Here is an 85,215-nt window from a genome sequence, read left to right on the forward strand (position 1 = left end):
GCTCGCTCGCACAGCGCTACCGGGTCGAGCGGATCCCGGTGGAGGAGGTGCTCGCCATCGGCGTGCGCATGGCCAGCGCCCTTGAATCGGCCCATCGCGCCGGGCTGGTGCACCGCGACATCAAGCCCAGCAACATCCTCATCACCACGTTCGGCACCCCGGTGCTCGCCGACTTCGGCATCTCGGCGTCGCTGCAGCGCCGCAGCGGCGGCGAGGTGTTCGCGATGTCGATCCCGTGGAGCGCGCCCGAGGTCGTCGCCGAGCAGACCAGCGGCACGGTCGCCAGCGAGGTGTGGAGCCTCGGCGCCACGGTGTACTCGCTGCTGGCCGGGCACAGTCCGTTCGAGCGCCGTGAGCGCGGGCAGAACACCAAGGACCTGCTGCGGCGGCGCATCGCGCGGGCGACCTACGTCGAGATCCCTCGGACCGATGTGCCGGCGGCGCTGCAGCTCGCCCTCGCGACCGCGATGAGCCGGAATCCGGCACGTCGGCACGAGTCCGCCCGTGCGTTCGGGGAGGCGCTGCGTGAGGTGCAGTCGGGTCTCGGGCTGTCGCCGACGCCGCTGGAGATCCCCGATGACGAGTGGTCGCCGGCATCCGCTCCGGTCGATTTCGCCGACTCGGGCCTGCGTGGGCCCGCGCGCTCGCACATCGACCGCGACCTCACGCGCAAGGTGCGGGCGGGAACCGGGGTGGCCGCCCTCGCGCGTGACGAGGACACCGAGATCTCGGCGCCGTCGCGCCACCACCGCAGCGCGCTCCCCTGGGTGATCGGCATCGGCGCCGGCCTCGTGGTGGGGGCCGGCGCGGTGCTCGCCACCCTGCTGGCCGTCGGGGCGCTCTGATGCGCCGCGGGACGCTCACCGGCCTCGTCGCCGCCGGCGCCGTCGTGGCCGCGGTGATCGGGGTGAGTGTCGTGTGGCCGGGCCTGGATGCCCAGGAGACGCCGGAGGTGGACTCGGCGGTGTGGGCGCTGCAGACCGGGGACGGGCGCCGGTATGCGCGCATCAACACCGCCGTGGGAGAGCTCGACACCGTCCGCACGATCAGCAACCCCGACCAGGTGGTGCAGACGGGGGATGCCGCGTACCTGTTCAGCGACAGCTACAGCACGCTGACCCGGATCGATGCCGCACTGCCCGCCGATCTGGACGAAGAGGCGCTGCGGTCGTCGGAGAAGACGCCGCCCGGCACCACGGAGGTGGCGACCGCCGGGGACTTCGTCGCCTACCTCACCGACTCCGGCGCCGTCTTCGCGGGGCGCCTGTCGGACGGCTCGGCGTCGCAGGTGGATCCGTTCCGCTCCGACGACGAGGACGCGCCGCAGTACACCGCCGACGCGGTCGCCGTCGACGATCGCGGCATGCTGTTCGCGTACTCGCGGGCCGACGCGGCCGTGCTGCGCTACGACATCGCCGCCGGCGAGGTGCGCGACCGCGACGTGCTCGAGGCGGACGGGCTGTCCGCGCCGGCGATCACGGCAGCCGGCGACGTGTGGGCCGTGGTCGACACCGAGGACGGCGACGTGTGGCTGCGGGGCCAGGATGCCGCGACGCAGGCTCCGACGACGGGTGCCGTGGTGGCCGGAGCACCCGACGCCGACGGCTCCGCGGTCTACCTCGCCGACGAGACGTCCCTGGTCCGCGTGCCCGTCGACGGCACCGGGATGGACGTAGAAGTGGGCGGCGGCGGGACCGTGCTGGGCACGCCGGCGCAGCCCATCACGCACGACGGGCAGACGTACGCGGCGTGGCTCGGACAGGGAGACACCGGCGGCCTGCTGTGGCGCTCGGGCGGCGCCACGGTGGTGCTGGACTACGGCGGACAGACGATGGCCGACCAGCGGCGCCCGATGTTCGTCGCCGGCGGCTCGGCGGTCATCCTCAACGAGACGAGGTCGGGGTGGGCCTGGTCGGTGCCCGACGGCGCGCTGATCCCGTCCAGCCAGGACTGGAGCCTGGACGAGCGCACGAATCCCGATGCCGTGCCGAGCGAGGAGCAGCTGCAGGTCGTCCTCGACCCGAAGCCGCCGATCGCAGAGCCGGACGCATTCGGCGTGCGAGCCGGCACGCTCGCGACGCTGCCGGTGCTCATGAACGACCATGACCCGAACGAGGACGTGCTCACGATCGACCCGGCCTCGGTGGCCGGCCTCGATCCGGGCTTCGGATCCGTCACCGTGACCGACGACGGGCAGCGACTCGCCGTCCGCGTCCAGCCCGAGGCGACGGGAACGGCGACGTTCTCGTATGCCGTGACCGACGGCACCGCCGAGGACGGCCTGCTGTCCGAGCCGACCACCGTGACCTTGCAGGTCGCGGAGCCCTCGGTGGAGTCGGCACCGGAGTGGTGCGGGGTCGAGCGGTGCCTCGTCGAATGGCCGCAGCCGGAGGTCGCCAGCGGCGGCACGGTGACCGTCCCGGTCCTTCCCGGCTGGGTCGACCCGGAGGGCGACCCGCTGCTGCTGCTCTCGGTCGAGAACGTGACCGGCATCGGCAGCGTGGCGGCCACCCCCGGAGGGGAGGTCGTGTACCAGCACAGCGACTCCGGCGACGGCGGCGAGCAGCTCATCGAGCTCGCCGTGACGATCGCCGACACGCACGGGCAGACAACCGCGAAGTCGCTCGTGGTGAAGGTCTCGCCCCAGCCGCAGCTGGCGGCGCAGTCCTTCGCGGTCACCGACACGGTGGCCTCCGGGATCACGGTCGACGTCGCCGACCACGTCACCGGCACGGCCGGCACGCTCTCGCTCTCGTCGGTCCGCGTCCTCGACGATGCCGCGGCGACCGCGACGGTCGTGGGCGGCTCGACGTCCTTCGACTTCACCGCGCGCACTCCGGGAACCTTCCGCGTCGACTTCACCGTCACCGACGGGACGAGCGAGGCCACCGGCACGGCCCGCATCACACTCCTGCCGGCTGATGCGCCGGCGCAGCTGGCCACCTCGCCCGTGGTGGCGTTCGTGCATCCTCAGCAGGACGCGACCCTCGAGGTGTTCGACGCCGTGTCCAACCCCACGCGCCGTGTGCTGCTGCTGAGCGACGTGGTCGGCCGCGCCGATGCCGGCGCCACGCTGTCGGTCGATGCGGTGGGGCAGAACCACCTGCGCGTCTCGGGAACGACCGCCGACGGCGGACCGGGACGCCTGGGCACGGTGTCGTACGTCGTGAGCGACGGCACCGAGGACACCGGGGCGAGTGTCGTGGGAGAGGCCACGGTGTACCTCCTCCCGCCCGCACCGGAGCTCGCCCCCATCGCCGTCGACGACGCCGTCGTGGTGCGTGCGGGCGCCCAGATCGACATCCCGGTGCTCGACAACGACATCTCGCCGGCCGGCGGACGGCCGACCCTCGACCCGTCGTCGATCCGCTCGTCCACCGATGCCGCGCTGGCCTTCGCCTCCGGCGACGTGCTGCGGTACCTGGCCCCCGATGAACCCGGCGAGTACGGCATCGACTACTCGGTGTTCACCACGGGGGCGCCGGCGCTCGCCGACACCGCCACCGTCCGGCTGCACGTGATCGACGACGACGCCAACCGGTCCCCGACCGCCGACACCCTCGAAGGGCGTGTGCTGAGCGGTCAGTCGACACTGCTCCCGTTCGACGGGTTCGGCATGGATCCCGACGGCGATGTCGTCACACTCGACCGGATCGTTGCCCAGCCCGAACGCGGCGCGGCGACGATCTCCGCCGACGGGGCCTCGATCATGTACACGAGCGTCCCGGGCGACAGCGGGCAGGTCTCGTTCCGGTACCGGGTCGTGGACGCCTTCGGCGAGACCGCCGAGGGTACCGTGCGGGTGGGGGTGCTGGACTCGGAGGCGAACCCGAGCCCCATCACGTTCACCGACTACGTGCAGGTGCAGGCGGGGGACGACAACACCATCAGGGTCAGTCCGCTCTCGAACGACATCGACCCCACCATGGGCGAGCTGCGCGTGACGAAGGTGCAGCCGGACCTGCCGGCGACCCTCGTCGACGGCAGCGACAATCCGGAGTACGCGCGGCTGGCGGACCAGCTTGTGGAGCAGACCGACACGACCGTCGTCGTCGCAGCCGGGGCCGCACCGGGAACGATGTCGTTCCTGTACGACGTCGAGTCGTCGTCGGGCAACACCGGCCGCGGCCTCATCGTGGTGCGTGTGGTGCGCGAGAGCGTGCCGGACTACCCGGTGGTCTCCGACACGATCCTCACCGTCGAGACGCGCGACGAGTTCGTGCGAGGCGTCGACGTGCTCGACGGCAAGGTGACGTGGTCCGGCGGCGACATCTCGGATCTCGAGGTCTCGCTGTGGGGCGAGCCCGACGGCGTATCGGTGCGCGGTACACGACTGCGCGGCGAGCTTCCCGCGACGACGCGGCTCATTCCCTTCGCCGTGACGGGCGAGAGTGCGGCGGGCGAAGTGACCTCGTACGGGTTCCTCCGCGTGCCCGGTGACGACGACCTGGCCCTGACCCTGCGCGCCGGCGCGGAGCCTCCCGATGTCACAGAGCTGGAGTCCACCACGTTCGATATGGCGGACCTCGTGGCGCGCCCCCGCGGCGCCGACATCGAGGTCGACGGTCAGGTCCGGGCGTCGGGAGCGCGCAGCGAGGCATCGTGCGCCGTCGAGTCGGGCACCGTCGTGCGGTACGACGCCGGAGCGGGTGCGCCGTGGGTCGACGCGTGCCAGGTGCCCGTGCGGCTGACCGGTCAGGACGACTGGACGTTCCTGTCCGTGCCGATCGTCGTGCATCCTCGCGATCCGCAGCCCGAGCTGCGGCCGGGATCGATCACGGTGGGACCGGGGGAGACCTCGACGTTCGACCTCAAGAACATGACCACCTGGCAGCTGCGCGAGGACTGGGACGGCATCGTGTACGCCATCGAGCACTCCGGCGGCGCCTTCGAGGTGACCCAGAACGGGTCGATCCTCACCGTCACCGGCGCCGACCGTGCCGTTCCCGGCTCGGAGGAGGCGGTGCTCGTATCGGTCACCAGCCATCCGTCGGTGACCCCCGCCCGCCTCATCCTGCGTGTCGGCGCGGCACCGTCGACGCTGCCGCAGGGCGGGTCGGTGGTGCAGCAGTGCTCGCAGGCCGGCGGCTCGTCGTGCTCCATCCCGGTCATCGGCGCGCCCGGCGAGGTCAACCCGCTGCCGCGCACGCCGCTGGAGGTCGTCGAGGTGCGACCGACCGGCGCGTGCGTCGGCGTGACGTTCCAGGTCGCCTCGCCGCGCTCGATCACCGCGACGTGGACGGGGGATGCCCCGGGCGCGACGTGCACGGCGACGTTCTCGGTCCGCGACGCGCAGGGGCGCATCACCAACGCCGAGCGCGACGGCCGCGTGCTGCTGGATCTGCAGGGCTACCCGAAGCCGCCGGCGAGCCTCACCCAGACCGCGTATGCGGACGGGACCGTCACGCTGCGTGTGGACCCGGGGCAGTCCCGGCAGGCCTACCCCGCACTGACCGGGTTCGTCGTGCGATCCGGCGGCCAGGAGGTGGCGCGGTGCTCGGCCGAGGGGGTGTGCCCGGCGATCTCCGCGCCCAACGGCGAGCAGCGCACGTACGACGCGTGGGCCGTCAACGCCGTCGGCGAGTCCCGCGGAAGCGTGCGCACCGTCGCCTGGGCGTACGACGCGCCACTGGCGCCCACCAGCGTCACCGCGCAGCCCGTCGTCACCGGCGACGGCGCGGGTGGAGTCGTGTCGCTCGTCGTCGACGGCATCGACGCCGGCGAGACGGGGAGCCTCGAGATCACAAGCCCCGCGGGCGAGACGGTGCGCGTGCCGGTCGGGCGCCAGACGCGCATCGAGGTGCCGTGGTACCGCATCGGCACCAATACGCGTTCGATCGTCACCGTGACGCCGTACTCCCGCTTCGACCTGCCGCCCGGGCTCGGCGGCAGTCCCTCCGGCGCGTCGGCCACCGTGCAGACCAACGGCATCGGGAACCCGCAAGCGCCCCAGCTGACACTGAGCGCGGCATCCAACGGCGACGGCACCGCGACCGTCACCGCGCGGGGAACCGCGACCCCCGGCGGAGACGATTCGTCCCTGCGCTACGGGATCGTGCCGGACGGCCAGCGCTGCACCGTGAGCGAGGACGGCTCGACGGCCACCTTCCCGGGTCTGCAGGACGGCGAGGAGTACTCGTTCCGGCTGTGCGTCGAGTCCTGGCGCGGCGATACCCGCTTCGGGCGTGCAGAGACGGCGGCGACCGTGCGCGCCTACCAGTCGGGCAGGGCTCCGCAGGGATGGACGTTCGTGGTGGATGCCGCTCCTAACGTCGACGCCCAGCGCCAGCGCGCCGACTGGGTCATCCGCGCCGACCCGCAATCCGCCGAGAAGCTCCCCAACCGCAACCGGCCCGAGTTCACCGGCTGGGCCCCCGGCTCGACCGTGTTCGGCCACGATCCGGGGATCCAGGTGCGCTACGTGCACGAGTGGTGGGGCACGGCGACGCCGTACTCGCTGGTGACCCCGCGTGCCGGGAGCGCGCCGTACCAGGTGCAGGCCAACTGGACCGTCGCGTCCTGCGTGGGCGGCGGCACGCTGACCCCCGCGGGACAGTCGTCCACGGCGCCCAACGGCAGTGCGGCCGCGTTCTCGTTCGGCAACACCGAGCTGCGCTACTACGACGCGAACGGCGCACCGCTCGCCCACGAGCCGAACACCTGGACGGTGCCCCTGGGCGCCGCGCGCGTGGACGGCATCACGGTGACGGTGAACTGGGACGCGCAGGGCTGGGGTCTGGCACCTGCCGGCTCGAGCTTCTCGGGCACCTGCCAGCCGGGGACGCCCGCACCGTGAGCCACGGCATCCTCTCCTCCGACCACCTCGACACGCAAGGACACCACATGACGATCACGCAGGAGCAGGCCGACTGGTTCGCGCAGACGTTCGGGCAGCTGGCCGACAACGTCGAGCGTGCGGTGCTCGGCAAGCGTCACGTCGTCGAGCTGGTGCTCACCGCGATGCTCAGCGACGGACACGTGCTCCTGGAGGACGTGCCCGGGACGGGGAAGACCTCGCTCGCCCGGGCGATGGCCCAGTCGGTGCAGGGCTCGAACACCCGCATCCAGTTCACACCCGATCTGCTGCCGAGCGACATCACCGGCCTCAGCGTGTACGACCAGAAAGAGGGCGTCTTCGAGTTCCACGCGGGTCCCATCTTCGCCAACATCGTGCTCGCCGATGAGATCAACCGCGCGAGCCCGAAGACCCAGTCGGCGCTGCTCGAGGTGATGGAGGAAGGGCGCGTGACGATCGACGGCGTGTCGCGCGAGGTGGGAGTGCCGTTCCTCGTGCTGGCGACCCAGAACCCCGTGGAGCAGGCGGGGACGTATCGCCTCCCCGAGGCGCAGCTCGACCGCTTCATGATGCGTACCTCGCTCGGGTACCCCGATCACGCGGCGACGGTCCGCATCCTCGACGGGGCCGCCGTCGCCACGGCCGAGCTGGCGCCGGTCATCACACCGCAGGCGCTCGTCGGCATGGCGGATCTCGCCGCCGACGTGTACGTGGACGCGCTCGTGCTCGATTACATCGCCCGGCTGGTGGACGGCACCCGTGCCGCCGACGAGGTGCGACTGGGCGTGAGCATCCGCGGCGCGCTCGCCCTCACCCGCGCGGTGCGCACGCGCGCGGCCTCGCAGGGCCGCACCTATGCCACCCCCGATGACGTGAAGGCCCTCGCCGTCCCGGTGCTCTCGCACCGGCTCATCCTGCATCCGGAGGCGGAGTTCGACGGGGTCACGCAGGAGACCGTGGTCGGGCAGGTGCTGCTCGACGTGGCACCGCCCAGTCGCCGCGAGGCCGTATGAGCCTGCCCGCCCGCACCCGAGGCGGTGCCGGCACCGCGGAGCGGGCCGGCGCCGCCGAACCGTCGCGCCTCACGCACACCGTCCAGTCCACGGGGACGGGCGGTCACACGAGCGTGACCGCGACAGCGACGAGCCTCGCACCGTCGCGTCGCGGGCGTGCGCTGGTGCGCGCGGTGGTGTGGGCGAACCAGGCATGGCGCGCGGCCGGTGCGGGGATCGCGGCGGGGGCGGAATGGGCGGCGGGCACGGTGCGACCGGCCGGCGTGCTGGTCGCCCTCGCCGCCACGGCCGGACTGGTGCTCGGGATCGTGTTCGGCTGGGTGGAGCTGATGGTCGCCGGCGCGGCATCCGTCCTCCTCCTCCTCGCCGCGGTCCCGTTCCTCTTCGGAGCACGCGCGTACGACGTGGATCTCACCCTCACCCACGAGCGGGTCGTCGCGGGGGACGGCCTCGTCGGGCGGATCGTCGTGCGCAACGACGGGCGCCGTCTGGCACTGCCGGGCCGGCTGGACATCCCCGTGGGCACGGGGCTCGTGGAGTTCGGCGTCCCGCTCCTGCGCCCCGGGCACACCGTGGAGCAGCCGCTGGAGATCCCCGGTCTGCGCCGCGGCATCATCACCGTCGGGCCGGCGACGACGGTGCGCACCGACCCGATCGGCCTGCTGCGCCGCGAGCACTCCTTCCGCGACGTGCATGACGTGTACGTGCACCCTCGGACGACATCGCTTCCCTCCACGAGCGCCGGCCTCATCCGCGACCTGGAGGGGAGCCCGACGCGCCGGCTGGTGGACGCCGACATGTCGTTCCACGCGATCCGCGAGTACGCGCCCGGGGACTCGCGTCGGCAGATCCACTGGCGCTCGACGGCGAAGACCGGGCGCCTCATGGTGCGCCAGTACGAGGAGTCCCGGCGTTCCCGCATGGCCGTGGTGCTCGCCGTCGCCGAGGCGGAATACGCGGATGCCGACGAGTTCGAGCTCGCGGTGTCGTGCGCGGCCTCACTGGGACTGCGCGCGGTGCACGACGCCCGCGATGTCCAGATCGTCACCGGCTCCGAGATCCCCAAAGCGGTGCGCGGCCGGCTTCGCGCCGTGCGGCATCTTCCGGCGGCGGCGCCGCGGCCGATGCTCGACGGCTTCAGCGGTGTCGAGCTGCTCGAGAGCACCATGCCGGTGGCCGATGTCTGCCGGCTGACCGCCGAATCGGGTGACCGGCTGTCGATCGCGTTCGTCGTGGTGGGCTCGCGCGTGACGCTGACGCGACTGCAGCAGGCGGCTCTGGCCTTCCCCGCGGACACGATGGTGGTGGGCGTGATCTGCGATGAGCGCGCGCACCCGCGCATGCAGCCGGTGTCGGGCATGACGGTGCTGACGGTGGGGACGCTCGATGACCTGGCGGGCCTGTTGCTGCGAGGAGCCGCGTCATGAGCGCGCCGGCACAGGCCGATGAGGCCAGGGAGGGGGTCGACGGCGCGATGGCCGTCCCTCCCGTGACGCCGCGCGGCCGCCTGCGCGGGTTCTTCCCCCGCGTCACCGCCGGCGCAGCCTTCGCCGCCGCGACGGTCGTCGTGGCGGCCGTCGCCGCGTGGCCCGTGTACCGATCGGGCAGCTTCGTCCTGCTGGTGGTGGTGGCATCCCTCGTGGCGGCGGCCCTCGCCGCGACCGCGTGGCTGCGGCGGTGGGGCGGATGGGTCATCACCGGCGTCCTCGCCGCCGCCGTCCTCGTCCTCGGCATCCCGCTGGCGGTGCCGTCACGGCTCGGGGGAGTGGGTGAACTGGTGCGCGGCCTGGGCGAGCTCGCCGCGGGTCTGGTGCTCGGCTGGAAGGATCTGGTCACCGTCGAGCTGCCCGTCGGCTCGTACCGCAACCTGCTGGTTCCCGCCCTCGTGGTCTTCCTGGTCGGCACGTGCGTCCTGCTGCTGCTCGCGTGGCGTGACGACCGCGCCGCCTACGGCGCCGTGCCGGTCGCCCTCGGCATGGTCTCGTTCGGGCTCTTCTTCGGGCGCACGACGGTGAGCGAGCCCCTCGTCGTCGGTCCGCTCACGCTGTACGCCCCCGTGGAGTCGGCGGTGGGGCTGGCCGCACTGGTCTCCTCACTGTGCTGGCTGGCCTGGCGAAGTCACGACCAGCGCCACCGTGCGCTGCAGCGGGCCGCGGCATCCAGCGGTGTCCGCGTCTCGCGACGGCCGACGCGCACCGACCGCCGTCGTACCGCCTTGGGCGCGGCCATGGTGGCCGTGGCGCTGCTGGTGGCCGTGGCCGTCGTGCCGTACGCCGCACGCGGCGCCGAGCGCGACGTGCTGCGATCGGCGGTCGGCCCCGACATCGACCTCTCCGCGGAAGTGAGCCCGCTGTCGCAGTACCGTGCGCTGTTCGCCGACGAGCGGGCAGGCGACGTGCTGTTCACCGTCGAGCCGGTGTCGGGCACCCGCCCGGAGCGTGTGCGCATCGCCACGCTGGACTCCTACGACGGCGAGGTGTTCCGTGCCGGCGGCGAGGGCGCTGTCGAGGCCGGGCGCTTCGTCCGTGTCCCCTCCGCGCTGGAGCCTGGACCCGGTTCGCCCGTCGCCGCGCGCATCGCGATCGGCGCGTGGGATGCCATCTGGATGCCGACTCTCGGGCGTCTGCGGACTGTCGGGTTCGAGGGCGACCGGTCCTCGACCCTGGCCGACCACTTCTACTACAACGCCGCGGCATCGGCCGGCGTGCAGACCGCCGGATCGGGCCTGGAGGAGGGCGACGTCTACGTGGTCCGCGGCGTCGAACCGCCTGCGGAGGATCTCGCAGCCGTGGAGGCGCCGGGCGCGACAGGCGGCATCGAAGCGCCCGCGAGCCTGCGCACGTGGATGGACGAGCATGCGACGGGGTCGGACGGCGCGGCGCTGGCCGGGCTCGTCTCGCTGCTGCGCGAGCGCGGCTACCTGAGCCATGGACTGACGATGGGCGAGGACGAGCCGGAATGGGCGCGGGAACTGACCGACTACACGTTCCAGCCCAGCGCGTCCGGGCACTCGCTCGCGCGCATCGACGCGATGTTCTCGCGGCTGCTCGAGCGGGAGAGCGATCCGCGCGCCGCGGCATCCGGGGACTATGTCGCCGCGATCGGCGACGACGAGCAGTTCGCCGTCGCGGTGGCGCTGATGGCGCGCGAGCTCGGGTTCCCGTCGCGGGTGGTCCTGGGTGCCCGGCTGGCCTCGTCGGACCCCGGGCTCACCACATGTGACGGCGGGGTGTGCCGCGCGCAGGATCTGACCGCCTGGACCGAGGTGCAGGCCGCCGACGGCCGCTGGATCGCCGTCGACGCCACCCCGCAGCACGCGCAGTCGCCGAGCCTGGAGGTCACGCAGCAGCGCGACCCGGAGAACGTCACTGAGGTGCGACCGGACTCGGTGGAGGAGGTCGTTCCTCCGGACCCGACCCAGGAGGACTCGGCGCACGACCAGGCGCCCGAGGACGATCGACGCCTCGATCTGGCGTGGCTGTGGCAGACCCTCCGCGTCGGCGGCATCGTCGCGCTGGTCCTGGTGCTGGCCACCGGCCCGCTCCTCATCATCGCCGGGGCCAAGGCGGCCCGTCGCCGGTCCCGGCGGCGGGAGGGACCGCCGGCAGCGCGCGTCGCGGGCGGCTGGGAGGAGTACGTCGACGCGGCGCTGGACAGCGGGCGCCCGGCACCCCGCGCCCTCACCCGCACCGAGCTCGCTGCGGCGTTCGCGACGCCGGGTGGGATGGCCCTCGCGGAGCAGGCGGATCGCGCGGTGTTCTCGCGCGCCGACGTGTCGCCCGACGACGCCGCACGGTACTGGGAGGCTGTCGACACCGAGCGACGCGCGCTGCGCCGCGAAAGAGGTATCTGGCGCGGAGCGCTCGCGACCGTATCGTTGAGATCGTTGTTCCGTCCACGGACGTCCGCACCGGACGTCCGTACGCGAATCGCCGAGAGGGGGAGACGGCGGGCAGAACCCGTGCGTCCGACGCCATGAACGCCACCGATGTCACCGCAGCGATCTTCGGATCGCTGATCAGTCTGCTGCTCGTCGCCGGTCTGTACGTCTGGGTGGCGCTCGCGCTCTCGGCCGTGTTCGGCAAGTCCGGCGTCGAGCCCTGGAAGGCGTGGGTGCCGATCCTCAACACCGTCGTGGTGCTCCAGCTGGCGGGGCTGTCGCCCTGGCTGGTGATTCTCGCCTTCGTCCCCGTGCTCAACATCGCGTTCCTCATCCTCTGGGTCTTCGCGCTGTACCGCGTCAACGCGGCCTTCGGCCTGGGGATCGGCATGACGGTGCTGAGCGTTCTGCTCCTGCCGATCTGGGCCTCCATCGTGGGATGGGGCAGTGCCCGCTGGGTCGGCAGGGAGGAGGATGCCTCGTCCCGCGACGCGCTCGCCCCTGGCGTCCGCCGCACCGGCGAGGCCGGCGTCCGCCGCACCGGCGACACCGCCCCGTCGCTGCCGCCGCTGGCATCGTTCGCGGCTCCGGCGCCGCGAACAGCGGAATCATCCGGCTTCGCCGGCGGGCCCGCACCCCAGGAGCCCGCCGGCACCCCGGCGTTCGCTCCGTCGTCCGGCTTCGCGCCGGAGCCGGCCAGCGCATCCGCGCCGGCACCCGGGTTCGCGCCGCCGCCCCCGTACACGCCCGCCGTCGGCGGCGATTCGGGGGCGCTGCGTCCGGCATCCGCCTTCGATCCCACCGCCGGGGCTTTCGAGTCCGCGTCCTTCGACTCCGGCGTCCTCGACTCCGGCCCTGCGCCGCTGCGTGCCGCGTCCGCTCAGCCGCCGGTGGTGACGCCCCCGGCGGAGGTGCCGCGCGCGGTCACGCCCCCTCCCGTCGGCGCCGCGGCATCCGCGGAGGCGCTTCCCGGCGTCGTTCCGACCGCCGGGTGGGGTTCGCCGCCCGCGCCCGGCCGCCCGGTGTCCGCAACCCCCTTCGGGTCGAAAGACGCCGACCCCGCGGGTGAGCGGTGGCAGGGTTTCGCGCTGGATTCCACCGACCTGAGTGCCGAGGTCACCGGCGCCGTGCCGGGCGCGCCGGCACCGATCTCCGCCGTCGGCACTCCGGCCGCCGCGTCGCCGGGCTCCGATGCTCGAGCGGCCGCGGGCTCGACGCCCACCACGGCCGTGCCGGGGCCGTCCGCTTCCCCCGCGGCGCTGCCGGTTCCCGAGGTCGCCACCACGAGCGAGGGCGTCACGCGGCCCCCACTGCGCCGGGACGCGGGGGAGAACCCCGACGGCCGCGAGCCGTGGGCGCCGGCGCGCTCGCCGATGAGCGACGGGGATGCGTTCCCCGAGGCATCCGGTCCCGTCTCGGCGATCGCCGGGGCACCGGACGCCGGGGCGCCCCGCTCGGCACGCACATCGGTGTCGGCCTATCACGCCAAGCCCGAGATCCCGGAAGAGCAGGACGTCTTCGACGAGACGATCATCGCCCGCCGCAAGCGCACCGGCTGGACGCTCGTGCCGCCGACCGGCGACCCGGTCGCACTCTCGTCGGACGTGGTCATCCTGGGCCGGCGCCCGACGAGCGACCCCGCCTACCCGGGCGCGCAGCTCGTGTCCATTCAGGACGGCACGGTCTCCAAGACGCACGCGCGGCTGCAGCTGCGCGGCGACCGGTGGTACGTGACGGACCTCGGCTCGACCAACGGCGTGCTGTTCGCCACGGTGATGGGCACCGAGGTCGAGGCGCCGTCCGGCGAAGAGGTCGAGGCGGGTGACCGCTTCCTGCTCGGCGACGCGGAGGTGCGCCTGCAGCGGAGGGACGGGTGATCGATCCCGACGACGAGTACACCACGCCGTCGCGCGGCAGCGGGCCGGCGCCGGCCTCGGCGGGGCGATCGCCCGCCCCAGCGTCCGGTCCTGGACCGCGGCGCGGTGCGCCGGCGCCGTCGCAGCAGGCGGCGGATGAGGACCCCGACGACCACACCGTCGTCATCCGCCGACGCAGGACCGGTCCGGCCGCGCCGGTCGCGCCCGCACCCGCCGTCCCCGGTTCGCGCCGCCGTCCGCCCGCCGCGGCCCCGGCGTCCGCCGCCCTGGATCGCCCCGCGCTCTCCGCCCGCCGGGGCACCGCTGCCCCCGACGACCTGGATCACACCGCGCTCTCCGCCCGCCGGGGCACCGCTGCGCCCGACGAGCTGGACCGCACCGCGCTCTCCGCGCGGCGCACCGGCGATCCTGCCGCGGAGATCAGCACGCGCGCCGCCACGACCTCCGCGCCGATCGGCCCCCGCCGGACGCCCAACCCCGGCCCGCCCGAACCCCACAGCGACGACAGCGGTGCGGAGATCGACGGCGACGCGGCTCTGCAGCATCTGCCGCCCTCCCGCCGCCGCGCCCGCGTCGAGGGCGCCGCGCGGCCCGGTGTGGGCGATCCACCCGCGCCCCACGGGCGTGTCGCCCGGGCGCCCGACCCCACCGAGAAGATCTACCGGGCGCGACCGCTGCCCCCGTCCGTGGCGCGGGGCGAGCGCACGCGCGGCACACCGCAGGAGTTCGTCGACACCGCCGCCGCCGAGGCGGACCGCAGCCGCAGACGACGCCGGCGCGCGATCCTCGTCGCGGTCGCGGCATCCGTTCTCATCGTCGCCGCGGTGGTCGCGATCGCGGTGCTGGTCGCCGTCGGCTGACCCATGGGGCGTCATCGGACCGTCGTCCGCGGCTTGAGCGTGCGCGCCCGCATCGCCTCGGGCGAACGCGTTTGCCCGGTCCCCGAAACCCACGTATCATAGATCGGGTGTGCGCTCACGCGCGCCGTCAGCCGTGCCTCGGTGCGGTGGACGGTGTGGGCGCCGCATCTCAGGGACCGGCCTGCGAACAGGCCACCCCCACGGCATATCCACCACGAAACGCTCGGCACCATCATGCTGCGCCGGTGGATCCATGTGAGCCCGCAGCGTCACGAATCGCAAGATCGGACGCCGCGGGGGAGACACACGATCGCTGTTACCGTGCAGCACAACAAGGAGAGAACGTGCCAACCATTCAGCAGTTGGTTCGCAAGGGCCGCTCGCCCAAGGTCGCGAAGACCAAGGCGCCCGCGCTCAAGGCGAACCCGCAGCAGGCGGGTGTCTGCACCCGCGTCTACACGACCACGCCCAAGAAGCCGAACTCGGCGATGCGCAAGGTCGCCCGTGTCAAGCTCCGCAACGGCACCGAGGTCACCGCGTACATCCCCGGCGAGGGTCACAACCTGCAGGAGCACTCGCTGGTGCTCGTCCGCGGCGGTCGTGTGAAGGACCTCCCGGGCGTCCGCTACAAGATCATCCGCGGTGCGCTGGACACCCAGGCTGTCAAGAACCGTAAGCAGGCTCGCAGCCGCTACGGCGCGAAGAAGGGCTGAGAAAGATGCCTCGTAAGGGACCCGCCCCCAAGCGCCCCGTCGTCAACGACCCGGTGTACGGCGCCCCCGTCGTCACCCAGCTCGTCAACAAGATCCTCGTCGACGGCAAGAAGTCGCTGGCCGAGTCGATCGTCTACGGCGCCCTCCGCGGCGTCGAGGCGAAGAACGGCCAGGACGCCGTCGCGACGCTCAAGAAGGCGCTCGACAACGTGCGCCCCACCCTCGAGGTCAAGAGCCGCCGCGTCGGTGGCTCGACCTACCAGGTGCCGGTCGAGGTCAAGCCTCACCGTGCCAACACGCTCGCCCTCCGCTGGCTCGTCAGCTACGCCAAGGGCCGTCGTGAGAAGACCATGACCGAGCGCCTCCAGAACGAGATCCTGGATGCCTCGAACGGCCTCGGTGCCGCGGTCAAGCGCCGCGAAGACACGCACAAGATGGCCGAGTCGAACCGTGCCTTCGCGCACTACCGCTGGTAACCAGCCTCGAGCGTTTCGTCTCGCTTCGCTCGCTCAACGACCGACCGGTCGTTGAGCGAGCGAGGAACGAGCGAGACGAAACGCCCCGAACCACCTTCCACAAGTAAGGACACACCCCGTGGCACAAGAAGTGCTCACCGACCTCAACAAGGTCCGCAACATCGGCATCATGGCGCACATCGATGCCGGCAAGACGACGACGACCGAGCGCATCCTCTTCTACACGGGCGTCAACCACAAGATCGGCGAGACGCACGACGGCGCTGCCACCACCGACTGGATGGAGCAGGAGCAGGAGCGCGGCATCACGATCACCTCGGCTGCCGTCACCTGTTTCTGGGAGGGCAACCAGATCAACATCATCGACACGCCCGGTCACGTGGACTTCACCGTCGAGGTGGAGCGGTCGCTGCGCGTGCTCGACGGTGCGGTCGCCGTCTTCGACGGCAAGGAGGGCGTCGAGCCCCAGTCCGAGACCGTGTGGCGTCAGGCCGACAAGTACGACGTCCCCCGCATCTGCTTCGTCAACAAGATGGACAAGCTGGGCGCCGACTTCTACTTCACGGTCGACACCATCGTCAACCGCCTGAAGGCCAAGCCGCTCGTGCTGCAGATCCCGATCGGCGCCGAGAACGACTTCGTCGGCGTCGTCGACCTCGTCTACATGCGCGCGCTGGTCTGGCCCGGCGACGCCAAGGGTGACGTGACCATGGGCGCCAAGTACGAGATCCAGGAGATCCCCGCCGACCTCGCCGACAAGGCCGCCGAGTACCGCGAGAAGCTGCTCGAGACCGTCGCCGAGTCCGACGAGGCGCTGCTGGAGAAGTACTTCGGCGGCGAGGAGCTCACGCCCGAGGAGATCAAGGGCGCGATCCGCAAGCTCACGATCGCCGGCGAGCTCTACCCGGTGCTCTGCGGCTCGGCGTTCAAGAACCGCGGCGTGCAGCCGATGCTCGACGCCGTCGTGGACTACCTCCCCTCGCCCCTGGACGTGCCCGCCATCGAGGCGCACGACCCGAAGGACGAAGAGAAGATCATCGAGCGTCACGCCGACCGCGACGAGCCGTTCGCGGCGCTCGCGTTCAAGATCGTGTCGCACCCCTTCTTCGGCCGCCTCACCTACATCCGCGTCTACTCGGGTCACCTCGACTCCGGCGCGCAGGTCGTCAACGCGACCAAGGGCAAGAAGGAGCGCATCGGGAAGATCTTCCAGATGCACGCCAACAAGGAGAACCCGGTCGACTCGGTGACCGCGGGCCACATCTACGCGGTGATCGGCCTGAAGGACACCACCACCGGTGACACCCTGTCGGATGCCTCGAACCAGGTCGTCCTCGAGTCGATGACGTTCCCGGAGCCGGTCATCGAGGTCGCCATCGAGCCCAAGACGAAGGCCGACCAGGAGAAGCTGGGTCTGGCGATCCAGAAGCTGGCCGAAGAGGACCCGACGTTCCGCGTCGAGCAGAACGCCGAGACCGGCCAGACCGTCATCAAGGGCATGGGCGAGCTGCACCTCGACATCCTCGTGGACCGCATGAAGCGCGAGTTCAAGGTCGAGGCCAACGTCGGCAAGCCGCAGGTGGCGTACCGCGAGACGATCCGCAAGACCGTCGACCGTCACGACTACACGCACAAGAAGCAGACCGGTGGGTCCGGCCAGTTCGCGAAGATCCAGTTCGCGCTGGAGCCCCTCGAGGTCACGGCCGACAAGACGTACGAGTTCGAGAACAAGGTCACCGGTGGCCGCATCCCGCGCGAGTACATCGAGCCGACCAACCAGGGCTTCCAGGACGCGATGGCCGTCGGCGTGCTCGCCGGCTACCCGATGGTCGGCGTGAAGGCGACGCTTATCGACGGTGCCTCGCACGACGTCGACTCGTCCGAGATGGCGTTCAAGATCGCCGGTTCGATGGGCTTCAAGGAGGCCGTCCGCAAGGCGAACCCGGTCCTGCTCGAGCCGCTCATGGCCGTCGAGGTCCGCACGCCCGAGGAGTACATGGGCGACGTCATCGGCGACCTGAACTCCCGTCGTGGCCAGATCCAGTCCATGGAGGACGCCCAGGGCGTCAAGGTCGTGCGGGCGCTGGTCCCGCTGTCCGAGATGTTCGGCTACATCGGCGACCTGCGCTCGAAGACCTCGGGCCGCGCCGTCTACTCGATGGAGTTCGACAGCTACGCCGAGGTTCCTCGCGCCGTGGCCGACGAGATCATCCAGAAGAACAAGGGCGAATGAGCCCTCCCGGATGCCGCGGAATGCGGCATCCGGGATCTACAACTTCACACAGCTTCAACACAACGCCTCTACTAAGCTAGAGAAATCCCCGTAGACGACCGGTCGCAAACCAGTGCCCGGAACTTCTACACGACCGTCCTGAGGAGGACCCAGTGGCTAAGGCCAAGTTCGAGCGGACCAAGCCGCACGTGAACATCGGAACGATCGGTCACGTCGACCACGGCAAGACCACGCTCACCGCAGCGATCTCGAAGGTGCTCGCCGACAAGTACCCGTCGGCCACCAACGTGCAGCGCGACTTCGCATCGATCGACTCGGCTCCCGAGGAGCGTCAGCGCGGTATCACGATCAACATCTCGCACGTCGAGTACGAGACCCCCAAGCGTCACTACGCCCACGTCGACGCCCCGGGTCACGCCGACTACATCAAGAACATGATCACGGGTGCCGCGCAGATGGACGGCGCGATCCTGGTCGTCGCGGCCACCGACGGCCCGATGGCGCAGACGCGTGAGCACGTGCTGCTCGCCAAGCAGGTCGGCGTTCCGTACCTGCTCGTCGCGCTCAACAAGTCCGACATGGTCGACGACGAGGAGATCCTGGAGCTCGTCGAGCTCGAGGTCCGCGAGCTCCTGTCGTCGCAGGACTTCGACGGCGACAACGCTCCGGTCGTGCGCGTCTCGGGCCTGAAGGCTCTCGAGGGCGACGAGAAGTGGACCCAGTCGATCCTCGACCTCATGGAGGCCGTCGACGAGTCCATCCCCGACCCGGTGCGTGACAAGGACAAGCCGTTCCTCATGCCCATCGAGGACGTCTTCACCATCACCGGCCGTGGCACGGTCGTCACGGGCCGCGCCGAGCGCGGTACCCTCGCGATCAACTCCGAGGTCGAGATCGTGGGTCTGCGCCCGACGCAGAAGACGATCGTCACCGGTATCGAGATGTTCCACAAGCAGCTCGACGAGGCGTGGGCCGGCGAGAACTGTGGTCTGCTCCTTCGCGGCACCAAGCGTGACGACGTCGAGCGCGGCCAGGTCGTCGTCAAGCCCGGTTCGGTCACCCCGCACACCAACTTCGAGGGCACGGCGTACATCCTGTCCAAGGAGGAGGGCGGCCGTCACAACCCGTTCTTCACGAACTACCGTCCGCAGTTCTACTTCCGCACCACCGACGTCACCGGCGTCATCACGCTGCCCGAGGGCACCGAGATGGTCATGCCCGGCGACACCACCGACATGACGGTCGAGCTCATCCAGCCGATCGCCATGGAGGAGGGCCTCGGCTTCGCGATCCGTGAGGGTGGCCGCACCGTCGGCGCCGGCACGGTGACGAAGATCATCAAGTAAGTCTCTTCGACCTGCTCAGAAGCCCCCGGGAGTGATCCCGGGGGCTTCTGCCGTCCGCGGATGGAGGGAATGCGCCGATGGGGAGGATGCCTCGCGCGGGCGCATCCTCTCCTTTCGCGTATCGCCTCCGGATCCGCACACTCGCGAGCCGCGACCTCAGCGGACCAGATGCCGCCCCTGAGCGACGGCACGCATGATGAGCTCCTGCACCTCGTGCCATCGGTCGACGACGTCCCCGTATCCCACCCTGATCACGTGGTAGCCCATGAGCATCAGCGCGGCGTCGTGGGCGTTGTCGGCCTCACGCTGGGCTCCGACATGGTGCCCGCCGTCGATCTGCAGGACCAGCCGATCGCCGATGAGCAGGTCGACGCGGTGTCCCGCGATCCAGACCTGCCGTCGCAGCGGAAGTCCCATCCACAGCAGCCGCGGCACCACGAGCGTCTCCAGGCCCGAGTCCGAGAAGATGCCGGCCTCGGCGAGCAGTCGCCGTGCGGCCGGCGGCAGCGCATACTGCGAAAGCGTGTGCCGATCGGCCCTGCCGGCGCGCAGCGCGGACTCCCACACCACGAGAGCCTCTTCGTACGGAAGGCACGTCGCGACGAGTGCCAGGACGTTCTCGATCCCGTCGACGAGATCGTGCGGATGCCTCGGCACGAGCGGCTTCGCCCAGTGCACGTGCGCGTTCGTCATCCCGGCGCGCCCCGAATGCGGCCGCGCGGCGACGTGATGCCGGTCGTCGTGCCGGAGGACGAACAGGCCGAGGCGGCGCGCCTGCGTGACACAGGTGAGGACGACCCCGCGCTTCGCGGCGGCCAGCAGCATCCGGTCCGCGGACGGCAGGGCCACCCAGCCGTTGCGCACCCGCATGACAGCGCCGTCGGCGACCGCACTGTCGAGCGCGCGTCGCGAGTGGCCCGCGTCACGCAGGGCGGTGGTCGGAGCGATCCCGGCGCGCGCAGCGAGCGTCTCGACGAGCGCCGCCCGGCGCGCCCGCTGTCGCGCGATGACGGTGGGCAGCATGTCGTCCACTGTGGCGGTGGCGCTCGCCCCGCGTGCCGCGGCGGGGGACGGATGTGGATGACCCATGAAGCGGCTTCATTGGGGAGGAATCGTGTGCGCCTCGATGCCCGACTCGCTGTCAACGCACACGGACGGATGGGCGGTCTCGGGTACGCGCCGGGAGGATCTGTGCCCGGTCGGAGGATGCCTCGGCGCAAGCTCTCCGCTACTCGAGCACTTCTCCTCCCGGCGTGTACGTTGCCTTGCCGCAGGGGTGTCGCGGACGGGCGCCTCACGACAGAATTGCGTGAAGCCTCTGCCGGGGGCCGGAGAAGGAGCGGATATGGGTATCGATGACCTCGTGAACCAGGGCAAGGAGTTCCTGGAGCAGAACAAGGACAAGATCCAGGACGTGATCACGTCCGAACAGGCCGAGAACGTGAGCGACAGTGCGCTCGATGCCGCGGCGGACTTCGTGAAGAAGGTCGCGCCCGACAGCATCGATCAGCATGTGGACGGCGTCCGCGACAGCATCGACAAGGCGGTCGGCAACCAATAGGCGGTCGCAGCGCACGTCGACGGAGCGGCTCGGGCGTCGGGCCGCTTCGCCGTGCCAGGCCTGGGAAACGGCCGAGAGGCGAGAAGGGCGACACGCCCGAGTTTGCGACACGCCCGGGCTGCACGTAGACTAGTGAGGTTCCACATTCCGGCGCCCCTCTTGGCGTGCGCCGGATCACTGCCAGGGCAGTGCATAGGCAGCGCGACGCGCAGGGTCCTAGGCCGCGGGCAGCAGAACCACCACATCTCGAATCCACCCCTTGCGGAGCAGCGCTTCGCGCGCGGGCGGAGAACGGATGCCGGGAGCAGCGCTTCGGCGCGGCGCCCGGATTGACAGCAGAACAGCGGTGCAGCATCCCTCGACAAGCTCGGGAACCGAGCGGCCGCGAGGAGAAAGTGCCCCGGCGCGCGAGCGCCATGTGCGTCCAATGCCCGAGAGGTACGACGCGGAAAGAGAGTGAGCAGACAATGGCGGGACAGAAGATCCGCATTCGCCTGAAGTCGTACGACCACGAGGTCATCGACTCGTCGGCGCGCAAGATCGTCGACACCGTGACCCGTGCGGGCGCGACGGTCGTGGGCCCCGTGCCCCTTCCGACGGAGAAGAACGTGATCGCCGTGATCCGTTCTCCCCACAAGTACAAGGACAGCCGCGAGCACTTCGAGATGCGCACCCACAAGCGTCTGATCGACATCGTCGACCCGACGCCCAAGGCGGTCGACTCGCTCATGCGTCTGGACCTCCCGGCCGATGTGAACATCGAGATCAAGCTCTGAGGTTCGACATGGCTGACATCAACAACAAGGTTTCCAAGGGCCTGCTCGGCACCAAGCTCGGGATGACCCAGGTCTGGGACGAGAACGGCAAGCTCGTTCCCGTCACCGTCATCGAGGTCGCGCCGAACGTGGTCACCCAGGTTCGCACGCCCGAGAAGGACGGCTACAAGGCCGTCCAGATCGCCTACGGTCAGATCGACCCCCGCAAGGTGAACAAGCCCCTCACGGCCCACTTCGAGGCCGCGGGCGTCACGCCGCGCCGTCACCTCACCGAGATCCGCACCGCGGACGCTGCTGACTACTCACTCGGTCAGGAGCTCACGGTCGACGGAACGTTCGAGGCCGGCCAGCTGGTCGACGTGGTTGGCACCAGCAAGGGCAAGGGCACCGCGGGTGTCATGAAGCGCCACAACTTCAAGGGCGTCTCCGCCTCGCACGGTGCGCACCGCAACCACCGCAAGCCCGGTTCGATCGGCGCCTCGTCGACTCCGAGCCGCGTGTTCAAGGGCATGCGCATGGCCGGCCGTATGGGCGGCGAGCGCGTGACCGTCCTCAACCTCACGGTGCACGCCGTCGACGCCGAGAAGGGTCTGCTGCTCGTCAAGGGCGCCGTCCCCGGCGCGCGCGGCCGCATCGTCTACGTCCGCAACGCAGTGAAGGGTGCCTGATCTCATGGCTGACTCGACTCTCGCGCTCGACGTCGTGAAGGCAGACGGCAAGAAGGCCGGCTCCGTGGAGCTGCCCGCCGCCCTGTTCGACGTCAAGACGAACATCCCGCTCATCCACCAGGTCGTCGTCGCGCAGCTCGCGGCGGCTCGCCAGGGCACCCACTCGACGAAGCGTCGCGGTGAGGTTTCGGGCGCCGGCCGCAAGCCCTTCAAGCAGAAGGGCACGGGTAACGCCCGCCAGGGCTCGATCCGCGCGCCGCAGATGACCGGCGGTGGCATCGTGCACGGCCCGAAGCCGCGCGACTACTCGCAGCGCACCCCCAAGAAGATGATCGCGGCCGCGCTCCTCGGCGCGCTGAGCGACCGCGCTCGCGGCGAGCGTCTCCACGTGGTGGAGTCGTTCGGCATCGAGGGTGCCCCGTCGACGAAGGCCGCCGCGGCGGTCCTCAGCGGTCTCGGCGCCACCAAGAACGTCCTCGTGGTCGTGGACCGCTCCGACGACATCAGCGTCCTGAGCGTCCGCAACCTGGCCTTCGCGCACGTGCTGCCGTTCGACCAGCTCAACGCCTACGACGTGCTCGTCTCGGACGACATCGTCTTCACCAAGGCCGCCTACGACGCCTTCGTCGCGTCGAAGACCGCCGCCACCGAGGAGGCCTCGGCATGACCGCCGCGAGCATCAACGGCCAGACAGGCCGATCTGTCCCCGTAAACAAGGACCCGCGCGACATCATCCTCAAGCCGGTCGTTTCGGAGAAGAGCTACGGGCTCATCGACGAGGGCAAGTACACCTTCCTCGTGGACCCCCGCGCCTCGAAGACCGAGATCAAGCTGGCGATCGAGAAGATCTTCGGCGTCAAGGTCGCCGCGGTCAACACGCTCAACCGCGCGGGCAAGGCCCGCCGCACCCGCTTCGGCACCGGCAAGCGCAAGGACACAAAGCGCGCCATCGTGACCCTGAAGTCGGGCACCATCGACATCTTCACGGCAGTCGGCTGACGGTCGGGATAGAGGACTAGAGATATGGCTATTCGCAAGTACAAGCCCACGACCCCGGGTCGCCGCGGCTCGTCGGTGGCCGACTTCGCCGAGATCACCCGATCGACGCCCGAGAAGTCGCTCCTCCGCCCGCTCGCCAAGACCGGTGGCCGCAACAACCAGGGCCGCATCACCACCCGCCACATCGGCGGTGGGCACAAGCGCCAGTACCGCGTCATCGACTTCCGTCGCAACGACAAGGACGGCATCAACGCCAAGGTCGCCCACATCGAGTACGACCCCAACCGCACCGCGCGCATCGCGCTGCTGCACTACTTCGACGGCGAGAAGCGCTACATCCTCGCGCCGAACAAGCTGCAGCAGGGCGACATCGTGGAGTCGGGTCCGTCGGCCGACATCAAGCCGGGCAACAACCTGCCGCTGAAGAACATCCCCACCGGTACCGTGGTGCACGCCATCGAGCTGCGTCCCGGCGGCGGTGCGAAGCTGGCGCGCTCGGCCGGAGCGTCGGTGCGTCTGGTCGCCAAGGACGGCCCGTACGCGCAGCTGCGTCTGCCTTCGGGCGAGATCCGCAACGTCGACGCGCGCTGCCGCGCGACCGTCGGCGAGGTCGGCAACGCCGAGCAGTCGAACATCAACTGGGGCAAGGCCGGCCGCAAGCGCTGGAAGGGCGTCCGCCCGACCGTCCGCGGTGTCGCGATGAACCCGGTCGACCACCCGCACGGTGGTGGTGAGGGCAAGACGTCCGGTGGTCGTCACCCGGTTTCGCCGTGGGGTCAGCCTGAGGGCCGCACCCGCCACGCGAACAAGGAAAGCGACAAGTACATCGTCCGTCGTCGCAACGCCGGCAAGAAGCGGAAGTAGGAGTAGAGGAAGATGCCTCGCAGCCTTAAGAAGGGCCCCTTCGTCGACGAGCACCTGCTTCGCAAGGTCGTCGTCCAGAACGAAGCCGGCACCAAGAACGTCATCAAGACCTGGTCGCGCCGTTCGATGATCATCCCGGCCATGCTGGGTCACACCATCGCCGTGCACGACGGTCGCAAGCACATCCCCGTGTTCGTGACCGAGACCATGGTCGGCCACAAGCTGGGCGAGTTCGCGCCCACCCGTACCTTCCGCGGCCACGTGAAGGACGACAAGAAGGGCCGCCGCCGCTGACGCGGGGGCAGAGGAGAGAGAAATGGTGGAGTCCATCGCACGCGTGCGACACATCCGCGTGACCCCTCAGAAGGCTCGTCGTGTCGTCGCGCTCATCAAGGGCAAGCAGGCTGAGGAGGCCCTAGCCATCCTCAAGTTCGCGCCGCAGGGTGCGAGCGAGCCGATCTACAAGCTCGTCGCCTCGGCGATCGCGAACGCTCGCGTGAAGGCCGACAAGGACGGCGAGTACCTGGACGAGCAGGACCTGTACGTGAAGAACGCGTACGTCGACGAGGGCACGACGCTCAAGCGTTTCCAGCCCCGCGCGCAGGGTCGTGCGTTCCAGATCAAGAAGCGCACCAGCCACATCACCGTCGTGCTCTCGACCCCCGAGGTCGCTGAGGCGGCGCCGGCTGCCAAGACCAAGAAGGCGAGCAAGTAATGGGACAGAAGGTCAACCCGTACGGCTTCCGCCTCGGCATCACCACGGACCACGTGTCGCGTTGGTTCTCGGACTCGACGAAGCCCGGACAGCGCTACGCCGACTACGTGGCCGAGGACATCAAGATCCGTCGTCTGCTGACGACGTCGCTTGACCGCGCCGGCGTCAGCAACATCGAGATCGAGCGCACCCGTGACCGCGTTCGCGTCGACATCCACACCGCCCGCCCGGGCATCGTGATCGGTCGCCGCGGCGCCGAGGCCGAGCGCATCCGCGCCGACCTCGAGAAGCTCACCGGCAAGCAGATCCAGCTGAACATCCTCGAGGTGAAGAACCCCGAGGCCGACGCCCAGCTCGTCGCGCAGGGCATCGCCGAGCAGCTCACCGCTCGTGTGGCGTTCCGCCGCGCGATGCGCAAGGGCCTGCAGGGCGCGCAGCGCGCCGGCGCCAAGGGCGTCCGCATCCAGGTCTCCGGCCGCCTCGGCGGCGCCGAGATGAGCCGCTCGGAGTTCTACCGCGAGGGTCGTGTGCCGCTGCACACGCTGCGCGCGAACATCGACTACGGCTTCTACGAGGCGAAGACCACCTTCGGCCGCATCGGCGTGAAGGTGTGGATCTACAAGGGCGACCTGACCAACAAGGAGCTCGCTCGCGAGCAGGCCAACCAGAAGCCGGCGCGTGAGCGCGGCGACCGTCGTGGCCCCCGTGGCGACCGCGGCGACCGTGGCGACCGCCGCAACGAGGCCCCCGTGGCAGAAGGAGCGTCGGCGTAATGCTCATCCCCCGCAAGGTCAAGTACCGCAAGCAGCACCACCCCGGCCGCAGCGGCCAGGCCACCGGCGGCACGAAGGTCTCCTTCGGCGAGTTCGGCATCCAGGCCCTCACGCCCGCGTACGTGACGAACCGTCAGATCGAGTCCGCTCGTATCGCGATGACCCGTCACATCAAGCGTGGCGGCAAGGTGTGGATCAACATCTACCCCGACCGTCCGCTCACCAAGAAGCCGGCCGAGACCCGCATGGGTTCCGGTAAGGGCTCGCCGGAGTGGTGGGTCGCCAACGTCAAGCCGGGTCGCGTCCTCTTCGAGGTCGCCGGCGTCAACGAGCAGCTGGCTCGCGAGGCGCTGACCCGTGCCATCCACAAGCTGCCGCTGAAGGCACGCATCATCAAGCGCGAGGAGGGCGACGCGTAATGGCGATCGGCACCAAGACGCTCGCGACGAGCGAGCTCGACACGTTCGAAGACCAGCGCCTCGTCGAGGAGCTGCGCAAGGCCAAGGAAGAGCTGTTCAACCTGCGCTTCCAGTCGGCCACCGGTCAGCTCGAGAGCCACGGCCGCATCCGTGCGGTCAAGCGCGACATCGCGCGGCTCTACACCGTGATCCGCGAGCGCGAGCTCGGCATCCGTGCCACGCCCGCTCCGCTGGAGACCGCGACGAAGGCGAAGAAGACGAAGGCGAAGAAGTCCGATGAGGCTTCCGACGCCGCGAAGGAAGAGGCCGAGTGATGGCTGAGAAGAAGCAGGCCGCCGAGGTCGAGCACGCCGCGCACGACGTGCGTGACGAGAACGCCCGCGGCTACCGCAAGGCGCGCCGCGGCTACGTCGTCAGCGACAAGATGGACAAGACCATCGTCGTCGAGGTCGAGGACCGCGTGAAGCACCCGCTGTACGGCAAGGTCATCCGCCGGACCTCCAAGGTGAAGGCGCACGACGAGGGCAATACCGCCGGCATCGGCGACCTCGTCCTCATCAACGAGACCCGCCCGCTGAGCGCCACCAAGCGCTGGCGTCTGGTCGAGATCCTGGAGAAGGCCAAGTGATTCAGAACGAGTCCCGCCTCAAGGTCGCCGACAACACGGGCGCCAAGGAGCTGCTCACCATCCGCGTGCTCGGCGGCTCGAACCGCCGCTACGCGGGTCTGGGTGACATCATCGTGGCGACCGTCAAGGACGCGATCCCCGGCGGCAACGTCAAGAAGGGCGACGTGGTCAAGGCCGTCGTCGTCCGCACCGTCAAGCAGACCCGTCGCTCCGACGGCTCGTACATCAAGTTCGACGAGAACGCCGCCGTCATCCTGAAGAACGACGGGGAGCCCCGCGGCACCCGCATCTTCGGGCCGGTCGGCCGTGAGCTTCGCGACAAGAAGTTCATGAAGATCGTCTCGCTCGCACCGGAGGTGATCTGACCCCATGGCCAAGATCAAGAAGGGCGACCTGGTTCAGGTCATCACGGGCGCCAAGCCCGAGCGCGGCGGCGACCGCGGCAAGCAGGGCAAGGTCCTCGAGGTCCTTCCCGAGCAGAACCGCGTCATCGTCGAGGGCGTGAACTACGTCACCAAGCACAACCGCGTCGGCCAGTCGCAGCGCGGCACCAAGACGGGCGGCATCGAGACGATGGAAGCCCCGATCCACATCTCCAACGTCGCGCTCGTCGACCCCTCGACCAAGAAGCCGACGCGTGTCGGTCACCGTGTCGAGGAGCAGACGAAGGACGGCGTCAAGCGCACCGTCCGCGTGCGCTACGCGAAGAAGTCAGGCAAGGACCTCTGAATATGAGCACCACCGCCCTCGAGACTGGCAAAATCCAGCCTCGTCTGAAGGCCAAGTACAACGCCGAGATCAAGAAGGCTCTGCAGGACGAGTTCGGCTACGCCAACGTCATGCAGATCCCGGGCCTGGTCAAGGTCGTTGTGAACACCGGTGTCGGCGAGGCCGCTCGCGACAGCAAGGTGATCGATGGCGCGGTCGACGACCTCACCAAGATCACCGGTCAGAAGCCGGTCGTCACGAAGGCCCGCAAGTCCATCGCGCAGTTCAAGCTGCGTGAGGGCCAGGCCATCGGCGCGCACGTCACCCTCCGCGGTGACCGCGCGTGGGAGTTCCTGGACCGCCTGGTCAACCTCGCCCTGCCCCGCATCCGCGACTTCCGCGGCCTGTCGGCCAAGCAGTTCGACGGGAACGGCAACTACACGTTCGGTCTCCAGGAGCAGTCGGTGTTCCACGAGATCAACCAGGACAAGATCGACCGCGTCCGCGGGTTCGACATCACCGTGGTGACGTCGGCGAAGACGGATGCCGAGGGCCGCGCCCTGCTGCGCGCGCTCGGCTTCCCGTTCAAGTCGGACGACGCCCAGGCGTAATTCCTGACGGATGCCGCGGCCGGCGCCGAGCGGCGGTCGCGGCATCCGATCCCACAACTGAACACCGCAATCATGGAAGGTCGTCTGTCGTGTAACGGCAGCCGATACCTCGTGAACAAAGGAATCAAGAAATGACAATGACAGACCCGGTCGCAGACATGCTGACCCGTCTGCGCAACGCCAACTCGGCGCACCACGACACCGTGTCGCTGCCGAGCTCGAAGCTCAAGACCCACATCGCCGAGATCCTCAAGCAGGAGGGCTACATCTCCTCCTGGGAGGTCAGCGACGCCCGTGTCGGCCAGACCCTCACGCTGACGCTGAAGTACGGCCCGAACCGCGAGCGGTCGATCGCCGGCATCAAGCGCGTCTCCAAGCCCGGCCTCCGCGTCTACGCGAAGTCCACCGAGATCCCCCGCGTGCTCGGCGGCCTCGGCGTCGCCATCCTGTCCACCTCCTCCGGTCTTCTCACCGACCGTCAGGCCGAGCAGAAGGGCGTGGGTGGGGAAGTCCTCGCCTACGTGTGGTGATCTGACATGTCGCGTATCGGTCGTCTCCCGATCGACATCCCCGCCGGTGTGACCGTCACGGTCGACGGGCAGGATGTCGCGGTCAAGGGCCCCAAGGGCGAGCTCGCGCTCACCGTGGCCCGTCCCATCGAAGTCAAGGTCGAAGAGGGCCAGGTCATCGTGACCCGCCCCGACGACGAGCGCTCGTCGCGCTCGCTGCACGGCCTGACCCGCACGCTCATCAACAACAACATCATCGGTGTCACCCAGGGCTACTCCAAGGGCCTCGAGGTGGTCGGCACGGGTTACCGCGTCGCGCAGAAGGGCACGGCGGTCGAGTTCGCTCTCGGCTTCTCGCACCCCGTTCTCGTCGAGGCGCCGGCCGGCATCACGCTGACCGTCGAGGGCAACAACAAGCTCACGGTCTCGGGCATCGACAAGCAGGCTGTCGGCGAGGCCGCGGCCAACATCCGCAAGATCCGCAAGCCCGAGCCGTACAAGGGCAAGGGTGTGCGCTACGCCGGCGAAGTCGTTCGGCGCAAGGCCGGAAAGGCTGGTAAGTAACCATGGCCGTGAAGTCGAAGTCCGACGCGCGCGCGCGTCGTCACGCCCGCCTTCGCAAGAAGGTCGTCGGCACCCCCGAGCGTCCCCGCCTGGTCGTCACGCGCTCGTCGCGCCACGTATTCGTGCAGATCGTCGACGACAGCAAGGGCCACACGCTGGCCTCGGCGTCGACGCTCGAGAACGACCTGCGCGCGTCCGACGCTGACAAGACCGCCAAGGCCCGCAAGGTCGGCGAGCTCCTCGCCGAGCGCGCCAAGGCTGCCGGCGTCTCGGACGTCGTGTTCGACCGTGGCGGCAACCGCTACGCGGGCCGTGTCGCGGCGATCGCCGACGGCGCCCGCGAGGGAGGTCTGAACCTGTGAGTGACAACAAGGAGAACATCGTGACCGAGCAGGCAGCGACCGAGGCTCCGGCCGAGGCCGCCACCGCGCCCGCCGAGCGGGAGCGCGAGCCGCGCCGCGGTGGTCGCGAGCGCAACCCCAACCGCGACCGCGGTGGCCGCGACCGCAACGAGAGCCAGTTCCTCGAGCGCGTCGTGACCATCAACCGCGTGTCGAAGGTCGTCAAGGGCGGTCGCCGCTTCAGCTTCACCGCGCTCGTCGTCGTCGGCGACGGCAACGGTGTGGTCGGCGTCGGCTACGGCAAGGCCCGTGAGGTGCCGCTGGCGATCTCGAAGGGCGTCGAGGAGGCCAAGCGCAACTTCTTCCGCGTGCCGCGCGTCGCCTCGACCATCCCGCACCCCGTGCAGGGTGAGGCCGCTGCCGGTGTGGTGCTCCTGCGCCCCGCCGCCGCTGGTACCGGTGTCATCGCCGGTGGCCCGGTGCGTGCGGTGCTCGAGTGCGCCGGCATCCACGACGTGCTGTCGAAGTCGCTCGGCTCGTCCAACACGATCAACATCGTCCACGCGACGGTGGAGGCCCTGAAGCAGCTCGAGGAGCCCCGTGCGGTCGCCGCGCGTCGCGGCCTCGACTTCGACCAGGTCGCCCCCGCCCGTCTCGTCCGTGCCGAGGCTGAGGCCGCGGCCGCTGCGAAGGCAGGTGTCTGATGGCTGCGCGTCTGAAGGTCACGCAGATCAAGTCCAAGGTGAGCGAGAAGCAGAACCAGCGTGACACGCTGCGCTCGCTCGGTCTGAAGCGGATCGGCGACTCGGTCGTCCGCCCCGACGACGCGCAGACGCGCGGGTACGTCCGGACCGTCGCGCACCTCGTCAAGGTTGAGGAGATCGACTGATGGCTGACAAGGCCGAGAAGAACGACGCCGTCGAGGCGGAGAAGGCTCCCAAGAAGGCCACGGCCCCCAGGAAGGCCGCCGCCGACAAGGCGCCCGCGAAGGCTGAGAAGGCCGCTCCGAAGAAGGCTGCGCCGAAGAAGGATGCCCCGGCTTCGCGCCCGGGCGTGCTCAAGGTGCACCACCTCCGTCCGGTCCCCGGCGCGAACACCCCCAAGACCCGCGTGGGTCGCGGTGAGGGCTCGAAGGGCAAGACCGCCGGTCGTGGCACCAAGGGAACCAAGGCCCGCTACCAGGTCAAGGTCGGCTTCGAGGGTGGGCAGATGCCGCTGCACATGCGCACCCCCAAGCTGCGCGGGTTCAAGAACCCGTTCCGCGTCGAGTACCAGGTCGTGAACCTGGACAAGCTCGCCGAGCTGTACCCGGCCGGTGGCGACGTCACCGTGAGCGACCTGGTCGCCAAGGGTGCGGTGCGCAAGAACGAGAAGGTCAAGGTGCTCGGCACCGGCGACATCTCGGTGAAGCTCAACGTGTCGGTCGACAAGGTCTCGGGTTCCGCCGAGCAGAAGATCGTCGCGGCGGGCGGCAGCGTGACGGCGGCGGCCGTCGCAGCGGACAGCACCGCTAAGTAGTACGCGCACAGTGGGGGTCGGAGCTTGCTCCGGCCCCCACTGGGTTACCCTGGACGTCGGCACGTCTGCGTGCCGACACCCCCTTCTGGAGGAATCCTCTTGTTCAGCGCCATCGCGCGGATCTTCCGCACTCCCGATCTGCGGCGGAAGATCGCCTTCACCCTTGCGATCATCGCCCTGTACCGCTTCGGCGCGCACATCCCGGCGCCGTTCGTCGACTTCCCCAACGTGCAGTCCTGTCTGCAGCAGTCGGCGGGCACTGAGGGCCTGCTCTCGCTGGTCAACCTGTTCTCGGGCGGGGCGCTGCTCCAGCTGTCGATCTTCGCGCTCGGCGTCATGCCGTACATCACCGCGACGATCATCGTGCAGCTGCTGCGCGTGGTCATCCCGCACTTCGAGACCCTCTACAAGGAGGGCCAGGCGGGCCAGGCCAAGCTGACGCAGTACACGCGGTACCTCACGATCGCGCTGGCGCTCCTCCAGTCCACGACCCTGGTGACGGTGGCCCGCAGCGGCCAGCTGTTCGGCACCACCAACGTCCCCGAGTGCGAGCAGCTGCTCACCAACGACGTGTGGTGGGCGCAGCTGCTCATGATCATCACCATGACCGCCGGCACGGGCCTCATCATGTGGTTCGCCGAGCTGGTCACCGAGCGCGGCATCGGCAACGGCATGTCGCTGCTCATCTTCACCTCCATCGCCGCCGCGTTCCCCGCCTCCATGTGGGCGATCTGGCAGTCGCGCGGCTTCGAGGTGTTCCTGCTCGTGCTCGCTGTCGGCATCGTCGTCGTCGCGCTCGTGGTGTTCGTCGAGCAATCGCAGCGGCGCATCCCGGTGCAGTACGCCAAGCGCATGGTGGGCCGGCGCACCTACGGCGGCACCAACACGTACATCCCGATCAAGGTCAACATGGCCGGTGTCGTGCCCGTGATCTTCGCATCGTCGCTGCTGTACATCCCGGCACTCATCGCCCAGTTCAACCAGCCGCAGGCCGGCCAGGACGTGCCGGGCTGGGTCGCATGGATCCAGCTGTACCTCGTGCGCGGCGACCACCCGCTGTACATGTTCCTGTACTTCCTGCTGATCGTGGGCTTCACGTACTTCTACGTGGCCATCACGTTCAACCCGGTCGAGGTCGCCGACAACATGAAGAAGTACGGCGGCTTCATCCCCGGCATCCGCGCCGGTCGTCCCACGGCGGAGTACCTGGACTACGTGCTCACGCGCATCACGCTGCCGGGCTCCATCTACCTGGGCCTGATCGCCCTGCTGCCGCTGATCGCGCTGGCGACGGTGGGTGCGAACCAGAACTTCCCGTTCGGCGGTGCGTCGATCCTCATCATCGTCGGCGTCGGTCTCGAGACGGTGAAGCAGATCGACGCCCAGCTGCAGCAGCGGCACTACGAAGGGCTTCTCCGATGAGCCGTCTTCTCATCGTCGGACCGCAGGGCTCCGGCAAGGGCACCCAGGGCGTCCGCATCGCTCAGGCGTTCGGCATCCCCGCCATCTCCACCGGCGATGTGTTCCGCGGCGCGGTCGCAGCCGGCACCGAGCTCGGACAGCAGGTGCAGGCGATCATCGAGGCGGGCAACCTCGTCTCCGACGAGCTGACGAGCGCCGTCGTGCGCGACCGCCTCGCACAGCCCGACGCCGAACACGGATTCCTCCTCGACGGTTATCCGCGCAACGTCGTCCAGGTCATGCACCTCGAGGAGTTCCTCGAGGGTCGCGACGAGCAGCTGGATGCCGTCATCGAGCTGGACGTCCCCCGCGACGAGAGCATCGCGCGGCTGTCGCTGCGCGCGGCCGAGCAGGGCCGCAGCGACGACACCGAAGAGGTCATCGCCAACCGTCTGGCCATCTACGAGCGCGAGACCGCACCGATCCTCGACATCTACCGCACGCGCGGCATCGTCGACCGCATCGACGGCGTGGGCACGCTCGACGAGATCACCGAGCGCATCATCTCGGCGCTCGAGGCGCGCGGCCTGGTGCGGCCGGCGGCCGCCTGATCCCGTGTCGCTGCGCCGCTCCCTCTACAAGTCTCCCGCCCAGCTGCGGGCGATGGTCGAGCCCGGGCTGATCACCGCTGCAGCCCTCGAGGCGGCTCGCGGCCTCATCGCGCCCGGTGTGACGACCGCGGAGCTGGATGCCGCGGCATCCGCCCTCATCACCTCCCGAGGTGCGAAGTCGAACTTCCAGATGGTGCGCGGGTACCGGCACACCATCTGCGCCTCGGTCAACCAGGAAGTGGTCCACGGCATCCCCGGCGACCGGGTCCTGGCCGCCGGCGACATCGTCTCGATCGACGCGGGCGCCGAGTACAAGGGCTGGAACGGCGACTCCGCCTTCACCGTCGTGCTGCCCGACCCGGAGCGGCCCGACGTCGTCGCCGAACGGCAGCGGCTCTCGGACGTGACCGAGGGGTCGCTGTGGGCCGGCATCGCCGCGCTGGCGTCGGCGAAGCACATCGGCGAGGTCGGCGCCGCCATCCAGGAGTACATCGAGGCCAACTCACCGGAGTCGGGTACTTACGGCATCCTCCGCGAATACGTCGGGCACGGCATCGGCCGCAAGATGCACGAGTCGCCGTCCGTGTTCAACTACCGTGTGCCCGACCCGGGGCCCGAGGTCCGTCCGGGGCTGGTCCTCGCGATCGAGCCGATGGTCGTGATCGGGGATCAGGCCACCTTCGTGGAGGACGACGACTGGACCGTCTCCACGATCGACGGCACGGTGGGCTCTCATTGGGAGCACAGCGTCGCCGTGCACGATGACGGAATCTGGGTGCTCACCGCACCCGATGGCGGTGCCGCGGGCCTGAAGGCCTTCGGCGTCACACCGCGCGAGATCGCGTAGGAAGGCTGGAGATGGCACAGGCAGCACGCAAGACGAACTGGTTCGCGATCTGGGTGACCGCGGGCGTCGTGGTGGCGCTCGTGCTCGTCACGGTGCTCGTGATCACGCTCAACAACGCCGCGACGCCCAAGCCGCTGCCGACCGACGTCAACACGCCGTCCGCCTCGAACATCGATGCCGAGACCGGTGCGATCCTCGTCGGCGACGGCGAGAACCGGCTCGACACCTACGTCGACTTCATGTGCCCGATCTGCAACCAGTTCGAGCAGACGTACGGCGCCGAGATCGAGGGCATGGTCGACGACGGCAGCATCACCCTCGGCATCCACCCGATCTCGATCCTCGACGGGCAGTCCAGCGGCACCCAGTTCTCGACCCGGTCGGCCAACGCCGCCTACTGCGTCGCCGCCGCCGACCCGGATGCGGCGCTGCCGTTCCTTCAGGCGATGTTCGAGAACCAGCCCGCCGAGGGCTCGAAGGGCCTCACCAACAGCGAGATCCTCGACATCGCCGCCGGTGTCGGCGTGACCGGGATCGACACGTGCGTCAACGACGGCACCTACGCCGGCTTCGTCACCGCCATGACAGCGGAGACGCCGATCCAGCCCGGCTCGCAGGGCATCGGCACACCGACGGTCGCGGTGAACGGCGAGGTCATCGCCAACTCGTCGCTGCCGCCCGCCGGCCAGCTCGCGTCGCTGTTCCAGTGACCTGAGCCTCGGGATGCCGCGCCCCGCGGCATCCCGGGTGCGCGCCCGCCCGCCGCGCGCTCGTCGCGCCGCCGCCGCCCCCCGCCCTGCCCGCGCGCCCGGCCGCGCCCGCCGCGCCGGCCCTGCCCGCGAGTCGCGCCGGCGTCGCGCCGGCCCCTTACCCGCGAGTCGATGTGTTTCTGCCGGGTCGGGGTGTTTCGCGCGGGCGGAACACGTCGATTCGCCCGCTACGTGTCGACTCGCGGCATCCGGCTGCACCAGGCATGCCCGGCCCGAGGCATCCCGCCCATCCCGGAGCCCGCCGCCCGCGCGCTCGGCCCTGCCCGCGCCCGGCCGCCGTCGCGCCGGCCCCTGCCCGCGAGTCGATGTGTTTCGGCCGAGTCGGGGTGTTCCGCGCGGGCGGAACGCGTCGATTCGCCCGAGACATGCCGAACCGCGGAGCACGAGGATTCCTCCACAGGCGACGTCGGGCGCGGCTTCTGCACATCATCACCGCCCGGGGGACGGATGCCGCGGTGCGCGGGTCACTGTGGGGGAGTGGATGTCGTCAGCGCTCGAGGCATGGTGCAGACCCGGACAGAGCTCGAGGCGCGCGGCATGTCCAGCCGGCAGATCGCCGCGGCCGTGTCGGAGGGGAGGCTGTGTCACATCCACCGCGGCGCCTACGTCGACGCCCTGCTGTGGCGAGACCTGTACGCCGAGGATCGGCACCTGCTGAGGGTCGTCGCCGCCCACGACCGCCGACGCGGCGGCGATGCCGTGTTCGCGCTGGCGTCCGCGGTCTCGCTCCACGGCCTGCCGCTGTTCCGGCTCGAGCCTCGGTGGGTGCATCTGTACGGCGCGCGCGCTGACGGACACGTCCGGACGGGCGACCCCCGGGTTGCGCGGCACCGGGTGGACGTTTCGGACAACGACCGCGACGTCATCGACGGCATCCCGTGCACCAACTTGGCGCGGACGGTCTCCGACTTCATCAGACTCGCGTCGGAGGAAGCCGGCATCGCCGTCGCCGACGCGGCCCTGCGCCGCGTCGCGTGGGACGACCGCGCGCGGGTGTACCGGCAGGAGGTCGCCGAGGCGTTCCTCGCGGACGTCGGGAGTCGGCTCGCGGACGCGGGACGTGGTCGCGGCGTGCGCCGTGGGCGGCACATCCTGAGCCTCGCCGACGGGCGGGCACAGCTGCCGGGAGAGAGCGTCAGCCGCCTGTACCTCCTCAAGCTCGGGTTCGCGCGTCCGTGCCTGCAGGTGCCGGTACCCGCCCCCGACGGCGGCTGGTACTACGTCGACTTCGGCCTGGACGACGTCGACGCGTGGGGCGAGTTCGACGGCGAGGCGAAGTACGTCGTGCCGGAGCTGCGCGGCGGTCTGGACGCGGAGGAGGTCCTTCTCGCCGAGAAGCAGCGAGAGGATTGGATCCGCGGCACCACGCACCGGCGGTACCCGCGATGGGGGAGCCGTCACATCGCATCCGTGCAGACCCTCGGTGCGCGTCTGGCGAGCTTCCACGTCCACCCGCGCTAGCGGCATCCTGCGTCGATCGACACGTTGCGCACCACTCGACACGTTCTGTCCGCGCGCAATGCGTCGACTGGTTCGGAACACCACGACTCGCGAAGGGAGGCCGCGGGAACGGCGGCGAGGAGGCGGGGCGCGAGCCGCGCCGGGGCGCCGGCGGCGAGTTGCCGAGGCATCCAATATCACGTATGCTTGATCTTTGGTGCGTTGCGCCTCCATTGGCGTGTCGCAGCACCGAACCCCATCCACCGCAGACCGACCGGTCTGCACAACTGTAAGCGAGCGTATGGCGAAGAAAGACGGTGTCATCGAGATCGAGGGCGTCGTGTCCGAGGCACTCCCCAACGCGATGTTCCGCGTTGAGCTGAGCAACGGCCACAAGGTGCTCGCCACGATCTCGGGCAAGATGCGGCAGAACTACATCCGCATCATCCCCGAGGACCGCGTCGTCGTGGAGCTGTCGCCCTACGACCTCACGCGCGGCCGCATCGTCTACCGCTACCGCTGAGACCGGTCGAGAAGTAACGCCCCACGCTCAGGCGTGCCCGGCGAAGACAGCGAACAGGAAACATCATGAAGGTCAACCCCTCCGTCAAGCCCATCTGCGACCACTGCAAGGTCATCCGCCGCCACGGCCGCGTGATGGTCATCTGCAAGTCCAACCCGCGCCACAAGCAGCGCCAAGGCTGACCCACGGTCTACGCGGATGCCGCGAGCAGCGGCATCCGCGTCCACAACTGAACATCACGACAGGCAGCGTCAGATCCTCTTCGGAGGGGACACCTCGGGTCGGAGGCCCGGGCACCGACACTGCTCCACACCTCCACCTACTCCCAGGAGAACCGCATGGCACGTCTTGCCGGCGTTGACATCCCGCGCGACAAGCGCGTGGTGATCGCCCTCACCTACATCTACGGCGTCGGCCGTACCCGCTCGAACGAGATCCTCAAGGCGACGGAGATCGACGAGAACATCCGCGTCAAGGACCTCACCGACGACCAGCTCGTCGCGCTCCGCGACTACATCGAGGCCAACTACAAGGTCGAGGGTGACCTCCGCCGTGAGGTGGCCGCCGACATCCGCCGCAAGGTCGAGATCGGCTCCTACGAGGGTCTGCGCCACCGCCGCGGCCTTCCCGTGCGCGGTCAGCGCACCAAGACGAACGCTCGTACCCGCAAGGGCCCGAAGCGCACCGTCGCCGGCAAGAAGAAGGCCGGCCGCAAGTAATCGCGGGCCCGAAGGTTTAGGAGAGCACACACATGGCACAGGCCAAGACCGCCGCGCGCAAGCCGCGCCGCAAGGAGAAGAAGAACATCGCGCTGGGCCAGGCCCACATCAAGTCGACGTTCAACAACACGATCGTCTCGATCACCGACCCGTCGGGCGCCGTCATCAGCTGGGCGTCCTCGGGCGGCGTGGGCTTCAAGGGCTCGCGCAAGTCGACGCCGTACGCCGCCGGCATGGCCGCGGAGTCCGCTGCCCGCCAGGCGCAGGAGCACGGCGTCAAGAAGGTCGACGTCTTCGTCAAGGGTCCGGGCTCGGGCCGCGAGACCGCGATCCGCTCGCTGCAGGCCGCCGGCCTCGAGGTCGGCTCGATCCAGGACGTCACGCCGCAGGCTCACAACGGCTGCCGTCCCCCCAAGCGCCGCCGCGTCTGATTTCCGGGAGCGGGATGCCGTGGCATCCCGCTCCTTTCGACCGTCCCGGTCCCGATGACCCCCCGGTCGTCGAACAGGCGCGACGCGCCGTGCCGGGACACGAGCAAAACTCAACACCTCACCCACCGCACGTGTCATATAGCGGGCACGTGATCGAAAGGAACACATAGTGCTCATCGCACAGCGTCCCACTCTGACCGAGGAGAAGATCGGGGAGTTCCGCAGCCGCTTCGTCATCGAGCCGCTGGAGCCCGGCTTCGGCTACACGATCGGCAACGCGCTGCGCCGCAGCCTCCTGTCGTCGATCCCCGGCGCGGCCGTGACGTCGATCCGCATCGACGGCGTCCTCCACGAGTTCAGCACCATTCCGGGTGTGAAGGAGGATGTCACCGAGATCATCCTCAACATCAAGCAGCTGGTGGTCTCCAGCGAGCGCGACGAGCCCATCACGGCGTACCTGCGTAAGACGGGCGCCGGTGAGGTCACCGCGGCGGACATCTCCGCCCCCGCCGGCGTCGAGGTGCACAACCCCGAGCTGGTCATCGCGACCCTCAACGACACCGCCAAGTTCGAGCTCGAGCTCACCATTGAGCGAGGCCGCGGCTACGTGTCGGCGACGCAGAACCGCAACGAGTACGCCGAAGCCGGTCAGATCCCGGTCGACTCGATCTACTCGCCGGTGCTCAAGGTCTCGTACCGCGTCGACGCGACGCGTGCGGGCGAGCGCACCGACTTCGACAAGCTCGTGCTGGATGTCGAGACCAAGCCCTCGATCGCCCCGCGTGACGCGGTCGCGTCGGCCGGTCGCACGCTGACCGAGCTGTTCGGCCTGGCCCGTGAGCTCAACGTGGAGGCCGAGGGCATCGAGATCGGCCCGGCGCCGGTCGAGACGGTCCTCTCCAACGAGCTGTCGATGCCGATCGAGGACCTCGACCTGTCGGTCCGCTCGTACAACTGCCTCAAGCGCGAGGGCATCAACACCGTGTCGGAGCTCGTCGCCCTGTCGGAGACGCAGCTCATGAACATCCGCAACTTCGGCCAGAAGTCGGTCGACGAGGTGCGCGACAAGCTCGTCTCGCTCGGCCTGTCGCTGAAGGACTCGGTCCCCGGGTTCGACGGTGCGCACTTCTACGGCGGCTACGACGACGAGACCGTCTGAGCCCGCCGGTACCCGACCGACTTTCCTTCCACTGGAGTAACTGAGAATGCCCAAGCCCACGAAGGGTCCCCGCCTCGGAGGCGGCCCCGCCCACGAGCGTCTGCTGCTTGCGAACCTGGCCGCCGCGCTGTTCACGCACAAGTCGATCAAGACGACCGAGACCAAGGCCAAGCGTCTTCGTCCGCTCGCCGAGCGCCTGATCACCTTCGCCAAGCGCGGCGATCTGCACGCCCGTCGCCGGGTGCTGTCGGTCATCGGTGACAAGGAAGTCGTGCACGTCCTGTTCACCGAGATCGCCCCGCTGGTCGCGGACCGCGACGGCGGTTACACTCGCATCACCAAGGTCGGCAACCGCAAGGGCGACAACGCGCCCATGGCCGTCATCGAGCTCGTCCTCGAGCCGGTCACGAAGAAGCCCTCTGCGAAGAAGGCCGCCGCGGCGAAGGCGGATGCCGCTCCCGCTGCCGCCGCGTCGACCGACGCCGATGAGAGCACTGCCGAGGAGTCGAACGTGAGCAACGAGCCCGTCGAAGACACCACTCCCGAGGAGTCGGCGACCGCCTCCGGTGCTGAGTCGCAGGAGGAGGGCGCCGCCGCTGAGGCTGCCGCCGAGGACGCCGTCGAGGCTCCCGCCGACGAGAAGTCCGAGTAATCGGGCAGCCGGGCCACGCTGCCCGGCCGGCCGCGGCACCGCCCGGCCACCCTTGCACCGCGAGACCCGCCACCGTCAGGTGGCGGGTCTCGCTGCGTCTGCGCAGCGGGATGCCGCACGCCCGGCCAGCGGGACGCCGCAGGTCTGCGCAGCGCGACGCCGGAGGTCTGGTCAGCGGGATGCCGCACGCCCGCCCAGAGCGATCCCGCGGGTCCGTCCGGCGGACGCCGGAGGTCTGTTCACCCCTGATGCAGCAGGTCGGCGCTGAAGATCGCCGCGAGCCGGCCCGCGCGGTCGGCGGCGAACGTCCGCCGCTCCTGAGCCAGCTGCTCGACGGCGGCGGCGACGGTGTCGGCGAAGATGCGCCCGCCGGCGGCGCCCGGATGGATGTGGTCGCCGGCGAGGAGGTCCTCGTGAGGGGCGATGGCGCCGGCCCAGTCGGCGACGACGACGTTGCGATGGGCGTCGGCAAAGGCGGCGAGGTCGGCGTTGACACCGGGGATCCAGTCCCGGGGCGCGTAGGCGTTCACGAGGACGAGGTTGCCCTTGGGCCCGACGGCAGCGGCGATGCGCTCCAGGGAGTCGCGGTCGATCGGTCCGTTCGTACCCAGCGCGACGACGACATACGGACGCAGGCGACCGGCTGCCGCGAGCGAGTCGACAATGCCGGGCCCCGCCCACATCGACCGCGACACCTCGGCGTCGATCTCGATGCCCGGCAGCCTCTCCATCAGCCCACCCGCCGACGCGAGCATGACGGAGTCGCCGACGGCGGTGATCTGGTCGCCGGTGACCGGCGCCGGAGCGGGCGCGGCATCCGTGGGCTGACCCGGTGCCGGACTGGGGGCGATCGGTGCCGGAGGGCGGTGCTTGATCGCCTGCGCGAGCGCTTCTCTGCCCGCGGCGACCGCGGCCTCGGCGCTGGACTCGTCGGGCGCCGCCGCCAGCGCCGCGCCGGTTCCGGCGAGCATGAGTGCGCCCGCCAGGGCGGCGCCGAGCACGCGCAGACGGGAGCGTGGCCCCGAGCGCAGTCGCTCGAGCACCGATCGCGCCGACGCACGGAAGCCGCGGCGCCGGACGGGCGTCTCGAGGTAGCGGTAGGAGAGTGCGGCGACTCCCGCGGTCGCAACCACGACCAGCGCGCCGATCCAGACCGGTGCGGTGGCGACCGTCGTGCCGGGAGCGAGCGCCGCGACCGCGAGGACCAGCAGCGGCCAGTGCCAGAGGTAGATGCCGTACGAGCGGTCACCGATCCAGCGCAACGGCTGCACGTCCAGCGCTGGACCGAACCACGACCCCGGCCACACCCCTGCGGTGATCGCGACGGCGCTGAGAACGCTCGCCGTCAGAAGCGTCCCGGGGAACGTCGCGGCGGAGTCGGCCGGGTGCAACGTCGCCAGTGCCACGAGCCACACCACGGCCAGCACCCCCAGCGCGCTGGTCACGTGGCGAGCGGGCGGCGAATCGACCCATCGCGGCCGCGTCGCCGTCGGCTTGGGCGCCGACGGCGGCAGCACGATCCGCCACTGCGGTCCGCGGCCGCCGTTCGGGGCCGCGAGGATCCCCTCCAGCGCCGGGACCGATGCCGCCGCCGGACGGCCGAGCGGCGCCAGCAGGAAGGCCAGCCCCACACCCAGGAGCAGTCCGAACGCGTGGGTGTCGGTGCCGAAATACGCGCGCGTCAGGTCTCCGCCACCCGAGACGAGCGCCGCCATCCACAGCGCCGACGTCGCCGCGAGCACGAACGCGATCGCCGTGCGCGCCCAGGAACGGCGGATCAGCAGGAAGAGCAGGAACAGCAGCGGCCACACCAGGTAGAACTGCTCCTCCACGGCCAGCGACCAGAAGTTGCGGAACAGCTCGGGTGTCGCGGCCGAGAAGTAACCACCGCCCGCCGCGATCGAGAACCAGTTGTAGCTGAAGGTCGCCGCGCCGAGCACCTGCTCGTCCAGGTGCACGAGCACGTCACCGCCGACGAGCCACGCGAGAGCGGAGCACACCACCACGACCAGCGCGAGCGCCGGCAGCAGTCGCCGCGCGCGTCGCTGCCAGAATCTGCCCAGAGCCACCCGGCCGGTGGCGGCATGCTCGCGCAGCAGCAGGCTCGTGATGAGGAACCCGCTGATCACGAAGAAGACGTCGACGCCGAGGAATCCGCCCGGCAGCAGCGCGGGCGGGAAGAGGTGGTAGACCACCACGAGGAGCACCGCGATCGCGCGCATGCCGTCGAGTCCGGCGAAGCGGGCGGCGGGGCGAGGAGCGGGCGCGGTCGACGTCATGGCTTTCGATGTAGGCACTGGGAAGCGGCAAGTCTACGTCGCCCGTCTGAGAGGGCCCGGGATCGTTCCGGCGCGGCTTGCAGCTCGGTGCCGTCGGGCGGTGGCGGCGGCCGCGGATGGGCTGGGGCCGTGCGGATCCGGCTCGACATCGCCTACGACGGCACGCACTTCCGCGGCTGGGCCCGCCAGCCCGGGCTGCGCACGGTGCAGGAGACGCTCGAGGCATCCCTGGCCCGCGTCGTCGGCGGCGATCCGCGGCTCGTCGTCGCCGGCCGGACGGATGCCGGAGTCCACGCGACCGGTCAAGTCGCCCACGTGGACCTCGATGACGCGCAACGCGAGCGGATGCTCGCCCGGCACGCGCGTCCCACGGCGCAGGCGCAGACACCGCAGGAGCGCGCCGCTGCCCTCGCCGCCCGCATGACGGGAGTGGTCGGCGCGTACGCGGATGTCGCGGTGCGCCGCTCCGGCATCGCGCCCGCGGGGTTCGATGCGAGGTTCTCAGCGGTGTGGCGTCGGTATGAGTACCGGATCGCCGACGCCGTCACCGGCTACGACCCGCTCGAGCGTCACCGCACCACCACGGTGCGCGCGGCGTTGGACGTCGACGCGATGGATGCCGCGGCTCGGGCGCTCACCGGACTGCACGACTTCGCCGCGTACTGCAAGCCGCGGGAGGAGGCGACGACGATCCGCACGCTGCTCGAGTTCGACTGGCACCGCGATGCCGCCGGAGTGCTCACCGCCAACGTGAAGGCCGACGCGTTCTGTCACAGCATGGTGCGCGCCCTCGTCGGCGCCTGCGTCGCCGTGGGGGAGGGCCGCCTGGACGCCGCGGACGTCCTCGAGATCCGTGACGGCCGGGAGCGCGTGCCCGAGGTGAAGGTGCTGGCCGCGAGAGGCCTCACGCTGACCGGGGTGGGGTATCCCGCCGATGACCTGCTGGCCCAGCGCGCCGAGCAGACGCGGGCGCGGCGCGACCTCGGCTGACAGGCCCGCGACGGGGCGCCGGGCGCGTCCCGCTCACGACGGCCGAGGGCGCCACGAGGACATGGGTGGCACGATCACGGTCGCTCCGACTGGCTGATCAGTCGTTCGACGACCGTCGCGCCGACTCGTTCCCAGCGGTCGCCGCCCTTCTCGCTGGCCAGGCGCGCCGCCTCGCGTCCGGTGTAGACCAGCGCGTCGAGGTCGTAGCCGAGGACGGACGCCGGTGCCCATCCGGCGCTCGCGGTGGGGCGGATCGGGAGTGCGCCGTGCACATCCAGCAGCGTCACCCTCTCCAGTATCGTGCGCAGCAGCTCGCGGACCGCGGCATCCTGACGAGGCACCAGCACCACGACCGAGCCCGCCGAGGGCGACCCGACGTCGGACTCGGCCGGGAACACGGCCCGCGCCTCCTGCTCCAGCCGCTCCGAGAGGTTCGCGAACGCCGCCGCGCCGGCACTGCGGCGGATGTCGAGCGCGTCATCGAGCTGGAGGTAGACGATCGACCACGGGTCAGAGCCGCGTGCGGCGCGCAGCAGCCGATCGCCCGCGATCTTCTCGAAGTGCTGCCACCCGGTCGACAGGGTCGCGGCGCGGCCCAGTCCGCTGTCGCGCGCAGACGTGCCGACGACGGCCAGCAGAGCGCAGCCGACGTACACCAGCATGCCCGCCGACGAGATGAGCCGCACGAGGCCGAAGTCATCGCTCCCCGACGGCGGGAACAGCAGACCCGCCAGGAGCGTCGCGGTCCCGGTGAGGAAGAACGCGATCGACACGATCGCCAGGGGAAGCACGAGACGGTCGGTCCGCCGGGCGGCGACGCGTGACCAGTCGAGCACGAACAGAGCAGCGAAGACGGATGCCGCGAAGAAGACGATGCGGTAGGTCACGGTGAACCACCTGATGTCGTCGACGCTTCCCAGCACGGCCGCCGACGCGGCGGCGACCACCCCACCTGCCCAGGCGTGCGGACGCAGCCCCCATCCGGCACGGAACCCCGACCACAGCAACGCCGGAGCTCCCATCAGCGCACCCAGCGACACGCGGCGGAGCGTCTCCATGTCGTTGATCTGCGCGGCGACCACACCGTACGTCGCGAGCATCGCGAGGGTGAAGGCGAAGCTCCAGTACAGGGTGGGTGGGCCGGGCTTGACGAGGAAAGCGATCCCGATCGTCAGCGCCGTCGCCAGGGTCGTCATCACGGCCTGCGCGACGCCGAGATCCACGGCTGATGCCGCCATGAGGTCTGTCATGCGGGTCCTCCGTCGTCGCGCCCGGTAGCGCCGGTGTCGTGGTCGGTCGCGCGGGGGAGGCGCACGCTCACCGTCGTGCCCTCTCCAGCCTGGCTTTCGACCGACAGCGTTCCGCCGTGTGCGCGGACGATGTCGTTGCTGATCCCGAGGCCGAGGCCGGTGCCGCCGCTGGTCTGCTGGGCCTCGGCCGTACGGAAGTACGGTGTGAGGATGCGTGGCAGGTCGTCGGCGGCGATCCCTATGCCGGTGTCGGTGACGGTCAGGGTGACGGCATCCCGATCGACGACGCCCGCGATCCGCACGCGGCCGTCGCGCGGCGTGTACTTGATCGCGTTGCTGACGATGTTGTCGACCACCTGCCGCAGCCGGAAGCCGTCCGCCGTGATCAGCAGCGGCTCGTCGGCGAGGACCTCGATCTGGACGCCGCCCGCGGTGGCGGTGGGGCGGAAGGATGCGACCGACTCGTACAGGATCTGACGCAGGTCGATGTCGTCGACCTCGTCGCGGCCGGAGAACCCGCGGCGGGTCGTTGACGCGAGGCTCTCGGTCATCGTGAGCATCCGCTCGCTCGCGCGGATGATGGCCTCGAACCGCTCACGCGTGCGCGGCGTGAGCTCGTCGAGCTCGAGGGCGAGCTCGGCGTTCCCGATCATCACGGTGAGCGGATGCTTGAGCTCGTGCGAGGCCATCGCGGTGAACCGTTCGCGCTCGCGCTGGGCGTAGGTCAGCGCGGTGACGTCGTGGACCACAAGCAGGATGCTGGAGCCCTCGTCGCCTCGTGCCTGGAGTCTCTTGGCCGACACCGAGAGCGCCCGCCACTCGCCTTCCGCGGTGAACAGCCACACGGAGGCGTCGGTGAACGTCTCGCCGCGCGACGCCCGCGCGAACGGCCGCTCGCCGGAAGGGATCGGCATGCCGCGTAGGCCGGTGTACTCCACCGAGCGGGCGGGAAGCGTGGGATCCATCGCGTCGAGTCCGTACAGACGCGAGTACGCGTCGTTGACCGCGAGCACTTCGCCCTCGGTGGAGATGCGCGCGATGGCCGTGTCGAGGCCGTTGAGGATCTCCAGCGTCCGGCGCTCCTGGTGGGCGCGCCGGGTGAACGTCGCGGTGAGGCGACCCGCCTGGCGGCGCAGCAGTCGCCGGAGCGAGCGCGTGCGCCGCAGCGCGAGATGGGCGGTGATGCCGATGAAGGTGAGCGAGAGCAGCACGATGAACACGCGCAGCGGGCCGAGGCTGGACGTGGACGTGAGCGCCGTGTCGACGAGGAGGATGAGCCCGATCATCGCCAGCATCGCCGCGAGGGCGCGGGCACCGAAGTGCATCGCGACCCACATCACGGGGAAGCCCCAGAGGTAGCCCAGGCGAAGCTCCGTGCCGCTGGAGAGAAGACCGATCGCGACGGCGTCCGCGAAGGGGATCGCCAGAACGGCGGCCGCCGGAAGGCGCGACCACGGAAGGCTGATCGTCGCCAGGGTGAAGAGGACGACCAGGACCGTGCCCACCAGGAAGCCGGCTCGCCCGAACAGCGACGGCTGCAGCACCATCACCAGAAGAGCGGTGATGAGCACGCTGGCGGCCAGGACGAGCTGGGTGAGCCAGATCGAGCGGGTGCGGCCGTCCGGCGAACCGACGACGAACCCCGTCCGAACCGCCCCCGTGACCATACGGCGATCCTACGGATCGGCACGCGGGTCGCGTGGCTGCCGCCCCGGCGACCGGCCAACCTCTCCTTGCGGATGTCTTGCGCCAACATTGCGCTCCTCTTTCGCACCGCTCCGAAGACCGTTGCGGTCGGCGCGCGAGGCTGTAGGCGTGCCGGCGATCCCGGCCCACGGACCGAAGGGGAGAACGTGACGGATCTGGTCCCGCTCGAGGCGGTGCTCGAGGACATCTCGGCGCACCGTTCGACGATCGGCTGCGTCATCCCTGCCGACAACGAGGAGGAGTCGATCACCCAGGTGATCCAGTCGCTGCTCGGCCAGACACGTCTTCCCGACATCATCCACGTCGTCGTCAACAACACCTCGGATGCGACGGTCCGGCGTGCGTCGCAGTTCGCCGGCCCGCACGAGGTTGTCACCGACCTCGGCGAGCAGTTCACCGAGGTCTTCGTCCACGACATCGGCGCGAATCCCCACACGAAGATCGGCGCCCTCAATTACGGGTTCACCCTCGTCGAGGGATACGACTACCTGCTCGGCGTCGACGCCGGCACCGTCGTCGACGCCCGGGCTGTCGAGTACCTGGAGGCGGAGGCGGTCTCCGACAGCAGTATCGGCAGCATCTCGCTGACCTCCGCGGTCGCGCCTCGGAGCCGCAACCCGGCGGTGCCCGCCGGCGAGGTCTCCCTCTTCTCGGTGCAGGCCCTGCGTGAAGTGATGACGGAGAATCACCAGTCGATGCCGTGGACACAGGACGACCGGGTGGGGGACTCGCTGCTGTTGCTGCAGATGCTGCGCGCCGGATACCTCACGAAGACCCGCCCCTGCGTCCGCACCGATGTGCGGGTGCGCGGGCTCCAGAACCTCGGAACGGTCAGGAACCGGTTCGTTCGCGTCGCGTTCGTCGGGCTGGTGGCCGGCTCGCTGTCGCTGGCGGCCGTCATCGCGCTCATCCGTCGCCGGCACGGATACGAGGTCTGACGCGGACCCGAAACGCGTCAGGGGAGAAGCCGCGGCTGGGGAGCGCGGCAAGGGGAGGGGAAGGAGGGGGTGCCTCGCAGGGGGAGCGGGGCATCCTCTCCTCTTCGTACGGCGGCCGGCTCAGACCGCGTCGGAGGTCAGCCGATAGCCGACGCCGCGCACCGTCTCGATGTAGCGCGGGTTGGCCGCGCTCTCCCCGAGCTTGCGACGCAGGTTGGTCATGTGGGCCTCGACCGCGCGCTTGTCGGCGTCCTCGACGTAGTAGCTGGTCACGTACGACTCGCCGCGCAGCACGAGCGTCAGGTCGGCTTTGCTGCGCACGCGCCGCTTGGACTCCAGCAGTGTCGCGAGCAGATCGAACTCCGTGCGGGTGAGGTCGAGCTCCGCCTCCCCGATGCGGGCGATGCGCGTGTCGGGGTTCAGTCTCAGGTCCCGATGCGCGAGCCATTCGCCGTCGGAGACGGGAGGCATGCCGGCGGTCGCCGGCTGGACGGGCGCCGGCGAGGCGGGCGGCCGCGCCTCGGGGCCGCTGCGCGCCCGGCGAAGGATCGCCTCCAGCCGGGCGCGCAGCTCGCGCGGGCGGAAGGGCTTGAAGAGGTAGTCGTCCGCACCGGCGCCCAGGCCGGCGATGACGTCCGCCTCGTCACCGGCGCCGGTGAGCATGATGATGAACGTGTCGGACTGGGCGCGGATGCGCCTCGCCGCCTCGATGCCGTCGATGCCGGGCATGTTGACGTCGATCGTCGTCAACAGCGGCCGGTGGGTGAGGACGGCCCGCACGCCGTCGATGCCGTTGCCGACGGACACGGTCGAGAAGCCCGACGACTCGAGGACCTCGGCCAGCACATGCCGGATCTCCGGGTCGTCCTCGATGATGACGGCCGTCTTCAGGTCATCGGCGGGGGTGCTCATTCGACGAAGGCCTTCTCTCGAACGGAGGATGGACGTTCGCCGAGCACCGACCCCAGCTGCGGCCCCCGACGCATACGCAGGTTACCGATGATGCTACACAACCGGCCCGGCGGCGGCCTGTGCTTCCACGACACCGCGCCGATCTGCCGGGCGACGGTTCACGCGGTGCGTCGACGGGCGCTGCGAAGACGCACCAGGGGAGCGGCCGGCCGCGGCACTGTCCGTGTCCGGTGACCTGCTGCGCGTGCGCCCGCCGGCTGCCCGGACAGCTGCCCGGACAGCTGCGCGAGAGCAGCCGCGAGCGGATCCGCAGCGAGCTGAGCCTCGAACGCCGCGGCGACGATCCGCGCGGCGCGCTCCAGCTCCCGCGTCCGCTCCAGGCCGTCGCGGCATCGGGCGACGGCACGGTCGGCCTCGGCATGGGCGGCACGCAGACGGGCGCGGTCATCCTCGCTGAGGTCGCGTCGCCCGGCCGTGCGCTCGAGCTCGACACCGGCGCGCGAGCGCTTCGCGATGCTGACCCGCAGTGCTCGCTCGGCCGACTCACGGTCGGCGCGGCACGTGGCGAGGGCGTCGGCGAGCTGCTCGCCCACGGTTGCGGTGGATGCGGAAGCGGTCATGGCTCCTCCTGGGGTTCGTGGTGCGGACGCCGGCGATCCGCCGTCCGGTAACTGAGAGCACCGACGTCGCCGCTTGGTACATCGGTCGGCGTGTTCGCCCGCGTTCCGTTCCTGAGAGGTCGCGATGCGGATCCGCAACGGCCACCCGGAAGAAAGGTTCACGACATAGGCTGGCCCCGACATGAAGGTGATCTCGTACAACCTGCGCAAGCATCGCGCGGCGGGGGAGCTCGTCCAGCTGGTGGAGCGGTACGGCGCCGATGTGCTGTGTCTGCAGGAGGCGGACACCACCGACCTGCCCGATGAGATCTCGGGGCTCCGGCTGGCCGATGCCACGCAACGCAACCGGCTGGGGCTGGCCGTGTACTACCGCGAGAACACCTTCCGCGCGGTGGGCGTGCGTGCCCTCGCCCTGAAGAAGTCACTCCACGATCGCGTCCTGAAGCCTGCCGAGGAGCGCCTCCTGGGGGTGCGGCTGCACGATATCGACGAGAACACCGACGTCATCGTCGCCTCGTTCCACGCCGCGCCCCTGACCGCCCTGAACTCGCTGCGGCGCCACCAGATCCGCACCGCGCTCGCCGAGCTGCAGCAGCTGGGTGACGGACTGCCGGCCCTGATGGTCGGCGACTACAACTATCCGATGTTCAAGGAGCACCTCGGACAGCATGTTCGTGAGCAGGGGTACGAGCTCAACCTCAGCGACTCACGCACCTACACGCGGTACCGCTTCTTCCGGGGCCACTATGACTTCGCGACCTCGGTGGGGTTCGAGATCGACCGGGTCCGCACGCTTCCGCAGGGCCTCAGCGACCACCTGCCGATCCTGGTCACCGCGCACCCGGCGTCCGGGGCGCGATCGGTCGACGTCGACGAACCGCAGACCGGCGCCGCCTGACCTCTCCCCGCGCCGGGCCGCGACTGTGCCCTCGGGGATGTCGCGCCCGTGGCGTCAGGGACGGCCCATGCCGAAGTAGGTCCACCCCGCCGCGCGCCATGCGGCGGCATCCAGCCCGTTGCGGCCGTCGACGATGATGCGGCCGGCCGTGAGGGACGACGCATGCTCGGGGGACAGCTGCCGCCGGTACTCGTCCCATTCCGTGACCAGCACGACCGCGTCGGCATCGCGGATCGCCTCATCGCGGTCGGTGATGTACGTCAGCTGCGGGTGCACCCGGCGGGCGTTGTCGATCGCGGCGGGGTCGGTGACGACCACGTCGGCGCCGAGTCCCCGCAGGCGGACCGCGACGTCGAGCGCGGGCGAATCGCGGATGTCGTCGCTGAACGGCTTGAACGCCGCGCCGAGCACCGCGACCCGCTTCTCGAACACCGAACCGCCGAACGCCTGCACGACCAGTTCGACCGCGCGATCGCGGCGGCGGAGGTTGATGGCATCGACCTCGCGCAGGAACGCGACCGATTCTCCGCGGCCGAGCTCCTCGGCCCGCGCGGAGAACGCGCGGATGTCCTTCGGCAGGCAGCCGCCCCCGAATCCGATGCCGGCGCCGAGGAAGCGCCGGCCGATGCGCACATCGTGCCCGATGGCGTCGGCCAGCTGGGTGACGTCCGCGCCCGTCACCTCGGCGATCTCGGCCATCGCGTTGATGAACGAGATCTTCGTCGCGAGGAACGCGTTGGCGGCCACCTTGACCAGCTCGGCCGTCGACCAGTCCGTCACGATGAACGGGGTGCCCGCGGCGACGGCAGGGTGGTACACCTCGCGCAGCAGCGCCGCGGCGTCCGTCCCGGTGACCGCTGCCGGGTCGGCTCCGCTGGAGTGCCCCAACCCCACGACGAGCCGGTCGGGCTCGACGGTGTCTTTGACGGCCCACCCCTCGCGCAGGAACTCCGGGTTCCACACCAGTGCGGCGCCGGTCGCCTCGATGCGGGGCGCGAGCTCGGCGGCGGTGCCCACGGGCACCGTGGATTTTCCGGCGACGACGTCGCCGGGGCGGAGGTAGGGCAGCAGCGCGTCGACGGCTCCGTTCACATAGGTGAGGTCCGCAGCGTATCCACCCTGCTGCTGCGGCGTCCCCACCGCGATGAAGTGCACGCGCGAGCCCGCGGCCTGTGACATGTCGGTGGTGAAACTCAGGCGACCCGAAGCGACCCCGCCGGCGAGCAGGTCCTCGAGGTCCGGCTCGAAGAAGGGCGCCTCGCCGCGCGAGAGCGCGTCGATCTTACGGGGATCGACGTCGATGCCCACGACCTCGTGGCCGATCGAAGCCATCGCGGCCGCGTGGACCGCCCCCAGATACCCGCAGCCGATGACAGTGAGGCGCATGCTTCCCCCAAGATCCGCGACGATGTGCGTCGCGGCATCCTTCCTATCAGAGTCGGGGTACGTCACCTAAGCGGCAGGAGCGAGGGGTCCGGATCGCGCCAGTTCTCGATGCCCTGGACCACCCAGAACATCAGGAACAGGGTCAGTGCCGCAGCCTCGGTGACCAGCACGATCGGGACGCCCGACTCCGCCGCCTGCGGCAACGCGACGACATACGCCACCAGGACGACCACGAGTCCGACGGCGATCGCCGTGTACAGCGCGCGGAACACCGGCGCGGGAGGAGCGCCCCGGCGCGGAAAGGCGCTCAGCATCGCGACGGCGGCGAACAGGGCGAAGAAGGCGATCGTCGCGGCGAAGTGCGCGTGCTGCAGGAAGGCCTCGCGGGCGAGCGTCCAGGTCGCACCGACCGCGACGAGCACCGACACGGTGATCGCCAGCGATGCGCCGACCGCGCGGAAGGCGACCTGGCGCAGCGCCACCAGCAGCAGCGCGACGACCACCACGACTCCGCCCACGACGAGGTACGTGACCACGCCGTTCTCGGCATCCGGTTCCGCCACGGGCGGGAAGCAGGTGGCCTCGCAGGTCTCACCGACGCCCGGTACGGATCCGGGGACCACGGTGGTGGGCACGAGGGCGATCAGCGGGGCGAACAGCGCGGCGGCGTCGAGCAGCCAGCGCTGCACCCCGCGCCCCGACAGTGCGACCAGCGCGAGCGTGGCCGCGATGAGGGAGCCGACCAGGACGTTCCTGGCGGGCGTGTAGAAATAGTCGCTGACCGACGGGAGCCAGCCGACGGATGCCGCGGCCGTGGCCACCGCCACGAAGATGGCGACGACCGTTCCGGCGACTCCGATCCGCAGGTAGCGGTAGGTGCGCTCCAGCGAGGTCGACGGGGCAGGGGAAGACATGGTGCACACGATATCCGCGACGGTGCGGACGGGATGCCTCGCCACCAGATCAGCGCAGATCCGCGGCGGAGGGCGAGGCGGCGCGCGTCTGGTAGACTCAACGTTTGGTGTGCGGCTCAGCTGACCCGGCACCACGAACGTGAGCCCTCCACTGGCGTGTTCCTGGCGTTTCGTCTCGCTTCGCTCGCTCAACGAGCGAGGCAGGAACCACCCCGGAGTGGGATTCACGAACCTCTCCGTTCGATCAAGAAAGCAGCACTACTGTGACGCGCACCTACACCCCCAAGGCTGGCGAAGCCCAGCGCGAGTGGCTGGTCATCGACGCGACTGACGTCGTCCTCGGCCGCCTCGCCTCGCACGCTGCCGCGCTCCTGCGTGGCAAGCACAAGCCCACCTTCGCGCCCCACGTCGACCAGGGCGACTTCGTCATCATCATCAACGCCGACAAGGTGGCCCTCACCGGTCAGAAGCTCGAGCAGAAGAAGGCCTACCGCCACTCGGGCTACCCGGGCGGCCTCAAGGCCGTCACCTACTCGGAGCTCCTCGAGAAGAACCCGGTGCGCGCCGTGGAGAAGGCCGTCCGCGGCATGCTCCCCAAGAACACCCTGGGCCGTGAGCAGCTCTCGAAGCTGAAGGTGTACGCCGGTGGCGAGCACCCGCACGCCGCCCAGAAGCCCACCGCTTACGTTTTCGACCAGGTCGCCCAGTAAGCGCCGGACAGAACAGGACACACTGATGGCGAACATCGAAGAAACCCCCACCAGCTACTCGACCGAGACCCAGGTCGACGAGACCGTCGTCGCCGCCGAGCGCCCCGTGCTCTCGGTCTCGGGCGCGGCCGTCGGTCGCCGCAAGCAGGCGATCGCCCGCGTGCGGGTCGTCCCCGGTTCGGGCACCATCACGGTCAACGGCCGTACCCTCGAGGACTACTTCCCGAACAAGCTGCACCAGCAGCTCATCACCGACCCGTTCACGGTGCTCAACCTCACCGGCGCGTACGACGTCATCGCCCGCATCTCGGGCGGCGGCGACTCCGGCCAGGCCGGTGCGCTGCGCCTGGGCATCGCTCGCGCGCTGAACGAGATCGACGTCGAGAACAACCGCCCGACCCTCAAGAAGGCCGGCTTCCTCTCGCGCGACGCCCGCGTCATCGAGCGCAAGAAGGCCGGTCTCAAGAAGGCCCGCAAGGCGCCGCAGTACTCGAAGCGCTGATCGGCTTCATCTCCGTATGCCGATCTTTGGCACGGACGGGGTGAGGGGGCTGGCCAACGGCCCCCTCACCGCCGATCTCGCACTGTCCCTGGCCCAGGCGACCGCCGTCGTCCTGGGCCAGGGCCGTACGGCCGAGGCGCGACGCGCCGCCGGCAAGCGACTGACCGCGGTGGTCGCGCGTGACCCGCGCGTCTCGGGCGAGTTCCTGTCGGCCGCTGTCGAGGCAGGGCTGGCCTCGTCGGGCGTCGACGTCTACGACGCCGGGGTGCTGCCGACCCCGGCCGCCGCGTTCCTCATCGCCGACATGGACGCCGACTTCGGTGTCATGGTCTCGGCCTCCCACAACCCGGCGCCCGACAACGGGATCAAGATCTTCGCGCGGGGCGGCGTCAAGCTGCCCGACATCGTCGAACAGCGCATCGAGAACGCCATGGCCGGCGCGAAGCTGCTCCCCACCGGCGCGGACGTCGGCCGCATCCGCCGGTTCGCCGACGCCGAGGACCGGTACGTCGTGCACCTGCTCGGCTCGCTGCCGCACCGCCTGGACGGTCTGCACGTCGTGCTCGATTGCGCCCACGGTGCCGCCTCGGGAGTCTCTCCGGAGACCTTCCGGGATGCCGGCGCCCGCGTGACGGTCATCGGGGCCGATCCTGATGGCGTCAACATCAACGACGGCGTGGGATCGACGCATCTGGACGTGCTGGCGAAGGCGGTCGTGGAGCACGGCGCCGATGTCGGCATCGCGCACGACGGCGACGCCGATCGCTGCCTCGCGGTGGACGCGAACGGCAGGATCGTCGACGGCGACCAGATCATGGCCATCCTCGCCCTCTCGATGAAGTCCCGCGGGCAGTTGAAGGACGACACGCTGGTCGCGACGGTGATGAGCAACCTCGGGTTGCACCGCGCGATGTCGGCTCACGGCATCCGCGTCGAGACGACCGCGGTCGGCGACCGCTACGTGCTGGAGCGCATGAACGAACGCGGATTCTCGCTGGGCGGCGAGCAGTCGGGGCACGTCATCATGAGCGAGTACGCGACGACCGGCGACGGCGTCCTCACCGGCCTGCACCTGGTGGCCGAGATGGCACGCACCGGCAAGACGCTGGCCGAGCTCGCGTCCGTCATGACGGTGTATCCGCAGGTGCTCGTCAACGTGAAGGGCGTCGACCGCTCCCGCGCGGCCACCGACGAGGCGGTCCAGGATGCGGTGGCGCGCGCGAGCGCAGAGCTCGGCCTGTCGGGCCGTGTGCTGCTGCGTCCGTCGGGCACCGAGCAGCTGGTGCGGGTGATGGTGGAGGCCTCGTCCGAGGATGAGGCGCGCCGTCACGCGGACGTGCTCGCCGGCGTCGTCCGGGAGCGCCTCACGCTGTAGCTCCCGTGCGGGCGTGACGTTCGCACCAGACGGTGAAGCTCGCATAGACGACGAGAGCGCCGGCGACCAGACCGACGAAGGCCCATGACAGCGGCCGATCCCAGTGCAGGGCGTCGTTTCCGGCGACCAGCGACACGGCGATCGCGCCGAGGCTCAGCAGCTGTGCCTGGAACAGCACCCGGAACGCGCTCCACCGCGCGTCCCACAGCAGGGCCGCATCCACCACTCCCGTGAGCGAGAGGACCGCGCCGGTCACGCGTGCGGTCAGCGGCGTGAGGTCCCAGGCCCAGAGGGGGAGCAGGGCCTGCGGCGAGAGGAACAGCACAGCGCCGAGGAGGAGCGCACACGCGCCGATGGCCGCGAGCGCGTAGCGCAGCGCGCGCGGGATGACGGCATCTTGCCGATCGGCCACCATCGGGTCGCGTCCGCGCTGGGCGATCGCCAGCGCGGCGACCGCGAACGGAGTGGTCGCGTAGAGGGTCATCCACACGGCGAACGACAGGTTCTGCGAGAACCGCTCCAGGTGCAGCAAGGTGGCCACCAGGAGCGCACCCGAGAACACCACGACCGCCGGGAAACCGTGCTCCACGTGATGCCATCGGCGCGCCGACGCGACGCGCACGAAGAACCAGATCCCGCCGAGGTAGGCCGAGGCCAGCAGGTACGCCGACAGCGGCGGCGCGATCGCCCACGCGAACAGCTCACCGGTCCGCGTGGGGAAGACCCACAGCAGGAACGCCGCCGCGACGAGGAACGGCACGATCGCGATCGCGACCCACCGCGTCGCCGGGAGCACCCCGTCGTCCGGGCGCGCCCCGTCGCCCGGCGGAACCTGACCGTCCCGCGGAACGTCGTTTGGCCATCCGCGGCCCGGATCAGTCGCGGACATGGTGCAGCGCCTCCGGGATCGTCAGCGCCCGCCCCTCCTCGGTCGCCGCGTCCAGCACGTCGCCCGCTCCCTGCTCGCGCAGCGCGGCCAGTGGGATCATGTAGTACTCGAACGCCGCGGGATTGAAGATGCCCTTGCGGATCCGCAGCTCCCGGGCCGCACCGAGGAGCAGGCCTGCGCGGCGGGCATCGCCGCGCAGAGCCGCCAGCCCGACGAAACCCTCCAGGCCGTACGAGATTCCCTCGTCGTGGCCCAGGGCGAGCGAGCGATCCAGGCCCATGGCGAAGTCCGCGTGCGCGCCCTCGACGTCTCCGGCGAGGAACCGCGCCCAGCCGCGATGGTTCTGGGCGATGACCATGCCCAGCAGCTCGCCCTGCGCGCTCGCCAGCTGCAGGCTCTCCTCGAAGCGCGCGAGCGCCTCGGGCACGTCGCCGCCGGCCATCGCGATGCGTCCCAGCATCACCAGCGCCATCGCCTGCCCCCACGCGTCGTCGACCGATCCGAAGCCGTCCAGGCTGCGCTGCAGTTCCGCGGTGGCGCCGGTCAGGTCGGGGCCTTCGGCGCGTGCAAGCAGCCCGAGCCCGATCGAGACGCCCGCCAGCGCCGCGCCGGACGGCTCGCCGACCGCTGTGAACAGGTCCCGCGATTCCCGCAGCGCCGTCGTCGGATCGAAATGCCGGTCGCGCCAGAACCCGATCGCACCGACGTAGTACAGGGCGACGGCGCGGCTGCGTGGCCGCAGCACGATGCCCTCGGCGGCCGCGATGCGCAGCACCTCGGCCATCCAGTCGTGGACGACGCCGAGGTAGCCGCCCACCCAGAGGAACAGGTACAGCGCCCACGCATAGTCCGCAGCGGCGTCCAACTCGCGCCGCTGGATCAGCGAGCGGGCGACGGCCGCCAGGTTCTCCACCTCCAGCTCCAGCTCGCGCAGCACATCGAGCTGGCCCGGTCCCCGCAGCGCGACCGCGGCTTCGTGAGCGCGTGTCTCGTAGTGCGAGATCCACGCGGATACGGCCTGCTCCCGCAGGTCGTCATCGAGCAGGCCGCCGGCGTATGCCCGAACGAGCATGAGCATGCGGAACATGCCTGCCGTGCCCTGGTCGAGGTGTCCGAGCAGGCTCGCGTCGACGAGGGACTCGAGCGCGCCGAGCGGATCGGTCACGCCCGTCGCGCTGAGCACGCTCTCCGCCGGGCCGAGCCCGAAGGATCCGGAGAACACCGAGAGCACGGCCAGCGCCCGCCGAGCAGAAGGATCGAGCAGGTCGACGCTCCACTGGATCGTGCGGCTCTGCGCACGCTGCCGCTCGGGGAGATCCCGGCCGCCGCTGACCAGCAGCTGAAGCGCGGAGTCCAGTCGTTCCAGCACCTGCCCCGGCGTCAGCGTGCGCATCCGTGCGGCGGCCAGCTCGATCGCCAGGGGCATGCCGTCCAGGGCGCGGCACAGCGCGATCACCGCCCCCACGTTCTCCGGCGTGAGGCGGAATCCCGGATGGACGGCCGTCGCCCGCGTGACGAAGAGCTCGATGGCCGACGAGTCGGCAGCCACCGCCGACGCGGCATCCGCGTCGGGAAGCTCCAGAGGGCCGAGCTCGACCACCCGCTCCGCCCGCACGCGCAGCGGTGAGCGGCTGGTGACGAGCAGCTGGATGCCGGGCGTATCGGTCACCAGGCGCGCCAGCGTCGAGGCGGCATCCAGCACGTGCTCCATGTTGTCGACCACGAGGAGCACGTCGCGATCGCCGACCGCTTCGATCACCTTCTCCACGAGCACCCCTTCGCCCGTGTCACGCACGCCGAGGGCCCTCGCGATCGCGGCGATCACGCGGTCGGGGGCCGGCACGGCCTCCAGTGCGGCGAAGGCGACCTCGCGACCCGCGGACGCGGCATCCGTTGCGAGCTCGATGGCCAGCCGCGACTTGCCCACACCGCCCGGTCCGACGATCGTCACGATGCGCACGTCGCTGCGTGCCAGCAGCGCCGTCAGCATCGCCCGTTCGCGCTGGCGGCCGACGAGCGCCGAGTAGGGCGCCGGGATCGCCGGCGAACCCGGCGTCGGTTTCACGGACGGAGAGGTGTGCGGGGCGCGGGCGGCGTCGAAGCGTTCAGCGAGCAGCGTGGTGATGTCGTCGGCGACGAGTTCGGCGAGCTCGTCGGGGGTCTCGAACGACTTGTACGACGTGCGATCGTCGGAGCGGATGTCGTTCAGCAGGGCGTCCAGGCGCGCTTCGCGACCCGGCGCCGGCTGCTTGATGTAGATGAGACTGGGAAGACCCGTGGAAAGGCGGTACTCGTCCTCCAGTCCGGAGATGTCCTCGTCGGGGGCCACCCACCCGTACTTCTCCCAATAGATGCCGACGAAGATGTCGCTCTGCTCGAGGTAGGACCGGTACAGGGCGCGCGGCGGATGCGGCCGCGCCCCCAGCTCGAACATCACGGGAGCAAGGCGCAGCCGCTCGATCGCGGCGCGCACCGCGCGGCGCTCGGGTTCGAGCTCTCGCAGGGTGGAGCTGACGAAGACCCGGATGCGCTGGTCGGGGGTGCGGATACGCGCGGCATCCATGAGTGCATCCTGGCTTCGGACGGCCTCGGCGTAAAGAGGGGGCATCGGCTCCTCGCCGGATTTGGGATATGAGACTTGCAGTCCCTAAGTTGGGATTGGCGCTCGGATCTGGGGTTCGAGCGCGCTGATCGACGCGGCGGCCCCGATGCCGCCGTGAGGGTCCGGTCGGTGCCGGGTTCTGGGGGACCCGGCACCGCGAGCCCCTCGCAGACACCCCAGCGCGAGCGGGCCCCGCGGACGATAATCGAAGGATGCGGAACCCTGGACCGCGAGCTCGCAGGCCGGCGGGTCAGACCCGCGCCCGCATGCTCGACGTCGCGGTGGAACGGGTGCGGGCCGAGGGCCTTCAGCTGGACTACGCGAACATCGAGCTCGAGGACCTCATCCGCGCGGCGGGCGTTCCGCGGTCGACGGTGTTCCGCATCTGGCCGGACCGCGTCTCCTTCGTCGCCGACCTGGTTCGGGCCCTCTTCGACGCCGATCCGGGCTTCGACACCGGCTTCGACGAGAAGACCCTGAGTCTCATCGCACAGTCCGCGGGCCCCGACGCGCACACGAAGACCGCTGCGGAACGGGGAGAGGCGTTGCGGGAGGTGCTGCGCGCCGCCGTCGCCCACAACGTCGTGGCGGTGGAGGACACCGTCGCGTGGCGCGCGTACAAGACGATGTCGGCGGCTCTCGCGAGCGGCGACGTCGTTCCCGGCGGCGATGAGATCCGCGCCTTGCTGTCCGAGATCGAGGACCGGTATCTCGACCGTATGGCCGAGATCTATCGCGACCTCAATGCCGCCTTCGGCCTGCGGATGAGAGAGGGCACCACCGAGCGGGACCTCGCCGTCGCGATCGTGGCGATGATCGACGGCATGAGCGACCACCGCCGCATCAACCAGCCGATGGTGGACGCACCGCGTGCGGTCGCGCTGGGACCGGAGGGGACGCGCGAGTGGCACCTCGCCGCGATCGCGGTGTACGGCATCTACGACGCGTTCACGGTCGCGGACGGATCGGACTGACGCGGCCCTCTCCGGCGGGCCGGGGCCTCGAGGTACCGCCACCGCCGATCAAGCAGCGAGGAACGAGCGTATCGAGATCCCGCGATCCGACGGCGGCACCGGATCCCACGCTGTCCGGACGGCCGTCACTGCGCCGCGTCGACCGTGAGTCCCAGCATCCGCAACTCCTCCTGAGACTTGCCGGCGAGCTTGCGTCCGAGCAGCGGCCGCTTGTCGGGGTGGATCTTGAGGCCTTTCGGCTCCTTCGCCAGCGGCTCCTCCCAGCCCCGGTACAGCGCCAGCACGCGGAAGGTGAAGCCGAACAAGAACGCGATCCCGACGCTCAGCCAGTACGGCACGCCCCCTTCGTCCAGCAGGATCCACAGCAGCCCCGTGCCGATCGCGGTGGCGACGAACCACTCGCCGCGGACGAACTGCTTGGGGGTGACGCCGCTCGTCAGATCGATGAGGAAGCGCCCGGCTGTCGGGGCGATCACCGCGATCGCGAGAGCGCCGAGGATCGGGTACCCCGCCTCGTTGGCCTTCTGCGCACCGATGATCGCGTACCAGGGGAGGGAGAATGAGGTCATGAACTGGAACAGGCCCTCGCGGAAGAGCTGACCGCTCGCGTAGGCGAGGAAGTAGCCGACCACGCCCGCCACCACGCAGAACGTGATGTACGCGGGATTCATGAACGCCGACGGCGGGTTGCCGAGGATGACGTCGCGCGCGACGCCGCCGGCGATCCCGCCGATGATCGCCATCAGGACGATGCCGACGAAGGTGTAGTTGCGGTAATGGTCGGGCCGGCGGGCCAGCAGCGCGCCGTTGAGGGCGTTGGTCGTGGCCGCCACGAGGTCGACGAACGTCCCCTCGCCGAACAGCGACCACGTCCCGAACGTCAGATCCATGGGGTGCATCGGGTTCCTCCTCGCCACGCCGGGCGTCGGCGCGTCGCCACGTTAATGACGCGCCGCCGCGCCGTCATCGTGCGATTCGCGGGAAACCGGCTCTCAGGCGGTGGGGGTGCTCCAGCTGAGCGACTCGATGTAGCGCAGCAGCACGCCCTCGCGCAGGGCCCACGGCGAGACCTCGAGCTCGTCGACGTCCAGCGCGCGCATCGCCTCGTGCAGCACGACGGCACCGGCCACGATCTGGAACGTCCGGTCGGGCGTGATGCCGGGAAGCTCCTGGCGGGCGGAGGCCGGGATGCGGGCCAGGCGCGGGATCCACGAGCTGAGCGAGGCGCGGGGAAGCAGCATCCGTTCGATCCCAGACCACCCGGGCACCGGGTAGCCGACGAGCTTGGCCAGCGACCGGATCGCCTTCGACGAGCCGACGACGTGGTCGGCCCGCGGCAGACGGCGCAAGGACGCGGCGACCGGCGCGAGGGTCTCGCGCGCGTGCTCGCGCAGCCGCTCGACGGCGGTTTCGCCGGGCGGGTCGTCCGGCAGGAACTGCACGGTCATGCGGCCCGCGCCGAGCGGGACGGATGCCGCGGCCTCCGGCAGTTCGTCGCCACCGGCCGCGAGCTCGAGCGAGCCGCCGCCGATGTCGAACAGCAGGATCTGCCCCGCGGCCCACCCGAACCATCGGCGGACGGCCAGGAACGTGTAGCGGGCCTCGGTCTCGCCGCCCAGCACCTGCAGCGGCTGGCCGAGCGCCGCCTCGACGCGCGCGATGACCTCAGGGCCGTTGCGCGCTTCGCGGACCGCCGAGGTCGCGGTGGCCAGCAGCTCGTCGACGTTCTCGGCGGTGGCGAGCTCCCTCGCCTGCGAGACCGCCGCGACCAGGGCGCTCACACCCTCCTCGGTGATCGAGCCGTCGGCAGCGAGATAGCGCATCAGCCGCAGCACGGTGCGCTGACTCGTGGTGCCCAGCGGCCTGCCTCCCGGGCGGACGTCGGCGACGAGCAGGTGGACGGTGTTCGAGCCGATGTCGAGGACTCCCAGGCGCACGGGAAAAGAGTAGCGGCGGCGCAGCGGCTACGATGGGCGCGATGTCCGCCGAAGAAGCGACCGCGTACGACACGGGTGCGGCCACGCCCGCCCTGTCGCTCTACCGACAGATCGACCGTGCCGACTGGGCGCGCCTGGCCGCCGGGATGACCCAGCCCCTGACCGAGACCGAGATCGTGCAGATCCGCGGCCTCGGCGATCGGCTGGACATGGCCGAGGTCGCGCAGGTGTACGTGCCGCTGTCCCGCCTGCTGTCGCTGTACGCGGAGTCGACCAAGCGGCTGGGCGCGGAGGAGTCGGCCTTCCTGGGCGACACCGATGCGACGACGCCCTTCATCGTGGGTGTGGCGGGATCTGTCGCTGTGGGCAAGTCCACGATCGCCCGTCTGCTGCGCGAGCTCACGAGCCGCTGGCCCGGCACGCCGCGGGTCGAGCTCGTCACCACCGACGGCTTCCTCTACCCGAACGCCGAGCTGGAGCGGCGGGGGCTCATGGACCGCAAGGGGTTCCCGGAGTCGTACGACCGGCGCGCGCTGGTGTCGTTCCTCACCGAGGTCAAGAGCGGCGCGGCCGAGGTGCGGGCACCGTTCTACTCGCACATGAGGTACGACATCGTGCCCGACGCCGTGATCACGGTGCGCCGCCCGGACATCGTCATCGTCGAGGGCCTCAACGTGCTGCAGCCCCCGCCCACCCCCAACGACGTCGCCGTCAGCGACCTCTTCGACTTCTCGATCTACGTCGACGCGGATGCCGCGCACATCGCCCAGTGGTACGTGGATCGCTTCCTCGCCCTGCGCCGGGCGGCCTTCAGCAACCCGAACTCGTTCTTCAACGTGTTCGCACAGCTCTCGGACGAGGAGGCCGTCGAGCGCGCCCTCGGGTACTGGAACACGATCAACCTCCCCAACCTCGAGGAGAACGTGCTGCCGACGCGCCACCGCGCCAACCTCGTGCTGCAGAAGGCCGCGGACCACACCGTCGAGCGGGTCCTCCTCCGCAAGCTCTGACCTCGCCCCCGCCGTCCCGCGCCCGCATTCTTCGGTTTGTGCGGAGAACACGCCGTTATCGCGGTGGGCTTAGCGGCGTGTTCTCCGCACAAACCGACGGGGGGGGCGGGCGGGGCAGGGCGGGCGGGGCAGGGGTGCGGCGGGCTCGGCATCCGGTATTCGTTCGGGCTCCTCGCAAACCGGGCCGCTTACGATGGAGCGCATGTGTGGAATCGTCGGATACGTGGGCCCGCGCCAGAGCCAGGCCGTGCTGATCTCGGGGCTCTCGAGGCTGGAGTACCGCGGCTACGACTCGGCCGGCATCGCCGTGATCGACGGCGACGGGGGCCTCGGCATGCGCAAGCGCGCCGGCAAGCTGCAGGTGCTGCGCGACGACCTGGCAGCCCGCCCGCTCGCCGACGGCACGACCGGCATCGGGCACACCCGCTGGGCCACCCACGGCGGCCCCACCGACGGCAACGCCCACCCGCATCTCGCCGATGACGACAAGCTCGCCGTCATCCACAACGGCATCATCGAGAACTTCTTCGAGCTGAAGGAAGAGCTCCTCGCCGACGGGTTCACCTTCCGCAGCGAGACCGACACCGAGGTCGCCGCCGTGCTGCTCGGCCGTGAGTTCCGCCGCACGGGCGACCTCGTGACCGCGTTCCAGTCGACCGTCTCCCGCCTCGAGGGTGCGTTCACCCTCCTCGCGATGCACCGCGACCAGCCCGGGCTCGTCGTCGGCGCCCGGCGCAACTCGCCGCTGGTCATCGGCCTCGGCGAGGGGGAGAACTTCCTCGGCTCCGATGTGGCGGCCTTCGTCGAGCACACGCGCAATGCGCTGGCGATCGGGCAGGACCAGATCGTCGCGATCACGCCCGAGGCCGTCACCGTCACCGACTTCGCCGGCAACCCGGTGGAGGTGGAGCCGTTCGAGGTGACGTGGGATGCCGCGGCCGCCGAGAAGGGCGGCTGGTCCTCGTTCATGGCGAAGGAGGTCTCGGAGGAGCCTGAGGCCGTCGCCAACACCCTGCGCGGTCGCATCCGCGACGGGGAGGTGGTCATCCCCGAGTTGGACGGCCTGGACGACCTGTTCACCGGCATCTCCCGCATCATCGTGATCGCCTGCGGCACGGCGGCCTACGCGGGGCAGGTCGGCAAGTACGCGATCGAGCAGTGGACCCGGATCCCGGTCGACGTCGAGCTCGCCCACGAGTTCCGCTACCGCGACCCGGTGATCGGTCCCGACACCCTCGTCGTCTCGATCAGCCAGTCCGGCGAGACGATGGACACGCTCATGGCCGTCAAGTACGCCCGTGAGCACGGCGCCCGGACGCTCTCCATCTGCAACACGCAGGGGGCGACGATCCCGCGCGAGTCGGACGCGATCGTCTACACGCACGCGGGCCCCGAGGTCGCCGTCGCCTCGACGAAGGCGTTCGTCGCGCAGATCACCGCGCTGTACCTCATGGGCCTGCACATCGGCCGCGTGCGCGGGGCCGTCTCGCCGGCCGACGCCGCCGACCACATCCGCGAGCTCGAGGCGATCCCGGGGAAGATCGCGCAGATCCTCGAGCGGGAGCAGCCGCGCATCGAGCAGTTCGCGCACTGGATGGCCGACACGCGCTCGGTGCTGTTCCTGGGCCGCCACGTCGGCTACCCGATCGCGCTCGAGGGTGCGCTCAAGCTCAAGGAGCTGGCCTACATCCACGCGGAGGGCTTCGCCGCCGGCGAGCTCAAGCACGGCCCGATCGCCCTCATCGAGCCCGGCCAGCCGGTGTTCGTCATCGTGCCCTCGCCGCGCGAGTCGGCCGAGATGCACAAGAAGGTGATCTCGTCGATCGAGGAGATCCGCGCCCGCGGCGCCCGGGTCATCGCGATCGCGGAGGAGGGCGACGCCGCGGTGCTCCCCAAGGCCGACGAGGTGCTGCGCATCCCGCTCGCCGGGCCCTTCTTCGAGCCGCTGCTGGCGGTCGTGCCGCTGCACGTCTTCGCGATGGGCCTGGCCACCGCCAAGGGCCTCGACGTCGATCAGCCCCGCAACCTCGCGAAGTCCGTCACGGTGGAGTAGCGGCATCCCGGCCCCTGCCTGATGTGGTGGGCCGCTGCCGGCCGCGCCAAGAGGGGATGCCGCGGGGCGAGGGGACGGGGCGGCGCGATAGGGTGGCGGATGCCGCAGCCGCGGCCATCGGGAGGACTGCATGATCGTCGGAATCGGCGTCGACCTCGTCGACATCCCGCGATTCGAGCGGACGATCCAGCGCACCCCGCGCCTCGTGAGCCGGCTCTTCTCCGAGACCGAGCAGCAGCTCAAGCCGCACTCGCTCGCCGCCCGCTATGCCGCCAAGGAGGCGCTGATCAAGGCGCTCGGCGGGTCCGACGGGGTGCACTGGACCGAGATCGAGATCACATCCGAGGCATCGGGCCGGCCCGTGTTCTCGCTGTGCGGCTCGACGGCCGCCGTCGTCGCCGGGCGCGGGATCACGGCTCTGCACCTCTCGCTCTCGCACGACGCGGGACTGGCGACGGCGTATGTCATCGCCGAGGCGGGTGACGGCGCCCCGGCCGCACCCTCGAGGGCGGAGGATGCGGAATGAGCCACCTTCCCGCCGGAGTGCTGCGTGAGGCGATCGTCGACGTCGGGGCGATCGCCGACAACGTGCGGCACCTGCGCCGGCTGACCGAGTCCGAGGTCATCGCGGTCGTCAAGGCCGACGGCTACGGGCACGGCGCGGCGCGGTCCGCCGCCGCCGCGCTGGCGGGCGGCGCGACCCGGATCGGCGTGTCGGACATCTCCGAGGCCATTGCTCTGCGGCGCGCCGGCATCGACGCGCCCATCGTCGCCTGGCTGCACGCGCCCGGCGCCGACTTCGCCGAGGCCGCGGCGCTGGGCATCGAGCTCGGCATCTCCCACCTCGACCAGCTGCAGAAGGCGGCCGCCGCGGCATCCGGCGACCGCCCGGTCGCGGTTCACCTGAAGCTCGAGACCGGTCTCTCGCGCAACGGCATCGCACCGGACGACTACCGCATCGTCTTCGCCGAGGCCGCGCGGCTGGAGCGCATCGGGCGGGTGCGCGTGGTCGCGCTGTTCAGCCACCTCTCGAACGCCTCGCGCGAGGACGACCTCGCAGCGCTGAGGGCGTTCGAGGAGGGCGTCGCCGCCGCCGCGTCCCTGGGGCTCGCGCCGCCGCTGCGGCACATCGCCGCCACGCACGCGGCCATCGATCTCCCCGAGTCGCGGCTGGGGTGCGTGCGGATCGGCATCGGGCTCTACGGGCTGTCGCCGTTCGCCGACCGGAGCTCCGCCGACCTGGGACTGCGTCCTGCGATGACCCTGCGGGGAGCGGTCGCCGCCGTCCGCCGCGTGCCTGCCGGCAAGGGCGTCTCGTACGGGTACGACTACCGCACCGGCCGCGAGACGACCCTCGCGCTCGTCCCCCTCGGCTATGCCGACGGTGTTCCGCGACAGGCCTCCGGGCGGGGTCCGGTCGTGATCGGGGGGCGCCGGTTCACCGTGGCCGGACGCATCGCCATGGACCAATTCGTCGTCGACGTCGGCGACGCCGCGGTCGCGGTCGGGGACGAGGCCGTGATCTTCGGCGACCCGACGCTCGGTGTGCCCTCGGCGACCGAGTGGGCGGATGCCGCCGGCACGATCAATTATGAGATCGTGACGCGCGTCGGGCCGCGCGTGCCTCGTCGGCAGGTGTCGGAGTGACCGGGAACGCGGGGGAGCGGTCCCGTGTTGACCACGGTGTGAACAGCACGATGCGCGGACTCGACGCCCTCGTCGGCACCCGTGAGGTCACGTCGCCTGCGGCCATGGAGCAGCTCGGCGAGGAGATGGGACGGATGCTGCGATCCGGCGATCTCGTGGTGCTCACCGGGCCGCTCGGCGCGGGCAAGACCACCCTGACGCGCGGCATCGGGCGTGCTCTCGGTGTGCGCGGACCCATCCAGAGCCCGACCTTCGTCCTGGCGCGCACGCACCCGTCGCTGGTCGGAGGCGCACCTCTCGTGCACGTGGACGCGTACCGGCTCGGGTCTCCCGCTGAGCTCGAGGACCTCGACATCGATTTCGAGGCCTCCGTGGTCATCGTCGAGTGGGGGCGAGGGATGGTCGACGGCATCCGCGAAAGCTGGTGGGAGGTCGAGTTCGAGCGCGAATGGCACGGGCACGGCGTCGACAACGCCTGCGGCACCGTCGCGCGGGAGGACGAGCTCGACGCCGACGCTCCTCGGCGGGTCACCATCTCGCGCCGCCCGTAGGCCGCGCAGCCACCCATCCGGGAACGACCCGGGAGCAGGCCGCTCGCCGACCGGCTCCGCGCGCCGACTACCCTGGAAGGCGTGATCCTCGGCATCGACACGTCGCTCGGGACCGCCGTGGCGGTCGTGGAAGCGGACGGCGTCATCCGCTCGCAGGTCGACAGCGCCGACCCGCGCGGCCACGCCGAGGTGATCGGCACCCTGATCGAACGGGCGCTGGCCGAGGCATCCATCGCCCCGTCCGACATCTCGCACGTCGCCGCAGGCATGGGACCGGGGCCCTTCACCGGCCTGCGCGTGGGCATCGCCGCGGCCCGCACCTTCGCCCTCGGACGCGGCGTGCCGGTCGTGCCCGTCGTGAGCCACGACGCTGTCGCGCTCGAGCTGCTGCTGCACGCCGCCCTCACCGCCGACTGGGGCTCGGCGGGCAGCGCAGTGGACCGCGACGACGAGACCTTCGCGGTCGTGACGGATGCCCGGCGGCGGGAGTTCGCCTACACGCTGTACCGGGGGCTCGATGACGACGGCCTGCCCGTGCGCCTCGCGGAGCCGGCGCTCACGCCGCGCGACGATCTGGACGCGCTGCTGGCAGACGCTCGGGCGGTGCGCCGGGATGCCGACCGCATCCCCGCCGCCCTGCTGGCCCTCTCGGCCGCCCGCGCCCTGGCCGCCGGGCGCACGATCGGACCCGCCGACGCCCTGTATCTGCGCTCGCCCGACGTCACCGTCTCGCACGGAGCCAAGCGGGTGAGCGCGTGACCGTGCGACGCGCCACGCTCGACGACCTCGGCGCGATCATGCGGCTCGAGCGTGCGTCCTTCCCCACCGACGCCTGGTCCGACGCCATGATGCGCGAAGAGCTCGGGTCGCCGCACGGTTGGTACGTCGTCGACGAGGTCGCCGGACGGCTGCTCGGCTATGCGGGCCTTCGTGCGGTCCACAACGCGAAGGATGCCGACATCCAGACGATCACGATCGCGGAGGAGTCGCGGGGCCGCGGCCGGGGGCGGGCGCTGCTGCGGGAGCTGCTGCATGAGGCGGCACGGCGGCACGTGACCGACGTGTTCCTCGAGGTGCGCGCCGACAACCCGGTCGCCCAGCGGCTGTATCTCTCCGAGGGCTTCGCCGAGATCGGCCGCAAGCCGCGCTACTACCAGCCCGACGACGTCGACGCCCTGGTGATGAGACTCGACCTGCGCGGGTGGCACGCTTCGACAGCCTCAGCGGCCGGTGGGGCGGATGCTGTGCCAGGCGCGGCCGGCCGTGCGCAGGCGTGGGACGGAGGGGTGTGCTCGTGAGTGCGGTGACCGGATCGACGGTGGAACCGCTGGTGCTGGGGATCGAGACGAGCTGCGACGAGACCGGCATCGGGATCGTGCGCGGCCGCACCCTGCTGTCGAACACCATCGCCAGTTCGATGGACGAGCATGCGCGGTACGGCGGCGTCGTCCCCGAGGTGGCCGCGCGTGCACACCTGGAGGCGCTGCAGCCGTCCATCGAGGCCGCGCTGGCCGAATCCGGGGTGGCCCTGCAGGATCTCGACGCCGTCGCGGTGACCAGCGGCCCGGGCCTGGCCGGCGCGCTCATGGTCGGCGTCGGCGCGGCCAAGGCGCTCGCGGTCTCGCTCGGCACGCCGCTGTACGCCGTGAACCACCTCGTCGGGCATATCGCCGCCGACATCCTCGACCCCGACGCGCCTGCGCTGGAGTATCCGACCGTCGCCCTTCTCGTCTCGGGCGGTCACACCTCGCTGCTGCTCGTGCGCGACCTCACCACCGACGTCGAGCTCCTCGGCGAGACGATGGACGACGCCGCCGGCGAGGCGTTCGACAAGGTGGCGCGGCTGCTGGGCCTGCCCTACCCGGGAGGACCGGAGATCGACCGCGCCGCAGCATCCGGTGATCCGAACGCGATCGCCTTCCCGCGTGGGCTCTCGCGCGCCTCCGACATGGCCGCGCACCGGTACGACTTCTCGTTCTCGGGACTGAAGACCGCGGTCGCGCGCTGGACGGAGCAGCGTGAGGCGGCGGGGGAGCCGGTGCCGGTGGCCGATGTCGCGGCGAGCTTCCGCGAGGCGGTGGTCGACGTGCTCGTCACGAAGGCGCTCGCCGCCTGCCGCGATCACGGCGTGCCGCGGCTGCTGCTGGGCGGCGGGGTGATCGCGAATCGCCGACTGCGCGACGTGGCGCTCGAACGTGCGGCGGCCGAAGGTGTGACGGTGCGCATTCCGCCGCTCTCGCTCTGCACCGACAACGGCGCGATGATCGCGGCGCTGGCCTCCGAGCTCGTCATGTCGGGACGACCGCCGTCGACCCTCGCCTTCGGCGCCGATTCGACGCTGCCGGTCACCGAGATCCAGGTGGCGGAGTCGGCATGAGCGACGACCCGCAGAGGATGCCTCCTCCCGCGCCGACGGCGGCGCCGGAGGTCCCCGCTGAAAGCCCCAGCGCTGCCGCTTCCTCCCCGCCGACCGTCGAGCCCGCCTCGGCGGACGTCGATCTCGCGGAGGATGCCTCGCCGCTGCCGGGTGCGCACCGCGGCGGGTTCAGCCGACTGCCGACAGCGCCCGTCGCGGTGACGGTCGAGACGGCGCCGAGCGAGCCCGGCGGCGAGTTCACGCCCGATGCGACCGCGTGGAGCGAGGACGACCCCACCTCGCATGGCGGGCTCGCCGGCTGGGCGCTGGCGTTCGCGATCGTCGGCCTCCTGGTGTCGCTCGTCGTCGGCTGGGGGTTCCCGATCGGGATCGTCGCGGTGGTGTCGGCCGTCGTCGCGCTGCGGCGCCCGGTGGAGAGCCGCCCCGTTGCCGCCTGGGCGATCGCGCTGGGCGTCGTCTCCATCCTGTACAGCGCCGGCTGGCTGCTGTATGCGGCGTTCCAGGCGAACCTCTTCGGCTGAGATCTCAGACGCGGTCGGCGAGGATCGCGGTGCGCCGTGGTCCGATCCGCGTCAGGATGAGGGTGGCCGCTTCCGAGCCGCGCAGCTTCAAGCGCGTCCGCAGGGTGGCCGGGTCGACGTCGACGCCGCGCTTCTTGATCTCCAGGCGCCCGATGCCCCGCTCTCGGAGCGCCTTGCCGAGCGCCTTGACCTCGGCCGGCAGCACTTCACGCACGCGGAACGTCGACACGAACGGCGACGTCAGGGCGGCATCCGACGTGAGGTAGGCGATGTGCTCGTCGAGCATGCCGGCATCCAGTGACCGGGCGACCTCCCCGATGAGTCGCGCGCGGATCACCGCGCCGTCCGGCTCGTGCAGGTAGGCGCCGAGGGCACGCACCGGTTCGTCGGCGGCATCCGTCTGCGCGGTCAGCTCGTGCGCGGTCGTCCCGTCGGCGCGCTCGCGGATCACCAGCGCCGCGCGCCGCACGCCGTCCCGCGCGAGCGCGCCGGACCACAGCACCAGCTCCACCGTGGAGCCGTCAGCGCTCACCCACTGCGCCTCGACGTCGTCGGGGATGAGCGTGCGATCCAGCCCCGGTCCGAGCTTGACGCCGGCGGGCATGCGTCGCGCGAGGTCGAACACCCAGTCCAGCGACGGCGACCATTCCTCGGGGCGCGTGCGGGTCGTCTCGCCATGGCCGGGCGTGCGCCGGGCAGGGTCGAGCCACACCGCGTCCGCACCTGCGAGGTCGGCCTCCTCCGCCGTGCCGTGACGCACCTCGACGTCGTGGCCGAAGGGCGCCAGGTTGTACGCCGCGATCGCCGCCGTGACGTCGTCGGCATCGACGGCGAGCACGCGCAGACCGAGGCCTGCAAGCCCCAGCGCATCGCCTCCGATGCCGCAGCCGAGATCGGCGACGCGCGAGAACCCGGCATCGCGGAAGCGGGCCGCGTGCCGGGCCGCGATGGGCAGCCGGGTCGCCTGCTCGAGTCCAGCCCGCGTGAACAGCATCCGCCCGGCGAGGTCGCCGAACTTCGCCGAAGCCCGCGCACGCAGCCGTGCCTGTCCCACGACCGCCGAGACGAGGTCGGGGGAGTGGCCCTCCCGGCGGAGCCGCGTGACCGTGCGGGCCACGTCGTCGGCGGTCTCCACCGGCGGCATCGCGTCGAGAAGACGCAGTCCCTCGGGGGTCAGCAGCGCCGTCAGCTCGGAGAGTTCCACCCCGCGAGCCTACGGGCATGACCCGAACGAACCCCGGATCCCCCTATCGGAACCCCGTCCGGCCCAGGGGGAACTGCGGGATTCCTCCCGATGCCGCAGCCCGCGCCGGTCAGCACACTCGGATCAAGAGCCGACGGGCAACAGTCAAGAAAGAAGATCATCATGGCCGACGACAACACCAACCTGCTGGGGCTTCAGACGAACGTCGACCTCGCAGACTCCCTGAACGACAACTCGACCGATACCGACGTCGACGACTCGTACAACGACAACTCCGACAACTCGGACAATTCCGACAACTCGGACAACTCGGACAACTCCGACAACTCCGACAACTCGGTCGACACCGACGTCGACGACTCGTACAACGACAACTCGGACAACTCGGTCGACAACTCGACCGACACCGACACGGACGTCGACGACTCGTACAACGACAACTCGGACAACTCGGACAACTCCGACAACTCCGACAACTCGGACAACTCGGACAACTCGACGGACGTCGACGTGGCGATCACGGACTCGTTCAACGACGACCACTCGCACAACTGGGACACCGACGTCGACATCACCGACTCGTTCAACCAGCAGACGCTCAACGACCACTCCATCACCACCGGTGTACGGCAGTACTCGACGGGCTTCCGCGACCTGAACCTCGGCGGCGGCGCGGGCGGCGCGGGTCTGGCAGCCGGGGCCGGCGGCCTCACGATCGACAGCCGGTCCGGCGTGTTCGACCAGTCGGTCAACCAGAACATCTGGGCGAACGGATCGGTGTCGCAGACCTTCGGTCAGCAGGGCGGTCTGGCGTCCGGTGACGGCGCGGCTGCCGCGGGCGACGACGTCGACATCGACAACTCCACCAACTGGGACATCGACGTCGACATCGACGACTCGTTCAACCCCGTCGACGTGGCGATCCAGGACGCGTTCAACGACAACTCCGACAACTCGGACAATTCCGACAACTCGGACAACTCGGACAACTCCGACAACTCGACGAACTGGGACGTCGACACCGACATCGAGGACTCGTTCCAGGACAACTCGACCGACCTCGACGTCACGCTCGACGACTCCTTCAACGAGGACAACTCCACCGACGTGGACGTCTCGGACTCGTTCCAGGACAACTCGATGAACGCCGACGTGGACGACTCGTTCAACGAGTACGACACCGACATCGATGTGGATCTCGAGAACGACGGCATCGTGAACAGCCCCGATGCCGCGCAGACCGACTTCGACATGTGACAGCGGTGAACGCATGACCGCGGGCGGGGGCGGTATCACCCTCGCCGGCGGGGGGACTGGGGGAGCGCGCCCGGCCGTCACGGCGGCCGGGCGCACGCCAGTGCCCGCAGCGGCACAGCCGCTACCGCAGACGATGCGGCGGAGAGATACTGAGGATCGGGCACCGGCACGCCGGTGAGGGAGGCGAGCGCAATGGCGGACAGCGCGGAATGGGATGCCGCAGACGCTGCGGACAGCGCGCCCCTGCCCTCCGACGGCGGCACCATGGACCTGGACTGGGGACAGGGTGAGGAACTCGTCGACGACGATTCGTTCGTGAACGCCTTCACCGACGAGATCGCGGGGATCACGGCATCCGACTGGGATGTCGACGCCGACGTGCTGTGGGGCGACGACGTCTCCCCCGATCTCGGCGCCGACCCCGGCGCGGCGGGGTACGACTTCCCGATGTGACCCGTCGGGAGTGCGAGGAGAGGCGACGAAGCCGTTGGCAGACGAGAGTCGGACCGCAGCCGGGCAGGCCGGCGTCACCCAGCCGGTCGGCCGCGTGGCCGGCCAGGACGTCGCGCTCTTCGAGTTGGTGAACAAGGTCGGACGCGCCGCGGCGCAGGCCGGGCGGCGTGATCTCGTCAAACGGCTCGTGACCACGCGCGACCGGCTGCAGGATCCGCACGTGCGCGTCATCGTCGTCGGCGAGTTCAAGCAGGGCAAGAGCAAGCTGGTCAACGCCCTGGTCAACGCGCCGGCGTGCCCGGTGGACGACGACATCGCGACCACCGTGCCGACCACCGTCGGCTATGCCCCCGAACCCTCGGCGACCGTGCTCATCCAGCCCGAGGGCGACTCGCGGGGCGAGCCGATGCGGCAGAGCGTTCCCCTGGAGGCCCTCGCCGAGTACGTGTCGGCCCAGGGCAATCCCGACAACGTGCGGCGCCTGCTGTCGGCCGAGGTGCTGCTGCCGCGGGAGATCCTGCGTGGCGGCCTGCGGATCGTCGACTCGCCGGGCGTCGGCGGGCTCGATTCCCGCAGCGCGCTGCTGACGCTGTCGGCGCTGTCCAGCGCGCACGCCGTCATCCTCGTGTCGGATGCCTCCCAGGAGTACACCGAGCCCGAGATGCAGTTCCTCCGTCACGCCATGCGGGTCTCCCCGAACGTCTCCGCGGTGCTCGCGAAGACCGACCTGTATCCGCATTGGCGCGAGATCGAAGACATCGATCGCGGGCATCTGGCCGACATCGGCGACATCCCGATCTTCGCCGTCTCCAGCGACCTCCGGCTGCTCGCGGCCGAGCAGCGCGACGGCGACCTGAACGAGGAGTCGGGGTTCCCCGCCCTCGTCGCGCATCTGCGCCAGGACATCCTCGAGCGTGCCGAGCTGATCCATGCGCGCAGCGCGATCCACGACCTCGTGTCCGTGCTCGATCAGCTCACCATGGCGCTGCGCTCCGAGCTGACCGCGCTGGTCGAGCCGGAGGCGACGCCGCAGCTGCTGGTGCAGCTCGAGGAGGCGAAGACGCGCGCCGACGAGTTCCGCAGCCGGTCCGCGCGCTGGCAGGTCACTCTCACCGACGGTGTGGCCGACCTGATCTCCGACATGGAGCACGATCTGCGCGACCGCCTGCGGAAGGTGCAGCGCGAGGCGGAGGCATCCATCGAAGCAGGCGATCCCGGCCCGATCTGGAGCGAGATCACCGAGTGGCTCGACCAGCGCATCTCGGCAGCGGTCTCGGAGACGTTCGTGTGGACCGACGAGCGGGCACGCTGGCTGTCGGAGCAGGTCGCCGAGCTGTTCCTCGAGGGTGAGGAGAGCATCCCCGCGATCGACGTGGCCGACGCAGCCGGCGTGCTCGACCCGGTGGAGGCGATCGGCACCCTCGACGAGGGGCGGATGAGCGCCGCCGAGAAGATCTTCATCGGCGTCCGCGGGTCGTATGGCGGCGTCCTCATGGTGGGTCTTGCGACCGGCCTCATCGGTCTGCCCCTCATCAACCCCCTGTCGCTGCTGGCCGGCGTCATCGTCGGACGCCGGGCGTTCCGCGAAGACATGGGAACCCGGCTCGCCAGACGGCAGGCGGAGGCCAAGAACATCGTCCGGCGCCACATCGATGAGGTGACCTTCCAAGCGGGCAAGCAGCTCAAGGACCGCCTCCGGCTCGTGCAGCGGGCCGCCCGCGATCACTTCGGAGCGATGGCCGAGGAGCTTCATCGCTCGTTCGCCGAGGCGGTCAGCGCGGCCAAGCAGGCCGCGAGCGTCGACAGCGGCCGGCGGGAGGAGCGCGTCAAGCAGCTGCGCGCCCAGCTCCGCCAGCTCGAGGCGATCCGCGCCGAGGTCGTACCCGGCGGTATGCCGGACCGGATGCCGCAGCCCGAGATCGCCGGTCGCACACGGGCCGTCACCCGGTGAGGAGTGCACGATGAGGGAGCCGGCACTCACGGACGCCAGGCGGGTCGCGCAGGAGGCGCTCGCCCTCTACGCCGACGACCCCGCCACGCGGGAGATGATCAGCGCGTACGACCGGCGCCTGCAGGGTCCGCTGCGGATCGCACTGGCCGGAATGGTCAAGGCCGGCAAGTCGACCCTCCTCAATGCGCTCCTGGGCGAGGCGCTCGCCGCGACGGACGCCGGGGAGTGCACCCGGGTGGTGACGTGGTATCGCCGTGCCGACAGTCCCAGCATCACACTGCACCCGCGGCAGGGTCCGCCGCGGCGCCTGCCGTTCCAGCGTGACAACGGGCGGGTGGTGCTCGAGCTGGGCGCGACCACGGCTGAGGAGGTCGACTGGATCGACGTGGGGTGGCCGTCCGAGAGCCTGCGCTCGCTCATCCTCATCGACACCCCCGGGATCGCCTCGCTGTCGACGGATGTCTCCGCCCGGGCGCACGGATTCCTCACGCAGCGCAGCGGGGCCTCCGCGGCCGATGCGGTCATCTACCTGATGCGCCACCTGCATTCGTCGGACCGGGGGTTCCTCGAAGCGTTCCGGGACGTGTCGGTGGGTGCATCGCTGACGGTCAACGCCGTCGCCGTGCTGTCGCGGGCGGACGAGGTCGGCTCGGCGCGCATCGACTCGCTCGTGTCGGCGGGCCAGGTCGCCCGACGCTACGCGGATGACACCGAGCTGCGCTCACTCGTGCTGGATGTCGTGCCGGTGGCAGGTCTGCTCGCCGAGGCGGCGCGGACGCTCCGCGAGACGGAGTTCCGCGCGCTCGCCGAGATCGCGGCGCTCGAGCGGGCGGCGCGTGAGAACCTCCTCGTCTCAGCCGATCGCTTCGCGTGGGTCGCCGGCGTGACCTCTCTCAGCGAGCACCGGCGACGTGACCTGCTCTCGCGATTCGGCCTGTTCGGCATCCGGCTGTCGGCCGCGCTCATCCGTGGCGGTGCGAACACCTCGACGGCGCTGGCCGAAGGACTCGTGGAGCAGAGCGGCCTCCACGCGCTGCAGGCGCTGGTGCGGGATCACTTCCGCGCTCGCGCCGACACGCTCAAGGTGTACGGCGTTCTCCCGGGGCTCGAGGAGCTGATGCGGGAGCGTCCGCGCCGGGGCTCGGACATCCTGCTCGCCGAGATCGAGCGCATCTTCGCCACCACGCATTCGCTGCGGGAGCTCGCGGTGCTCTCGCGCACCCGCGCGGGTGGATACCCCCTGCCGGCGGAACAGATCGCCGAAGCCGAACGCATCGTGGGCGGCGCGGGCGGCACCATGGCCGTGCGAGTCGGACTCGCCGACGGCGCCGACGCTCCCGCCGTGCGTGCGCGCGCAGAGGAGCTCCTTGCTCGGTGGCGCGCGCTCGCGGAGTCGCCCCTCACCGAGCGGACGGCGGTGGGGCTGTGCCACGTGGTCATCCGCAGCCTCGAGCAGGTGGCGGCGGAGACGATGCGCGCGGACTCACCGCGCCGAAGCATCGGCCGGCTGCTGCCGGACGATGTCGTGCTGCCGCGCTGACCATGCGAGCGCCTTGGGCATGACGCCGGCCAGCAGGGCCAGCAGGACCAGCCCGCACTGCGCCGCGAGGACGAGGCGCAGCGGCGCAGCCCGCGAGCCGGTCAGCGCGAGGTCGAGCGAGAGCGCGAGCGTGGCCACCTGGATCACCCAGGTCAGCAGCTGCCACCAGCGCATCTGCGGCCGTCGGCCCATGAACGACACGAGCAGCGTGATCTGCACGAGCAGCACGCCGACCAGGATGCCGAACACCGACCAGAAGATGATGTCGGCGGCGGTGGTGTACGTCTGCTCGCTGCGGGTGGCATCGACGGCTCGCACCGCGTCCGAGATGAGCGGCAGCTGCTCCTTGCGGATGATGAAGTAGTAGACGATCGCGAAGCCCCCCACGAAGAAGCTGACGATCCAGAAGAGTTCGCAGACGCGCACCGAGAACGGCGGGGTCAGCTTGGCCAGAACCGGTGCGGTGTTGGGATTGGACAGCGGTGGTCGTCCCGGCGGGGCTTTCGCCTCCGACGGGACGGCCGGCATCGGCGGGTGCGGAGCCGGCGATCCGGCCCGCGAGGACGGGTCGCTCACCGCTTGCTACTGCTCCTCGCTGAGATCGTCGCTGTAGACGACCTCCTCGACCGGGACGGTGTCGACAGGTTCGCTCCACACGGCGTCGTCGACCTCGGCCGGCGGGGCGTCGTACACCGGTGCCGGCGCCTGCTCCGCATCGTCGGCGACGTCACCGGCGACGGCAATGGCATCCTGCACGGCATCCTGCGCGGTCTCAGGCGGCACGTCGGGCGAAGGCACCGTCGGCTGCGGGTCGCCGCCGTCGGCGGGCTCGCCCGCGTCGTCGGGCGGCAGTTCGTCATCCGCGTCGACGAGATCGTCCAGCCCGCCCTCGTCCGGAAGACCCGGCAGGTCGGGGAGCGTCGGCTCTTCGTCGGTGTCGTCGTCGACGGGCGTGTTGACGCCGATGTCGTCGCCCGCGGCCATCGATCCGTCTCCGGATGCCACGCCCGCGGTCTGATCGAAGATCTGCGTGACGTCGCCGCCCTCGGTCCAGATGTTCTGGTTCACCGACTGGTCCACGATGGTCGACCGACTGTCGATGGTCGTCCAGTTGTTCGTGATGCGCGTGATCTCGTTGAGCACCTCGTTGTGGTGCGTCGGCGGTGACGCCGGGGCGGTGCTCCGCGGCACCACATCCGGACGGTCGTAGATGATGGGCGCCACCGCGCGCACGTCCTCGGCGCAGATCCCGGCGACCTTGTTCTTCACCAGGGCGGCTTCGGGATCCTTCTCCAGTTCGGCGAGGGCTGCCGGATCCCGCAGCAGGCTCAGGATGAACTCGATGATCGAGTTGGCGACTGTCACCAACGGTGTGGTCATGTGACGACTCCTCCGCGCTGAAGGTCGAGGGATGATCCAGAGTAGGTCGCGGTGTGCGCGACGGCATCGGGGTTTTGCCCGATGCAGTGGGGGTTCAGGTGCGGGGTCATGGGTGCGACCCCCCTGAGGCCGGTTCTACCGCTGCGCCATCGAGGGCGATGCGGAGCTTCGAGAGCAGATCGGAGCGGGATGTCGCGTCGAGGCGCCGGCGGATGTGTGCGATGTGATGTTCCGCGGTGCGTGGGGAGATGAAGATCGCGGCGCCGATCTCGGCGTACGTCTTGCCCTGCAGCACCAGCTCCGCCACCTCGCGCTCGCGCTCGCTCAGCGACCCGTCGCCGGCGGCTTCCTTCGTGGCCGAATCCTGTCTCTCCTCCGCCCCGCGCGGTGTCTCCCGCGGGTGCAGCTCGCGTGCGCAGGCAAGCAGACGGGCGATGGCCTTGCGGTCCTCGGATCGGCTCGCCCCGTGCCCCGCCAGTCGCGCCCCGTCCCAGGCCATTCCCACCGCAGCCAGCCCTCGTGCCGCCTGCTCGACGGAGTCGGCATCGACGGCGCCCGAGAGCACGGCCGTCCAGACCTTGCCCGCATGGGCCATGCAGGCGGCGAGCCTGTTGTGCGGCGCGGCCGCGACGAGCGCTCGCGCGTGAGGGCCGAGCGCGTCGGGCCGGTTCAGCAGGATGCCGCGCTGGATGCCCGCCCAGTGCAACGGCGCCGACCAGATCGCGGGATCCCCGATCCCCGCCGTGACCGCGAGCGCCTTCTCGAAGACCGATTGCAGGGCGGTCGCCTCTCCGAGCCGCGCGGCGGCGATGACGAGTTCGCCCAGCGGCAGGAGGGAGAACAGGTCCGGCTCGGTCCGTGAGATCCGCGGCAGGCACGCGTGCCATTCGACCGCGAGGCCGGCCGCGTCGTCGTAGCGCCGGGCCAGGCCGATCGATATCGCCGCGGCAAGGGAGTCGTCCCGAGGTGCGAGGGCGCCCGCGGACGTCGCGCGGGCGAGCGCGGCGCGGGCCTCGACCGGGCGCTCCCGCTGCAGGGCGACCCACGACCCCCACAGCTCCAGCCGTGCGCGTGCGCGCGGCCCGCCCTGTCCGCCCTGAAGCGCGTCGTCGATGACGGCCTGCGCGCTGCGCACATCGCCGACGCCGATGCACGCGATCGCGCCGATCACCGCCGGGAGCTCGACGGAGGGGGAGTCGTCACCCGACGCGGTGTACAGCTCGGACGCACGGCGAAGGGCCGCGACCGCCGCGTCCGCGTGGCCCCCCAGCGCCGCACTCAGACCGGTGTCGAGCAGCGCGTGCGCCACGCGCAGGGCCGAAGGAGGCGGCTCGTCGCCGGCGGATGTCACTCCGGTGCCTGCTGCGGGTGCCGGCATCCGGCCGGCCGCGATCGCGGCGACCCGTCCGTGAGCACCGCCGCCGTCGTTCGCCGAGCATGTCCGGTAGACGTCGGCCGCGATCCGGGCGAGACCCCGCTCGGCCCAGATGGCGGCGGCGAGATCGACCGCCGGCGGAGCGTCTGCACCGCGGAGCGCGGCGAGCACGCCGTCCAGCAGGGCTCCGGCCGTGTCGAGGTCGCCGGTGCCCCACGCCGCCCGTGCCCTGTCCACCGCCAGGGCGGTCGGGTCGGCACCGCAGTCGACAGCACGGTCGAACAGTTCGCCGGCCAGGCGCGGGTCGCGGGCCACCTCGGCGCGCGCGCGAGCGGTCAATGCCTCGGCCGCGCCGGTGTCGTGGGCGACGCCCAGCCGTTCGACCACCGCATCGTCACGCAGCGTGGCCGGCGCCGCGATCCGCACCAGCTCGATCAGCCGGGCGGTCGAGGTCATGTCGCGCACCGCGGCGGCCACAGCGGGCGCCGGGCGACCGTCGCCGCCGAGCAGTCCCTCGGCATATCCCTCCGCGATCACGGCGCTCGCGTTGCCCGCCGACATTGCGTCGTCGACCGTCGGCGCGACGCCCAACGACAGCTCATCGACGAGCCGGCGTACGCGCGGCGGCGCCGACATGAGCCGGTGCAGGACGCGGGGCCGGATCGCGCGCTGCATCGCGTGGTGGGCCGGATCATCGCGACACGCGTCGGCATCGTGCGCGGCGCGGCACTCGTGCATCAGCCACGGGATGCCGCCGGTCAGGCGCAGGACGTCATCATCGCAGGCGCCGAATCCGGCGCCGTCCGGGCCCGATGCCGTACTGACGCCGCCCAGCAGGATCGCCGGCCGGCTGCGCTCCAAGAGGCGGCACAGCGCCGCGACGTCGGGGCGGACGGGCCAGCTGCGCACGGCGACCACGAGTCCGGCATCCGGATCCTCGGCGCGGTGGATCAGCGCGGTCACGCGGTCCTCGTCCAGCAGGTGCGCGTCATCGGCGATCAGCACGGTCGCGGCAGAAAGCGCGGCGACGTCGGTGGATCCGCGCAGCATGGCCGTCTCGGCGCCTTCCGCCGACAGAAGGCCCGCCACCCGGTGCAGCAGCGTAGTCTTGCCCGACCCTGCGCTGCCCGAGACCACGGCACGCACGGCCCCGCCGTGAAGGCGGAACGCAGCGAGCTCGAAAGTGGCGGCGCCGGGGATCTCATCGGTGCCCGAGCGGTCGTCCGTGCGACCGACCGACCTCATCCGCGGGGAGGGCGACGACGCGGCCTCGGCCAGATCGGGGAGCGCCGCCATCACCCCGGCTCCCCGGGTGTGGTCGGCGCGGGCTCAGGGGCCGGTTCAGGGGCCGGCTCAGGGGCCGGCGCCGGCTCGGTGGTCGGTTGCGGCTCCGGGTTTGTGGTCGGCTGCGGCTCGGGCTGCGGGTCCGGGTTCTGGGTGGGCTCGGGACCCGGGTTCTGAGTGGGCTCGGTGGTCGGCTCCGGCTCGGGAGCCGTCGTGGGCTGCGGCCCAGGGTCCGTGGTGGGCTCGGGCTGCGGGTTCGTTCCGGTGGGCTGGTCGCCGGAATCATCCGCTGTGCTCGCGGGGCCGGTGGTGGTGCCCCCGGTGGTTCCGGTGCCGGTGGAGCCGGACGGGTTCTGCGTGCCGGGAGTGGAGGCCTCAGCCTCCTGCTGACGCGAATCCGCGAGCTTTTCCGCGACGCGCTGCCGCGGATTAGGGGCAGTCGACTTCGTCTTCGGCGAGCCGTTGTCGGTGGCGGGAGGGGCTGACGGATCCGACGGCGGTGCCGCCTGGGCGCCGGCTGCCTCCGCGGCGGCGGCGGGCTGCTCGCTCAAGGCGGCGCCCAGCCAGTCGCCGAAAGACTCCGGGCCGGTGTCCCCCGAGGAGCGGGTGCCGTTGCCCAGCCCTGTGGCGCCCGCCAGCACCATTCCGCCGGCGAGGACGAGCGAGCTGGCCAGGCCCACGGCGACGGGGAGCCGGAACCAGCGCCGCCGCGCGGCCGGGGGATTCTCGGGCGCGACGGGCGACGGCTCCGGCGACGGGGCCGCAGCAAGCTCGCGCACCGGCGCATCGGCGGCCGCCCACGCCTCGGTCTCGCCGATCGCGATGCCCGCGCCGCCGGTCATCGGGACGAGGAGTCTGTCGGCCATGACCCGCGCGGCGCCGAGCGCGACGACCGCTTTGGGATCGGTGTCCACGGCGACCGGCGCGTCGATCCGCTCCGACAGCAGCTGGGCGACGCGCGGGATCCTCGACGAACCGCCCGTGAGAAGCACGGCTTCCAGGCGGCTGCCGACGTCACTGGTCTCGAGAGCCGTCTGCAGGAGGTCGACGGTGCGCTCCAGTCCCTCTTCGATGAGCCCTTCGAACTCGGCGCGCGTGATGCGGACCGTGGTGCCGGCACCCGCGAGGAACACCGGGATGGCGGCCTCCGAGTCGAACGACAGCGCTTCCTTGGCATCGACGCATTCGCGCCGGAGTGTCGACAGCGCGACGCGGGACTCGGGGTCGGCAGCGAGGTCGGTGGCGGTCAGGCCCGCCGCGGTGATCGCGTGCCGCACGACCAGATCGTCGAAGTCGGCGCCGCCGAAGTCGGCCATGCCGGTGGGTGCGCCGAGGATGTTCAGCGAGCCGTCCAGGGTGCGGGTGACCAGTGCCACGTCGAAGGTGCCGCCGCCCAGATCGTAGACGGCCAGCACCTCGTCCGTTCCGAGCGCGGCCGATGCCTGGTAGTGCCACGCGGCGGCGACCGGCTCCGCGACCAGGTCGACGGGGCAGGGCACTTCCCGTGCCAGCGCGGCCGTCACGAGGCTGCGCCGGTAGTCGCCCCACGTGACCGGCACCGTGGCCACGATGGCGTCGGGGTGCCGGCCCTCACGTTCGGCCACGGCATCCGTCACCCACGCGACCATGCGGGCGAACAGATCCTCCGATGCGAAGCTGCGGCTACCCACCACCACGGGGACGTCGTCTCCGATGCGTCTCTTGAACTCGCGCACCAGCCGTTCAGGCTGCGCGAGGCCCCGTCTCTCGGCGGCGTCGCCGAACAGCAGATCATCGTCCGAGACGAAGACCGCGGTCGGCGCACTGTCTGTATGTCTGCCCAGCGAGAACCTTGCGGTCTCGATGTTTCCCTGGAAATCCACTCTCGCGGTGGCGGCGGCTGTTCTGCTTGTACCGATATCCACCGCGAGCACAAATATGCTCGCCATTTCCCCGAAATTCCCCAGCTTCAGGACCCACCCTCGTGCACCCGGTTTACCACCACGCGCGCCGTCGCGCGAGGGGGAAGCGTGCACGACCTCCCGTGCATGAAGAGTCGATCGCGCGGTCTGCTGATACGCGTTGGTCTCCGGCCTCGCGTCAGCCTGCGGGATCACGGACACGAGTGACGTCTGATTGGCACTCACGTTGCACGAGTGCCAATTTCTTGCCTAGACTGGCGTCAGCACTCTCAACGTCAGAGTGCTAACGAGTCTTCGTTCCCAAGAAAGAAGAGGTAGACCGTGTCGGTTTCCATCAAGCCGCTCGAGGACCGCATCGTGATCAAGCAGGTCGAGGCCGAGCAGACCACGTCCAGCGGTCTGGTCATCCCCGACACCGCCAAGGAGAAGCCCCAGGAGGGCGAGGTCGTGGCGGTGGGCCCGGGTCGCATCGACGACAACGGCAACCGCATCCCGCTCGACGTCGCCGTCGGCGACCGTGTGATCTACAGCAAGTACGGCGGGACCGAGGTCAAGTTCGGCGGTGACGAGTTCCTCGTCCTGTCGGCGCGCGACGTTCTGGCGGTCGTCGTCCGCTGAGTCCTTCGCACCGTGCGAATCGAGAGGGTCGGATGCTTCGGCATCCGGCCCTCTCGTCATGCCCTGCCAACGGACCCGCGCCGGTGGCAGGGAAAGGCGCACGCTCGACCGGGATCGGATGCCCGGCGCAGCGCCTGCCGACCGGGCGGCGTCCGCGCGGGCGTAGGCTGACTCGGTGAGTCAGGAGCAGTCTTCCCTTTCCGAATCCGGCGGCGTGGACGGACTGGACGACTCGACGGCGCTCGACCTGGGGGTGACGACGGGCTCTGTCCCGGGCATTCCGAATCCGGCAGCCGAGGCGCGGGAACGGACGCTCGGCGGCTTCTTCGCGTTCGGCGCCTACCTGCTGTGGGGCTTCCTCCCGCTGTACTTCCTGCTGCTCGTCCCGACCGGACCCTGGGAGCTCGTCGCGTGGCGCATCGTCCTGTCGCTGGCCTTCTGCGCGCTGCTGCTCACCGTGACGCGCAGCTGGCCCCGGCTCGCGGCCATCTTCCGCAAGCCACGGCTGCTGGGTCTCACCGTGATCGCGGGGCTGCTCATCTACGTGAACTGGCAGGTGTTCATCTACGGCGCGCTCAGCGACCAGGTGATCGAGACCAGCCTCGGCTACTTCATCAATCCCATCGCGACCGTGCTGCTGGCGGTCCTCGTTCTGCGCGAGCGGCTGCGGCCGACGCAGTGGGTCGCGATCGGCATCGCGGCGGCGGCGGTGCTCGTGATCGTCATCGGCTACGGCGCCTTCCCCTGGATCGCGCTGACGCTCGCAGCCTCGTTCGGGATCTACGGACTGGTCAAGAAGAAGGTCGGCCCTTCGGTGGATGCCGTCAGCGGGCTGACCCTCGAGACGCTGTGGCTCACGCCGATCGCCGTCGTCGTGCTGGCGATCGTGGGGGCGACGCAGGGGCTCACCATGGGGGCCAACGGCTGGGACCACACCGTCCTGCTGAGCCTGGCCGGCGTCGTGACCGCGGTGCCGCTGCTGCTTTTCGCCGCGGGCGCCCGGCGCATCTCGCTGACCGCTGTCGGACTGCTGCAGTTCGTGGCGCCGATCCTGCAGTTCATCATCGGCGTCTGGCTGCTGGGGGAGCCGATGCCGATCGAGCGCTGGATCGGCTTCGCCCTCGTGTGGGTCGCGCTGATCGTGCTGACGGTGGACTCGGTGCTGCACGCCCGCCGCACGCGCAGCGCGGCCTGAGTCAGCGCACCAGGCGGGCGATGGCCTGTGTGGCCTCGGTGATCTTGGCGTCGGCCTCCTCGCCGCCCAGACGCGCGGCATCCACCACGCAATGCCGCAGGTGGTCGTCGAGCAGGCCTACCGCGACGGCCTCGAGGGCCGAGGTCAGTGCGCTGATCTGGGTGAGGATGTCGATGCAGTACTTCTCGTCCTCGACCATCTTGTGGATGCCGCGGGCCTGCCCCTCGATGCGCTTCAGACGGTTGAGGTACTTGTCTTTGTCGGTGATGTAGCCGTGGTGCGAGTGCTCGGCCGGTGCGTCGTGGTCGAGCGGGCTCGCGGCCATGGTGTCGATGGTCATTGCTGCACGTCCTTCGTGTGAATGGTGTCGTCGTCGTCGTCAGTGCCGGCTGCGGAAGCGGCGGAGTCGCAGGCTGTTGCCGACGACGAAGACGCTCGAGAACGCCATCGCCGCGCCGGCGATCATCGGGTTGAGGAGCCCCAGCGCCGCCAGCGGCAGCGCGGCGACGTTGTAGGCGAAGGCCCAGAAGAGGTTGACCTTGATCGTGCCGAGGGTCGCTCTCGACAGACGGATCGCGTCGGCCGCCGAGCGCAGGTCACCGCGCACCAGGGTGATGTCGGATGCCTCGATCGCAGCGTCCGTCCCGGTTCCCATCGCAAGACCCAGGTCGGCCTGGGCGAGCGCGGCCGCGTCGTTCACGCCATCCCCGACCATGGCGACGACGCGGCCCTCGGCTTGGAGCCGCGTCACGACGGCGACCTTGTCGTGCGGCAGCACCTCGGCGATCACGCGGTCGATGCCGACCTGCTCGGCGATGGCGTGCGCCGCTGCGCTGTTGTCGCCGGTGAGCAGCACGGGATCGAGCCCCAGGGCACGCAGCTGCGCGACCGCCTGGGCGCTCGTCGGCTTGACCTGGTCGGCGACGACCAGGAGGCCGCGCACGGCGCCGTCCCATGCCACGACTGCCGCGGTGCGACCGAGCGCCTCCGCGGCGCTGCGCGCCTTCACGAGCTCAGAGGGGACGGCGAGTGCCCACTCGGCGAGGAGCGCCTCCCGCCCCACCAGTACCGCGTGACCCTCGACGATGCCCGATACGCCCTTGCCGGGCAGGTTCTGGAACGACGCAGCGTCGGGCAGCGGCCCCGTCTCCTCGGCGGCGGCGCGGGCGATCGCGTGCGCGATGGGATGCTCGGACGCGTGCTCGAGCGCCCCGGCCAGACGCAGCAGTTCCGCGCGCGCGGCGCCCGCGGCATCCGCGCCGTCGGCTCCCGTGACGACGACATCGACGAGGGCCATGCGGCCGGTGGTCACCGTGCCGGTCTTGTCGAGCACCACCGTGTCGACCGTCCGCGTCGACTCGAGGACTTCCGGACCCTTGATCAGGATGCCCAGCTGCGCGCCCCGGCCGGTGCCGACGAGCAGCGCTGTCGGCGTGGCCAGCCCGAGCGCGCACGGGCACGCGATGATCAGCACCGCCACCGCCGCGGTGAACGCCGTCGTCGCCGACGCACCGGCCACGAGCCATCCCACGAGAGTTCCCAGCGACAGGAGCAGCACGATCGGCACGAACACGCCCGAGATGCGGTCCGCCAGGCGCTGGACCTTCGCTTTGCCCGACTGGGCGTCCTCGACCAGACGCGCCATCTGAGCGAGCTGCGTGTCGTCGCCGACGCGGGTCGCCCGCACCACAAGCCGGCCGCCGGCGTTGACCGTCGCGCCGATGACCGCGTCGCCAGGTTCCACCTCGACCGGCACCGACTCTCCCGTGACCATCGACGCGTCCACGGCCGACGTGCCCGAGGCGACGACGCCGTCGGTGGCGATCTTCTCGCCGGGGCGCACCACGAATTCGTCGCCGACGCGAAGGTCCGCGATCGGCACGCGCGTCTCTGAGGCCTCGTCGCCCACCCGGCGCAGTACCGCGACATCCTTCGCGCCGATCTCGAGCAGTGCGCGCAGCGCCGCGCCCGCACGGCGCTTGGAGCGCTGCTCGAAGAACCGTCCGGCGAGCACGAACGTCGTCACCCCGGCGGCCACCTCGAGGTAGATCTGGTCGGCTCCGTCTCCCGGAGTCGCCGTCCATTCGAACCCGTGTGTCATGCCCGGCATGCCGGCACCACCGAGGAACAGCGCGTACAGCGACCACAGGAACGCAGCCGTCACTCCGAGAGAGATGAGGGTGTCCATGGTGGCCGCGCCGTGGCGCAGATTGACCGCGGCGGCGCGGTGGAACGGCCACGCGCCCCAGACCACGACCGGTGCGGCCAGTGCCAGCGACGCCCACTGCCAGTACGTGAACTGCAGCGCCGGGATCATCGCGATGAGGATCACCGGCACCGAGAGCACGAGCGAGCCGATGAGCCGCTGGCGCAGCCCGATGAGCTCGGCGTCGGCGCCGCCGGTGCCGTCGGGCGCGACCGCTTCAGCGACGGGAGGTGCGGGCACGGCCGCGGTGTAACCCGTCTTCACCACCTCGTCGATGAGCGCCTGCGCTGCGATGCCGGCGGGTGCGCTCACGATCGCCTTCTCGGTGGCGTAGTTGACGGATGCCTCGACCCCGTCCATGCGGTTCAGCCGCTTCTCGATCCGCGCGGCGCAGGACGCGCACGTCAT

At 70.6% G+C, this 85,215-nt stretch carries 84 protein-coding genes (1 of these 84 cut by a window edge); 65 read left to right on the forward strand and 19 right to left on the reverse strand.

Annotated elements, in window-relative coordinates; translation table 11 throughout:
• From C9992_RS15495 to tuf, 11 genes are all read left to right on the forward strand, one after another.
• Positions 1-845 carry the 3' portion of a serine/threonine-protein kinase gene (locus C9992_RS15495; RefSeq protein ID WP_106816541.1) on the forward strand. 292 nt of this gene lie to the left of the window's left edge, so the window shows 845 of its 1,137 coding nt (coding positions 293-1,137); the start codon falls outside the window, past its left edge; it ends in the stop codon at positions 843-845.
• On the forward strand, positions 845-6,796 hold the full coding sequence (locus tag C9992_RS15500) for an Ig-like domain-containing protein (RefSeq protein ID WP_106816542.1): 5,952 nt from the start codon (positions 845-847) through the stop codon (positions 6,794-6,796). Before C9992_RS15495 ends, C9992_RS15500 begins: the two co-directional genes overlap by 1 nt.
• Before the next feature lie 47 nt (positions 6,797-6,843).
• Complete coding sequence (locus tag C9992_RS15505; RefSeq protein WP_106816543.1) at positions 6,844-7,809, forward strand: AAA family ATPase; 966 nt, start codon at positions 6,844-6,846, stop codon at positions 7,807-7,809.
• Positions 7,806-9,236 carry a DUF58 domain-containing protein gene (locus C9992_RS15510; protein ID WP_106816544.1) on the forward strand — a complete coding sequence of 477 codons (1,431 nt, stop codon included), beginning with the start codon at positions 7,806-7,808 and terminating at the stop codon, positions 9,234-9,236. The genes C9992_RS15505 and C9992_RS15510 overlap by 4 nt, the downstream gene beginning before the upstream one ends.
• Positions 9,233-11,788, forward strand: a complete 2,556-nt coding sequence (locus tag C9992_RS15515) for a transglutaminase-like domain-containing protein (RefSeq protein ID WP_235008279.1) — start codon at positions 9,233-9,235, stop codon at positions 11,786-11,788. Before C9992_RS15510 ends, C9992_RS15515 begins: the two co-directional genes overlap by 4 nt.
• Complete coding sequence (locus tag C9992_RS15520) at positions 11,785-13,566, forward strand: DUF5684 domain-containing protein (protein WP_106816545.1); 1,782 nt, start codon at positions 11,785-11,787, stop codon at positions 13,564-13,566. The genes C9992_RS15515 and C9992_RS15520 overlap by 4 nt, the downstream gene beginning before the upstream one ends.
• A complete protein-coding gene (locus tag C9992_RS18120; protein ID WP_160150906.1) occupies positions 13,563-14,426 on the forward strand; it encodes a hypothetical protein in 864 nt (287 codons plus the stop codon). The genes C9992_RS15520 and C9992_RS18120 overlap by 4 nt, the downstream gene beginning before the upstream one ends.
• Before the next feature lie 344 nt (positions 14,427-14,770).
• The gene (gene rpsL / locus C9992_RS15535; protein WP_106816548.1) at positions 14,771-15,139 is read left to right on the forward strand and encodes a 30S ribosomal protein S12; all 369 of its coding nucleotides are present in this window, start codon (positions 14,771-14,773) and stop codon (positions 15,137-15,139) included.
• Between the two features lie 5 nt (positions 15,140-15,144).
• The gene (gene rpsG, locus C9992_RS15540; RefSeq protein ID WP_106816549.1) at positions 15,145-15,615 is read left to right on the forward strand and encodes a 30S ribosomal protein S7; all 471 of its coding nucleotides are present in this window, start codon (positions 15,145-15,147) and stop codon (positions 15,613-15,615) included.
• A 118-nt stretch (positions 15,616-15,733) separates the two neighbouring features.
• Positions 15,734-17,848: an elongation factor G gene (gene fusA, locus C9992_RS15545; protein ID WP_106816550.1), complete on the forward strand. Its 2,115-nt coding sequence runs from the start codon at positions 15,734-15,736 to the stop codon at positions 17,846-17,848.
• A 152-nt stretch (positions 17,849-18,000) separates the two neighbouring features.
• The gene (tuf, locus tag C9992_RS15550) at positions 18,001-19,194 is read left to right on the forward strand and encodes an elongation factor Tu (protein ID WP_106816551.1); all 1,194 of its coding nucleotides are present in this window, start codon (positions 18,001-18,003) and stop codon (positions 19,192-19,194) included.
• 156 nt (positions 19,195-19,350) lie between these two features.
• Here tuf and C9992_RS15555 read toward each other — a convergent pair whose 3' ends face one another.
• A complete protein-coding gene (locus C9992_RS15555; protein ID WP_106816624.1) occupies positions 19,351-20,217 on the reverse strand; it encodes an endonuclease domain-containing protein in 867 nt (288 codons plus the stop codon).
• 322 nt (positions 20,218-20,539) lie between these two features.
• Here C9992_RS15555 and C9992_RS15560 point away from each other — a divergent pair, with 322 nt between their 5' ends.
• From C9992_RS15560 to rplQ, 32 genes are all read left to right on the forward strand, one after another.
• Positions 20,540-20,755 carry an Rv0909 family putative TA system antitoxin gene (locus C9992_RS15560; RefSeq protein ID WP_106816552.1) on the forward strand — a complete coding sequence of 72 codons (216 nt, stop codon included), beginning with the start codon at positions 20,540-20,542 and terminating at the stop codon, positions 20,753-20,755.
• Positions 20,756-21,222: 467 nt separating this feature from the next.
• Positions 21,223-21,531 (forward strand): 30S ribosomal protein S10, encoded by a 309-nt coding sequence (gene rpsJ / locus C9992_RS15565; RefSeq protein WP_106816553.1) that lies wholly within the window; start codon positions 21,223-21,225, stop codon positions 21,529-21,531.
• A gap of 8 nt (positions 21,532-21,539) precedes the next feature.
• A complete protein-coding gene (rplC, locus tag C9992_RS15570; RefSeq protein WP_106816554.1) occupies positions 21,540-22,199 on the forward strand; it encodes a 50S ribosomal protein L3 in 660 nt (219 codons plus the stop codon).
• 4 nt (positions 22,200-22,203) lie between these two features.
• Positions 22,204-22,866 carry a 50S ribosomal protein L4 gene (rplD, locus tag C9992_RS15575; protein WP_106816555.1) on the forward strand — a complete coding sequence of 221 codons (663 nt, stop codon included), beginning with the start codon at positions 22,204-22,206 and terminating at the stop codon, positions 22,864-22,866.
• Complete coding sequence (rplW, locus tag C9992_RS15580; protein WP_106816556.1) at positions 22,863-23,198, forward strand: 50S ribosomal protein L23; 336 nt, start codon at positions 22,863-22,865, stop codon at positions 23,196-23,198. Before rplD ends, rplW begins: the two co-directional genes overlap by 4 nt.
• Positions 23,199-23,222: 24 nt before the next feature.
• Complete coding sequence (gene rplB / locus C9992_RS15585) at positions 23,223-24,062, forward strand: 50S ribosomal protein L2 (RefSeq protein ID WP_106816557.1); 840 nt, start codon at positions 23,223-23,225, stop codon at positions 24,060-24,062.
• 12 nt (positions 24,063-24,074) lie between these two features.
• Positions 24,075-24,356, forward strand: a complete 282-nt coding sequence (rpsS, locus tag C9992_RS15590) for a 30S ribosomal protein S19 (protein WP_018171448.1) — start codon at positions 24,075-24,077, stop codon at positions 24,354-24,356.
• Positions 24,357-24,378: 22 nt separating this feature from the next.
• Complete coding sequence (gene rplV, locus C9992_RS15595; protein WP_106816558.1) at positions 24,379-24,777, forward strand: 50S ribosomal protein L22; 399 nt, start codon at positions 24,379-24,381, stop codon at positions 24,775-24,777.
• Positions 24,777-25,550 (forward strand): 30S ribosomal protein S3, encoded by a 774-nt coding sequence (gene rpsC, locus C9992_RS15600; RefSeq protein WP_106816559.1) that lies wholly within the window; start codon positions 24,777-24,779, stop codon positions 25,548-25,550. The genes rplV and rpsC overlap by 1 nt, the downstream gene beginning before the upstream one ends.
• Positions 25,550-25,969 (forward strand): 50S ribosomal protein L16, encoded by a 420-nt coding sequence (rplP, locus tag C9992_RS15605; RefSeq protein ID WP_029145865.1) that lies wholly within the window; start codon positions 25,550-25,552, stop codon positions 25,967-25,969. The genes rpsC and rplP overlap by 1 nt, the downstream gene beginning before the upstream one ends.
• Positions 25,969-26,283 (forward strand): 50S ribosomal protein L29, encoded by a 315-nt coding sequence (rpmC, locus tag C9992_RS15610; protein ID WP_106816560.1) that lies wholly within the window; start codon positions 25,969-25,971, stop codon positions 26,281-26,283. Before rplP ends, rpmC begins: the two co-directional genes overlap by 1 nt.
• Positions 26,283-26,597: a 30S ribosomal protein S17 gene (gene rpsQ, locus C9992_RS15615; RefSeq protein ID WP_106816561.1), complete on the forward strand. Its 315-nt coding sequence runs from the start codon at positions 26,283-26,285 to the stop codon at positions 26,595-26,597. The genes rpmC and rpsQ overlap by 1 nt, the downstream gene beginning before the upstream one ends.
• Positions 26,594-26,962 carry a 50S ribosomal protein L14 gene (gene rplN / locus C9992_RS15620; protein WP_106816562.1) on the forward strand — a complete coding sequence of 123 codons (369 nt, stop codon included), beginning with the start codon at positions 26,594-26,596 and terminating at the stop codon, positions 26,960-26,962. Before rpsQ ends, rplN begins: the two co-directional genes overlap by 4 nt.
• 4 nt (positions 26,963-26,966) lie before the next feature.
• The gene (gene rplX, locus C9992_RS15625; protein ID WP_106816563.1) at positions 26,967-27,326 is read left to right on the forward strand and encodes a 50S ribosomal protein L24; all 360 of its coding nucleotides are present in this window, start codon (positions 26,967-26,969) and stop codon (positions 27,324-27,326) included.
• A 2-nt stretch (positions 27,327-27,328) separates the two neighbouring features.
• On the forward strand, positions 27,329-27,916 hold the full coding sequence (gene rplE / locus C9992_RS15630) for a 50S ribosomal protein L5 (protein WP_106816564.1): 588 nt from the start codon (positions 27,329-27,331) through the stop codon (positions 27,914-27,916).
• A gap of 131 nt (positions 27,917-28,047) precedes the next feature.
• Positions 28,048-28,446 (forward strand): 30S ribosomal protein S8, encoded by a 399-nt coding sequence (rpsH, locus tag C9992_RS15635; protein ID WP_106816565.1) that lies wholly within the window; start codon positions 28,048-28,050, stop codon positions 28,444-28,446.
• 6 nt (positions 28,447-28,452) lie between these two features.
• The gene (gene rplF, locus C9992_RS15640; protein WP_106816566.1) at positions 28,453-28,989 is read left to right on the forward strand and encodes a 50S ribosomal protein L6; all 537 of its coding nucleotides are present in this window, start codon (positions 28,453-28,455) and stop codon (positions 28,987-28,989) included.
• 2 nt (positions 28,990-28,991) lie between these two features.
• Positions 28,992-29,351: a 50S ribosomal protein L18 gene (rplR, locus tag C9992_RS15645; RefSeq protein ID WP_106816567.1), complete on the forward strand. Its 360-nt coding sequence runs from the start codon at positions 28,992-28,994 to the stop codon at positions 29,349-29,351.
• The gene (rpsE, locus tag C9992_RS15650) at positions 29,348-30,034 is read left to right on the forward strand and encodes a 30S ribosomal protein S5 (RefSeq protein ID WP_106816568.1); all 687 of its coding nucleotides are present in this window, start codon (positions 29,348-29,350) and stop codon (positions 30,032-30,034) included. The genes rplR and rpsE overlap by 4 nt, the downstream gene beginning before the upstream one ends.
• Entirely contained in the window at positions 30,034-30,219 is a 186-nt protein-coding gene (rpmD, locus tag C9992_RS15655; RefSeq protein ID WP_106816569.1) for a 50S ribosomal protein L30, read from the forward strand. The genes rpsE and rpmD overlap by 1 nt, the downstream gene beginning before the upstream one ends.
• Positions 30,219-30,848: a 50S ribosomal protein L15 gene (gene rplO / locus C9992_RS15660; protein WP_106816570.1), complete on the forward strand. Its 630-nt coding sequence runs from the start codon at positions 30,219-30,221 to the stop codon at positions 30,846-30,848. The genes rpmD and rplO overlap by 1 nt, the downstream gene beginning before the upstream one ends.
• Before the next feature lie 99 nt (positions 30,849-30,947).
• Positions 30,948-32,270 carry a preprotein translocase subunit SecY gene (gene secY, locus C9992_RS15665; RefSeq protein ID WP_106816571.1) on the forward strand — a complete coding sequence of 441 codons (1,323 nt, stop codon included), beginning with the start codon at positions 30,948-30,950 and terminating at the stop codon, positions 32,268-32,270.
• Entirely contained in the window at positions 32,267-32,860 is a 594-nt protein-coding gene (locus C9992_RS15670; RefSeq protein ID WP_106816572.1) for an adenylate kinase, read from the forward strand. The genes secY and C9992_RS15670 overlap by 4 nt, the downstream gene beginning before the upstream one ends.
• A gap of 4 nt (positions 32,861-32,864) precedes the next feature.
• Positions 32,865-33,707 (forward strand): type I methionyl aminopeptidase, encoded by an 843-nt coding sequence (gene map / locus C9992_RS15675; protein WP_106816573.1) that lies wholly within the window; start codon positions 32,865-32,867, stop codon positions 33,705-33,707.
• An 11-nt stretch (positions 33,708-33,718) separates the two neighbouring features.
• A complete protein-coding gene (locus C9992_RS15680; protein WP_106816574.1) occupies positions 33,719-34,417 on the forward strand; it encodes a DsbA family protein in 699 nt (232 codons plus the stop codon).
• Between the two features lie 597 nt (positions 34,418-35,014).
• The gene (locus C9992_RS15685; protein WP_146145343.1) at positions 35,015-35,938 is read left to right on the forward strand and encodes a hypothetical protein; all 924 of its coding nucleotides are present in this window, start codon (positions 35,015-35,017) and stop codon (positions 35,936-35,938) included.
• A gap of 280 nt (positions 35,939-36,218) precedes the next feature.
• A complete protein-coding gene (infA, locus tag C9992_RS15690) occupies positions 36,219-36,440 on the forward strand; it encodes a translation initiation factor IF-1 (protein ID WP_018171468.1) in 222 nt (73 codons plus the stop codon).
• A gap of 65 nt (positions 36,441-36,505) precedes the next feature.
• Positions 36,506-36,622, forward strand: coding sequence for a 50S ribosomal protein L36 (gene rpmJ, locus C9992_RS15695; RefSeq protein ID WP_005050492.1), 117 nt, complete (start codon positions 36,506-36,508; stop codon positions 36,620-36,622).
• 156 nt (positions 36,623-36,778) lie between these two features.
• Positions 36,779-37,159, forward strand: coding sequence for a 30S ribosomal protein S13 (gene rpsM, locus C9992_RS15700; protein ID WP_106816576.1), 381 nt, complete (start codon positions 36,779-36,781; stop codon positions 37,157-37,159).
• A 32-nt stretch (positions 37,160-37,191) separates the two neighbouring features.
• Entirely contained in the window at positions 37,192-37,590 is a 399-nt protein-coding gene (gene rpsK / locus C9992_RS15705) for a 30S ribosomal protein S11 (protein WP_056117708.1), read from the forward strand.
• Positions 37,591-37,759: 169 nt separating this feature from the next.
• Positions 37,760-38,749, forward strand: coding sequence for a DNA-directed RNA polymerase subunit alpha (locus C9992_RS15710; RefSeq protein ID WP_106816577.1), 990 nt, complete (start codon positions 37,760-37,762; stop codon positions 38,747-38,749).
• A 46-nt stretch (positions 38,750-38,795) separates the two neighbouring features.
• Positions 38,796-39,401, forward strand: a complete 606-nt coding sequence (gene rplQ / locus C9992_RS15715; RefSeq protein WP_106816578.1) for a 50S ribosomal protein L17 — start codon at positions 38,796-38,798, stop codon at positions 39,399-39,401.
• A 239-nt stretch (positions 39,402-39,640) separates the two neighbouring features.
• On the opposite strand, the gene C9992_RS15720 is transcribed toward rplQ, so the two are convergent.
• Positions 39,641-41,680, reverse strand: a complete 2,040-nt coding sequence (locus C9992_RS15720) for an acyltransferase family protein (protein ID WP_106816579.1) — start codon at positions 41,678-41,680, stop codon at positions 39,641-39,643.
• A gap of 129 nt (positions 41,681-41,809) precedes the next feature.
• Between C9992_RS15720 and C9992_RS15725 the strand changes: the two genes are divergently transcribed.
• The gene (locus C9992_RS15725; RefSeq protein ID WP_106816580.1) at positions 41,810-42,670 is read left to right on the forward strand and encodes a tRNA pseudouridine synthase A; all 861 of its coding nucleotides are present in this window, start codon (positions 41,810-41,812) and stop codon (positions 42,668-42,670) included.
• A gap of 74 nt (positions 42,671-42,744) precedes the next feature.
• Here C9992_RS15725 and C9992_RS15730 read toward each other — a convergent pair whose 3' ends face one another.
• Together C9992_RS15730 and C9992_RS15735 are read right to left on the reverse strand one after the other, a co-directional pair.
• Positions 42,745-43,920, reverse strand: coding sequence for a nucleotidyl cyclase domain-containing protein (locus C9992_RS15730; RefSeq protein WP_106816581.1), 1,176 nt, complete (start codon positions 43,918-43,920; stop codon positions 42,745-42,747).
• On the reverse strand, positions 43,917-45,587 hold the full coding sequence (locus C9992_RS15735; RefSeq protein WP_106816582.1) for a sensor histidine kinase: 1,671 nt from the start codon (positions 45,585-45,587) through the stop codon (positions 43,917-43,919). The genes C9992_RS15730 and C9992_RS15735 overlap by 4 nt, the downstream gene beginning before the upstream one ends.
• 186 nt (positions 45,588-45,773) lie before the next feature.
• Between C9992_RS15735 and C9992_RS15740 the strand changes: the two genes are divergently transcribed.
• Positions 45,774-46,565, forward strand: a complete 792-nt coding sequence (locus C9992_RS15740; RefSeq protein WP_235008280.1) for a glycosyltransferase — start codon at positions 45,774-45,776, stop codon at positions 46,563-46,565.
• 120 nt (positions 46,566-46,685) lie between these two features.
• Here the strand turns inward: C9992_RS15740 and C9992_RS15745 are convergent, their stop codons facing one another.
• Both C9992_RS15745 and C9992_RS15750 read right to left on the reverse strand, forming a co-directional pair.
• Entirely contained in the window at positions 46,686-47,477 is a 792-nt protein-coding gene (locus C9992_RS15745; protein WP_106816584.1) for a response regulator transcription factor, read from the reverse strand.
• Between the two features lie 158 nt (positions 47,478-47,635).
• Positions 47,636-48,097, reverse strand: a complete 462-nt coding sequence (locus tag C9992_RS15750) for a hypothetical protein (RefSeq protein ID WP_106816585.1) — start codon at positions 48,095-48,097, stop codon at positions 47,636-47,638.
• Between the two features lie 181 nt (positions 48,098-48,278).
• Here C9992_RS15750 and C9992_RS15755 point away from each other — a divergent pair, with 181 nt between their 5' ends.
• Positions 48,279-48,995, forward strand: a complete 717-nt coding sequence (locus C9992_RS15755) for an endonuclease/exonuclease/phosphatase family protein (protein WP_106816586.1) — start codon at positions 48,279-48,281, stop codon at positions 48,993-48,995.
• A 54-nt stretch (positions 48,996-49,049) separates the two neighbouring features.
• On the opposite strand, the gene C9992_RS15760 is transcribed toward C9992_RS15755, so the two are convergent.
• A complete protein-coding gene (locus C9992_RS15760; RefSeq protein WP_106816587.1) occupies positions 49,050-50,381 on the reverse strand; it encodes a UDP-glucose dehydrogenase family protein in 1,332 nt (443 codons plus the stop codon).
• Between the two features lie 62 nt (positions 50,382-50,443).
• Complete coding sequence (locus tag C9992_RS15765; RefSeq protein WP_106816588.1) at positions 50,444-51,295, reverse strand: hypothetical protein; 852 nt, start codon at positions 51,293-51,295, stop codon at positions 50,444-50,446.
• A gap of 263 nt (positions 51,296-51,558) precedes the next feature.
• Between C9992_RS15765 and rplM the strand changes: the two genes are divergently transcribed.
• From rplM to glmM, 3 genes are read left to right on the forward strand one after another with little or no spacing between them, the layout of a single operon-like run.
• The gene (gene rplM, locus C9992_RS15770) at positions 51,559-52,005 is read left to right on the forward strand and encodes a 50S ribosomal protein L13 (protein ID WP_106816589.1); all 447 of its coding nucleotides are present in this window, start codon (positions 51,559-51,561) and stop codon (positions 52,003-52,005) included.
• A gap of 25 nt (positions 52,006-52,030) precedes the next feature.
• Complete coding sequence (gene rpsI, locus C9992_RS15775; RefSeq protein WP_106816590.1) at positions 52,031-52,507, forward strand: 30S ribosomal protein S9; 477 nt, start codon at positions 52,031-52,033, stop codon at positions 52,505-52,507.
• A 16-nt stretch (positions 52,508-52,523) separates the two neighbouring features.
• Entirely contained in the window at positions 52,524-53,882 is a 1,359-nt protein-coding gene (gene glmM, locus C9992_RS15780; RefSeq protein ID WP_106816591.1) for a phosphoglucosamine mutase, read from the forward strand.
• Here the strand turns inward: glmM and C9992_RS15785 are convergent.
• Together C9992_RS15785 and C9992_RS15790 are read right to left on the reverse strand one after the other, a co-directional pair.
• Positions 53,872-54,771, reverse strand: coding sequence for a hypothetical protein (locus tag C9992_RS15785; RefSeq protein WP_235008281.1), 900 nt, complete (start codon positions 54,769-54,771; stop codon positions 53,872-53,874). The two genes, glmM and C9992_RS15785, sit on opposite strands and share 11 nt — an antisense overlap.
• Positions 54,758-57,334, reverse strand: coding sequence for a DUF4062 domain-containing protein (locus C9992_RS15790; RefSeq protein WP_160150907.1), 2,577 nt, complete (start codon positions 57,332-57,334; stop codon positions 54,758-54,760). The genes C9992_RS15785 and C9992_RS15790 overlap by 14 nt, the downstream gene beginning before the upstream one ends.
• Positions 57,335-57,639: 305 nt before the next feature.
• On the opposite strand from C9992_RS15790, the gene C9992_RS15795 reads away from it, so the two are divergent.
• A complete protein-coding gene (locus C9992_RS15795) occupies positions 57,640-58,347 on the forward strand; it encodes a hypothetical protein (RefSeq protein ID WP_106816593.1) in 708 nt (235 codons plus the stop codon).
• 125 nt (positions 58,348-58,472) lie between these two features.
• On the opposite strand, the gene C9992_RS15800 is transcribed toward C9992_RS15795, so the two are convergent.
• Both C9992_RS15800 and C9992_RS15805 read right to left on the reverse strand, forming a co-directional pair.
• A complete protein-coding gene (locus tag C9992_RS15800; RefSeq protein ID WP_106816594.1) occupies positions 58,473-59,246 on the reverse strand; it encodes a TRIC cation channel family protein in 774 nt (257 codons plus the stop codon).
• A gap of 93 nt (positions 59,247-59,339) precedes the next feature.
• On the reverse strand, positions 59,340-60,284 hold the full coding sequence (locus C9992_RS15805; RefSeq protein ID WP_106816595.1) for a Ppx/GppA phosphatase family protein: 945 nt from the start codon (positions 60,282-60,284) through the stop codon (positions 59,340-59,342).
• A 41-nt stretch (positions 60,285-60,325) separates the two neighbouring features.
• On the opposite strand from C9992_RS15805, the gene coaA reads away from it, so the two are divergent.
• From coaA to C9992_RS15850, 9 genes are all read left to right on the forward strand, one after another.
• A complete protein-coding gene (gene coaA / locus C9992_RS15810) occupies positions 60,326-61,294 on the forward strand; it encodes a type I pantothenate kinase (protein ID WP_106816596.1) in 969 nt (322 codons plus the stop codon).
• Between the two features lie 202 nt (positions 61,295-61,496).
• Complete coding sequence (gene glmS, locus C9992_RS15815; RefSeq protein ID WP_106816597.1) at positions 61,497-63,347, forward strand: glutamine--fructose-6-phosphate transaminase (isomerizing); 1,851 nt, start codon at positions 61,497-61,499, stop codon at positions 63,345-63,347.
• Between the two features lie 130 nt (positions 63,348-63,477).
• Positions 63,478-63,873, forward strand: a complete 396-nt coding sequence (locus C9992_RS15820) for a holo-ACP synthase (protein WP_106816598.1) — start codon at positions 63,478-63,480, stop codon at positions 63,871-63,873.
• Positions 63,870-64,994, forward strand: a complete 1,125-nt coding sequence (gene alr, locus C9992_RS15825; protein WP_106816599.1) for an alanine racemase — start codon at positions 63,870-63,872, stop codon at positions 64,992-64,994. Before C9992_RS15820 ends, alr begins: the two co-directional genes overlap by 4 nt.
• 50 nt (positions 64,995-65,044) lie before the next feature.
• Complete coding sequence (gene tsaE, locus C9992_RS15830; RefSeq protein ID WP_106816626.1) at positions 65,045-65,545, forward strand: tRNA (adenosine(37)-N6)-threonylcarbamoyltransferase complex ATPase subunit type 1 TsaE; 501 nt, start codon at positions 65,045-65,047, stop codon at positions 65,543-65,545.
• An 81-nt stretch (positions 65,546-65,626) separates the two neighbouring features.
• Positions 65,627-66,304 carry a tRNA (adenosine(37)-N6)-threonylcarbamoyltransferase complex dimerization subunit type 1 TsaB gene (gene tsaB / locus C9992_RS15835; RefSeq protein ID WP_106816600.1) on the forward strand — a complete coding sequence of 226 codons (678 nt, stop codon included), beginning with the start codon at positions 65,627-65,629 and terminating at the stop codon, positions 66,302-66,304.
• Positions 66,301-66,843 carry a ribosomal protein S18-alanine N-acetyltransferase gene (gene rimI / locus C9992_RS15840; RefSeq protein WP_106816601.1) on the forward strand — a complete coding sequence of 181 codons (543 nt, stop codon included), beginning with the start codon at positions 66,301-66,303 and terminating at the stop codon, positions 66,841-66,843. The genes tsaB and rimI overlap by 4 nt, the downstream gene beginning before the upstream one ends.
• Complete coding sequence (gene tsaD, locus C9992_RS15845) at positions 66,840-67,922, forward strand: tRNA (adenosine(37)-N6)-threonylcarbamoyltransferase complex transferase subunit TsaD (RefSeq protein WP_407662257.1); 1,083 nt, start codon at positions 66,840-66,842, stop codon at positions 67,920-67,922. The genes rimI and tsaD overlap by 4 nt, the downstream gene beginning before the upstream one ends.
• The gene (locus tag C9992_RS15850; RefSeq protein WP_106816602.1) at positions 67,919-68,443 is read left to right on the forward strand and encodes a hypothetical protein; all 525 of its coding nucleotides are present in this window, start codon (positions 67,919-67,921) and stop codon (positions 68,441-68,443) included. Before tsaD ends, C9992_RS15850 begins: the two co-directional genes overlap by 4 nt.
• 4 nt (positions 68,444-68,447) lie before the next feature.
• On the opposite strand, the gene C9992_RS15855 is transcribed toward C9992_RS15850, so the two are convergent.
• Positions 68,448-69,647: a THUMP-like domain-containing protein gene (locus C9992_RS15855; protein ID WP_106816603.1), complete on the reverse strand. Its 1,200-nt coding sequence runs from the start codon at positions 69,645-69,647 to the stop codon at positions 68,448-68,450.
• A gap of 162 nt (positions 69,648-69,809) precedes the next feature.
• On the opposite strand from C9992_RS15855, the gene C9992_RS18270 reads away from it, so the two are divergent.
• The 4 genes from C9992_RS18270 (at position 69,810) to C9992_RS15875 (ending at position 74,848) form a co-directional block, all read left to right on the forward strand.
• Positions 69,810-70,904, forward strand: coding sequence for a hypothetical protein (locus tag C9992_RS18270; protein ID WP_106816604.1), 1,095 nt, complete (start codon positions 69,810-69,812; stop codon positions 70,902-70,904).
• 192 nt (positions 70,905-71,096) lie between these two features.
• Positions 71,097-71,357, forward strand: a complete 261-nt coding sequence (locus C9992_RS15865) for a hypothetical protein (RefSeq protein ID WP_106816605.1) — start codon at positions 71,097-71,099, stop codon at positions 71,355-71,357.
• A gap of 34 nt (positions 71,358-71,391) precedes the next feature.
• Positions 71,392-73,308 carry a dynamin family protein gene (locus tag C9992_RS15870; RefSeq protein ID WP_327317855.1) on the forward strand — a complete coding sequence of 639 codons (1,917 nt, stop codon included), beginning with the start codon at positions 71,392-71,394 and terminating at the stop codon, positions 73,306-73,308.
• 10 nt (positions 73,309-73,318) lie between these two features.
• Positions 73,319-74,848, forward strand: coding sequence for a dynamin family protein (locus tag C9992_RS15875; protein ID WP_106816607.1), 1,530 nt, complete (start codon positions 73,319-73,321; stop codon positions 74,846-74,848).
• Here the strand turns inward: C9992_RS15875 and C9992_RS15880 are convergent.
• The 4 genes from C9992_RS15880 to C9992_RS15895 form a co-directional block, all read right to left on the reverse strand.
• Positions 74,792-75,424, reverse strand: coding sequence for a hypothetical protein (locus tag C9992_RS15880; RefSeq protein ID WP_106816608.1), 633 nt, complete (start codon positions 75,422-75,424; stop codon positions 74,792-74,794). The genes C9992_RS15875 and C9992_RS15880 overlap by 57 nt on opposite strands.
• Positions 75,425-75,430: 6 nt before the next feature.
• A complete protein-coding gene (locus tag C9992_RS15885; protein WP_106816609.1) occupies positions 75,431-76,228 on the reverse strand; it encodes an IniB N-terminal domain-containing protein in 798 nt (265 codons plus the stop codon).
• A 106-nt stretch (positions 76,229-76,334) separates the two neighbouring features.
• On the reverse strand, positions 76,335-78,899 hold the full coding sequence (locus C9992_RS15890; RefSeq protein WP_106816610.1) for a LuxR C-terminal-related transcriptional regulator: 2,565 nt from the start codon (positions 78,897-78,899) through the stop codon (positions 76,335-76,337).
• Positions 78,899-80,749, reverse strand: a complete 1,851-nt coding sequence (locus C9992_RS15895) for an Hsp70 family protein (protein ID WP_160150908.1) — start codon at positions 80,747-80,749, stop codon at positions 78,899-78,901. Before C9992_RS15895 ends, C9992_RS15890 begins: the two co-directional genes overlap by 1 nt.
• 360 nt (positions 80,750-81,109) lie before the next feature.
• Here C9992_RS15895 and groES point away from each other — a divergent pair, with 360 nt between their 5' ends.
• Complete coding sequence (gene groES / locus C9992_RS15900) at positions 81,110-81,406, forward strand: co-chaperone GroES (RefSeq protein ID WP_045275440.1); 297 nt, start codon at positions 81,110-81,112, stop codon at positions 81,404-81,406.
• A gap of 277 nt (positions 81,407-81,683) precedes the next feature.
• On the forward strand, positions 81,684-82,601 hold the full coding sequence (gene rarD, locus C9992_RS15905) for an EamA family transporter RarD (protein WP_106816628.1): 918 nt from the start codon (positions 81,684-81,686) through the stop codon (positions 82,599-82,601).
• A gap of 1 nt (position 82,602) precedes the next feature.
• Here rarD and C9992_RS15910 read toward each other — a convergent pair whose 3' ends face one another.
• Both C9992_RS15910 and C9992_RS15915 read right to left on the reverse strand, forming a co-directional pair.
• Complete coding sequence (locus C9992_RS15910; protein WP_268807203.1) at positions 82,603-82,941, reverse strand: metal-sensitive transcriptional regulator; 339 nt, start codon at positions 82,939-82,941, stop codon at positions 82,603-82,605.
• Positions 82,942-82,980: 39 nt separating this feature from the next.
• Positions 82,981-85,215: heavy metal translocating P-type ATPase (locus tag C9992_RS15915; RefSeq protein WP_106816612.1), on the reverse strand; the 2,235-nt coding region annotated here is incomplete at its 5' end.

It is taken from the genome of Microbacterium timonense, from assembly GCF_900292075.1.
Classification (GTDB): Bacteria; Actinomycetota; Actinomycetes; order Actinomycetales; family Microbacteriaceae; genus Microbacterium; species Microbacterium timonense.

What these genes read in the sequence shown, in the direction of transcription:
- C9992_RS15500 (WP_106816542.1), top strand. Translation starts at nt 845, where the DNA reads ATGCGCCGCGGGACGCTCACCGGCCTCGTCGCCGCCGGCGCCGTCGTG.
- C9992_RS15505 (WP_106816543.1), top strand. Translation starts at nt 6,844, where the DNA reads ATGACGATCACGCAGGAGCAGGCCGACTGGTTCGCGCAGACGTTCGGG.
- C9992_RS15510 (WP_106816544.1), top strand. Translation starts at nt 7,806, where the DNA reads ATGAGCCTGCCCGCCCGCACCCGAGGCGGTGCCGGCACCGCGGAGCGG.
- C9992_RS15515 (WP_235008279.1), top strand. Translation starts at nt 9,233, where the DNA reads ATGAGCGCGCCGGCACAGGCCGATGAGGCCAGGGAGGGGGTCGACGGC.
- C9992_RS15520 (WP_106816545.1), top strand. Translation starts at nt 11,785, where the DNA reads ATGAACGCCACCGATGTCACCGCAGCGATCTTCGGATCGCTGATCAGT.
- rpsG (WP_106816549.1), top strand. Translation starts at nt 15,145, where the DNA reads ATGCCTCGTAAGGGACCCGCCCCCAAGCGCCCCGTCGTCAACGACCCG.
- C9992_RS15555 (WP_106816624.1), bottom strand. Translation starts at nt 20,217, where the DNA reads ATGCTGCCCACCGTCATCGCGCGACAGCGGGCGCGCCGGGCGGCGCTC.
- C9992_RS15560 (WP_106816552.1), top strand. Translation starts at nt 20,540, where the DNA reads ATGGGTATCGATGACCTCGTGAACCAGGGCAAGGAGTTCCTGGAGCAG.
- rpsJ (WP_106816553.1), top strand. Translation starts at nt 21,223, where the DNA reads ATGGCGGGACAGAAGATCCGCATTCGCCTGAAGTCGTACGACCACGAG.
- rplC (WP_106816554.1), top strand. Translation starts at nt 21,540, where the DNA reads ATGGCTGACATCAACAACAAGGTTTCCAAGGGCCTGCTCGGCACCAAG.
- rplD (WP_106816555.1), top strand. Translation starts at nt 22,204, where the DNA reads ATGGCTGACTCGACTCTCGCGCTCGACGTCGTGAAGGCAGACGGCAAG.
- rplW (WP_106816556.1), top strand. Translation starts at nt 22,863, where the DNA reads ATGACCGCCGCGAGCATCAACGGCCAGACAGGCCGATCTGTCCCCGTA.
- rplB (WP_106816557.1), top strand. Translation starts at nt 23,223, where the DNA reads ATGGCTATTCGCAAGTACAAGCCCACGACCCCGGGTCGCCGCGGCTCG.
- rpsS (WP_018171448.1), top strand. Translation starts at nt 24,075, where the DNA reads ATGCCTCGCAGCCTTAAGAAGGGCCCCTTCGTCGACGAGCACCTGCTT.
- rplV (WP_106816558.1), top strand. Translation starts at nt 24,379, where the DNA reads ATGGTGGAGTCCATCGCACGCGTGCGACACATCCGCGTGACCCCTCAG.
- rpsC (WP_106816559.1), top strand. Translation starts at nt 24,777, where the DNA reads ATGGGACAGAAGGTCAACCCGTACGGCTTCCGCCTCGGCATCACCACG.
- rplP (WP_029145865.1), top strand. Translation starts at nt 25,550, where the DNA reads ATGCTCATCCCCCGCAAGGTCAAGTACCGCAAGCAGCACCACCCCGGC.
- rpmC (WP_106816560.1), top strand. Translation starts at nt 25,969, where the DNA reads ATGGCGATCGGCACCAAGACGCTCGCGACGAGCGAGCTCGACACGTTC.
- rpsQ (WP_106816561.1), top strand. Translation starts at nt 26,283, where the DNA reads ATGGCTGAGAAGAAGCAGGCCGCCGAGGTCGAGCACGCCGCGCACGAC.
- rplX (WP_106816563.1), top strand. Translation starts at nt 26,967, where the DNA reads ATGGCCAAGATCAAGAAGGGCGACCTGGTTCAGGTCATCACGGGCGCC.
- rplE (WP_106816564.1), top strand. Translation starts at nt 27,329, where the DNA reads ATGAGCACCACCGCCCTCGAGACTGGCAAAATCCAGCCTCGTCTGAAG.
- rpsH (WP_106816565.1), top strand. Translation starts at nt 28,048, where the DNA reads ATGACAATGACAGACCCGGTCGCAGACATGCTGACCCGTCTGCGCAAC.
- rplF (WP_106816566.1), top strand. Translation starts at nt 28,453, where the DNA reads ATGTCGCGTATCGGTCGTCTCCCGATCGACATCCCCGCCGGTGTGACC.
- rplR (WP_106816567.1), top strand. Translation starts at nt 28,992, where the DNA reads ATGGCCGTGAAGTCGAAGTCCGACGCGCGCGCGCGTCGTCACGCCCGC.
- rpmD (WP_106816569.1), top strand. Translation starts at nt 30,034, where the DNA reads ATGGCTGCGCGTCTGAAGGTCACGCAGATCAAGTCCAAGGTGAGCGAG.
- rplO (WP_106816570.1), top strand. Translation starts at nt 30,219, where the DNA reads ATGGCTGACAAGGCCGAGAAGAACGACGCCGTCGAGGCGGAGAAGGCT.
- C9992_RS15670 (WP_106816572.1), top strand. Translation starts at nt 32,267, where the DNA reads ATGAGCCGTCTTCTCATCGTCGGACCGCAGGGCTCCGGCAAGGGCACC.
- C9992_RS15680 (WP_106816574.1), top strand. Translation starts at nt 33,719, where the DNA reads ATGGCACAGGCAGCACGCAAGACGAACTGGTTCGCGATCTGGGTGACC.
- C9992_RS15685 (WP_146145343.1), top strand. Translation starts at nt 35,015, where the DNA reads ATGTCCAGCCGGCAGATCGCCGCGGCCGTGTCGGAGGGGAGGCTGTGT.
- infA (WP_018171468.1), top strand. Translation starts at nt 36,219, where the DNA reads ATGGCGAAGAAAGACGGTGTCATCGAGATCGAGGGCGTCGTGTCCGAG.
- rpmJ (WP_005050492.1), top strand. Translation starts at nt 36,506, where the DNA reads ATGAAGGTCAACCCCTCCGTCAAGCCCATCTGCGACCACTGCAAGGTC.
- rpsM (WP_106816576.1), top strand. Translation starts at nt 36,779, where the DNA reads ATGGCACGTCTTGCCGGCGTTGACATCCCGCGCGACAAGCGCGTGGTG.
- rpsK (WP_056117708.1), top strand. Translation starts at nt 37,192, where the DNA reads ATGGCACAGGCCAAGACCGCCGCGCGCAAGCCGCGCCGCAAGGAGAAG.
- rplQ (WP_106816578.1), top strand. Translation starts at nt 38,796, where the DNA reads ATGCCCAAGCCCACGAAGGGTCCCCGCCTCGGAGGCGGCCCCGCCCAC.
- C9992_RS15720 (WP_106816579.1), bottom strand. Translation starts at nt 41,680, where the DNA reads ATGACGTCGACCGCGCCCGCTCCTCGCCCCGCCGCCCGCTTCGCCGGA.
- C9992_RS15730 (WP_106816581.1), bottom strand. Translation starts at nt 43,920, where the DNA reads ATGACAGACCTCATGGCGGCATCAGCCGTGGATCTCGGCGTCGCGCAG.
- C9992_RS15735 (WP_106816582.1), bottom strand. Translation starts at nt 45,587, where the DNA reads ATGGTCACGGGGGCGGTTCGGACGGGGTTCGTCGTCGGTTCGCCGGAC.
- C9992_RS15745 (WP_106816584.1), bottom strand. Translation starts at nt 47,477, where the DNA reads ATGAGCACCCCCGCCGATGACCTGAAGACGGCCGTCATCATCGAGGAC.
- C9992_RS15750 (WP_106816585.1), bottom strand. Translation starts at nt 48,097, where the DNA reads ATGACCGCTTCCGCATCCACCGCAACCGTGGGCGAGCAGCTCGCCGAC.
- C9992_RS15755 (WP_106816586.1), top strand. Translation starts at nt 48,279, where the DNA reads ATGAAGGTGATCTCGTACAACCTGCGCAAGCATCGCGCGGCGGGGGAG.
- C9992_RS15760 (WP_106816587.1), bottom strand. Translation starts at nt 50,381, where the DNA reads ATGCGCCTCACTGTCATCGGCTGCGGGTATCTGGGGGCGGTCCACGCG.
- C9992_RS15765 (WP_106816588.1), bottom strand. Translation starts at nt 51,295, where the DNA reads ATGTCTTCCCCTGCCCCGTCGACCTCGCTGGAGCGCACCTACCGCTAC.
- rpsI (WP_106816590.1), top strand. Translation starts at nt 52,031, where the DNA reads ATGGCGAACATCGAAGAAACCCCCACCAGCTACTCGACCGAGACCCAG.
- glmM (WP_106816591.1), top strand. Translation starts at nt 52,524, where the DNA reads ATGCCGATCTTTGGCACGGACGGGGTGAGGGGGCTGGCCAACGGCCCC.
- C9992_RS15785 (WP_235008281.1), bottom strand. Translation starts at nt 54,771, where the DNA reads ATGTCCGCGACTGATCCGGGCCGCGGATGGCCAAACGACGTTCCGCGG.
- C9992_RS15790 (WP_160150907.1), bottom strand. Translation starts at nt 57,334, where the DNA reads ATGGATGCCGCGCGTATCCGCACCCCCGACCAGCGCATCCGGGTCTTC.
- C9992_RS15795 (WP_106816593.1), top strand. Translation starts at nt 57,640, where the DNA reads ATGCTCGACGTCGCGGTGGAACGGGTGCGGGCCGAGGGCCTTCAGCTG.
- C9992_RS15800 (WP_106816594.1), bottom strand. Translation starts at nt 59,246, where the DNA reads ATGCACCCCATGGATCTGACGTTCGGGACGTGGTCGCTGTTCGGCGAG.
- coaA (WP_106816596.1), top strand. Translation starts at nt 60,326, where the DNA reads ATGTCCGCCGAAGAAGCGACCGCGTACGACACGGGTGCGGCCACGCCC.
- glmS (WP_106816597.1), top strand. Translation starts at nt 61,497, where the DNA reads ATGTGTGGAATCGTCGGATACGTGGGCCCGCGCCAGAGCCAGGCCGTG.
- C9992_RS15820 (WP_106816598.1), top strand. Translation starts at nt 63,478, where the DNA reads ATGATCGTCGGAATCGGCGTCGACCTCGTCGACATCCCGCGATTCGAG.
- alr (WP_106816599.1), top strand. Translation starts at nt 63,870, where the DNA reads ATGAGCCACCTTCCCGCCGGAGTGCTGCGTGAGGCGATCGTCGACGTC.
- tsaE (WP_106816626.1), top strand. Translation starts at nt 65,045, where the DNA reads ATGCGCGGACTCGACGCCCTCGTCGGCACCCGTGAGGTCACGTCGCCT.
- C9992_RS15850 (WP_106816602.1), top strand. Translation starts at nt 67,919, where the DNA reads ATGAGCGACGACCCGCAGAGGATGCCTCCTCCCGCGCCGACGGCGGCG.
- C9992_RS18270 (WP_106816604.1), top strand. Translation starts at nt 69,810, where the DNA reads ATGGCCGACGACAACACCAACCTGCTGGGGCTTCAGACGAACGTCGAC.
- C9992_RS15865 (WP_106816605.1), top strand. Translation starts at nt 71,097, where the DNA reads ATGGCGGACAGCGCGGAATGGGATGCCGCAGACGCTGCGGACAGCGCG.
- C9992_RS15875 (WP_106816607.1), top strand. Translation starts at nt 73,319, where the DNA reads ATGAGGGAGCCGGCACTCACGGACGCCAGGCGGGTCGCGCAGGAGGCG.
- C9992_RS15885 (WP_106816609.1), bottom strand. Translation starts at nt 76,228, where the DNA reads ATGACCACACCGTTGGTGACAGTCGCCAACTCGATCATCGAGTTCATC.
- C9992_RS15890 (WP_106816610.1), bottom strand. Translation starts at nt 78,899, where the DNA reads ATGGCGGCGCTCCCCGATCTGGCCGAGGCCGCGTCGTCGCCCTCCCCG.
- C9992_RS15910 (WP_268807203.1), bottom strand. Translation starts at nt 82,941, where the DNA reads ATGACCATCGACACCATGGCCGCGAGCCCGCTCGACCACGACGCACCG.